The following is a 115,343-nucleotide window of genomic DNA, read 5'->3' on the forward strand; positions in this document are numbered from 1 at the left end:
GATTAAATGTAATTGATGTAGTTAATTCTCGCTAAATCTCGCTAGATCTCCGGACTAAATGTAAAACCTACCGTTAGAAATGGGGTTAAAGAGGGATTGGATAGATTGGGACCGAATTAGCTGTATGTTTTCCAGTTAGATTCCCAAAAATCGTCTGATCTGGCTTATTTAGCTGTATAAAATCCAGTCTGTTTGGTGGCGAAATAAAATCAAGCACTGATTATTAGGTTGAACCTATTTAAGAATGCAGTCTTTGTCGATTTACGGATTAACGGCCGCTGATAGGGAAATCGTTTCCTCCTTCGTCAGAATGGGCAAGACGGGCAGGGCATCGACCTGACAGCAAAACCGGACATCGTCTTCCTGACCGAGGCTTCTGAGCCGGATTCCATTGGAGCAGCTAAGCACAATACGGGTCAGGTCTCCGCTTGCTTGCTCGTAGCTATGTTCCATAGCCAGGCCGAAATCGTTAATATTTCCTTCATAGCTTCTACCTTGATCACCTAAGCTGCGCTTAATCTGCCGGGCTATCAACCCTGCACACAATCCATCCTCCAGAGAGAATCGGCTCTTCGTTCCGGAACAGAGTACTGCAATGTCGCGGCCGGAAGAGGCTGCTGCGGCTGCGCAAACGGAAGCATTCAAGAACGAGCCGATAAGCACCTCTTCCGCCTGTTTTGTTTTGCTTATAGCCAACGTTCCGTTAGTCGTTGTCAGTACGATACGCTTGCCGCTAACCTCACTTGACTTGAACTCGTATGGAGAGTTGCCGAGATCAAATCCGGCAATTCGTTCGCAGTTGCGCTCTCCGCCAAGCAAATCACCCGGTTCCTTAAGCTGATAAGCCTGCTGGATGGTGGCAACGGGAACGATTGGGCCGCTTCCATGAAACAGTCCCGTTACAATGTTGCTGGTCGCACGCAGCACGTCGATGACGATAACCGTTTTGCCGGCCAGCGCTTCTTCTGTTGTATCATTCAGAGTGGGAATGACGTCAATCTGCATGTTTCCTTCCTTTCCATTCCATTAAATTGATAGGACTTGCAGTCCAGCTTAGCAAGCTCACGTGGATCGGCGGAGACTTTTCAGGCGGAGTCCCCGCCGAAAGTTGACGAGCTATCCTAGGAATTTGTTGAGTCGGCGTGGGCGAGAACACCGTCCTCGAATAGCGATTCCTTATCAGAAAATAGCGAATCGTGACCTGACAAGTTCCTTTGACTGTCAGATGAGAGTTCAAATTCTGCCTCACCCAACAGATCATCTATTTCATTCACTCCACCATTAACGAACTCATTGTCCAGTTCAGCAGAAGCCTCAACTTTTGTCTCGGTTAACCGTTCTTCCTCTTCACTTACTCCACTATTAACGAACTCACTGTCCAGTTCAGTTGAAGTTTCAGCATTTGCCTCGCCCAACAGATCATCTATTTCATTCACTCCATCATTAACGAACTCACTGTCCAATTCAGAGGAAGCTTCAACATTTGCCTCGCCTAACCGTTCATCTCCTTCACTTATTCCAGCAATAACGAACTCACTGTCCAGTTCAGAGGAATCTTCAACTTTTGTCTCGGTTAACCGTTCTTCCTCTTCACTTATTCCAGCAATAACGAACTCACTGTCCAGTTCAGAGGAATTTTCAGCATTTGCCTCGCCCAACAGATCATTTATTTCATTCACTCCATCATTAACGAACTCACTGTCCAATTCAGAGGAAGCTTCAACTTGTGTCTCATCGAACAGTTCAACTACATCACTATCTCTATCGTTAAAGAATTCACTGTTCAGTTCAGAGGAAGCCTCACCCTCTGTCTCGCTCCATATGTCCTGAGCGCTCGCTTCATACTCCTCGCTCAGGCTCACTTCACGTTGGTTCAACTTACCCTCTTGCTCACTTAATACAGCAATCGTTCCTTCGTTGACCAGGAGGCTGGGCTCCGCTTCCAGGCTGAACTCCACTTCCGCTTCCGCTTCGCGATTAATGAACTCATCGGCAAGGAAAAAAGTATCGGCACGCAAGCCGCGACGGAGAGCTTCCAGTGATAATACATCCTGGGGAGCGATATTGCCCAGATTGATCGTTGGCCCCAATCGATTGATGAGATGAACCTGCTGCGATTTTTGAGGCGCTTCCCACAGCAGCTTATGTTGAGCGGGGATTTGGCTTAAGACCTGCTCAATCTGGTCATCCCGGCAGCCCCCGTTCTCATCAAAGATACCTACGCCTGCGCCTGATTCTCTTCCTTCAATCGTCACCAGCTCAGCACCGAGCCGAATGTCCTCGTTCACGGTCTCTACTAAATCCGACATGCGGATGGTGGAGCCCCAGCCTTTTTTGCCGTATTCGGTATAGACCTTGAAGCCTTCGGAGATGGCCGTAATGATGAGCTCGCTTCTGGTATCCCGATCCAAATCGATAATTCCGTCAGAAATTTCAACAGCATTGAATCCAATTTGCTTGACCATCCGGAAATATTCATCGACTATTCCTTTACTGACCGCAGCTTCCAAAAAAGTTCCGCCGGGATAGATATCGATTCCAAAGGCTCTGACCAACTCCACCTTGCGGCGCAGCAGCTGCTTTGGGTATAGAGGGGAGGTGCCGAATCCGATTTTGATCATATCCATATATGGGGCGGCCGTAGCCAATAAATCTTCCAGGGCGTGCAGTCCGAGCCCCGTGTCGATGGCCATCGTTCTGCCACTTGTTCTTGGCTTTGGAGAACGGTCCAGAGTCCGATCCGCAAGAAGCGGATGCCAATCCAAAAGTGAGGTTGCTTCCATTGAAATAATCTCCTCGCGTTAAAAAATGGGTTTCAAACTATGACCATCATATGCACTGGAAAATAGCGTTGTGCCCATCATCCTAAAAAGAGACGAGCTTGCATAGTAATGGAAGAGAAGCTTAAAGACTCGCATTGATAATATTAGCGATTGGTGTAAACCATTCCATATCGAGTTCTTGGCGTCGTCCCGAATCAAATAAATCACGCGGGGGGAGAGTCTATGATCAATAAAATCATTATGAGCATGGCGTCGATTAGAATTTTGTCAGGAAGCCTGGAGATTTTGGCGGCCTTGCTCATTTTGCGGCTTAACCAAGTGGACAAGGCTCTGCTAGTAAATACAGGTCTGGCAGTCGTCGGTCCAATCGTTCTATTAACTACCACAACCATTGGTTTGATAGGAATCGCGGATAAGCTGTCGTGGGGTAAATTTGCTTGGGTGATTGTGGGGGTAACCTGCATTTTTATTGGCATTTTAAAAAAGTAATCAGTCATAATTCATTCGTCCAAGCATAAGTATGTTGTAGACACTGGACAACTTGGAGGCAGCTCAAAATGCTAGAGTCCATCTTGCACATTCTACCTCATCCATTGAAGTCGATTATCATTAGTCTGCCCTCTTCTATTCTATCCCAGATGGAAGAGCTGAGGATTCGGGAGGAGCGGCCTTTGGAATTGGGGTATGGAGGCCGTTTCGGATTCGTAACCTCGCAAGGGGAGTTAACCAGCAAGCCAAGCGAAGCGATACGTCCATCGCATGACGATTGTATGAAGCTGCTCGACCTGCTGACCAATCACTCTGTTTATACGTATGAGGAGGAGCTGAAGCGAGGGTATATTACGATAGCTGGCGGGCACAGGGTTGGGTTGGCCGGAAGAACGGTGCTGGAGCATGGCCAAGTGAAGCTGATCAGGGATATTACCAGCTTCAATATCCGGGTAGCCCGGGAAAAGAAGGACTGCGGTCTTCCCGTTCTGCCGCTTCTTCTGGACCGGGAGCACCGGAAGGTGCACTCTGCCTTGATCATCTCCCCGCCCCAGCATGGGAAAACGACGATCATCCGGGACTTGGCCAGACTGATTAGCGCCGGGGGCTGCCCTCCGCTTATGAGAATGGACGCGCTCAAGGTCGGCGTTGTCGATGAACGATCGGAGATCGCGGCGTGCTTCAAAGGCGTCCCGCGTTTTGACGTAGGTCCGCGTACCGATGTGTTGGATGGCTGTCCCAAGGCCGAAGGCATGATGATGATGATTCGTTCCCTGTCACCGGATGTGATCATTGTGGACGAAATCGGCCGGCCGGAAGATGCTCTCGCCGTGCACGAAGCCATTCACGCCGGGATTTCCGTTATCGCCACTGCTCATGGCTCGGGGCTGGAGGATGCCCGCCGGAGGCCCATCCTGCGGGAGCTGCTCGAAGCCCGAGCCTTCGATCGTATCATTCAGCTGCGCAAAACCGGCGGAACCGTGAAAGTGGAAGCGGCATACGACAGTCTCGGCGGCAGACAGGACATCTCCGTTCAGATAGGCGGAAGGCGGAGGGAAGCGGATGCTTAAACTGTTAGGTGCGCTGCTCATTCTTTTCGCTGCTACGATGTTTGGCTTCTATCAATCCTTGCAGCTCTCCCGACGCCCCAAGCAAATCCGCGAGCTGATCCAGCTTCTGCAAAGATTGGAGACGGAGATCGTATATGGCTCAACACCGCTATCGGATGCACTGCTCTCCTCCTGCAAGCCGTTGTCCGAGCCAGTAGCCGCTATGTTCCGCCAGGCGGCCGATCACTTGAACCGGCCGACCGGAAAGACGACGGAGGAGAGCTGGCGGAAGGCGATAGACGGGGGATGGAAGGATACGGCAATGAAAGCTGCAGAGCGCGATATTCTCCATCAGCTAGGCTGTTCTCTCGGGATTACAGACAAAGAAGATCAGCTCAAGCATTTGCGGCTCGCCGTCAATCATTTGCTCGCGGAGGAGGACAACGCGGCCGAGGATCAAAAGAAATACGCCACCATGTGGAAAAGTTTGGGGGCGTTAGCCGGGGCGTTGATCGTTATTCTCATGTACTGACGCTCTGGCGACAATGCTTTGAGCGAAAAATGAGGTGCCGTTTATGAACGTGGATGTGAATGCAATCTTCCAAATAGCGGGAATTGGCATCATCATTGCCATGATCCATACCGTGCTCAAACAGATGGGAAAGGAAGACATGGCTCATTGGGTCACCGTGATCGGCTTCGTCGTAGTCCTTTTCATGGTCGTAAGCATGTTGAACGATTTATTCAGGGAAATTAAAACGATATTCCTTTTCCAGTAGGTGAGTCTGTGGAAATCATCCAAATCGTCGGGGTGGCCCTGCTTGCCACTATTCTCATCCTGGTTCTGAAGGAACAGATGCCGTTGTTTGCTTTCCTGCTCGCTGTTTTTACAGGGATCGTCATCTTCTTCTTTCTGTTAGATAAAATCTCTTCGGTGATTAACGTATTGGAGGGGTTGGCGCTGAAATCGGGGGTCAATCCCGTTTTTCTCAAAACGATTCTGAAAATAATCGGAGTCGCTTATATTGCGGAGTTCGGGGCACAAATTGTTAGAGACGCCGGACAAGAGGCTATCGCCTCCAAAATCGAGCTGTCCGCAAAAATATTAATTATGGTTATGGCTATTCCAATCATTACTGTCATTATTGAAACAGTGATTAATTTGCTGCCCGTTTGAGGAGAGGAAGCAAGCATTAGGAGCTGATGGCCAATGAGCCTGCGGAACAGAGGCGTGTGGACAATCGTTTGGTTATTCGTTCTCCTGTCCAGCGCTATACTCGGAGAAACTGCGGCTCACGCTTTGGCAGGGCCGGCGGACGTCATCATACGCGAGCAGGCGGAAAATTTGCCGACGGATAAAGTGGAGCAGTTCTGGAACCGGCTGATCAAGGAATACGGCGGATATTTTCCTGAAGGACAAACCCCCGATTTTTTTGACCAGTTGGTTCCGGGAAAGAAGGGGTTCAGCTTCTCAGCTGTCATGAAGGCGATCATTTCCTACTTTTTCCACGAGATTCTGGTTAACGGCAAGTTAATGCTGACCATCGTTATTCTCACCATATTCAGCATGATTCTCGAAACGCTGCAAAGCGCCTTTGAAAAAAACTCAGTGAGCAAAATTGCGTATGCCATTTCCTACATGGTTCTGATCGTCATCGCCATCAACAGCTTCAATGTCGCAATCGGGTATGCCAAATCGGCCATCTCCGACATGATTCATTTCATGGTTGCAGTCGTCCCTTTGCTCATGACGCTGCTCGCGTCCATGGGAAATCTGGCGACGGTGTCGATTATGCATCCGCTTATCGTTTTTATGATCCATACGATTGGAACCGCCATATACGTGTTCATATTTCCGCTGTTATTCTTCTCGGTCATTCTGCATATTGTCAGCTCGCTGTCCGACCGGTATAAGGTAACTCAATTGGCGAATTTGATTCGCACGGTAAGTGTTGGGCTGCTGGGTTTTTTTGTGACCGTCTTTCTCGGAGTCGTATCCGTTCAGGGATTATCCGGAGGGGCAGCGGATGGAGTGACGATTCGCACGGCCAAATACATTACCGGTAACTTCGTGCCGGTGGTCGGCAAGATGTTCACAGACGCCTCGGATACGGTCATCGGAGCTTCACTATTGGTCAAAAATGCCGTCGGTCTCGTAGGAGTAGTTGTTATCGTTCTGCTGTGCGCTTTTCCGGCGGTAAAAATATTAACTCTCGCTTTTATTTATCATTTGTCTGCAGCCGTCATGCAGCCGCTGGGCGATAGTCCGATTGTAGCCTGCCTGCAAACGATAGGAAAGAGCATGATCTACATATTTGCGGCGATGGCAGTGGTCGGGCTGATGTTCTTTCTCTCTATTACGATCATGATCGTTGCCGGCAATGTTTCGGTCATGATGAGATAGATTAACAAGGCGGCCGAGCGAGGAAGCCAGGAAGGAGGCAGGGATGCAATGGCTTAGCGGCTGGCTGAAGGAGTTGATCCTGCTTATTCTGATCGCCAGCTTCGTCGATTTGATGCTTCCCAACAATACTTTTCAACGGTATGTCAAAACAGTCGTTGGCTTATTCCTTATTCTTGTGCTGATCTCACCGGTCGTGCAATTATTCCAGAATCGTTGGGATGTCAACCAAATGATAAGAGCCGCCGATTTCCAGCAAAGTAATGCAGGACGGGGCGATATCCCTTCGCTTATGGCCATCACCCGCGATGCCCATAAGCTGGCCGCCGCGAACGAACGGCAAGCGGTAGAAATTTTGGAGAGCCGGCTGGCCGAGGAAGTTAAAAGTGATTTGAGCCGGAATACGTCCGAACGGGTGGAAAGCGTACAGGTAACCGCTCAGGAGGATTCCGAAGGCCGTCTCTATATTGAACGAATGAGCGTCGTGCTGTCTCTGGTTATGCCAGCGGAACAAGCGGGAAGCGAGGAAGCCGTCTCCGCCAGCGCCGATCAGGACCGGGGAATCAAGCCGGTGCGCCCGATCGAACCGGTTCAGCCCGTCATTATCCGGATTGATTCTTCCGAGGAGTTGGCGAAGGAGACGAATGCTCCTGTCCTGCCCGGCGGCCAGTCTGCGGAGCTGCAATCACGAAGAGAGGGCGTCGCTCAATATTTGCAGCAGCAGTGGCAAATGAGACCGGAGCAAATCGAACTTCGCTTTTCCGGTTCGGATCCGCCTTCGGAACAGCGGGCAAAAGGAGGATAGCCCGTGGAGAAAGCAATTATGAGACGTATGCCAATCAATCCTAAGAGTCAGGGGACATTTTTAATGCCATTTAAATAGATAAATAGAGTCATTAAGAACGAAGAGGCTGCCGTCGACAATCACCGGATTAAAAACCGTTCAAAGAGGTGCCGTATGGGAAAGTGGATTAAGATGATCGAGCAATGGATAAGCGGCGGCCCGGGCGGGCCTAAACGGATACAAGCGCTGCGCTGGCTGCTTATTATCGGGTTGACAGGGGCGGCCCTGATGATAATGAACTCCTTCATCTCTGTCAAGGAAATTGATCCCGCAAGTACCGGCCCTCCCAAGCAGGAGGATGTCAGGGAAGCCCTCGCTTTTGGCGGCGGAAGCAAGGAAGGCTCAGTATTTCGCGATTATGAGCAAGCCTACGAATCTCGGTTGAAGGATGTTTTGGAGAAAATTGTCGGGGTCGGCGAAGTGGAAGTGATGGTAACGATCGATTCGACAGAGGAAATACAAGTAGAGAAGAACACGAAGGAGAGCCAGCAAGTAACGAATGAAAAAGACCAGACCGGCTCTACCAGAAACAATTCGGATGTTACACGCAGCAGTGACGCCGTCATGATGCAGCAATCGGGTGGCGAACAACCGCTCGTGCTGAAATATATGAAGCCGAAAATCAGGGGGGTGGTGGTCGTAGCTAAAGGAGCTGAGAATGTAACGGTCAAAAAGCTGATTGTCGAAGCCGTGGGAAGAGGTTTGGACGTACCGGCCAATCGGATCTCGGTCGTACCGCGCAAGCAATAATTTGCGGCAGGGGCAAACAAATACGAAAGAGTGTAATTCCAAGGAGGAATAGAGCGAATGAATACTAAACGGCAAACGATATGGTTAGTTTCCATGCTAAGCTTAATGGTTGTTTTATCGGCTTACTACTTGTTTACTGAAAAGGTGGAAGATTTGGATCTTACTGCAGATGGCGTATTGATGGAGGACGTCAACGTGGAGCTTAGCCAGTTGAATGGGGAACCGGCAGCTGATCCGGATCAGGCGGTTTCCGGTCAAGTTCAGAAGGATGCGGATAAAGGGTCTGTCGATCAATCGGATCAAGCCGTACTGGATCAGATAGAAAGTCAAGCGGTATCGGGAGTAGACTATTTCTCCGCTCTGTCCTTGAAGCGTCTCGAAACCGTCCAGACTCGCACAGAGGAACTGATGAATCTGGCCAACAGCCAGGACAAAAGCAATGAAGAAATCGCTCAAGCTCTGGATGAGCTTCAGCAAATTGAAATGACTCAGGCTAAAGTCGATAGTCTGGAAGAGCAGCTTACTCAGGAATACAAAAGTGCTATCGTTATGGAGCAGGACAATAAATGGAATGTTATCGTTCAAACGGACAAATTGGAAAAAAGCGAAGCGGTCAGCATTGCAGATCTCGTTATTGCAGAAATGAACATAGGTCCCGAAAAAATTCAAATCCAGTACATCCCCTAAGCGGAATCCTGTCGCAACTTGCCAGTTTTCCCGAATCTTGTCGCAAGAGCCCGGTTAAACTGGGCTCTTTCCATTTCCATCGTTTATGTTATAATTACTAACGTTGCGAGTGATGTTGACGCTGGCCTGTGAGGCGGCAAGCACGTCACTTTTTTCCAAAGCGTTAAGGTTTCGAAGCCGGTTTTTGCTTCGCAAAAACATTAAGGAGTGAACGAGTTTCATGTTTAAATTAAGTGAAATCAAGGAACTGATTAAACTGGTTGATCAGTCTTCCCTGCAGGAATTGGAAATACAGAACGAGGGGAGCAAGCTTTTTATCCGTAAGCCTTCCAAATCAGAGACGGTCTACGTTGCCTCCCAACAACCGGTCATTGCAGCTCCTCAAGCTCCGTTCGCGCCCTCGGATGCAGCCGTTCACCCGCAACCCGCGAGCGAGGTTAGCAATCAACAAGATCGGTCCCATTTACATACAATTTCTTCGCCTATGGTGGGCACCTTCTACAAGGCATCGTCTCCTGACGCTCCTCCTTATGTGAGCGTAGGAACGGCGGTTAGGGAGAATACGGTCGTCTGTATTGTGGAAGCGATGAAGCTGATGAACGAAATTGAAGCGGAAGTTAGCGGAGAGATCGTGGAAGTGCTTGTAGAAAACGGACAGCTTGTCGAATTCGGACAACCTTTATTTTTGGTTAAACCGGTATAATTCAGCTTTACCTTCAGGAGGAAATCGAATGAAGTTCCAAAAAATATTAATTGCGAACCGCGGCGAAATAGCCGTCCGGATCATTCGCGCTTGCCGGGAGCTTGGAATTTACTCGGTAGCGGTCTATTCCGAAGCTGACCGCGACTCCCTGCATGTCAAATTGGCGGATGAAGCCTATTGCATCGGACCGACACTTTCCAAGGACAGCTATTTGAATTTTACCAATTTGATGAGTGTTGCGACGTTGACGGAAGCGGATGCTATTCATCCGGGTTATGGCTTTCTTGCGGAGAATGCCGATTTTGCGGAGATATGCGATCGCTGCAACATTACGTTTATTGGCCCCTCTCCCGAAGCGATTAACCGGATGGGAGATAAATCCGTCGCCAAGCAGACGATGATGGAAGCCGGAGTACCGGTTATCCCCGGATCGGACGGGCTTGTTGCCGAATTGGAGGACGCCATCCGGATTGCCCGCGAGATTGGTTATCCGGTCATTATTAAGGCGACCGCCGGAGGCGGGGGAAAAGGAATACGGATTGCCGAGAACGAGGAATCGCTGATCCAGCAGATTACTACGGCTCGTCAGGAGGCTGAGAAAGCATTCGGCAATGCCGGGGTGTATCTGGAGAAATATTTAACGGGAATGAAGCATGTCGAAATCCAGATCATCGCGGATAAATACGGGAACGTGGTCCATCTAGGCGAACGGGATTGCTCTGTCCAGCGCAGACGGCAAAAGCTGGTAGAGGAAGCCCCTTGTCCGGTATTAACTCCGGAAATTCGGGAAAGAATGGGAGAAGCTGCTGTGCGTGCCGCCAAGGCGGTTCAATATTCCGGCGCGGGGACACTCGAATTTTTGCTGGGTGAGGACGGTAACTTCTACTTCATGGAAATGAATACTAGAATTCAGGTCGAGCATCCCGTTACCGAAATGATTACCGGCATTGATATTATTAAAGAGATGATTCAGGTGGCCCAGGGAGAAGCACTGTCCTTCTCTCAAAAGGACGTGGTCATTGACGGCTGGTCGATCGAGTGCCGCATTAATGCGGAAGACCCGGACCGTAACTTCATGCCTTCCCCGGGGCAGATCGATTTTTATTTAGCTCCTGGTGGATTCGGCGTGCGGGTGGACAGCGGGGCCTACCCGGGCTATGTCATTTCCCCTCATTACGACTCCATGATCGCCAAGCTGATCGTTTGGGGTAAGACAAGAGAGGAAGCCATCGATCGGATGAAGCGGGCGCTTAATGAATTTGCTATAGAAGGTATCAAGACAACGATCCCTTTCCATCTGAAGCTGCTTAATCATCCGAAGTTTATAGACGGAGATTTCGATATTAAATTTCTGGAAGAATATGATGTGAACTAAAGCTCCGGAGGTACTTCCTTCGGAACGGAAGCAGTTTTGCTTCTATATCTTTATTTGTCATATTTTTTCAGCAATGGTATAGTAATTAAATAAGACAGACCTGTCCTTGAACGAGATTTGCACGGTCTGAAAGCGATCAGGAGGTCATCAAATATGAGTACAATTGCCCCGGATTATGAGAAGACGGATTTGGGCAACATTCAGATTGCCCCGGAAGTTATTGAAGTGATTGCCGGCTTGGCGACGATCGAAGTGTCGGGAGTTGCGGGAATGAGCGGCGGCTTTGCAGGTGGCATTGCGGAACTGCTCGGCCGCAAAAACTTGTCCAAAGGCGTAAAAGTGGAAGTCGGGCAGAAAGAAGCGGCTATTGACGTCTCCATCATTATCGAATTTGGTCATAAAATTCCGGAGGTTGCCGGAGAGATTCAGCAGAACGTTAAGCAGGCGATTGAATCGATGACCGGTCTCGATGTCGTAGAAGTTAACGTACATATTCATGATGTTCATTTTAAAACTGTGGACAAAGCGAGCGAAGAAGACCCGGCCGTTCTTCGAGTGAAGTAATGGAGTCGATCCGAAACTAAACCCCCTCTATCAAGCAGGGGGTTTCCTTTAAGGAGGGACAAGCCGCAGTGGCCAAAATTATCGACAGATTATTATTATTTATCTTCAGTCTGTTTATTATCGTAGCATCATGCGTGATGCTGATTGCTGCGTTTAATGCCATCCCAATGGAGAGCACCAAGCGGTTTGTGGAGCAGGTTTATACGGATTATCCTACTGCCGCAGCCGTTATTGCCACATTAATTGCCGTTATCTTGATCAGCATTCGGCTTTTTGTTATTGCAGTTCGCCCGGCCAAAGGCAATATGGCCTCGATAGACCAGCGGACGGATTTTGGAGATATAAGGATTTCATTGGATACGGTAGAGAATCTGGCTTTGAAATCCGCCAACCGGACCCGCGGGGTTAAAGACTTGCGTGCGCGGGTACACGTGAGCAGCTCCGGCATCGAGATTGAATTGCGTACGGTCGTGGATGGGGAAACGCCGATTCCAGAAATGACTGAGGAGATTCAGCAAGCCGTTAAGGAATACGTGGAGGAAATTACCGGCATTCCGGTTGCCGTCGTTTCAGTATATGTGGCGAATATCGTCCAATCATCCCCAACGTTCAAAAGCCGGGTTGAGTGAGCTCTCAGTGGAAGCTGAGCTTCGGAGATTGGGATGGAGGCCGTTCCTCCACCTGATTCATTCCCGCCTTAGAAGGCGGGGGGTCTGACCCAATAACAATATTGGGATAAAGGGGGATTCCGGAATGTTTAAACAAATGCTGGAAAGTCGTCCGGGCACCGTCATCGGAACGTTATGTGGAGTCATTCTCGGCATTCTTTACTTGATTGTCGGGTTCTGGGATACGCTTATTTTTGCTTTTATTGTTTTTATCGGTTATTATGTTGGAAAAAAAATCGATTTCAAGGAATTCCGATTGCAAGCAGAGAACCTTTGGCAATGGTTGTCGGAAAGATGGAGAATGTTCAGATAAATTCCTGCAAAGGGCAACTGCTCTGTACCGGTTGTTCCTTGCAGGTTTTTTTGACATTATAGACTTTACAAGTCCGGAGGCTTTGGCGTCTATGTGGCGGCGAGGCACTGCCCTGTCGGAACCTGACTTTTAGAATTGGGAGGAAAATCAATGAAACGGCGACTAGCCAGAGAATTAGCGCTGCAAAGCCTTTATCAAATGCAAATGAATGAGGTCTCTTCACAGGAAGCGATTCAGATCGTAATCGAGGAAGCGGTGCACGAGAACGAAGCCGGATTGGATGTCCGGCATGAGGAGATTAGTCCCGAGTATGTAGGCGAGCTGGTGGAGGGCACCCGCAAGCATCTGGATGCGATCGATGAACTTCTGGAGAAGTATATTAAAGGCTGGAAAATGGATCGTTTATCCAAAGTTGACCGGGAGATCCTCCGTCTGGCTTCTTATGAAATGATCTATCGGGATGACATTCCTCCGAAAGTTGTCGTCAATGAGGCGATTGAGCTGGCCAAACATTTTGGCAGTGAGGAATCGGGTAAATTCGTAAACGGAGTATTAGGTCAAATGATTCGTGAGATGGAAGAATTGAAAGCCAAACGCCCCTAAAACACGAACAATCGAATTGTTTTCCTCCTTAACTTTCGTCTTTACACCATCTGTTCAAAAGGTTAATATGAAAGAAAGTTAATATACTCGACAATAAAGAATTCATAGATCATGGAGTGGAGAAAGAAAGATGCTTCTAGGGCGAGTTTTGGCTTTGTATTCCTACCATCCGAAGGCCCATCCCATAAATAAGGAATCTGTTGGTTTCGGGGTCCCCGAAAAGTACCTGGAATTGCTTCGAAGCTCATCTTCACTTTTTGGGGAAGGAGTATGATGTTTGAAGCTTCGGAGGCACTTTCCTTCGGAACGGAATGATCGCTTTCTTTAGTGTCACTTATATAGACAGCTATGCATATTTAAGGAGGGGAATCATATATGACAGCGGAAAGAATTAATGGAAAGCAAATCGTGGCGGAAATTCGTGAACAAATAACTAAGCAGGTTCAAGATTTAGTAAGAAATGGAATACAGCCGGGACTGGCCGTCGTGCTTGTCGGAGATGATCCGGCCTCTGCCGTCTATGTTCGGAATAAGGAGAAATCCTGTGCAGAGGTAGGAATACATTCTGAAGTGTATCGCCTTCCGGCATCCACTTCACAAGGAGAGCTGATGGAATTGATCGGCCGCTTGAACAGGGATGCTAACATTCACGGAATATTAGTGCAGCTTCCGCTGCCGGAGCATCTTAACGAAGAGGCGGTCATTGATGCTATATCTGTGGACAAGGACGTGGATTGCTTTCATCCCGCCAATGTCGGCAATTTAATGATCGGCAAACCGGGGATGCTTCCCTGCACTCCCTCTGGTGTTATCGAGGTCCTGAAGCGAATCGGAGTGGGAATCGAGGGGAATCATGCCGTTGTAGTCGGCCGCAGCAATATTGTAGGCAAGCCGATGGCGATGCTGCTGCTGCGGGAGAATGCTACCGTCACTGTATGTCATTCCCGGACTCCGAACATGGAGGAAATTACGAAACAGGCAGACATTCTGGTGGTAGCTGTTGGCCGCGCACAAATAATCGAAGCCCGGCATGTTAAGCCGGGAGCGGTTGTGATTGACGTCGGGATGAATCGGTTGGACAACGGTAAATTGGTAGGGGATGTCCATTACGACAGCGTCGCACAGGTCGCCGGGCACATCACTCCTGTTCCTGGTTGCGTAGGTCCCATGACGATTACGATGCTGCTGCAGAATACACTGCAAGCCGCCCAAAACATGGCGCCGACGCCTAGATAAACGGAAGGTGATCATGAATCCGGAAACGATATTTTCCGTCAAAGATCTGACCCGGCATATCAAAGTGACACTGGAAGCGGATGAGCGGCTGCAAAATGTTTGGGTGAGAGGGGAAATTTCCAACTTCACCCACCATTCGAGCGGCCATATGTATTTTACGCTTAAGGATGCTCAGAGCCGGGTAAAAAGCATTATGTTCCACTCGCATAACCAGAGGCTTTCCTTTGTACCGAAGGAAGGACTAAGGGTTTTGGCGAGGGGGAGCATTTCCATCTATGAAAGAGATGGCCAATATCAATTTTACGTCAATCAAATGCAGCCGGATGGCATAGGCAATTTGTATCTTGCCTTTGAGCAGCTGAAGAAGAAGCTGGATGCGGAAGGGCTGTTTGCGGCCGCCCGCAAAAGAGCGATCCCGCGCTTTCCTAAAGCGATCGGCGTCATCACTTCTCCAACCGGAGCGGCTGTCCGGGATATTGTAACGACATTGCAGCGGCGATACCCGTCGGTGCCGGTGCAGCTTTATCCGGTTCTTGTGCAAGGAAGGCAAGCGGCTCCTTCGATCGTGAAGGCGATCGAAGCGTTCAACCGGCAGCGTGAGGTCGATGTGCTTATCGTCGGCCGCGGAGGCGGTTCCCTTGAGGAACTGTGGGCGTTCAACGAAGAAATCGTTGCCCGGAGCATCTTCACATCGGACATTCCGGTCATTTCGGCTGTCGGACACGAGACGGACTTTACAATTGCCGATTTTGTGGCCGATCTCAGGGCGGCGACGCCTACGGCGGCGGCGGAGTTGGCTGTGCCTCATCATATGGAGCTCAAGCAGCAGCTCCTTTATTCTGTTCACCGGCTGAGACGAGGATTGTACCAGATGCTGCAGGAGCAGCGCGAGCGGCTCGACCGGATTAATCGCTCCCCGGTACTGACGAATCCGCTGAAGCAGCTTCAGCAGCCCGCGGAACGATTGGACCGGCTGTCGGAGCAACTGCAATTCCGGATCCGGCATCGGCTGTCTGATATTAAAGCAAGACAATCCAGACTGGAGCAGGCCGTGAGCAGCTTCAATCCGAAGCGGCAGGTCGATTACGCCCGACGGCGGACCGAGGATTCACACAAGCGCATCGTGCAGGCTATGCAGGTGCTGTATCGAATGGAGCGCAGCCGTTTCACTTCACAGTTGCGCCAGCTCGACTCGCTCAGTCCGCTTAAGATTATGCAGCGCGGATATAGTCTTGTATATGATGAGCAGGAAAAGCGATTAATCAAGTCGATTAATCAAGTGCAGCCTGGCGATTTGCTTAAAGTTAGATTGACGGATGGACAATTGGACTGCCATGTATGGGGGATGGAGGACAAGGACGATGACAATGGACAAAGCAGAGCTTAGCTTCGAGCAAGCGATGGATAAGCTTGAGGAGATTGTGACCCAATTGGAGAACGGCGATGTGCCGCTCGAAAAAGCAATCGGGCTGTTCCAGGAAGGGATGGAAATGTCCCGGATGTGCAGTGAAAAGCTGGATCAAATTGAGCGTAAAGTGGAGCTGCTTATTGAGGAAAACGGAACGATAGGCAAAAAACCTTTTCTTGCGGAAATGGATGAAGGTGAAACGGATTGAACGATGCGAAGACGATTCAACAATATATGGAAGCCTCAGCCGCTCTCATTGAGAGCGAGCTCAGGCGTTCCATCCCGGAGCATGGGTTTGTTCCCGCTCCACTGCGCGAGGCGGCCATGTATTCACTGCTGGCGGGAGGCAAAAGGCTCAGGCCAATTTTTGTTCTTGCGGCCGTGGAGGCGCTGGGCGGAGAAGCAGAGACGGCTCTGCCGGTTGCGTGTGCGGTCGAGATGATACATACTTACTCGTTAATTCATGACGATCTTCCCGCCATGGATAATGATGATTATCGCAGAGGCAAGCCGACCAACCATAAAGTATTCGGCGAAGCCATGGCCATTCTGGCGGGTGACGCTCTTCTCACGCATGCGTTTTATACCGCTTCCCAGGTAGGGCGCAGCGGTCAAGTCCCGGCCGATCGTGCTTTGGCCATTATAGAAGAGATGGCGAAGCTGGCTGGTTTTCAAGGAATGGTTGGCGGGCAAGTCGCAGATATGCTCGGCGAGCAGGGATTGACCCGGAAGGAAGAGCTTGATAATATTCATAGGCATAAAACCGGAGACCTGATCGTTTTTTCGCTGAAAGCGGGAGGAATAATCGGGGGCGCTACTCCGGATCAATTGTCAGCTCTGGAGCGGTTTGGTTACTCCATCGGTCTGGCTTTCCAGATTCAGGATGATATACTGGATATTACAGGCGATGAAACGAAGCTGGGCAAGCCGGTTAACAGCGATGAACAGCAGCGGAAGGTGACCTATCCGTATTTCATTGGCCTGGAGGCCTCCATGAAAAGAGTGGAGCTGCTAACGGACGAAGGAATACAGGCGATTATGTCGGCGGGCTTTCCTCAACCGCAGCGGCTCAAAGATTTAGCTGAATTTTTAATGAGACGGGAATACTAGTCATGCCGGAACTTTGGTTCTATTCTCAAGGCTTTCGTTGAGAAGGATTTGCTACCTGTGATATAATGAATTACATTGCAGGGTGGCGCAGTATTCTAGTCAGTCTACCATTTCTGAGGGCGGGCCTAAAAATTCGCCAAAGGGCACATCGATGAAGTTCCTGGTGTTGGCTTCTAACGCCCAGTTGGGGGCTGATGCTGGGAGTTAAGGTTGGAGGGCGATCCACAAAGGCATGTGGGCGTTGACCCTACTTCCGCGGAGGCCCAAGTTCGTGGCTTTTGCGCCACCGCGCGCTCGGTTACGGCTTGGGGTATGAACCTGCAAAGGCGAGTCTAACTTGTTCAACCGGCGGTTCCTAACCGTCTGCCGGGGAGACTAAAATGGCTTGCGTGCAGCGTAGCCTGCCTTGAGTGAGTCAGAGGGGATTACAGAAAGTAGGACTCCGTTTTTTCGGCCAAAAAAATGGAGACTGGTGCTGTATGAAATCTGGCTTGCAAAAGAGGCTAAGAATTGGTTAAGGACTGCCCGAGGAAAACTCCTAGACTGTTCACAACCGTGAGGCTTTTTGGGGATTATAGTGTGGTCTGAGTGGTAATCCAGTCTGATGACTGGCGACAGCGTCAAGGCTGGCATAAAGGGAAACCGCCCTTTCGGCGACGATAGGGAGACTGGCCTGGGAAAACCTACTGGACCTAAGCCACAGCGTTTACTCAGAAAGCTGCCACTCCATTTCATTAGAGATGGAGACGTTCCGAAGCATGAAATATTCGTTAAAGCACTCCATGAAATGGAGTATTTTTATATCGGTCGTAACCTTCATTATGGCCGGCATATTCACCGTTGCCTCCACCTCCATACTGGAAGGTGTGTCGTGGGGCTTCGGGATGCTGATCGTATTCTTGCTGGTTTTGATCGGAGTTTTTTTTGATATTCTGGGACTGGCGGCGGCGGCCGCAAGCGAGGTTCCCTTTCACGGAATGGCTTCCGAACGGGTTAAAGGTTCCAAGCATTCCATCTATATTGTCCGCAATGCGGACCGGTTCTCCAATTTTTGCAACGATGTTATCGGCGATATGGCGGGCGTTATTAGCGGAGCGGCCTCTGCGATTGTCGTGATTAAGCTTCTGGGCAATATTGGAAGCGAAAGTCAGGCGCTCAGCATTACAATTAGCGTAATCTTTACGGCCATGGTTTCGGCCATGACGGTCGGGGGCAAAGCATTGGGCAAATCGTTCGCTATTCATTACGCGACGGACATTGTTCTGATGATTGGCAAGTTGTTCTATTACTTGGAGCGTCATCTAAAAATTCGTTTGTTTAACCCGAAGAAACGAAAGCGCAAATCACTCAACGGGAAGCGAGGGAATAAACGTGCTCGAACAAGTCAATCAGCCTGAGGATTTAAAAAGGCTGTCTGTTGCAGAATTAGAAATTCTGGCCGAAGAAATTCGACAATTTTTAATTGAAAAGCTTTCGCTAACAGGCGGTCACCTCGCCCCGAATCTGGGTGTTGTTGAGCTTACACTTGCGATGCATTATTTATTCGATAGCCCTAACGATAAATTTATATACGACGTAGGACATCAATCCTACGTACATAAAATTTTGACGGGACGAAAAGATCAATTTCACACCCTTCGCAAATACAAAGGGTTATGCGGATTCGTCAAAAAATCCGAGAGCGAGCATGACGTATGGGAGGCGGGGCACAGCAGCACCTCCCTGTCCGCAGCTATGGGAATGGCTGTTGCGCGCGATCTCAAGCAGGAAAACAATAAAATTATCGCTGTCATTGGAGACGGGGCGATGACCGGGGGAATGGCTCTTGAGGCTATGAACCATATCGGTCATGAGAAGAAGAAGATGATCGTTGTTCTGAATGACAACGAAATGTCGATCGCTCCGAATGTCGGCGCCATTCACAATTATTTGAGCCGCCTTCGTTCGGATAAGCATTACAAGAAAGCTAAAGAAGAAGTGGAGAATATTCTAAAGAAAATTCCGGCTATCGGAGATTCTTTAGCGAAGACAGCAGAGAAATTAAAAGACAGCCTGAAGTATTTGGTCGTGTCCGGAATTTTTTTCGAGGAGCTCGGCTTTACTTACATGGGGCCTATCGATGGTCATAATCTGCCTCTGTTACTCGATTCCTTCCAGCAGGCGGATAAAGTACAAGGACCCGTTCTGCTTCATGTCGTGACGGTGAAGGGCAAAGGCTATAAGCCGGCTGAGGCCAATTCGCAGGCTTGGCACGGGGCCAGCCCCTACAAAATCGAATCGGGTCAAATGCTTAAATCCGTCGGTCCGCCGATGTATACCGACGTCTTCGGCAGTACGCTGATCGAGCTCGCTGAGAACGATCCCCGGATTATCGCGGTCACTCCTGCCATGCCCGCCGGCTCGGGCTTGCTGAAGTTCGCGGATCGGTTTCCAAACCGGATGATTGATGTCGGAATAGCTGAACAGCACGCCGCGACACTATGCGGAGCTTTGGCGGGCGAAGGCATGAAGCCGGTATTTGCTGTCTATTCGACCTTTTTGCAAAGAGCTTATGATCAGGTAGTCCATGACATCTGCCGGCAAAATCTGAATGTAGCCTTTGCGATCGACCGGGCCGGATTTGTCGGGCCCGATGGAGAGACGCATCAGGGTGTATATGATATCGCCTTCTTAAGGAGCGTTCCCAACATTGTCGTCATGATGCCGAAGGATGAGAATGAATTGAGGCATATGATGAAGACGGCTATCGAATACAATGATGGGCCGATTGCGGTCCGCTACCCGCGAATCAATGGGACAGGGGTCAAGCTCGAGGAGGCTATGAAGCCTATTCCGATCGGAACGTGGGAAGTCGTCAGGGAAGGGGCGGGGTATGCCATCCTGGCAGTAGGTCCGATGGTTCAGCTGGCGGAGCAGGCAGCCGAGCTGTTGAAGCCGCAAGGAATGAATGTACGGGTAATCAACGCCCGGTTTATTAAACCGTTGGATGAGACTATGCTGCTGCAGCTGGCCAAAGAGCGAGTGAGCTTGCTTACGCTGGAAGAAGGCGCCGCGATGGGCGGTTTTGGCAGTTCCGTGCTGGAGTTCTACGCTAATAAAGGAATTTACGGGATGCAGATTAAACCGATCGGTGTACCGGACTATTTCGTAGAGCATGGAAGCATTTCGGAACAACGGGCGGAAATCGGATTAACTCCAGAAAACATCGCATTGCAAATACAGGCTATGCTGCCCCGCAAAAAAGTTAGAGCCTAGAACGGTGGAACGGAATGTCTTCAGATAAAGTTCGAATAGATTTGTTATTAGTGGAGCAGGGCTACTATGATAACCAGGCAAAAGCACAAGCGGCCATTATGGCCGGTCTTGTCTTTCTTGGGGAGGAACGGCTGGAAAAAGCGGGGACCCGGGTTCCACGTTCGGCCAAACTCCAGGTCAAGGGAGCGGTGCATCCTTATGTCAGCCGTGGAGGATTGAAGCTGGAGAAAGCGCTCCAGGTATTCGGGATTGATCTTAGCGCTAAGGTTATGCTGGATATCGGAGCCTCTACAGGCGGATTTACCGATTGCGCTCTTCGTAACGGTGCTTCTTATGTCTACGCTATTGATGTGGGCTATAATCAATTGGATTGGATCATTCGGAGCGATCCCCGGGTTCATGTCATGGAACGTACGAACTTCCGCCATTTGTCACCGGAAGGGCTGAAAGGACCTAAACCCGAATTTGCCTCTATCGACGTTTCGTTTATTTCACTTAAACGGATCCTTCCTCCTCTTAAAGCGATGCTATTTATTGGCGCGGAAGTGGTGGCGCTTATCAAGCCGCAATTCGAAGCCGAAAGAGAGCAAGTGGGCAGATCCGGCGTCGTTCGAAGTCCGGAGGTTCATCGGGAGGTTCTGGCCAATATGGTTCGTTTTGCCGCTGAGCTCGGATTTGAGCTTCACGGTCTTACCTTCTCCCCGATTACGGGCGGGGAAGGAAATATCGAATTTTTAGCCTACTGGCGAGTAGCTTCAGCATCGTTATCCGAGCCGGCAGGAATCGAAACGACGATTAGCGCAGTCGTTCAGGACGCGGCGGATACGCTTGCGAGAAACCCATCCGAGTGATGGGTTTATTTTCGATTGTCGGCCATTGTATCAGCGATTCTCTGATAATCCGTTAAGCTCTCAGATCCCCAAGTAAATAAAGGGCTCACGGTCGGATACATTCTATATAAATTGAACTAAAGAATGTATAGATCATGGAGTGGAGAAAGAAAGATGCTTCCAGGGCGAGTTTTGGCTTTGTATTCCTACCATCCGAAGGCCCATCCATAAATAAGGAATAATGGGTTGGATCGGGGTTCCCGAAAAGTACCTGGAATCGCTTCGAAGCCCATCTCCACTTTTTGGGGAAGGAGTATGATGTTTGAAGCTTCGGAGGCACTTTCCTTCGGAACGGAATGATCCGCTTTCTTTAGTCCCACATATAGGCAAACCTCAAAGAAAAAAAGAGGAATTGCAAGGCCGGGAAGAGAATAAAAGTAGCGAGGTGATCGGATGCAGAACATCGATCGATACATCCTTGTAGTCATTATAGCTCTTCTTATTCTGTGGGGATGGTCCCGGCTCCGTCAATGGTGGAACAAGCCTCCGGAGGAAAGCGATTGGGAAATCGAAGTGGATGAAGAAATTCCGGTGACGGCGGCGGTCGAGCTGCTTGAAGAATCCGGCTACGAAGTCATGACCTTAAAGCGCAAGGTGAATATTAACATTTGGGTCAATGAGCAAGAGGAATACCAGAGCCGGTTGTTTATCGATCATTTTGCCCGCAAAGATGAGGGGCTGTATGTCGTCAAGCTGGCCAAGGAGCGCAAGCCTCTGGATATGACCGGCAGCGGGTTGAGAGATATGCTGATGGCTTATGCATTAATATTTAATGAAGCGGAAGGCATTTTATATGTAGATCCTAAGCTTCGAACGATCCAGAAGATCCAATTTGAAATCAATGGAGATAAAGGTGATGATTGAGTGAAAGGACAAAGACATATTAAAATTCGCGAAATATTAGCTGGCCGTGAGATCGAAACACAGGATGATCTAGTCCAGGCTTTACGAGAGTCGGGGTTTCAGGTGACTCAAGCGACCGTTTCCAGAGATATTAAAGAATTACAGTTGATCAAAACTCCGCTTGATGACGGACGGTATAAATATTCGCTTCCCCCGGACAAGCATTATAACCCATCCTTTCGATTGAAGCGGGCTTTAACAGACCATTATGTCAGCATTGATTACACGGATAATCTGGTCGTCATGAAATGTATGCCGGGAACGGCCAATGCGATTGGGGCGCTTATCGATAATTTGGAGTGGGAAGAAATAATGGGAACCATCTGCGGGGACGATACGATCCTCATCATATGTCGCACCAAAGTACAAAGCAAGCAATTTGTAGAGCGGATTATCGGGATGATTAGTTAACAAGAACTATATAAGTTGATCTAAAGAATGGATAGATCATGGAGTGGAGAAAGAAAGATGCTTCCAGGGCGAGTTTTGGCTTTGTATTCCTACCATCCGAAGACCCTGGAATCGCTTCGAAGCCCATCTTCACTTTTTGGGGAAGGAGTATGATGTTTGAAGCTTCGGAGGCACTTTCCTTCGGAACGGAATGATCCCTTTCTTTAATGCCACATATACCAAAATTCGCAATTCGAAGGCTAAGCTGTCTTGCAACTCAAACTGACCTGCTTGGAGGACGATCCAATGTTAACGGAACTATCGATTCGCAATCTGGCTGTCATTGAATCGGTGCAGCTGTCTTTCCGCGAAGGATTTCAAGTGCTGACGGGGGAAACAGGCGCCGGTAAATCGATTATCATAGACGCGTTAGGCTTAATAGCTGGCGGGCGCGGCTCTTCCGAGCTCGTTCGGTATGGGTGCGACAAGGCGGAAATTGAAGCGCTGTTCGATCTGCCAGCAGGGCATCCGGTATGGGAGGTTCTGAATAAAATCGGAATCGATGCCTCACCGGACGAGCATTTGGTCATTCGCAGAGAAGTATCCGGACAAGGTAAAAGTGTCAGTCGGATCAACGGTCAACTCGTCAATCTCTCCATGCTTCGGGAGGTTGGGGAATGGCTCGTTAACATTCATGGACAGCATGAGCATCAATCGCTGATGAAGCCGGAGCAGCATATTCATTGGCTCGACCTGTATGGAGGCAAGCCTCTGCAGGCAGCCAAAGAACGATACCGGGCTTCTTACGAGCAGTATAAGCGGATTCAGAAGCAACTGACAGAGCTGCAGGAATCGGCGAGAGAAGCGCTTCACCTACAAGATTTATACCGTTTTCAAGTAGAGGAAATTTCGGCCGCAGAATTAAAAGCCGGTGAGGATGAATGGTTAGCGGAAGAAAAGCACAAGCTAGGGAATGCGGAAAAATTGTTTCAAAACGTGACGGAAGCTTACGAAGCTTTATACGGAAATAAAGGCTTGGATGCGATAGGGAACTCGGTCCATAAGCTTCAGGAAATTGCAGGGGTCGATCAGAAGGTGCTTCAGCCTCTGGTGGAACAAATGCAGTCATCGTACTACCAACTGGAGGATGCGGCTTACCAGCTTCGCGATTATCGTGAGCAGATTGAGTTTAATCCATTGCGGTTGGAAGAGATTGAGCAGCGGCTGGACCTGATTTCATCCTTTCGGCGCAAATATGGACCGACTACGACTGAAATATTAGCTTATATGGAGCAAATCCAGCAAGAACTGGAGCTTCTGGAAAATAAAGACGAAGCCATGCAAAAGCTGCAGAAGCAGTTGGCCGAACAACTGGAGCAGCTGATTTCTTATGCGCGAGAGCTGTCGAGCTTGCGCAAGAAGGCGGCGGACAAGCTGGCTTCTTCCATAGAGCGTGAGCTGCAAGAATTACATATGGAGCGAACCCGGATGGCCATCCGGCTGGAGCCTCTCCACGACCCGCAGGGACCTTCCGTAGAGGGACAGACGGTAAAAATCGGTCCTCATGGGATGGATCAAGTGGAGTTTTTAATATCTGCGAACCCGGGGGAACCTTTACGCCCGCTTAGCAAGATCGCATCCGGAGGAGAAATGTCACGGATTATGCTTGCAATGAAAACCATTTTCGCCAAAGTGGATTTAATTCCGGTTCTTATTTTTGATGAGGTAGATACTGGAGTCAGCGGACGGGCTGCCCAAGCTATTGCAGAGAAGCTGTCCAGACTTTCGCGTGAGTGCCAGGTGTTCTCCATAACGCATCTCCCCCAAGTGGCATGCATGGCAGATGGACACTACTTGATCCGCAAGGAAGTGGAGGGCGAGCGAACTTTCACCTTAGTGACAGCTCTGGACGAACGGGGACGTGTGGTTGAATTGGCGAGAATGCTTGGCGGGGTAGAAGTGACGGAGACCACCCTGCACCATGCACAGGAAATGATCCGAATGGCGGAAGCCAGAAAAGATTCCGAAGAAGTGCCAAGCCGTTAATTTCCTTGTCTTTCGTGGCATCATTTACAGTAATAAAACGATTTGGCTGGGGTTAACTTATAGGTACGCTTTTGACGACAACTCCTCGTCAGGCAGCAGAAGTAAGGGAGCGTGATATGTTTGAACCCCAGCAATAGAAAAAGATGGATCGGACTACTTCTCGTTTTCTTCGTAGCTCTAATCAGCATCTCTACACCCTTTCAAAGCTTCGCGGCGTTTCCCGAAGAGCTGCACATTTTTTCCGGACAAGGCAAGCAATTGGCGTTATCCATGCCTGTTCAGGCACAGGTGAGCGTTAAGGATCCCGGCATCGTCCAAGTGAATGGTTCGTCTCGCCCCTCCTTTGAGTTGAACCTTAAGGAGCCTTTTACCCTCCAATCGCACAATGTGGGACAAACGGAAATGAAGCTCAAATTGTTCGGAAAAATTCCGTTGAAAACTGTAAAAGTGAATGTTGTTCCGGATTTGAAGGTCATTCCGGGCGGTCAGACGATTGGGGTGAAATTAAAATCGTCAGGAATTCTTGTCGTCGGGCATCATCTTGTTTCGGTTTCCGATGAGCAAAAAGTATCCCCCGGCGAGGAAGCGAAGATTCAAGTAGGAGACCTCATTACGAGCATCAATGGGGTGGTCATCAATGATGTCACTAAAGTGGGGGAACTGGTTAAAAAGGCCGGGGAATCCAAGCAACCGCTGGATTTAACAGTTAAACGAAACAAAGAGCAAATTAAAGTCTCCTTGCAGCCAGCCTATGATTATATTGACAAAGCTTACCGTCTCGGACTTTATATTCGCGATTCCGCTGCAGGAGTGGGAACTTTAACCTTTTACGCTCAGGATCAGGGAGTATATGGAGCGCTCGGCCATGTCATAACGGACATGGACGCCCAAACTCCGATAGAAGTCGGAGGCGGGGAAATTGTTCATTCCAACGTAACCTCGATTGCAAAAAGCCAGACAGGGGAACCAGGAGAGAAGAGAGCGCACTTCTTTAAGGAAAGTAAAGTGATTGGAAATATTGAAAAGAACACTCCATTTGGCATCTTTGGCCGGATGTTGCAGCAGCCGGATTTCGGTTTGGCGCAAAAACCGATTCCTGTAGCCTTCGCTGAGGAGGTTAAAGAAGGGCCTGCTGAAATTTATACAGTCGTCAACGGACAAAAGGTCGAGAAATTCAGCATTGAGATTATGCATACAGCCAAGCAGGAATTTCCCGCAACTAAAGGATTGGTTATCAAAATTACGGATCCGCGGCTGTTGGAAAGAACGGGCGGGATCGTGCAAGGAATGAGCGGCAGTCCCATCATTCAGAACGGGAAGCTGGTAGGAGCCGTCACTCATGTGTTCGTTAATGATCCAAGCTCCGGATATGGTTGCTTTATCGAATGGATGCTCCAGGATGCGGGAATCATCCTGCGCAATCAGAAAGCACCGGATTCTCAAGCAAGCTAATAAGCACAAGCCTCGTGGAAAAGATCATGAGGCTTGTTTTCATTTTTTAAAGCCTGTATTGGAAGGTTTTGCGGAATTTTGTAGAAAAAGAAAGAAATTTTGATGAAATTATCTATTATAAATCAAATCGAAAAAAAAAGAAAGAAAAATAATTTTCGACAGCAGGAATTTAAATTTAGATGTCGAAATGATTTATAGCGAAAAAAGCTTACATTCCAGTTTATAAGGAGGATAACAATTTGCAAAAGATTGAAGTGCTTTTGGCGGATGACAACCGGGAATTTACTAACTTGCTTTCGGAGTTTATCGATAACCAGGAAGATATGGAAGTTACAGGTGTCGCTTATAATGGCAATGAGGTTCTCCGGCTGATTGAACAGCAGGATAAGGTGCCGGACGTCCTTATATTGGATATTATTATGCCGCATTTGGACGGTTTGGGTGTACTGGAAAAGCTGCGTGAAATGAACCTGTCCCCTCAACCGAAAATTATAATGTTAACGGCGTTCGGCCAAGAAACGATTACCCAAAAAGCGGTTCAACTGGGAGCTTCCTACTATATTCTGAAGCCATTTGACATGGAAGTGCTGACCAGCAGAATTAGACAGCTTGTGTCCAACAACCAGAATGCGGTTACTTCTTCTACAGGTTCTTCATCCCTATCCAAAAGCAATGTAGTGCCTATGACAAAAGGCCGCAATCTGGATGCGAATATAACGAGCATTATTCACGAAATCGGTGTGCCGGCTCACATTAAAGGATACCAGTACTTACGCGAAGCGATTACGATGGTTTATAACAACATCGAAATATTGGGCGCGATTACGAAAACGTTATATCCCGCTATTGCAGAACGTTACAAAACAACCCCCAGCCGTGTGGAAAGGGCGATTCGTCATGCGATTGAAGTAGCCTGGACACGGGGGAATATTGACTCCATCTCCCACCTGTTCGGATATACGATCAACATAAGCAAGGCGAAGCCGACAAACAGCGAATTTATCGCTATGGTGGCGGACAAGCTGAGAATCGAGCATAAAGTTTCCTGAAAGGGGGAGAACCGCCCCGAGGACTGATTGTCGTCGGATGTCAATGACTTGTTAATTTTACAGCGAGGAAAGGAACTGAATGATGATTAATTAAAAGGGCAGAGCCGGGAACAACGGAACTCTGCTCTTTTTTGGCCATCGGTCTGGGAGTGGAATGGATTGCTCCTTAATAAGCAACAATAAGGACAACCAGATCACGAGGAACGGAGTGCAAAGCCGTGGCTATTTGGATGGAAAAGAAAGTGGATAGAATTTTATCGGGAAGGGTGAGGGCAGGAACTTTGACGAAGGAGCTTCTTCCCGAGCTGGAACCCGGATCCATAGCGGTCCTGCAGCATTCGAATCTGGATGTGACCACCGCGGAATCTTTAGTACTTGCCGGAGTGCAGGCGGTGGTGAATGCGGCTGAGTTTATAACCGGACAATTCCCCGCAGGCGGAGCACGAGTTCTGCTGGAAGCGGACATCCCTTTATTTGAAATAGATCCTCATCATTACAGCTGGGTTGAGGATGGGGTCGTGGCTTATATAGATGGCAGATTTTTCAGAACCGGCCAATGGGGTATTCCATGTCGGAGATTTAATTTAGATGCCTATAAGAAAGCCTATGATCATTCCCATTCGCACTATGCGGATGTATTCCGCGCTTTTGCCAATAACACGCTAAGCTTTGCCGTTGCGGAGAAGGAATGGCTGACCCGCCCCCTCCCGCGGATTCCATTGCGAACGCCGCTGGAAGGTCGGCATGTTCTTGTCGTTATTCGCGGGCCGCATCATATGGTGGACCTGCATGCTCTGAAGCCTTATATAACCGCTGTAAAACCGGTGCTGATCGGTGTGGATGGCGGGGCAGACGCTCTTATTCATTGCGGGTACAGTCCAGATATCATTGTCGGCGATATGGACAGTGTCAGTCAGTCGGCCCTGCTCTCCGGAGCGGAAATCGTAGTGCATTCCTATACAAGCGGCCATGCTCCAGGTTTAGCCAGAATGCATGAATTAGGGCTTCCCTCCAAGCTGTGGATGTGTCATGGCACAAGTGAGGATGCGGCTTTGCTGCTCGCGGATGAACATGGAGCCGAGCGAATTATAGCGGTGGGAACCCATACCGGAGTGCTTGATTTTTTGGAAAAGGGCAGGCCCGGTATGGGGAGCTCGTTGTTGGTCCGCATCAAGCTTGGAGGGAAGCTGATCGACGCTAAAGGATATGGCTTTCTTAGCTCGGCGGAACCGGTATGGGGCTCTCAGTTATGAGCAGCCCAGCAGTCTCCGTCATTATTCCGGCTTGGAATGAAGAGCGTACCATCACCGCGACATTGCGTGCCCTGCGTCCATTCGCCGACCATGTCGATGCGGAGTTGATCGTTGTCGACGATGGCAGCTCGGACCGGACCGCCGATTTAGCGGAAGCTTTATGCCATTATGTCGTTCGGCATGCTGTCAATAAGGGGAAAGGGGCTGCCCTTCAGTCAGGCCTGGCTCAGTCCAACGGGGAAGTCATCCTGTTTCTGGATGCCGATCTGAGGGAAACGGCTGCTTATGCGAACTTGCTGCTGCAGCCTGTCCTCGATGGACGAGCGGATATGAGCGTCGCTTGTTTCGTGCCCCGTCGTAAACGCGGAGGATTTGGGCTGGTTAAGCGGTTGGCCCGGTATGGAATTGAGGCGCTAAGCGGATATCAGTGTAAAGCTCCGTTGTCCGGACAAAGGGCGATTAAGAAAAGCGTGCTTGAGCGAATTGGCCGCTTTTCCTCCGGTTTCGGAGTAGAGGTGGGAATGACAATCGATGCCGCGGTCCTTGGATTTCGAATCGTCGAAGTAGATATCCCTTTTTGCCACCGGCTGACAGGGAATGACGTGAGCGGATGGACTCATCGCGGAAGGCAGTTCTTTGCAGTGGGGCTCACCCTGTGGTCCAAATGGAGGAAACCGATATGCTAATATTTATCGTTTGGTTTACAGTTTTATTTGGCCTGGGGGCTTACGGGCTTGTATTTTTACTGCTCCGATGTTTGACCGCTGGCGAGTTGATGCGGGGGAATTATGCCGGTCAATTCATCCCGACCGGATTAGGCATCTATTTGCTTGCATTGGCGATAGCCTATGGATGGGCCGTCGAATGGGCAGACCGCGCCTTCCTGTTGCCTCAAGCAATAAGTGATGCGTTGGGTGGGCGGATACTGCCTCTATCTTATCCGGTTTATTTGATGGCGCTGACAGCCGTAGGCTTGACTGGATGGTGGGATGACCGTTGGGGAGATCGCGAGACGAAAGGGATAAAAGGCCATTGGAACAAGCTGTTTCGTGAAGGAATCGTAACTTCCGGGGCCGCTAAAGCGGTTATCGCTCTAACTATGGCGGTCTGGATTTCGATCCAGACGGATGGACTGGGGTGGAAAGCCTTATGGGGAATTGGGTTTATTCCATTGATGACTAATACCATTAATCTGCTGGACGTTCGTCCCGGACGTGCTCTCAAAGCATTCATAGGGCTGTCTTTGTTGCTGCTGGCGATGACAACGGCAAGAGGACAGGCAGCGCTGGCCTTCAGCTTTCTATTCCCGCTTTGGATCGGAGCAGCATTGCTTTTTCCTCTGGATTTACGAGGTAAGCTGATGATCGGCGATACCGGAGCGAACCTGCTGGGGTTCGCCCTTGGCTGTCTCCTGTTCGCGGTGTCCCCTATTTGGCTTCTAGCCATCGGGACAACCCTGCTTGTACAGCTTCACCGGTTTGCCGAGCGGCGATCCATTACCGAGCATATAGCAGCGGTAAGATGGCTTTCGCGTGTGGATCGTTGGGGCAGGCCAACGGAATGAGAAGTGCCTAACGTTTTCGTCTTTTCTTAAAACGGGGGGCGACATAGTTGCGTTTTTGATCCCGGAAAAAAATCCAGCCTGCAATAAAACCGACCCCAATAAGAAAAAGCAGCAGGCCCGCCAGAAATTTCCCCCAAGGAAAAGCCACATCCGGATGGAACTGATCAAATATAGAATTCTTCATTAGCAGGAACCCGTAGGTCGCCCCTATTCCGGGCACGGCCAACAGGAGGGCGGCGATCAAACGGGATGCGGTGCTTGGATTTTTCGTACTCATCATTTTCTTCTCCATCCCTCTTGCTCTTTGGTATAGATTAGGCAATAAGGATAATCCCAGTCGGTCGGAACGAAACGGATTCCAACGATAAATCTTTATTGCCGAAAGTATCTTAATCATACAAGGAATATGCGCTTGTGTCTATTTCGTCTATTTTGGAACAAATACTATATTTATGATGGTTAAAAAGAGTACAATAAATGCTAGAGCCTGACCGGAAGCGTATGCCATGCCGGGTAAGGGATAATATGCAGGCAAGCCTGACAAGTCATCGGGAGGTACAATCATAATGTCCAACCAATACGATATAGTAGTGCTAGGAGGCGGGACGGGAGGCTATGTAGCCGCGATCCGCGCCGCTCAGCTGGGCAAAACCGTCGCGATAGTGGAACGGGACAAGCTGGGGGGAACTTGTCTCCACCGGGGATGTATTCCCAGTAAAGCTTTGTTAAGGAGCGCAGAGCTCTATGCCCAGATGAAACAGAGTGAAGATTACGGAATTGTCATTTCATCCATGTCACTGGATTATCCTAAAGTCCTTGAGCGTAAACGGAGGATAGTTGATCAACTCCATAAAGGAGTCCAATATTTGATGAACAAGAACAAAATCGAAGTCATTGAAGGAAATGGACGAATCATTGGGCCGTCCATCTTCTCTCCCCGCAGTGGATCGATTGCCGTTGAGCTAGTCAATGGAGAGACAGAGACGATCGTTCCGCAGCAGCTCATCATCGCCACGGGGTCTCGACCCAAGACGCTTCCGGGTCTCGAAATCGACGGAGAGTTTGTATTGACAAGTGATGAAGCTCTGCAGATGGAAGCTCTTCCTTCCTCGGTGCTGATTATCGGAGGGGGAGTGATCGGAGTCGAGTGGGCTTCCATGCTTAATGATTTTGGCATTGAGGTGACCTTGGTGGAATACGATCAGCGGATTCTGCCTATGGAGGACGAAGAGATTTCTACTGAGATGGCAAGAATATTGAAGAGAAGAGGAATCAAGATACATACCGGTACCCGCATTCTTCCAGAAACCGTCGCCAAGGAAACAGGGGGCGTTCGGATAGAAGCCGAACACAACGAACAAAAGCTCGAATTCAAGGCGGACAAAATCATTGTCTGCGTCGGCAGACAAGCCAATGTGGAAAATATTGGACTGGAAAATACCGATGTTCGCATCGAGAACGGCGTTATTAAAGTGAATAAGCATCTGCAGACGGCAGAACCTCATATTTACGCGATCGGCGATGTCATCGGAGGCTTGCAGCTGGCCCATGCCGCTACTCATGAAGCGTTAGCGGCTGTTGATCATATAGCAGGACTTGTACCCAATCGGACTCCGGATCATCAGATCCCTCGCTGCATCTATACTCGGACAGAAGCGGCCAGCACCGGCTGGACGGAGCAGCAAGCCCGCGAGAAGGGATTCGACGTGAAGGTAGGTAAATTTCCTTTTAAAGCAATCGGTAAAGCTCTTGTTCACGGAGAGAGCGACGGCTTCGTCAAAGTCGTTGCAGACAAAAAGACGAATGATTTGCTCGGGGTTCATATGATTGGTCCCCATGTGACGGACTATATATCCGAGGGCGCCCTTGCCCAGTTGTTAGACGCCACTCCATGGGAAGTGGCGATGACTATCCATCCTCATCCGACTCTGTCTGAAATATTAGGGGAAGCGATGCTGGCAGTGGATGGGCAAGCGATCGGAATGTAATCCGGGACAGTACTATTCACGGACATCTCGAATATGGTATGATATACTAAAGTTAAGTCTTAAGACCAGGTATTAATTTTGCTGTTTAGCACACCGATTGTTGCCAAATTCCAAATCAGTTTGGCTATTTCGATTTCGATGGAACGATAACTGGATGTCAGGATCGCTTTTAGGAAATTACGATTTTAAGCTTGACCAGTATGGAATAGAAGGAGGTTTACTCCATGTCCATAGGACAATTGACTAAACACCGTTCATTGGGCTTGACAGATCAGGAAGCGATAGGAATGTACCGGAACATGGTAAGAGCAAGAAAGTTTGACGAGCGGTGCTTGCTGCTGCAAAGAGCCGGCAAGATTCAATTCCACGTCTCCGGAATTGGTCAGGAGGCCGCCCAGGTTGCGGCAGCCTATGCCCTTAACCGAGAGGAAGATTATTTTCTGCCGTATTACCGGGACTATGGATTCGTATTAAGTGTCGGGATGACCTTGAAGGAGCTGATGCTGTCCGTCTTTGCCAAGGCGGCAGATCCTAACAGCGGCGGCAGACAAATGCCCGGACATTTTGGACACAAGAAGCTGCGTATCGTTACCGGCTCCAGTCCAGTTACGACTCAAGTTCCGCATGCCGTCGGTTTTGCTCTGGCTGCGAAGATGAACAGGAAGCCGGGTGTTTCGTTCGTTACGTTCGGAGAAGGCTCCAGCAACCAGGGAGATTTCCACGAAGGCTGTAATTTTGCCGGAGTTCATAAGCTGCCTGTGATTCTGATGTGCGAGAATAATCAATACGCTATTTCGGTTCCGTTGAATAAGCAGGTTGCCGGTCAAGTCGTAGATCGGGCCATTGGATACGGATTCCCCGGATTTCGTGTGGATGGCAACGATGTGCTGGAGGTTTACCGAACAGTTAAAGAAGCCCGGGAGCGAGGTATCCGCGGTGAAGGACCGACCCTGATAGAGGCGGTTATGTATCGAGTGTCGCCCCACTCTACCTCCGATAACGACATGCTGTACCGATCCAAGGAAGAAGTGGAATTACATCGCAAGCAGGATGGCCTTCCCAAATTCAGGCAGTATTTAATGGACTGCGGAATCTGGACGGAGGAAGAGGATCGCGAGCTTCAGGAGGCGGTTCAGCAGGAAGTGAACGAGGCGACCGATTATGCCGATCAGCAGCCTTATCCGAAACCGGAAGATTTAATGAAGCACGTATACGCACAACCTTAAAGGAGGGGGATGCCGGATGGCCGTTATCACATATTTGGAAGCCATTCGTTCCGCCATGCAGGACGAGATGCAGAGGGACGACCAAGTTTTCGTGCTGGGGGAAGATGTCGGCGTTAAAGGCGGGGTCAACAACGCTACGAAGCATTTGTTCGAGATGTTCGGAGAGGAGCGGGTGCTGGATACTCCGCTTGCCGAATCGGCTATAGCGGGTGTGGCTATCGGAGCGGCAATGTACGGAATGCGGCCGATTGCCGAAATGCAGTTTGCCGACTTTATTTTTCCCGCAACCAATCAGATCATTAGCGAGGCGGCCAAAATCCGCTACCGTTCTAACGGCGACTGGAACTGCCCAGTCGTGATTCGCGCTCCGTACGGAGCGACGGGAGGCGGGGGACTGTATCATTCCCAATGTCCGGAGTCGGTTTTTTTTGGCACTCCGGGATTGAAGCTGGTCGCTCCGTCCACCCCTTACGATGCCAAGGGATTGTTAAAAGCGGCCGTTCGGGATGAAGACCCGGTCCTGTTCTTCGAACATAAAAAATGCTACTTGCTGATTTCGGGGGAAGTGCCGGACGAAGATTATATCGTTCCTATCGGCAAGGCCGACGTCAAGAGAGAAGGAACGGATATAACCGTTATCACCTATGGAATGACGGTTCACTTTGCGCTGAAAGCAGCGGACGATTTAGAAGAAGAAGAAGGAATCAGCACCCATGTGCTGGACCTGCGCTCGCTGCAGCCGCTTGACAATGAAGCGATTCTCGCGGCCGCAGCCCGAACCGGCAAAGTTCTGATCGTCCACGAAGATAACAAAACTGGAGGAGTCGGGGCGGAGGTTTCGGCTATCATCTCGGAAGAAATGTTCTATGACCTGGACGCTCCGATTATGAGATTGTGCGGGGTGGATGTCCCTGCTGTCGGAATGAGCCCGACCTTGGAAAAACATTATCTGCTGAATCCGGAGAAACTGAAGGATGCGATGAGACAGCTCGCCTCGATATAAAATACAGAGTCGGCAATTAAGAGTTAATGTCCATGAAGTGGAGAAAGAAAGACGCTTCCGATCGGAAGGACGATTCCCTCCAGATTGGATAACCCTTAGGAGGACGAATAATGAATCAAACCAAAGGGCGGGAAGTAGAAGTCACGGTTCCCCATCTAGCTGAAACTCTCGTATCGGCAACGGTTGGACAATGGCTTAAGCAACCCGGTGATTACATTCGGAAATACGACGTATTATGTGAATTGATGACTGAAAAAGTCAATGTGGAGATGCCTTCGACAGTGGAGGGTACGCTTACGGAGATTCGGGTGCAGGAAGGAGAGACCGCGGACGTAGGAGACGTGCTCTGTATCGTTCGTCTGGAGAATACAGGCGCGGAAGCGGAGGGAGCAGCGGCTCCGGAATCCTATGACGGAGGAAGCAGCAAACTCGAAGAAACAGAGCAAGCTTCAGGCTCCAACGATATGCGCTCCCGCTTGTCGCCTGCGGTATTAAAGCTGGCGTCCGAACACGACATAGATTTGAATAAAGTGAAGGGAACCGGACTTGGAGGCCGAATTACGCGCAAGGACGTACTGACCTATGCGGATCAACGCGGGGAAGGAACGGCACGGAATTCGGAGTCGGGTGAGGACATGCGGGCGGAAGAGCTCAAGCAACCTCAGGTCCCTGTCCGTACGTCGGGTCTGCATCTGTCCCAGGATCCGCCGATCTCGTGGGTCAAGATGAATGAGTCGGAGCAACAGGGTTCGGGAGATCATTTTATAGACGTCTCTCCGATCCGTCATACGATCGCGAGCCGGACTCGGCAGAGCGTAACGGAAATCCCTCACGCCTGGACGATGATAGAGGTGGACGTCACCAACCTGGTCGTGCTGCGCAATAAATGGAAGGACGATTTCCGCCGCAAGGAAGGAATCAACCTTACTTATCTAGCCTTTTTATTAAAAGCTGTCGTAAGCGCCATTCGGGATTATCCGATTATGAACTCCGTCTGGGGTGTTGATAAAATTATCGTCAAGAGGGATATTAACCTTTCCCTCGCCGTCGGGACAGAGGATATGGTGGTCACTCCGGTAATCAAAAATGCGGATCAAAAAAATATTGCCGGCCTCGCCCGGGAAATTGATCGGCTAACGAAAAAAGCCCGTGCGGGCAAGCTCGGGCTGGATGATATTCAAGGGGGAACCTTTACAGTAAACAATACGGGCTCTTTCGGGTCGATCTTATCCTATCCGATCATTAACTACCCGCAGGCGGCCATCCTTACTTTTGAATCTATCGTTAAAAAACCGGTGGTCATTCAGGATATGATCGCAGTCCGTTCTATGGTTAACCTATGTCTGTCTCTGGATCACCGGATTTTGGACGGGGTCATTTGCGGACGATTTTTGCAAAGAGTTAAAGAAAATATGGAGAGTTTCAACGCCGAAACGAATATATACTAGGCAGTTTAAATCAGGTGGGGGATTCCCCATCTGACATTTCCAGCTGCATCTGCAGCAGTCGAACTCCAATGATCTGTCGTATGCTTGAACGGATCACTGGAAAATAAAAGCGAAGCTGAACAAAAGGGTCGATAACAGCATGCTGGCCAGCATGACGTAAATGACGATTCGGAACCACATTTTGTTTCTTCTCATGGTTATTCAACTCCTCTATTTTATGGGAATACTATCTATGGACACCCCAATAGGCCGAACTCATCTATAATCTTGTCCGATAATGATTCATTTCCTATTGTAACCTATTAATCCTGACGGAGGAAAGTCCAATGATCCAACAAAACCGATTAGTTGAAGAGTTTATGGAGCTCGTGCAGGTAGACAGCGAAACGATGCATGAGCAGGAAATTTGTCAAGTACTCAAGGAGAAGTTTTCTGCATTAGGATTGAAGGTGCTGGAGGACGATTCGGCCTCCCGTTCCGGTCATGGGGCCGGCAATCTGATTTGCACCCTTGAGGCGACGGAGCGGGGGAAGCAGACTCCTGTCATTTTCTTTACTTCTCATATGGATACGGTCGCCCCGGGAAATAACATCAAGCCCAGATTGGATGAGGATGGCTATATACGCAGCGATGGAACAACGATACTCGGGAGCGATGACAAAGCTGGAATTGCGGCCATGCTGGAAGCGATTCGCGTCTTGCGGGAGCAGCAAATGGATCATGGGCGCATCCAATTTGTCATTACGGCCGGAGAGGAATCCGGCTTGAACGGTGCTCGGGCGATGGACCCCAAATTAATGGAAGCCCAATTCGGCTATGCATTGGATTCCAATGGCGAAGTAGGCAAAATAGCGGTAGCCGCCCCATCGCAAGCGAAGATATCGATTATGTTCGAGGGAAGATCGGCCCATGCCGGTGTTAATCCGGAGGACGGAATCAGTGCGATTACGGTGGCGAGCCGTGCGGTGTCCAAAATGCCGCTCGGCCGGATCGATTTCGAGACGACTGCGAATATCGGCAGCTTTATGGGAACCGGCCAGACGAATATTGTTTGCGACCGGGTGAAGCTGGAGGCGGAGGCTCGCAGTCTGGTGCAGCAAAAGCTGGAACGGCAGGTGGAAGCCATGCGTGCCGCCAGCCAAGCGGCGGCGGAGGAAATGGGCGCCAAGGTGCAATTCAGCAGCGAGCTTATCTACCCGTCGTTCAAATATGACGAGACCACTCCCGTTGTAAGTCTGGCTATGAAGGCTATCCGGTCTATTGGCAAATCACCGGAAACTTTTCATACCGGCGGCGGCAGTGATGCCAACATTTTTAATGGAATGGGGATTCCAACGGTCAATTTGGCGGTAGGCTATGAGAACATCCATACGACCTCCGAACAAATGCCCGTGAGCGAGCTTGTCAGCACAGCTGAGCTCGTCTTAGCTATCATCCAAGAGGTGGCTTCGGGTCAATAGCCGCTTCCGGGTCATAAGCCGATAGAAAGACTCTTAAACCTGAAATGGATGGTTTAAGAGTCTTTTTAGTTACGAGACCATGTTACTACTTACTCGATCTTAGTTTTGAATTTTGCACTCAATAAAAAAGATGAATACTTCGATTTTGTTTTATATATTATAACAAAGGGGTGAAATAAAATTTCATAATTTTATGCAGTTAACTAAATTAAATAACTGCACAAAATGAAAAATGGGAGGGAATAAGGCATTGGCGAAATGGTTTCATCAAACCAAAAGTACGATCTCACTTATTCTGGTTTTAGTACTTTTACTGTCCGCTTTTGTAAGCGGTGCCAATTATGTTGCAGCAAGTTCCGCATCCACTGCAAATGAATCAGTCACCAGGACTACATACGGCCCAACAAACACAGCCGATGATGAATCGGTCACCAAGATTACATACAGCCAACCAGCTCCATCTTCTATTGTTCGAGTGGTCGAGGATTTTGAAGGGGGGGACGTCACAGGTTCTTTTATAAGAGCCACGGGAAAATTAGAATCGGCAAGCCGACCGGAGCCGGTTCTCTACGGTAAACATTCGGCCAAACTAACCTATAACTTGGTACAAGAAAGTGGCACGGCAGCCGCATATGTAAACTTCTGGGATCCTGGAACCGCAAACTTCAGGACTTTAGAAGGCAAGCCGACCAAGCTTGGCCTTTGGGTGTACGGGGACGGAAATAATAAACATTGGCTTCGCGCAGAGTTCAATACGACAACCGATGTCGCCGACTTTACATCAGGATCAGGCTTTAACTGGACAGGATGGAAATACGTGACCGTCAATATTCCTGAACGGCTGACCAAACCGGATTTCACAGATCCGATTAAACTTCGCCGGATCTATATCGTACAAACCAACGATCTGAATAAAACGGCCGGAACCGCCTTCCTCGATCGTGTAAGCGTATTCTACAGCGATACGGGAGGGCTATACGGTTTAGATCTGCTTGGATTGACTCCGATGAAGGTAGGCGAAACTCAAACCGCGCAAGTCTTCGAAACACGTGAAGGATATACAGCCCCTCAATTAGTTCAGAAGCCAGTAGCTTTCACAAGCAGTGACGAAAATGTCGCCACCGTGGATGAGAGTGGCACTGTTACTGCTATAAGCAAGGGGGTAACGACCATTACAGCGTCCTATGGCGTATTTGACGCAACCTATGAATTGATCGTAAGCGATGATGGCCCGATTGTGGAACAGATTAATTTTACAGGAGCTGTCGAGTTACAGATGTTTGAGCAAGCTCAGACAGAGCTGTACGCTTCCATTCAAGGCGTGTCCGAGCCCGTACGGATTCTGACTGGAGCGACTTATTCAAGCAGCAATGAAGAAGTGGCAACCATCGATGAGAATGGGCTTGTAGAGGCGCTGTCCGTTGGAAAAACGATTCTAAGCGCATCCTACAAAAACAAATCGGCTTCCTTCGAGCTTAGCGTTGGAATACCGGTTCCCGTCCTGCAAAGTATTAAATTAACCGGACTATCGGCAATGGAGATTGGCGAGTCGAAACAAGCCAAGGTGATAGGAACCTATAATATCGAACCTTTTGAAGTTGGGCTCCAGGAGGGCGTCACCTTTACTTCCAGCAATCCAAGTGTAGCCACTATTGATGATAAAGGATGGATTCAAGGAAAATCACTTGGCATTTCCATCATTACCGCAAAATACGAAGGCAAGAGTGCCACTTACACTGTAGTCGTGAACAACCCCAATCTTCAGCCGCCAAAAAGAGAGCTGCGGGCCGCTTGGATTTCAACAGTAGAAAGAATTGACTGGCCCAAATCAACAACCGACCCTGAGCAGCAAAAACAGGAATTCATCGATTTGCTCGATTTTCATCAATCGCTTGGAATGAATGCGGTGGTCGTACAAGTGAAGCCGACGGCCGATGCCTTCTATCAATCGGAACTGGCTCCTTGGTCCCATTGGATTACCGGCGTTCAAGGGAAGGATCCCGGGTACGATCCGTTAGCGTTTATGATCGAGGAAGCGCATAAGCGCAATCTTGAATTCCATGCCTGGTTCAATCCGTATCGGATCAGTATGGATACGGATCTCAGCAAACTAGTCGAAGACCATCCGGCACGCCAGCACCCGGATTGGGTCATGTCCTATGGCGGCAAATTGTATTACGATCCGGGCGTACCGGAGGCCATACAATATATTACGGATGGTGTCATGGAAGTCGTTAAAAACTATGATGTCGATGGTGTTCATTTCGATGACTATTTCTACCCGAATCGATTTGATGGAGAAGGATATCCCGATCAAGCGACATATGACAAATATGGAAAGGATTACCCCGGAGATATTAATGCCTGGCGCAGACAAAATGTAGATACTTTAATCTATAATCTAAGCCAGGAAATTAAAAAGGAAAAAAACTACGTGAAATTCGGCATTAGCCCATTCGGTGTATGGCGCAATAAAAGCGTGGATCCTAACGGATCGGATACGAACGCCGGACAGCCAAGCTACGATAATCTCCATGCGGATATCCGCAAGTGGGTCATTGAAGGCTGGATAGACTACGTTACTCCGCAAATCTATTGGAGCTTCGGTTTTGCCCCTGCGGCGTATGAAATTCTAGTGGACTGGTGGAGTGAACTCATTGAAGAGCATAACGCCAACACTCATCTTTATATCGGTCATGCCGATTATAAGGTAGGCTCGGACGCTAACTTTACGGACCCTTACGAGATCCCGAATCAACTGATCTATAATTTAAACTACGAGCAAGTAAAGGGCAGCATCCACTTTACAACAAGGGATTTGATAGGGAAGCCGGAATTAAGGAATAAGATCGCTGAAGTCTATAAATACCCGTCACTCGTTCCGGTCATGCCCTGGTTAGAAACAGAGGCGCCTGAAGCACCTGCCGCCATAGAAGCGTTCTCTCATCCAAGCGGCATTCAATTGAAATGGACAGATACGGATGACGGCACGGCCTATTATGTCATCTACCGTGCTTCCGGCGATCAAGTGCTGGATAAGAATAATCCCGCTCATATTTTAACTACAATACGCAAGTCCGATCCGGCCTCCTATGTCGACCGGGATGTGACTTTGGGCAAGACTTATACCTATGCGGTAACAGCGGTTGACCGATTGCATAATGAAAGTGAACTCAGTGAACAAAAGACGGTGACTGCGACAGAAGCAGCCATTGTGGAAGAAGCCGCCGGGTTATCCGACATTTCTGTTGCGTACGGTACACCGTTAGAAAGCTTGGATTTGCCCAAAACCATTCAAGTGACCTTAAGCGACGGAGCGAAGCCAAGCCTCAACGTGACTTGGGATGGCGGTACCCCGGCCTATGACGGCCATAAAGCCGGCAACTATGTGTTCGCAGGCAAGCTGGAATTGTCGGATGGGATTGAAAATCCAAAGAATATTCAGGCAGAAGTTCGGGTGATCGTTAAGGCCCGGGAGACTGGCACTATCGTGAAAGAAGCTGCCGCGCTTGCCGACATTTTTGTAGACCATGGAACCGCATTGGCGGACCTGAAGCTGCCTTCCAGTGTCGAAATCACATTGAATGACGGTACAAAAGTAAATGTCGCAGTGACTTGGGACGGCGGTACTCCCGCTTATGACGGCAATCAAGCAGGTACGTATGAATTCTCGGGCGAGTTGGATATTCCCGAAGGAGTCAACAATCCCGATAACATTCAAGCGAAAGTGAGTGTCATTGTTAAAGCCGGCCCTGTCTATGCGAAAGAAGCAGAACCACTGGATGATATTTCTGTAGACTATGGAACCGCATTAACCGATTTGAAGCTGCCTTCCAGTGTCGTGGTTACTTTGAATGATGATTCCACGACGAAAGCAACCGTGACTTGGGATGAAGGCACCCCGGCCTATGACGGTCATAAAGCCGGCACGTATGTGTTCGCAGGCGAGCTGAAATTGCCGGATGGAGTTGGAAATCCGGACCATATTCAGGCGGAAGTTCGGGTTATCGTTAAGGCCGAGCGGGTTATCGTGAAAGAAGCATCGGCAATAGCCGACATCTCTGTCAAATATGGAACCAAACGCTCAGACTTGAACCTTCCTTCGAGCGTTAAGGTTACTTTAAGCGATGATACAACAACAGATGCGGGAATAACTTGGGATGAAGGCACCCCGGCCTATGACGGTCATAAAGCCGGCACGTATGTGTTCGCAGGCGAGCTGAAATTGCCGGATGGAGTTGGAAATCCGGATCATATTCAGGCAAAAGTTCGGGTTATCGTTAAGGCCGAGCGGGTTATCGTGAAAGAAGCATCGGCAATAGCCGACATCTCGGTCAGATATGGAACCAAACGCTCAGACTTGAACCTGCCTTCGAGCGTTAAAGTTACTTTAAGCGATGATACAACAACAGATGCGGCAATAACTTGGGATGGTGGCACCCCGGCCTATGACGGTCATAAAGCCGGCACGTATGTGTTCGCAGGCGAGCTGAAATTGCCGGATGGAGTTGGAAATCCGGATCATATTCGAGCCGCAGTCAACGTCATCGTTAGAGCGAGTTCCAGTGGCGGGGGCGCTATCTATCTGCCGCCATCAAGCACTGTGATATTGAAAGCAGGAAGCAGCGGAACAGCCAGACTCGGTGAGGATGTATTAATTATCATTCCGGAAGACGCGTATGATCAAGACATGCAATTAACGATCCGGAAATGGATCTTCCCGTTAAACGTGCCTATGCCTGAAAATGAGCTCGTCAGTTCCGTTTTCGAAATAGTGAAGGATTTCAAAGGCAATTTCAAGAAGCCAGTGACGCTTACAATCGCTTACGATCCAAGCAAAGTTGGCGAGAACCAAATCCCGTCCATCTTCTATTTCGATGAAGATGAACGCGAATGGTTTGAAATTGGCGGAACGGCGAAGGATGGAAAAGTGACTTCGGAAGTAGATCACTTCGCAAAATTCGCGGTGTTCGCCGTTGAGAAACCGGTAATGGAAGAGCCGGCTTGCGTCAATGTTCAATTAACCGACATCCAAGGACATTGGGCGGAGAAGCAAATTAAGGAAGCTATTCAGCAATGCCTAACTAATGGCTATCCCGACCATACCTTCCATCCGGATAAGACGATCAGCCGGGCGGAATTTACAGTGATGCTGGCACGGGCGCTCCAGTTAGAGGGCAACGAAGAGCCTCTGGCCTTTACCGACCGCAATCAGATTGGCGAATGGGCGCAACCGGCCATATCTCTGGCGGTAAAAGCGGGAATAATCAATGGCTATGAGGACGGCAGCTTCCGTCCGGATGCGCAGATCAGTCGTGCGGAAATGGCGGCCATGATCATCCGTGCACTAACCGTAGAAGTACAGTCCAACCATTCTACGTCTTTTGCCGATGATGCCGACATCCCTGTCTGGGCCAAAGGATACGTAGCCGCAGCCGCCCAGGAAGGAATCATCCGCGGACGGGAAGGCAATCAATTTGCACCGAATGAACAGGCTACAAGGGCAGAAGCCGTAGTCATGCTGTTGAGGATGCTGGATACATTAATCTAAGCTATAAACGATTAAACAACCTTAGTCCGGAATTCAACCGGGCTAAGGTTGTTATCTTTTCCGTGAAATTACACTTTCACGGAAGTGAAAATCAATAAAAGTTATTAACAATTTTCTTTGGTGCGCTTTCAGCCTGCTATTTCCAACAGGTGTTTGAAGATGCGGATCCAGGGTAAAGATATAGGTAGACCATTTACAGATATTCCGAACAGGAAAGCCCATGAAGGGTGGTCTTGAGGCATGGGATGACAGTGAGGTCAGATACGGTGTACCACTAAAACCGTAAGGTTTGTGGTACTTACTAAGTATCCGAAGTTTTTTATATCTATTTGCTATCTATCTTGTAGTTTATCAATCTAACGAGTAGAATAGGGATACATAAGAACACACGTTTCTATTCACTATACCATCAAGTCCTGTCCATATTATGGATAGAATTAAGGGGAGGTGAGGCCTCATGTCCCAAATGATCACGGTTAAGGTCAAGTTGCTTCCTACAAAAGAACAAGCAACAATTTTGCGTGAAATGAGTCAAACTTATATTTCCACAATCAATACTCTGGTGTCGGTAATGGTTGCTGAGAAGAAAAGCACCAAGAAGTCCAGCAAGGATATCCCTGCTCAGCTCCCAAGTGCAGTCAAAAACCAAGCCATCCAAGATGCAAAGAGTGTGTTCAAGAAATTGAAGAAGAAGAAATTTGAGAGGATACCTGTTTTGAAAAAGCCGGTTTCCGTATGGAATAATCAAAACTATTCTTTGAATTCCTGCATACCTGGTCATTCTACCGCCTCTCCCATTCATTAAATACAAAGCCAAACTAGAAGGAATGAAAGTCGAATATGTCCATCCCGCTTATACGAGTCAAACCTGTCCTAAATGTTCTGCCAAGAACAAGGCACAAGACCGTACGTATAAGTGTAAATGTGGGTTTAAGAAGCACAGGGATCTAGTAGGTGCCATGAATATTCGTTATGCACCTGTGATTGATGGTGACAGTCAATCAGCCTAAGATGCTATAGGCACTGTCTTAGGAGGGGCAATGGGATGCCCTCATCTTGCAGGCTGTTCAAAACAGAAATGACTGCGAACGCTTAGTCATGCAAGAATCCCACCCGTCGCACGGTAAGGTGTAGCGCTTGCGGCTTTAGCCGTGGGAGTCTCAATAGGGATAAGGAGATAGGAAAAGGGGGGTAAGGAAATAGGAATGAAGCCAAAGCTATGGAAGCCGGAAATGATTGTCGTTGTCGTGGCCGCTGTCATATTAACTTATTTGTTAATGGTTAAGCCGTTAGTAGGGATGGCGAATAACGGGGACTTTGAGAGGATTATGGAATCAGCGGGATTGGACTACTTGCCTGTAGCAAAAGAGGATAAATATTTCACCTACTTTTTTAGCCAATATGCCATTAATCATAATGCTTTGACGGCTTTGGGAGGTTATTTATCCTCCCAGGCCCTCTTGGTCAAGCTGACCGCTTGGGTTCAGCAATGGTTTCATGCCGAGGTTTATGATATTCGTATCCTGTCGGCGCTATATATTCTGATTTTGATAACGGCCTTATACCGGATTGTTAACGAACATCGGGACAACTCAGCCTGGACCCGCTGGGCGCTTGCTGTAATGCTTGTGCTCGTATTTGTGGACGGAGCTTATGCTGCGTATTTTAACTCTTTGTTCGGAGAGCCGGTCTCGATGCTATTTCTTTTGCTGACCGCCGCTTTTGGCACGGCGCTGACATTGCGAGAACGTCCTGCCCTCGGACTGTTGATCGGGTTTTACTTGTCAGCTATCTTTCTGATTGGGGCCAAGGTTCAGAATGCCCCTGTCGGAATTGTGCTGCTGTTGCTTAGTCTTCGTTTTGTCAAGCTGAGGGAAGGAGTCAAATGGAGGGGGGTAGTAATCTCCGGAACGGTCTTGCTTTTGCTGACATCCGCCGTCGTTTTTTTGTCGCACGACAGCAGCATCAAAATTATTAATAAATATCAGACTGTTTTTTATGGAGTCTTAAAGGACTCTCCGAATCCGCAGCAAGATTTGGAGGAGCTCGGACTAAACCCCGAATGGGCTGTTCTGGCCAATACGAATTATTTTGTTCCTGATCTGCCAATAGATATTAAATCTCCCGAATTCGAGCAACAGCTGAACGACAACGTCGGCCATCTCAAAATTGCTTTGTTCTATCTGAAGCATCCGGTTCGTTATTGGGAGAAGCTGCAGGCGACGGCCAGTCAGGCATTTATCATCAAGCCATCCTATTTAGGAAATTATGAGATGTCAGAGAACCGGGCTCCCGGCGCGCTCTCTCACGCCTTCACGTTATGGAGCAAATTCAAGGTGCATGTCCTTCCCAATAAGCTGGTGTTCCTTATTATTTTCTATGCGGCTTTTTTCCTCGTTTGGATAAGCTGGTATATGGAAACCAAAAGACCGGGCACGAAAATCTATCTGGAGCTGCAAATGGCTATTGCCCTAATAGGAGCCATCCAATTTATTGTTCCGGTGATCGGGGACGGGGAAGCGGATCTGGCTAAGCATTTATTTTTGTTTAACGTCTGCTTTGATATTATGTTTGTCACAGGCGTGGTATGGGCGGTGGATACTCTCGTTCAAAGACGCAAGCGATTCCGTTATCTTCACTCAGCCGATAATTAGTGCATTTGGATCCTGATTAAGGCTATTGATTCAATTGAATAGCACGGGACTTTGCAAAGGAAGTTTATGTACAACCTGTTCATTGTGGTGAAACCCTCTTTCCAAATTTTATGAAGGAATGCAATAGTGCAGTCGATGGGTGACTTTTGATCTCATTTCGACAGATCTACTGCAAATATAAAGTAGATTCGGCCATTCAGGCCCGAAATTGGATTTATCGAAAGACTTTACTGTATGATTGCAGTCGATGATTGAAAAAGAGCGGATTCCGGTCAAAAGTAATGTATGATTGCGGTCGATTGTCAGCGCTGCTCCTTCGCCTACACGCGGAGCCGCAAACAGTACGTTTTGAGTATAAGAAGACAGACCGGACGGCTCCAGTCACAGCTGCTGCAATTTCGCCGGAACAGCCGGATGGGCAGAATGGCTGGTACAAACAGCCGGTAACGGTCAGCCTGACGCCGGAGGATGAGGAATCTGGCATTGCGCAAACCGAATACAGCCTGGATGGCGGTACGAGCTGGCAGACCTATACGCAGCCGCTTGTTTTTGACAAGGATGGCCGCTACAGCGTCAGCTACCGTTCGACAGACAGGGAAGGAAACGTGGAAGAGGCGAAGGCGGTCAGCTTCCAGATCGATGCAGCCCCTCCTGTCATCACGATCGCTTCTCCGGTTGACGGAACGTATACGAGCGCCGAGCAAGTAACGCTGCAGTTCGCAGTAAGCGACGCTTTATCGGGCGCAGATGTCTCCAAGACTGTGGCGCTGCTGGATGGCAAAGCAGTGCAGGCCAGTGCTGTGATCGACTTGTACCAGCTGGAGCCGGGAATGCATGAATTTATGGTTACGGCCGCTGATTTGGCGGGCAATACGGCAAGCAGAACCGTTCGTTTCCAAGTTGCCGCTAGTCTGGACAGCTTGAAGGCGCTAGTGCAAAAATTTTATAACGACGGCTGGATCGACAATAAAGGGATTGCCAACAGCCTGCAGAGCAAGCTGGAGCAAGGCAATGCCAAAAGCTTTATCAATCAGGTAGAGGCGCAAGCCGGCAAACATATTGCCAGCGAAGCAGCGACGATTTTGCTGCGCATCGCGCGGGCGCTATAACAAAACATACAATCTACAGGCGAACGAACCTCCTTTGTTAAGGGGGTTCGTTTTATGTGATTTTTTTATTGCGGCAAAATCGTTATCAGGATAGTACAGGACACATACATATACGATAAAGCTATGGCGGGAGGAATCGGCATGGTCGCATGGGAGTGGGGAAGGGTGATCAAGGATTCGGAGCGGAGAGGGGGCTATCAGGAAGTATGGGTGCGACTTGCCCGTGACTTGAGCCTGACTAAAGCAGTTGTATATACGAAGCTCCATTCCCCTGTTATTCCGGGTGATACCGTATTGCTTAACCGGACCGCTGCGGATTTGCAGCTAGGGAGCGGGGGAGTTGATTTCGTCAACGCGGTGATCCGCGACGGCGAATGGATTCGACAGTCGGCGCACGGGCGAGCCCAATGGTCCATTCGCTGTCTGGAAGCGGAGGAAAGGCTCTCCGAGCGATGGGCCGCCGGATTCGACAGGCCGATCATCGCCACCGCGGTAAAGCAAGGGGCCCCTGCCGATGATAGCGATCGAAGCCAGTCATCCTTGCCGCAGTCGGAAGCTGGATCAGAGGTGAGCAGCTACCCCAGCAAGCGGAAAGACGGCCATATCATGAAGCTGCGCTATACCCCGATACAGACTGCGGTTCTTGCAGCAGAGGAAGAAGGAAGCGAGCACCATCAGCTCTTTACGGAAGAGCGCAGCCTGGAGGGCACACCTGTATTGATCGGTGAGCTTCACAGCATGCTGCCGGTCGCGATGTGCTGGCTTCGATCTTTGGCTCGGGCCGAATATGCGGATCGGATGCCAAGGGTCGTCTATGTCATGACTGACGGAGGGGCCTTGCCGCTCGCCTTCAGCAGCCATGTTTCCTTGATGACCGACAGCGGCTGGTTGGCCGGGACGGTCACTTATGGTCATGCGATTGGAGGCGATATTGAAGCCGTCAATAAATATACGGCTCTTTTGGCTGCCAAACATATTCTCGAAGCCGATCTGATTATCGTGACGATGGGCCCGGGAATTGCCGGAACCGGAACGATCTACGGCTACAGCGGGATAGAAGCGGGGGAAGTCCTTAATGCCGCCGCTGTTCTCGGGGGCCGCCCCATCGTTATTCCGAGACTCAGCTTTGCCGATCCGAGGGAACGCCACCACGGGTTAAGCCATCATATCCTGACCACCTTGACGAAGGTCGCTGCGCATCGGGCTATGCTGCCCTTGCCGGAAGATTTGGAGCCGTGGCAAAAAAATCGGATTAACAAGCAGGCAGAACAATCCGGCTGTACCGATCAGCATGAATTATTATGGCTGGGCGGAAATACCCGTGCTTTATTGGAGGAATCCTTGCGGGCCTATCCTAAGCCTATTCTGACGATGGGAAGGGGATGGGACGAGGATCCCGCTTTCTTCCTCGGCGCAGCCGCTGCCGCTCATCTCGGCTGGCATCTATGGAGGTATCCCTATTATCAAGCCGGGTCAGAGAGTCGTGGGTGAGGCCTGTCAGCCATTCGGACAGAGATCGCTGTCCCCCATCGGTATGGTTGATCGTCCGCTTTAGGTAATGGCGGATTTCCCAAGCTTTTCCGACCAGTCTCAGCTGGTCATGGACGGTATAACTTTTCATTTGACCTGCCCTCATTCCTGTTAGGATCGTGGTATAATAAAAAGATATGGAATGGCAGGACAAGTTATACTCACATTTTGGAAAAGAGGGATTGACATGACATCCGCCAACAATAAATTTGAAGAAGTAACGCTGGAAAGCGAGAAAATTTTTGAAGGAAAGGTGATTTCACTGCAGGTGGATCGGGTACGGTTGCCAAATGGGGAAACCGCAGCCCGGGAAATCGTCAGACATCCTGGCGCGGTCTGCATCCTGGCGCTGTTGGATGATAAAATGCTCGTAGTCGAACAGTACCGCAAGCCGCTAGGCAGGAGCCAGGTTGAAATTCCGGCAGGCAAGCTGGACCCGGGCGAAGAGCCTGTCGATGCGGCCAAGCGGGAATTGGAGGAAGAAACCGGATATCGCTGCGGCTCCATCCGGCCTATCAGCTCCTTCTATACATCGCCAGGCTTTGCCGACGAGCTGCTGCATTTATTCGTCGCTGAAGATCTGGTGCCGGGAGAGGCCAAGCTGGATGAAGATGAATTTCTCGACTGCGAAGCGCTGACGCTCGAGGAAGCGAAGCAGTATATTGCCGATTGCCGCATCAGCGATGCCAAGACAATCGCGGCCGTATATGCGTGGCAGATTTATCGGCTGACGGGGTCCTTCCTGTGAACCGTTATTTTGTCGATCTGCACATTCATATCGGAAGAACGGAGAAAGGCAGCGCGGTGAAGATCAGCGCAGCCCGCAACCTGACCTTTTATAATATTGCCAAAGAAGCATCGGAGCGCAAAGGGATAGAAATGATCGGTATTATTGACAGTCAATCCCCCACCGTGCAGGAAGAGATTATCGCTTATTTGGACAAGGGTGAAATGAGCGAGATCGCCGGGGGCGGCATTCGCTACCACGATACGACCATTATGCTCGGCAGCGAGATTGAAGTTCGCGATCCAGGGATGGGCCCCGCACACCTTCTGGCCTATTTGCCGACCCTCGACGATATGCGCCGGTTCACGGAGTGGATGAGCAAGCATATGAAAAATGTGGGGCTCAGCTCACAGCGCATCTACGTTCCGGCCAGGGTGCTTCAGCAGGAAGTCATAGCTCGCGGCGGCATCGTTATTCCCGCCCACATCTTTACCCCGCATAAGAGCGTCTATGGGAGCTGCACATCCCGGATTTCCGAGCTGCTGGATCCCGACAACGTTGCGGCGGTCGAATTGGGGCTAAGCTCCGATACGGAAATGGCCGGCGGAATCTCCGAACTGGATCCGCTGTCCTTCGTAACGAATTCCGACGCCCATTCCCTGGGTAAAATCGGCCGTGAATATAACCAGATGGCAATGAAGGAGCCTTCCTTCCAGGAACTGGTTCTCGCCTTGTCCGGCCGGGAAGGAAGAGCGGTCACCGCCAATTATGGATTGAATCCGCGGCTTGGCAAGTATCACCGGACTTTCTGTTCCCAATGTGACACGATTCTCGAGGAATCCCATTCGGCGGAAGAGCGGTGCCCCTGCTGCGGCAGCCGCAAAATAGTACGCGGAGTCTGGGACCGGATCATGGAGCTGTCTGACCGGGATTCAGCACCCACCGGGATTGTCCGGCCCCCCTATCACTTTCAGGTGCCGCTGGAGTTCATTCCCGGACTGGGCCCCGGCAAGCTCAATCGTCTGCTGGACCGATTCGGCACCGAAATGAATGTTCTCCACCACGTCGCTCCGGAGCAGTTGGCGGAAGTCGTTGGAGAAGAAATCGCCGAATATATTAAGCAGGCCAGAGACGGGAAGCTGTCCGTGCAGGACGGCGGAGGCGGGCACTATGGAAAGGTTAACAAGCTGTCTTGATTTCGTTTGATAGAATACTTTTCCTCCTCATCTCATAAGATTCAATAATGGGACAAGAGGAGGAAGCCACATGCCGAAAGACCTGCGCATGTATTCAAAAGACCAGCTATCATACTATGTGTTCGTGTCGATACTGTTTATTACCGGGGTTATCTTTGGAGCGGTTATGGTCAATGCTCTGACGCTGGAGCAAAAGCAGGAGATTGTGCGGCATCTGGGCCATTTTTTCCATACGATCGATACAGGTGCGGAGGGCGATGTTGCCGCCAAACAAACTTTTTTTCAGGCGGTATCGTTAAACCTGAAATGGGTAGCCTTGATCTGGATTCTGGGGTTGTCCGTCATCGGCCTGCCGTTTATCTTCGCCCTTGATTTTATCAAAGGAGTGCTGATTGGCTTTAGTGTCGGGTTTATGGTTGGCCAGTTTTCCTGGAAAGGCATGCTGTTCGCCCTTACATCGATAGCTCCCCAGAACATGGTTTTAATTCCGGTCATTGTGGCTGCCAGTGTTGCTGCGATGAGCTTCTCGATCCAACTGGTCAAAAATCGGTTCATTCAACGAACGGGAAGCGTCTATCCGCTTTTTATCAAATATTCGACAACGACCCTTACTCTAGCGCTCGCTGTCGTTATCGTCTCCCTTTTTGAAGCCTATGTCAGCCCAATCATGATGAAATGGGTAACCCCTTATCTGATTTCGCTCGCAGAGCTTCCGGAGAAGATCGTCTCCCTCCTGTAGGGATCATTTATTGGAAGAACTTCAAATACTACTATAGAGAGGAATTCCTATTATTGGAAGCCTGTGCGGTAAAATGTTTGACTTTCCCTTCTACATCACCCTATAATGTTAAATAAATGACACGGGAAGCCGGTCATTGCTTTGCGGATTGGTAAGGGGGAGGAGAATGGAAACGCGGATTGAGAAGATTAAACAGCAGCTTCAGTCTCAAGGTTACAAGTTGACTCCCCAGCGAGAAGCGACTGTTCGCGTTTTGTTGGAGAATGAAGAAGACCATCTGAGCGCAGAGGAAGTATTCATGCTGGTCAAGGATAAATACCCCGATATTGGTCTGGCAACCGTCTATCGAACCTTGGAATTGTTAAGCGAATTGCATGTATTGGAGAAAATGAACTTCGGCGATGGAGTGGCCCGTTACGATTTGCGTAACGATAGTTCTCATCACCACCATCACCACTTAATATGTGTTCAATGCGGGGCGGTAGATGAGATTATGGAAGATTGGCTCGGACCGCTGGAAGAAAGACTCGAGGAGGAATTCTCGTTTAAAGTGCTGGACCACCGATTGGACTTTCAAGGCATCTGTCACCGCTGCATCGGCAAAGGAAAAGAACAAACCGCCGCTCCGGTCAAAAGCAGAATTAAACACTCTTAAGCCCTGAGTTAGCTGGAGAGTGTTTTTTGTTGCTTTTTTGCTAATACATATTTTCATTATGGCTGCCGAAACCTATGAATGTTCTAAGGCTGATGAAATAAACCGGATCGGTGAAAGAGTCAAGGCGTTTTTTGTACCGAAAGAGAGGAGATAGGTTATGATTATTGGCGTTCCAAAAGAGATTAAAGACAATGAATACAGAGTATCGTTGACACCTGCGGGGGCATCGGTGCTGTCCGGGAAAGGACACCAGGTGCTGGTGGAAGCCAGTGCCGGTCAAGGAAGCGGATTTACCGACGAGGAATATCGTCAGGCAGGGGCAAGCATCGTGAATGATGCGGCAGAGGTATGGGCCCGTTCGGAAATGATTATGAAAGTAAAGGAACCGCTTGCTTCGGAATTTGGTTACTTTCGCAGCGGTTTGATTTTGTTTACCTATCTTCATCTGGCCGCAGCGGAAGCTTTGGCGCACAAGCTGGTGGAAACCGGAGTGACCTCTGTAGCGTATGAGACCATCCAGCTTCCTAATGGAAGTCTTCCCTTATTGACGCCTATGAGTGAAGTGGCTGGACGGATGTCGGTTCAATTAGGTGCGCGGTTTTTGGAGCATTTTCATGGCGGGAGCGGGGTTTTGCTTGGAGGCGTTCCGGGGGTTCCTCCGGCAGACGTCGTCATTCTTGGCGGAGGGATCGTCGGTGCGAACGCGGCCAAAATAGCTCTTGGCATGGGAGCTAATGTGGTCATCGTCGAAAAAAGCGCGGATCGGATGCGTTATTTGGATGACGTATTTGGCGGCAGGCTTCATACGTTAATGTCCAATTCGTATAATATTGCCGAAGCGGTTCGTAAGGCGGATCTGCTGATCGGAGCCGTTCTGATTCCAGGCGCTAAGGCGCCCAAGCTGGTTACGGAAGAGATGGTCAGCACCATGAAACCGGGAGCGGTTATTGTCGATGTGGCGATTGATCAGGGAGGAACGATTGCCACAATCAATCGGGCAACAACGCATAGCCAGCCTACCTATGTGAAGCATGGAGTGGTCCACTACGCGGTGCCGAACATTCCTGGAGCGGTTCCTCGCACGTCTACGCTGGCGCTGACCAATGTCACTCTACCTTACGCAATGGAGCTTGCCGGTTCCGGGGTGGAGGAAGCCGCCCGATTAAATTCGGCGCTTGCTTTTGGACTCAATACTTACCGTGGAGCGGTAACGCATCCGGCTATTGCTCAAGCGGTATCACTGCCCTATACGAAGCTTTCTGACCTCTTGTAAGGCAAGTTCATAAGTAGTCATTCAACTATTTTCCGGCTCTTGAAGGGTCCGAGCATACCCGGACGGACAAGATCATAAGTATATCCATAACAGGGAATGGATGGAGGAATGCGTAATGATCTTGTCGGTCCGTAAATGGGTGCAGAGATTTAAATTTCTGGTCACTTTCGTAATTCTTACTTATTTGATGTATCTATTGCTAGCCGTCATTACCGAATGGATTCAGCCTATGGACAGATACCGCGAGCCCGGGGGCAGGGCAGTTAAGGTTTTTCATCCGGGTGACCCGGCCACGCATCCGGATGGAATGATCGACAGGCTGCGAATGTTCTACTGGTATGGCCAATAGTCGCAAGCTGTCAATGTTCTACTGGTATAGCCGGGAGATCGTCGATCCTGCATCTTGTCCAAAGGGCAGGATACTTGATTGTGCCAGGATGAATTACAACTGAACAATCATTCCGTCATAAGCAACCTGAATTCCGTCAGGCTGGAAGATTTGCACCAAATCATCGTGAAGCAATCCGCAATTATGAGAAAAATGGGTTGCAAAAACAACGGAGTTCTCTCCCAAATTACTCTCCTCCTGCAACCGCCGCTTTACCTCCCGCACGGTCTCCACGTTCATGTGGTTGATTTCCCGCTTGCTTGTCGTCAGTTGTCCATTAGTGCAATCTAACAGCGCCAGATCGATTGGCTTTCCCTGCAGCCATTGCCAGGTTTCTTCCGGAAACCACCCCGTATCATGTCCGTGAAGCATATGTTTTCCATTCTTCTCGATATAGTATAAATAACACGTCTCGTAGCGGTCATGATCGGCCAGCAGCGGAGTGACGCTCGCCTCGCCTAACTTAATCGTATGATAGGGGAGCAGGCGATGGTAGGACAGACGTTTGCTGTGTGCAGGCAGCACTTGGCGCGTTTTATGGATGACCAGGTCGTTTCCGTAAATTTTCAGCGCATGCTCGAATCCGTGGGCATACCCTTCGATTCGGTTGTGCAGATCTTCGGGGCAAAAATGATCATAATGAGTGTGCGTAAACAGCAAATGCTCGATCACGGTAAGATCAATCTGGTCTCTGAAGGCGTGTAACAAGGTGTCCGCGGGATAATCAATTTTAATAGTATCGTCGATAATGACAGAGCTGCGTGTGCGGATATTTCGCCCGCCCAGCTTCCTAGCTTTTTCGCAATGGGTGCATTTGCAGTGCGGACTAGGGAATCCTTCCGCCGCCGCTGTTCCTAGTACGTGGATTTTCATGTCGCAAAAAACCCCTTTCTTTATTAAGAGGATATACAAAATTAGTCCGGAAGCGGAATCGCTTCCAAGCCTGATATATTGAATCATATCATATGAAGAATCGATTTCCAGCACTTTTTGCCGGGAGTCGTCTTTTTGTGTTGGTTGGAAAATCAAGCAGGAAAGAACGAAATAATGGCGAATTTTAGTATATTAGCTGCAGTTATGTTTACGAAGCTTTTGGCGATGAAACCGTCAACCGAACTAAAGCTTATACTATTTGAGGGTTGGGAGTTTAGGTTATAATGAAGCTTCATTTGCAATCTTTTATCCATTTTCTATCTGTGGAGAGAGGTCTTTCCTCTAATACGCTCGAAGCGTATGAGAGAGACTTAAGCCAATACATTGACTACTTGCGGGACACGGGCATCACTTCTTTGGACGGTCTTGCTCCTGCGGATGTGCAGGGCTATCTGCTTCACCTCAAAAAAAAGGGAAAAGCGTCCTCGACATTATCCCGGACAATGGTGTCCATTCGTTCGTTTCATCGTTTTCTGCTGCAGGAACGCACGATAACCAAGGATCCATCCGCCCACATGGAGTCCCCTCGCCAGGAGAAAAAGCTGCCCAAAATTTTAACTTTTGAAGAAGTGGAGCGGCTGCTGGAAACTCCTCAAAGCTCAACGGCGGCGGGGCTGCGCGACAAGGCAATGCTGGAATTATTATATGCTACCGGAATTCGGGTGAGCGAGCTTATCTCCCTGGAGGTTGGAAATGTTAACCTGGGAATGGGATTTGTTCGCTGCATCGGCAAAGGCTCGAAAGAACGGATCATTCCTGTAGGCCGTACGGCCACGGAATGGCTTAATGAATATTTGTCCACCGGAAGGCCGCAATTGCTCAAGCCTGCTCAAGCCGATTCCACTTTATTTTTAAATCGGCGCGGGACGGGAATGACGAGGCAGGGCTTTTGGAAGATTATTAAACAATATGCGCGTGAAGCGCTCATTACTAAAGAGATTACTCCGCATACGCTCCGTCATTCCTTTGCCACTCATTTATTGGACAACGGGGCGGATTTGCGGGCGGTTCAAGAAATGCTCGGTCATTCGGACATTTCGACGACTCAAATTTATACTCATGTATCCAGAACACGCATGAAAGAAGTATATGATCGATCTCACCCGCGGGCCAAGTGGTAGTGAGTTAAGCGTTGAAATTTATCGAAAATGGACTCGTGGAAGGAAGGCGCTGCTCTATATTGTTGGCACCGAGGGATAAAGCCATGGAATTAAGAAAGAGGCTTCCAGGGCGAGTTTTCGCTTTGTAACGAACGGCGAACCGCAGTCGTTCCCAACGGACAAAGGAATGAAAGGAGAGAATAACGACATGAAATTTGAACGAATTTGCCTCATTGTCCTCGACAGTGTCGGGATTGGGGAGCTCCCCGATGCCGATCGCTTTGGAGACATGGGGTCGCATACTCTTGGTCACCTGGCCGAACGGATCGATTCATTCTCGCTGCCTAACTTGCAAAAGCTTGGCCTGGGAAATATAGAGAAGCTGATGAGGGTTCCACCGGTTGAGAAGCCTGCCGGCTACTACGGTAAAATGGCTGAAGTATCCGTAGGAAAAGATACGATGACAGGCCACTGGGAGCTGATGGGATTGAACGTAACGATCCCTTTTCAGACTTACCCGAACGGATTTCCCAAAGGCTTGATTCAAGAGTTCGAGAGGAGAACAGGCAGGAAGGTGATAGGCAATAGGCCGGCATCCGGCACCGAGATTATCCGCGAGCTGGGCGAAGAGCAGATGAAGACCGGAGCGTGGATAGTTTATACATCGGCAGACAGCGTGTTTCAATTGGCTGCCCATGAAGAGGTTATTCCGTTGGAGGAGCTGTATCGGGCTTGCGAGATTGCCCGAGAATTGACCCTTAGCGACGAGTACGCTGTTGGCCGGGTGATCGCCCGTCCATATGTTGGCTCTCCGGGGCAGTTTACTCGCACGGCGAACCGTCACGATTATGCGGTGAAGCCGCCGAATGCTACCGTCATGAATAAGCTGAAGGATGCCGGCTTCGATTGTATCGCAGTCGGTAAAATAAATGACATTTACTCCGGTGAGGGGGTTACTGAGGCTTTGCGCACGACGAGCAATGCCGATGGAATAACCAAGACCATAAACCGGATGAAGAATAATTATCGCGGGTTATTATTTATTAACCTTGTCGATTTTGATTCATTATACGGGCATAGGCGCGATCCGGAAGGCTATGCCGGGGCGTTGATGGAGTTCGATCGGAAGCTTCCTGAAATCATGGAAGGGATCGGGGATAAAGATTTACTGATTCTAACTGCGGATCATGGGAACGATCCTTATCATTCCGGAACGGACCATACCCGGGAGTATGTCCCGCTGCTCGTCTGGAGCCCGGCCCTGAAGTCTCCCTCTTCGTTAGGCGTAAGGGCTACCTTCGCCGATCTGGGAGCGACGATTGCCGATAATTATGCTCTTGAATCGGTTGGAGCTGGGACCAGCTTTCTGGCTCAATTAGTGTAAAAAAGATGCGGAATAGAAGGACCGTTTTCTTTTTTTGACGATACGATCTGCAATAAATGGGTTCATTTTTTGTAACGGAAGGAGATGTCCACAATGACACAACCGTCTCACTCCTCCTCTTTGTCCAGGCTGGAAGAAACCGCCAACTGGATTCGAGAGAGGATTTCCATAACTCCGACGATGGGACTCATTCTTGGCTCGGGTCTCGGCGTACTGGCTGAATCTTTGGAGCAGCCCGCGGTTCTCCCTTACCGGGAAATCCCTCATTTCCCGGTTTCGACTGTGGAGGGGCATGCCGGAGAGCTGGTCTTCGGCCAATGGGGAGGCCGCCCGCTCGTCATGATGAAAGGACGTTTTCATCTATATGAAGGTTATGACGGCGAAGCAGTTACATATCCTGTAAGAGTCATGAAGGCTCTTGGTGTTCAGACCTTGCTGGTGACCAACTCCGCTGGAGGGATCAACCCTTCTTATCAGGTGGGGGATTTTATGCTCATACGCGATCATATCAATTTTATGTTTCGCAACCCGCTAATCGGACCTAATGACGATCGGCTGGGACCGCGATTTCCCGACATGTCGGAGGGCTACAGCCGTCGGCTGCTCGAGTTGGCCAAACGAACGGCTTCCAGGCTCAAAATTAAAGTAAAAGAAGGTGTATATGTCGGAATGACCGGGCCGACTTATGAAACACCTGCCGAAGTCCGCATGCTGCGAATGCTGGGGGGAGACGCTGCAGGAATGTCTACCGTACCCGAGGTGATTGCCGCCAGGCATGCGGGAATAGAAGTGTTCGGAGTCTCTTGTATTACGAATATGGCGGCAGGCATGCTCGATCAGCCGCTTTCGCATGCGGAGGTAGTGGCGACCGCGAACAGGGTTCAGCCCCAATTTATTGAGCTGATGCAAGCTCTTATCTCAGAAGTATAAATTATAGGAGGGATTGGAATGCAGCAAAGCCGGCAGTGGGAAGAGATTCAGGAAGCGGCTCAATATTTGCGCGAGGCTTGGCAAGGGTTGTCTCCACAGATCGGGCTCGTGCTTGGCTCCGGGTTGGGGGATTTGGCTGAGCAGGTGACAGACGCTATAGCGATTCCGTACCATCAGATTCCTCATTTTCCAGTTTCGACGGTTGGCGGTCATGAAGGCAAATTTGTGGCGGGCCGGCTTGAAGGGAAGCCGGTTGTCGTTATGCAGGGAAGGATTCATTATTACGAGGGCTACCCGATGACAAAAGTTGTTTTCCCGATTTATGTAATGAAATCTCTAGGTATCGGTACGTTAATCATAACGAATGCGGCTGGGGGGATGAACCGTTCATTTCGTCCGGGCGATCTGATGCTTATTAATGATCACATTAATATGACGGGGGCCCATCCTCTCATTGGCGTTAATCATCCCGAACTGGGCCCTCGATTTCCCGATATGTCGGAAGCTTATGACCGGGAATATCGCAAGCTGGCACAACGGCTGGGTGAGCAAATGGAAGCCGACGACGAGCGGAAGACTTGCCGACTCAGAGAGGGAGTATACTGCGGCATTAGCGGTCCTTCCTATATGACTCCGTCTGAGCTGACTATGCTTGCCAGATTGGGGGGGGACGCCGTAGGCATGTCCACCGTAGGAGAAGTCATTGCCGCACGGCATTGCGGGCTAAAGGTACTTGGAATTTCCTGCATAACCGATATGGCCATAGGAGAAGAATTGGAGGCGCTGACTCATGAACAGGTCGTTGAAGTGGCCAACCGGACCAAGCCTGTTTTTCAGTCGTTGGTTCGCTCTTTTATTCGGGAATTGCCCCTTTGAGAACTAAAAAAGATGACAAAATTATTAAGTTTACAAAATTTGCATTGTGTAAAATTGTGACATATGGTAGCGTAAAAAAAGGAATAAGAAATTAATGCCGAATCCAGCTTGTCAGAAATGGCTGGTACGGGGGACTAATATGGGGTGAATGTTTTGCGGGTGCACGCGAAACTAGGGGAGTCCTCAACCCGAATCCGACAACTAACTCCGGAGGCATAAGGAGGAAGCAACTCTGAAGTTCAAGCGTTTTGGTCATAAAATGGTCTTGTCGTCGGCATTATTGCTATCTAGCTGGTTGGTGGCACATCAGGTTGATGCGGCTAATACCGAAATTGATGTTCAACTGCAAATTAATGATGAGTTAGTCGTATTCGCGGAGGGACAGCCTTATATCGACTCCAGCGGAACGACGATGGTACCTCTTCGGTCGGTTGCGGAGAAGCTCGGTTTTCAGGTGACATGGAACATGGACAATGAACAAGTCATCACCGAGGTATCCAATGGCATCCGCACGATTGATCTGGTTACCGGAAACAAGGAAGCGAAAGTGAATGACGAGCCTGTTGCATTGGATTCCGAAGTCGATTTCGCAGACGGACAAGTTTATGTCCCGGTTCGGTTTTTATCCGAGGCGTTTGGTTACATGCTGCAGTGGGATGATGTCAATTATATAGCTATTATAGCGGAAGACGGACAGTACCACGCTCCAGCCAGGTACTATGTCCCAGAGTCAGAGATTGAGGCAACAGTGACGGTCGCTAGCACGACTCCAGATGTCATCGAGAATGCCAAGGAATATATAGGAACTCCTTATCAATGGGGAGGGACAACTCCGAGCGGCTTTGACTGCTCCGGATTCATTCGTTATTTATTTTCTCAAGAAGGGATTGAACTGCCTCGTACTTCCGCGAGCATGTATGAGTCAGGGACTTCCGTAAGCGATTTGCAAGAAGGAGATCTTGTATTCTTCTCCATTACTAAGAATTTCTCTATTTCACATGTAGGAGTCTATATAGGCGATAATAAATTTATTTCATCGACAACCTCTTCCGGCGTTAAAATAGACAGCCTGGACAGTGACTACTGGGGCTCTCGTTACGTCGGTGCAAAGAGAGTATTGTAATTCTGGACCCGCGAAGACGCAAGCATGCACCGGCTTGTGTCTTTTTGTTTTTCCACCTGGAAGGGCAGAGCAGCTCTATAAATAAGCTTGATGCTCAGGAAGAGAGTTCAAGAAGCAATGATTTGAACAGCCTCTATAAATGGTTACCCTTTCGCTGTGTTTTGAAACTATATTCAAGCAAGGTAAAGGGTAAATAATTTAGGGGAAGCACCGGGTGGAATGTAGTCTGGACTGGCAGAACGTTACTCTTACTAAAGCTTATATGATTATTGACGGGTAAAAGTAACAAAAAGTTTGCAATCCCTTATTTTTTTGGCTAAAAATATTTAAAAGTTCACAATTTGGACACACACTGTGTTTTGTACCGGAATTTTGTTACAGAAGTGATATCTAAACGCGAGCTCGCTCTTTCTCGAAGGACATCGATTACAGTTCTTCTCATAGTCGGTCTGTAGTTGGGACAAATGCCGGAGAAAAGGGGAAGGTCGGGATTCGCGGCAAAAAATCGTTTATAATAGGGAGAGAGAAGAGCGAGGGGGATAATGACTCACCTAGCCTCTTCTGTACTCCGTCTGTATTATTATTGACATTGGAAATATAACAATCTGGTTAGTACCTTATTTCATCGCTATTGCTAAATCGTAGCAATGCAGATTTACCTTATTGGAGGGATAAGGATGAGAACGGTAGATATTATTCGCAAAAAAAGAGACGGCATGGAGCTGACCTCCGAAGAAATCGCGTTTTTGATCCGTGGCTGCACGGACGGCTCTATTCCCGATTATCAATTGTCTGCGTGGGCTATGGCTGTCTATTATCAAGGGATGACCGCCAGAGAGACGGCTGATTTAACGATGGAGATGGCCCGCTCGGGGGATCAAATGGACCTGAGTGCCATTCACGGCATTAAAGTGGATAAACACAGTACAGGCGGGGTTGGCGATACAACTACACTTATACTGGCACCTCTCGTTGCTGCGGCAGGAGTTCCGGTAGCCAAAATGTCGGGACGAGGCCTGGGACACACCGGAGGGACGATCGACAAACTGGAGGCTATTCCGGGCTATGAGGTGGAGAGGACAGAACAGCAATTCATTGATCAGGTCAACCAGGTCGGTGCGGCCGTCATTAGCCAAACCGGGAATATCACTCCGGCGGATAAGAAGCTGTACAGCCTGCGCGATGTGACCGCTACGGTCAATTCCATTCCGCTCATCGCCAGCTCGGTCATGAGCAAGAAAATTGCTTCCGGCGCTGACGCTATCGTTCTGGATGTCAAAACCGGCAACGGTGCCTTCATGAAATCGCTGGAGGAATCCATTGACTTGGCCGAGGCGATGGTAGCGATCGGAACTGAGGTTGGCCGGGAAACCGTTGCGGTGATTACTGGAATGGACGAGCCGCTTGGCCGTTCGATCGGAAATGCTTTAGAAGTGAAGGAAGCCATTCGAGTGCTTCAGGGGAAGGAAGCCGGCAGTCCGCTGCTGAAGGTTACGTTGATGCTGGGTGCCCATATGCTCTTGCTTGGGGGCAAGGCCAACGATTACGATGAGGCCAAGGGCCGACTGGCGGAGGCTATAGCAAACGGTTCGGCATTGAACAAGCTGAAGCAGATCATTAAAGCGCAGGGAGGAGAGGACGATGTTGTAGATCGTCCGGAACTGCTGCATGCGGGGGCTCAGATCGTTCCAGTCGTTGCCGCACAGGACGGTTGGATTGAAAGTGTGGCAGCAGAGGAGATCGGAAGGGCAGCGATGACTCTGGGCGCCGGCCGGGCTACGACGGATGACAAGATCGATCTCGGCGTCGGTATCGTCCTGCATAAGCGATCGGGTGACCGGGTGGCAGCCGGTGAGACGTTGGCCGACCTGCATGTGTCATCAGCAAGCGATGTCGAAATAGCGGAGATCAACCGGCAAGTGCTGAATGCCTTCTCTATATCAGAAAGCCCCGTGCCGCCCAAGCCGCTCGTCTATGCGGTTATTACTAAGGACGGGATAACAAGGGGCGAAGAGGTCCGATTGTAAGAAGCCTAGGCTCTATGGACAAGCCGCAGCTATAAGCTCATAAATTCAACCTTAAATTGGGGAATAGGATGAAAAGATTTGAACAGAATCGAAGAAGGCGCATCTGAAGTCACATCTGTTGAAGCCGATTGGCTGCAGACGGTTACCGTTATTCATACAAAGCAGGAAGTAAACACGGCCAGTTTCCCGATTCTGCTTCCTTTTGCCTGGGATGAGGTCATGTGCAGACAAGTGGAGGAGCTGCAGGGACCGCTGCTGCACATTTGGAGACATCCCCGTGCGTTTGTAGTCGGTTTAAGAGACCGGAAGCTTCCGCACGCTGAACAAGCAATGGAATGGCTGAGAAAACAGGGATATGATACAGCCGTTCGTAATTCCGGAGGGGCGGCCGTTCCACTCGATGCCGGAGTGGTCAATCTGTCGCTCGTCCTGCCTAATCCGCGAGGCAAGATGGATTTTCACTCCGATTTTCGTTTCATGGTCTCGCTGCTGCGCAAAGTGCTTTCTACCTGGACGGACTCCATTCAGGATGGTGAAGTGGCCGGGTCTTATTGTCCCGGAGATTACGATTTGGCGATAGAGGGACGAAAGTTCTGCGGAATCGCCCAGCGGCGGCAGACCCGGGGCTTCGTTGTACAAGCGTTTGTCGTCGTAGAAGGAAAAGGGGAGGACAGAGCGGCTATAGCCAGACAGTTCTATCAAATCGCATCCGGCGGGGAGGAACGACTGGCTTATCCTCGGGTAAGCGAAGCCAGTATGGCCAGTTTGGCGGAATTGGCCGGTGTTCCTTCGGCGGAGTCCTTTGCAGCAAAAGCGCTGGAGGTAGTCAAGGAAAACGGAGGGACTGTAATAGAGGGCTCGGCAGATCATCTTCTTAATCCGGAAATCGAACAGGCTATGATGATGCTGAGAACCCGTTATGACCGGTAAGAAGCCCGTCTCTGATCGGGTGCTCAACAAGCGGGATGCTTGCTCGCTTTTCTGTAACAGCTGAGGGCACGCCCGGAATATGGCGTGCCCTTGACGTCTTTTTTATCCCAAATAATGATACAGGGCCGCTGGAAGCTTCTTTTGCCAAAATCCCCATATATGCTTTCCTTCGGCTTCTTCGTAATAAATTTGCGCTCCTTTTTCCTCTAGCAGCTCCTTGGCTAACCGATTCGCCTGCAAAAAGTCGAACGTCCCCCGTTCGGTTTTGACCTCTGTTTCCTGCAGGCCGATCAGCATATACAGATCAAGCCCGCTCAAATCCGTCTCTTCCCGCAGACGCTGTATGCTTGGAGCCAGGAAAGCTCCAGACAATGAAATTATTTTGCGAAATAAGTCGGGATGATCCAGGGCGAGGTGCAAGCTGACCGTAGCCCCTAGCGAATCACCGGCCAGCACTCTATCCTCGGCGACGGTTCGGACCGGAAAGCTGGCCTCGATCTCAGGCATCATTTCATCCGTCCAAAAATGACAGTATGCATCAAAGCGTTCCCCGTCCGGAGAATATTCCTCGGTTCTGTTCTCGAGATCGACGTGAACCCCGACAATAATCGGCGGCTCCATATCCTCCTCGAGAATGAGCTGGTTAGCCGTTGTCGCTATGCGGCCATAATTTAAAAACTCGACTCCATCCTGACAATAGACAACCGGGTAAGACAGTAATTCATTATATCCCGGGGGCAGATAGACCGAGATCTCTCTTTCGGTTTGCAAAGAGGCGGAATAAATCTGTTTCTTAATAATCGTGCGGTGGTAAATAGAGGGAGCCATCGACATTCCTTCTTTCTTTACATAGTTATTGTTCAATAAATGCTTGAAGATTTAACTTCCACCTAAATAGATCCGGTGTTAAAGATGAGCATCCATTCCGTTCAAAAGCAATGGGCTTTCTCCACTTCAGGGACTCAAAATCTTTATTGCCGGCCATATGTCTGCTTTGTCTTCTTACTTTTTTCGGTACAGAGGTAAATTATTAAATAAAAAGGCAAAGCTAATGGGGGAACTTCGTTAAAACAGGAGCATCTGTTATATAACTTTTATTAAACTGTTTTTAAACAGTTAAGCCTATAAACAGAACAATCTTTATATTTTGGTGGAAATTATAATGAGACAGTAATATAATAATAGTATAACAGATTACTCTTCGTAACAATTATTGACTAGCGAGGTGCGAAGCAAATGAGTAGTGAGGTGCACGTAATGAATAAAGCTTCCGAGGTAAGCAAGGCTTATGAAGTTAAGACGGAGGAAGTTCAGCCGCTGTCCATTCTTTCACCTGACGGGGAAATTATCAATGAAGCGGAAATGCCTGAACTGAGCGACGATGAATTAAAAGAACTGATGCGGAGAATGGTGTTCACAAGAACATGGGATGAGCGGGCTGTCAATTTGGGCCGCCAGGGCCGTCTTGGTTTCTACGCGCCGGTATCCGGTCAGGAAGCAACGATGGTCGGCAGTGAGTTCGCATTGGATAAAGAAGATTACATTTGTCCGGGTTATCGTGATATGCCTCAGCTGGTATGGCACGGATTGCCGTTATATCAAGCCTTCCTGTACTCTCGCGGACATCAGCACGGGGGACAAATACCCGAAGGTGTGAACGTCCTCATGCCGCAAATTATTATCGGCGCTCAAATTTTGCATGCGACCGGTATTGCCATGGGCTTGAAGAAGCGCGGCAAGAACAACGTTGTCATTACTTATACCGGTGACGGCGGATCTTCCGAAGGAGACTTCTACGAAGGTTTGAACTTTGCGGGCGTCTTTAAGCTGCCGGTAATTTACTTTGTACAAAATAACGGTTACGCCATTACTACACCGTTCTCGAAGCAAACAGCCGCCTTGTCGGTTGCTCACAAAGCGGTAGCAGCCGGCATCAAAGGCGTGCAAGTGGACGGCATGGATGTATTTGCCGTTATTAAAGCGGTGCGCGATGCTGCCGAGCGCGGCCGGAACGGAGAAGGCGCGACACTGATCGAGGGCTTAACCTATCGCTTCCGTCCTCACTCCATGTCTGACGATACGACGAAGTATCGGACGAAAGACGAGGAGAGCGAATGGAGCGTGAAGGATCCCATCGAGCGTTTGCGCAAGTATTTGAATAAAAAGGGACTATGGTCCGAAGAAGATGATGCCCGGGTGAGAGAAGAAGCTAAAGCGACCGTTGCGGAGCATATTAAAAAAGCAGAGCAAACGGAGAAAATGACGGTACCCGGTCTGATCGACACCATGTTCGAAACGACGCCTCAGTATTTAGAAGAACAGAAAGCGTACTTTAAATAAAGGCTCATAAACGGCCGTTTTCGCAACAACTAACAGCTTGATTAGGTAATCTAAGGAGGAATCGGGTTAGTCATGGCTCAAATGAACTTGAAAGAAGCAATTAGAGACGCAATGCGCGTCGAACTTAAACGCGATCCCAACGTTCTGCTGTTCGGGGAAGACGTAGGGAATGTGGGTGGAGTTTTCCGTGCGACCGAAGGATTGCAGGAGGAATTCGGAGAAGAGCGTGTATTTGACACTCCACTGGCGGAATCAGCCATTGGCGGTTTGGCTGTCGGCTTGGGAACCCAAGGGTTCCGGCCGGTAGCTGAAATCCAATTTATTGGTTTTATCTATGAAGCTTTGGATCAAATATGTGTGCAGGCTGCCCGGATGCGTTACCGTTCCGGCGGCAGATACCATGCTCCAATCGTGTTCCGCACCCCTTATGGCGGTGGCGTCAAGGCGGCTGAACTGCATACCGATTCCCTGGAGGGACTCCTGGTTCAGACTCCCGGGATTAAGGTCGTTATTCCTTCTAATCCTTACGATGCCAAAGGCCTGCTCATTTCGGCGATTCGCGATAATGATCCTGTCTTTTTCATGGAGCATCTGAACTTGTACCACGCGTTCCGTGCGGAAGTGCCGGAAGAGGACTACACCATTCCGCTAGGCAAGGCCAAAGTTGTTCGCGAAGGTACAGATGCGACGATTATTACTTACGGTGCTATGGTTCATACTTCTTTGAAAGCGGCCGAGGAGATGGAAAAATCAACAGGGGCCAAAATCGAAGTGATTGACCTGCGGACGATCATGCCGCTCGATATAGATACCATTGTAGAGTCGATCAAGAAAACAAATCGCGCCATCGTAGTCCAAGAAGCGCAGAAAACATCTGGTGTAGCCGCTGAAGTAATTGCTCAAATTAACGAGAAGGCTATTCTACATCTGGAAGCTCCGGTTCTCCGTGTCTCTCCGCCGGATACCGTGTATCCGTTCGCGCAAATCGAGGATCAGTGGCTTCCCAATCCGGCCCGGATTATTGCCGGACTTAAAGAAGTACTGGAGTTTTAAATAATCTCGAGTTAATTTTATATACTCGGCAATAATGGTTTCAAAGCTCATGAAGTGGAGAAAGAAAGATGCTTCCAGGGCGAGTTTTGGCTTTGTATTCCTACCATCCGAAGGCCCAACCATATAGAAGGAATCTATTGGTTTCGGGGTCCCCGAAAAGTATCTGGAATTGCTTCGAAGCTCATCTTCACTTTTTGGGGAAGGAGTATGATGTTTGAAGCTTCGGAGGCACTTTCCTTCGGAACGGAATGATAGCTTTCTTTAGTGCCATATATAGCCCATCAGAGCATTCGGCGGTTAGATTCGATGCATAACGATTAAGGAGGTTGGAGCCTTGGCCATATTTCAATACAGATTCCCCGAGCTGGGGGAAGGGCTGCACGAAGGTGAAATCGTCAAGCTGCACATTAAAGCTGGCGATAAAATAACAGACGATGATATTATTATGGATGTGCAGAACGACAAGGCGGTCGTAGAAGTGCCTTGTCCCGTTAACGGCACAATTGTAGAAGTGAAAGTACAGGAAGGCCAGGTATGCAACGTCGGCCAAGTAGTGGCTGTCATTGATGCCGAGGGAGATATTCCTGAACAGCCTGATTACGGAGACACCGAAGGTTCCGCTGAGGAGAAAGTGGAAGACAATATTGGCGAGGCTGTTGTCGAGAACGTGGAGAAGGCCGCTGTGGATACGGCTCAGGCTGGCCAAGCAGGCTCTGCTGAGGCGAAATCGGCTGCGCGGGAAGTTCTGGCTACGCCAAGCGTTCGTAAATTCGCCAGGGAAAAAGGCGTGAGCATTGCGGACGTGCCGGCTACTGGCAAGAACGGACGAGTGACTCGCGAGGACGTAGATGCGTTCGTCGCTGGCGGAGGCAAAGCGCCTGCGGAGGACAAGCCTGCGGCACCGGCTGCATCGGCAGCAGGCCAACCGGCGGCAGCCGTATCGGGCGATCGGATCGAAGAGAGGGTTCCGTTCAAAGGAATTCGCAAAGTCATCGCCAATGCGATGGTCAAATCCGTTTATACGGCTCCACATGTTACGATCATGGACGAGGTGGACGTATCACAGCTTGTCGCTTTGCGAGCGAAGGGCAAGCCACTGGCCGAGCAAAAAGGCGTCAAGCTTACCTATTTGCCGTTTATCGTCAAAGCTCTAGTCGCTGCGGTTAGACAATTCCCGGTGATGAATGCGACGATCGACGAAGAGAACAACGAAATTGTTTACAAAAAGTACTATAACATCGGAATTGCCGCCGATACGGACAATGGCTTAATTGTCCCGGTTGTTAACGATGCCGATCGCAAGAGCATCTGGTCGATCGCAGCGGAAATTAATGATTTGGCTACCCGCGGGCGTGAAGGCAAGCTGGCTCCAGCCGAGCTTAAAGGAAGCACGATCTCGATTACCAATATCGGCTCTGCCGGCGGAATGTTCTTCACTCCGGTCATTAATTTCCCGGAAGTAGCTATTCTGGGAACGGGACGTATATCCGAGAAGCCGGTCGTTAAGAATGGCGAAATTGTTGCGGCTCCGGTAATGGCATTGTCGCTGAGCTTCGATCATCGTATTATTGACGGAGCTACGGCCCAATATTGTATGAACTATATCAAGCAGCTTCTTGCAGATCCCGAGCTGCTAGTCATGGAGGTGTAAATATGGTAGTCGGAGATGCGTCTATCGATATTGATGTTCTAGTTATTGGTGCGGGGCCTGGCGGTTATGTAGCCGCCATCCGTGCCGCTCAGTTAGGTAAAAGCGTAATGATCGCGGATAAAGCGGAGGTTGGAGGCGTCTGTCTGAATCGCGGATGTATTCCTTCCAAAGCGCTTATTTCTGCGGCTCATCAATACGAAACCATGCAAAGCGGTGACATCGGTATTTCGGCCGAAGGGGTTAAAGTGGATTTTGACAAAGTTCAGCAGTGGAAATCTTCCGTCGTCAACAAGCTGACCGGCGGCGTAGCTTCTTTGTTGAAAGGCAACAAAATTCAAACGTTCAACGGCGAGGTTATGTTCATTAACGAGAACGAAGCGCGGTTGTTTAACGAAAGCGAATCTCCCCGCTATCGCTTCCAGCACTGCATCATTGCTACAGGCTCCCGCCCGATTGAGCTTAAAGCTTTCCCTTATGGCGGACGTATCCTGTCCTCTACTGAGGCACTGGAACTGCAAGAAATTCCGAAGAGCCTGGTCGTTATCGGCGGGGGGTATATCGGAATTGAGCTGGGCCAAACTTTTGCTAAATTTGGCACCAAAGTAACTGTACTGGAAGGCTCGGATACGATTCTTCCGGGATTTGAGAAGGATCTGTCGCAGCTGGTAGCCCGCAAGCTGAAAAAATCGTCTGTAGACATTCACACCGAAGCTATGGCTCAAGGCTGTGAGCAGAACGAGAATGACGTAACCGTCACGTTTACCGTTAAGGGCGAAGAGAAGAAAGTAACAGCCGATTACGTGCTGGTTACCGTAGGACGTCGTCCGAACACCGATGGCGAGCTTGGACTCGATTTGATCGGAGTTAAGACTACGGATCGCGGCCTTATCGAAGTAGACGAGCAAGGCAGAACGAATATCCCGCATATTTATGCGATTGGTGACATTGTGGCTGGTCCTGCGTTGGCTCACAAAGCATCCTACGAAGGTAAAGTGGCAGCTGAATCGATTGCCGGAATGCCGAGCATCGTAGATTACCGTGCCATTCCGCTGGTCGTCTTCTCCGATCCGGAAATCGCCAGCGTCGGATTGAGCGAGAAGGAAGCCAAAGAGAAAGGGATTAACGTCTCGGTTGGTAAATTCCCGTTTGCCGCTAACGGCCGTTCCCTGTCCTTGAATGCAGCCGAAGGCTATGTTAAAGTAATAGCCAACAAAGACAACGGACTTGTCCTTGGTGCGCAAATCGTGGGGGCCGAAGCCTCCAACCTCATTTCCGAATTAGGATTGGCAATTGAAATGGGGGCTACGCTCGAAGATATTGCCTTGACGATTCATGCTCACCCGACCTTAGGTGAGATTGTGATGGAAGCGGCAGAGGTCGCTCTTGGGCAACCGATTCACATTAAAATCTAATCGAACAACAATAGGCCAGCCTTACGGGGTTGGTCTTTTTTTCTGCGCAGGAACGGGTTTGAAGCAAGGCTGGAATCGCAAGCGGCTTTTCGGTATGCTTAGAAAGGAATCCACGATGCCCAAAGGAATGGTTGAAGAGGTTATTCAAAATTTCCTTATTAATCACGAAAAAAGATACCCAGAAGTGACCTATATAAATTGAACTAATGATTGAATAGTTATGAAGTGGAGAAAGAAAGATGCTTCCAGGGCGAGTTTTGGCTTTGTATTCCTACCATCCGAAGGCCCATCCCATAAATAAGGAATAATGGGTTGGAACGGGGTCCCCGAAAAGTAACTGGAATCGCTTCGAAGCCTATCTTCACTTTTTGGGGAAGGAGTATGATGTTTGAAGCTTCGGAGGCACTTTCCTTCGGAACGGAATGAGGCTATTCTTTAGTTCAACATATATAGAAGCCGATTGACTTGTTGCTCTCCCCTTAAAGGCGTAAAATTTAGGGAACCGAGGTGAGGAAAATATTATTGCATAAAGGAGATGTTCTTTTCCGTCAAGGAGAGGCCGGATCTTTGTTTCGGCTGAGAAGCGGGATGTTAAAAATTGTAAGGGTGCATGAGGATGGGAATCCGTTAATTATGAATATTATCGTTCCAGGAGAAACGATTCCTCACCATTCATTGATATCGCCGGGTCCGTATCATGGAACGGCCGTTGCCATCGTCACAAGTGAAATCGAGCCGATTCCGTGTGAAGAGTGGTACTCCGAGCTGGAGAGGAATCCGGAGAAGTATAGAGAGGTAGCTCTATTGTTGCAAGACAAGCTAAGAATGATGCAGCAGCGAATGGATCATCTGACGACGATCTCACCATCCGAACGCTTACGTTTGTTTCAGGAATGGTTTGCCAGGTACATCGGGGATATTCCGGTAAGCGAGGTGCTGACCCAGGAAGAAATAGGTCACTGGATTGGCATTCGGCGGGAAACAGTCAACCGTATGCTGCGGAGCCATTCCTTATAGAGGACGTGACCCGAATTACATTCGGGGTACGGCGTATGTCGAGATCCGTTAAGGAATAAAGCCGCCATAATGCTCGCGAGTATGTTAATCGCTGAGCATTATGGCGGCTTATTAGCTGCGATTTGATGAAGTGGGAACAGATCAGACTACGCTTTCTTCTCTTTCGGCTTCATTTTCGATTGCCAGGGCAATGTCCGGCCCAAAGCATTCATAATGAATTTGCTCAGCCGCTATTCCCCAATCTGCCAGTGCACGATAGACCATGCGAAGCATCGGAACAGGCCCGCAGAGATAGAAGTCACGATCCGGGTCTGGCAATATTTGCTGCAGCCAGTTCAGATCAACAAATCCATCTTTGTCGTAAGATTGATGTGCGCGATCTTCCGGTGTAGGCTGCGAGTAGCATACATAGGAATGGAGCCATTCATTCTCCTCGGCCAGGCGGGCGACGTATTCCTTCATAGCATGGGTTTGCGAGTTGATGGCCGCATGGATAAATGTAACCTGGCGTCCGTTTGGGGCTTTGGCCAATGAGTTCAGCATGGCGATCATAGGGGTTAAGCCAACCCCGCCGCTTATCAGGACGATCGGTCGTGAGGAATCGTTATCCAGCGTAAAATGGCCTGCCGGTGCACTCAGCGGGAGCAGATCCCCTTCTTGAACGGAATGGTGCAAATAAGTGGATACGATGCCGTCGGGTTGTCCGCCTCTGCCGTCCTCTCGTTTTACACTAATCCGGTAATAACCGGTATCGGGACGATCCGACAAGCTGTATTGACGGATATGGGTATTCTTCTGTCCTGGAATATCAAGCTTTATGCTGACATATTGACCGGGCTCATAGGAGGCCAGATCGCCGCTGTCTGCAGGCTCCATATAAAAGGACGTAATCACGTCGCTTTCCTTAACTTTTTTGACGACTTTAAACACGCGAAAGCCTTCCCAGCCGGCGGATTGTTTCGCGCTTGCCTCGTACATTTCGGCCTCCACTTGAATGAACACGTCAGCAATCGCTTGGTAGGCTTGAGCCCAGGCTTGAATAATTTCCTCTGTAGCCGCCTCACCCAGCACGTCCTTAATCGCCATCAGCAGATGCTTGCCGACAATAGGATAATGATCCGGCTTAACGCCTAGGCTGCGGTGCTTATGGGCAATTTGCACGACAGCCGGCAGAATGGCCTCCAGTCGTTCGATATTTTGAGCGGCGGCCAGAACGGCATGGGCCAGAGCAGTTTGCTGTCTGCCTCGATTCTGGTTGGCGTGGTTGAATATATTTAACAACTCCGGGTGATTGGCGAACATCATTTGGTAGAAACGGGTCGTTATTTCTTCTCCGCGCTGCTGTAGAACAGGTACAGTGGACTTAATAACCTCTATGGTTTCCTTGCTGATCATCTTAATCTCCCCTTTCCAGAGTTACCCTTTTGCAGCAGGTCCTATATAGATCTGGGTCAGCATTTCGCTGCTTAGAGGGCTGTATCTGGCTTAAGTATATCGCTTCGTTCCTCTCCTCTTAGTGATCCTGATCACATCAGATTTGAAAGATTAGTGAATAGAACGGATCAGGCCAATTCCCAAATCTGGAATAAAATTCGGCATTGTTGTCAACAATGGGAGAAACAATGATTTCTTTGAGCTATGCTGACCAGGAAGGGGAATGCTTATGTTGAAAAAATGGGTTTCAAGCCTGCTGGGAGCCGTGGTGCTGTTGGCGGTTGTCCTGCCTTATGCCCATGCTGAGGAGAAGGAGAGCGGTACGATCGATCTGACTCCCGGCGCCCGATCCGCGATTCTGATGGATGTCGACACGGGAACGATCATCTATGATAAAAATATGGATGAGAAACTGCCGCCTGCAAGCATTACTAAAGTAATGACGATGCTGTTAATTATGGAAGCTCTGGATGAAGGCAGTTTGCAAATAAACGATAAAGTGCGAACAAGTGAATATGCGGCATCTATGGGAGGCTCACAGATTTTTTTGGAGCCGGGGGAAGAGATGACCGTCGATGAAATGCTTAAAGGAATCGCCATGGCTTCAGCTAATGATGCTTCCGTTGCGATGGCGGAGAAAATATCCGGCTCCGAAGAAGCTTTTGTGAAAAAGATGAACGAACGAGCGAGGCAGTTGGGAATGACGAATACGCATTTTGTCAATTCTAACGGTCTTCCGGCTTCCGATCATTATACGAGTGCGCATGACATTGCCATCATGTCCAGGGAATTAATGAAGCATGAACAAATAACGAAATATACCGGAGCTTATCAGGATTATTTGCGTAAAGATTCTGCCAAACCATTCTGGCTGGTCAATACAAACAAGCTGGTCCGGTTCTATGAAGGTGTGGACGGTCTTAAGACCGGCTACACGAGCGAAGCGAAGTTTTGTCTGTCCGCTACGGCCAAAAAAGAAAATTTCCGCGTAGTTGCGGTAGTGTTAGGGGAGCCGAATACTAAAACGCGAAATGCGGAAGTCACCAAGCTGTTCGATTACGCCTTCTCGCAGTATACGAATCATCCTATCGTGAAATCCGGCGACAGTTTGGGAGAGCTGAAAATAAGCAAAGGAAAAGAGCATCTCATTCCGTTAACGGCCAAGCATCAATACGGGATTCTGCTGAAACGAGGAGAGGTCAGCGAGGGAATCCGCCATGAAGTGCAGCTGAGAACGGATCTGAAGGCGCCGGTCAAGGCGGGTCAGGAAATAGGCAAAATCATTGTCTACAAGGCCGATCAGCCGCTTAAGGAATTTCCGCTGTATTCACCGGTGAATATTGATAAAGCCAACTGGTGGACGATGATGAAGCGAACGATGGGGCATCTGTTCTTCGTAGATTGACGCGAATCCATGTCGGATTGTAGCACATTCCTTCTACTTCTATCACTTTTCTTCTAGTTTTGTCGGGCGTGAAGGAATTGCCCGGTATCTCGTAGAAGTGATTGGGCAAGATGGAGGAGGAATGAACAGATGAGTTTACAAATCGAAATGGAGCATGGGCGAAGAGCTCTGATCGTCCGTCTTGCGGGTGAACTGGATCACCATACGGCGGACATCGTCAAAATGCGCATGGAGGAAGCGATCCGGCAAGGAGCGGTCACTCACATCATTCTTAGTCTGGAACGATTGAATTTTATGGACAGCTCTGGCTTGGGAGTTATTCTCGGCCGCTATAAGCAAATTACCGGAAAAGGCGGGAAAATGATCGTCTGCGGAGTCAATCCTTCTGTCTACCGTCTGTTCGAAATGTCGGGTTTATTTAAAATATTGGCCATCGAGGAAAATGAGAGACAGGCAATCTCTAGTTTGGAGGTTGTATCATGAACAATAATTACATGAAGCTCCAATTTGCCAGCCGTTCCGAAAACGAATCTTTTGCCCGGGTAACGGTGGCCGCCTTTGTCTCTCAGTTGGACCCGACGTTGAATGAGCTGACGGATATTAAAACCGTCGTATCCGAGGCGGTAACGAACGCCATCATTCACGGATACGACAACCAGCCGGATGGATGGGTCACCATCACTTGCTCGATAGAGGACGATATCGTCCGGATTTCCGTGGAAGACAGCGGCCATGGAATTCCCGATTTGGAACAGGCGAGACAGCCGCTGTATACCTCCAAGCCGGAGTTGGAGAGATCGGGAATGGGCTTTACCATTATGGAAAATTTTATGGATGATATTGAAATCACAACCAATGTTGGCAGTGGAACGATGGTGACCATGACAAAGCGGATAGAAACAAAAAAATGCGCCGTTTGATTAGGGGTAATGGATATGAATGTCGACTTAAAGAACGCCTCTCATAGCTACCTTGACGATGCGGAAGTAAAGCGGCTCATCGCTCTTAGCCAATCCGGCGACCCTATTGCCAGAGATACTTTGGTCAATTGCAATATTAGACTGGTCTGGTCGGTCGTTCAGCGGTTTTTGAATCGCGGATACGAGGCGGAAGATTTGTTTCAGATCGGGTGTATCGGCTTGTTGAAGTCGGTAGATAAATTCGATTTATCCTATGACGTTAAGTTTTCTACCTATGCCGTGCCCATGATTATCGGTGAAATTCAACGGTTTTTGCGGGATGACGGAACCGTTAAAGTGAGCCGGTCTCTTAAGGAAATGGCTAACAAGGTCCGCAAAATGAAGGACGAATTGGCCAAAACGATGGGCAGACTGCCGACAGTTAAAGAAGTGGCGGATGCGCTGGAGATCGCTCCGGAGGATGTAGTCATGGCCCAGGAGGCCAATAAACCGCCTTCCTCTATTCACGAAACCGTGTTTGAGAATGATGGCGATCCGATCACGCTTATGGATCAAATCTCGGATGAGTCGCAAGACAAATGGTTTGAGAAGCTTGCGTTGAACGAAGCGATCGGGATGCTCAATGAGAGAGAACGATTAATCGTTTACCTGCGCTATTTCCGTGACCAGACGCAATCCGAGGTGGCCGAAAGACTCGGAATATCCCAGGTGCAAGTGTCCCGCTTGGAGAAGAAAATATTGCAATCCATCAAAAACCAAATAGCTCAGTGACAAATTCACAATAAGAGCAGCCCCCAGTTTCCCGATTCGGGATAACCGGGGGTTTTTTGGTGTGGTAGATGGCTGCTTCCTTGTCATGAGGAACGATTGAGAGGGGGTTAGGGATGAGTAGGGAGACGGGGCTCTTCACATAATAAGGAAGGTAAGGAGAAGACAGGATTCAAGGTAGGAGTCGAAAGGAGAGGAAGAGATGGAGCCTTCTGATCATTCGGTTATTTATATTCGCTTCAAAAAAAGGGTTCGCTGCGAGCCTGGGCAATCCATCGTGCTCGGAAGGATTGCGCGAATCGTGGCCGACCCGGAAAAAGAAAAGACATTAAGTGAGCTTCCGATTCGCTTTCCTGAACCTAAAGACGGGAATTTGCTGCTGATCGACATGATCCATGTCGTGCGCAAGATTCAACAGCTGTTTCCCGGCGTTCAAATCGAATTGTATGGGGAGCCCCACGTTCTGGTAGAAATCGCCCGGACGGAGCGCCGCGCTCATCCTTTAGTTATTGGATTTGTCTGGATTTTGCTGTTCATTGGCTCGGGGCTCGCCATCATGAATTTTCATGCCGATGTCAGTATGCCCGCAGTTCATCGGAGAGTGCATGAATTGCTTACCGGAGAGATCAAGGAGACGCCTTATTTATTGCAAATTCCTTACTCGGTTGGGATTGGGGTCGGGATGATTTTGTTTTTTAACCATCTGTTCAAAAAGAAATTCAACGAGGAGCCAAGTCCGCTTGAAGTCGAGATGTTTTTGTATCAGGAAAACTTAAACCAATATATTATTACCGAGGAATACGCCAAATTAAGCGGCAGCAAGGAAGCGGCTCCTTATGCTGACAATGAACTTGGTTAGTCTGCTGCAGGTGTTGATCGGCTTGGCCGGAGGACTGGTTGTCGGCACCGGGATGGTGGCTTTTCTGATCGTTCTCGACATTATTCCCAGACTGGCGCAAGTGACGAAGTCGCAGCGCTTTATTCATTGGTACGAAGGAGCGGTTATCAGTGGATCGCTGTATTGGACATTTGCCGATTTTTTTCATTGGAAAACTCACCTGACTCCGTTTTCCACTGCATTTTTCGGCTTTTTTGCGGGAGGGTTTGTCGGTTTGTTGGCGGCCGCGTTAACCGAAATCATTAATGTTCTGCCGATTCTGGCCAAGCGGCTTGGCCTTGGACAGTATGTCATTCTTTTTTTGATGGCGATGATATTCGGGAAGGTGATAGGCTCTTTGCTGGAATGGTTTTTGTTCTAGCATGGACAAGCTGATTTGCCGCGCAGCCGATGAAAGGGAGAGAAGAACGCGGTCTTATTGTGTTTGGCAGGTGATTATGATAAATTTTATAATAACTCTTTTCAAAAGCTCCAGGAACATTCTATAGGGAGAGGAAGTTTCGCATGTTTCTACACGGTACAAGTCAAATTAATGATAAAGGACATTTGGAAATTGGCGGCTGCGATACGACAGAGCTGACCGCTAAATGGGGGACACCGCTTTATGTAATGGATGAAGCGCTAATTCGTCAACGGTGCCGCGAATATGTCGAGGCTTTCCGCGAGTCCGGCTTTAAGTTTCAGGTAGCTTACGCCAGCAAAGCTTTTTGTGTCCAGGCTATGTGTCGGATTGCCGAGGAGGAAGGCTTGTCATTGGATGTCGTATCCGATGGAGAACTGTATACCGCTTTACAAGCGGGGTTCCCGGCGGAACGAATACATTTTCACGGGAATAACAAATCGCCTGCGGAGATTGAGATGGCGATAGAGGCGAATATCGGCTGCTTTGTTGCCGACAATTTTGTCGAGCTGCACATGCTGAATGCGATCGCGGCTGACAAGAACCGCAAAGTGAACATTTTATTAAGAATTACTCCTGGTGTGGAGGCTCATACCCATGAGTTCATTTCGACCGGACAGACCGATTCCAAATTCGGATTCGATTTGGGGAATGGCTCGGCCTACCGGGCGGTGGAGGAAGCATCCAAGCTGCCGAATGTGGAATTGCTCGGCATTCACTCCCATATTGGCTCGCAAATTTTCGAAGTGGACGGCTTCAAGCTGGCGGTGGAGAAAATGATCAGCTTTGCTATAGAGGTGCGTTCCGGGCTTGATGTCACTTTCCGTGTGGTCAATCTGGGAGGCGGGTTTGGCATTCGTTACACCGAGGAGGATACACCGCTTCCGGTGGGGGAGTATGTCCGAGCGATTACAGATGGTATCGCCACTTATTTTGGCAGCCATAACTATCCGCTTCCGGAAATCTGGGTCGAGCCGGGACGCAGTATTGTCGGCGAAGCCGGGACAACCCTCTACACGGTCGGCACGGTCAAGGAAATTCCGGGAGTCCGTAAATACGTTGCCGTCGATGGAGGGATGACGGATAATCCTCGTCCGGCACTGTATGATTCTAAATACGAAGCGATGCTCGCAAATCGGGGAACCGATTCTAACGAGGAGACCGTATCGATAGCCGGCAAATGCTGCGAGAGTGGGGATATGCTTATTTGGAATGTGGATTTGCCCCGAGTCCAAACGGGCGATCTTCTGGCTGTCTCCTGTACCGGTGCGTACAATTATGCGATGGCCAGCAATTATAATCGCATTCGCCGTCCGGCGGTCGTTCTCGTCAGCGAAGGTCAGGCGGATGTCGTGGTCAAACGGGAAACACTGGCGGATTTATTAGGCAACGATGTCATTCCAGAGCGTCTGCAGAAAAAAACAGCCGGCACGGTATAAAAGAGCAGCTTTGCTCTGCAAAACTTGCAGGTGGGGCGGGGAAGACCAACAACGTTCCCCCATTTTGGGCAAACGAAATGCCATTTTTTGCTGAAATGATGCAACGCTAGGCTATTTTGGACATAGGGTGCAAAAGTACCTCTTAATTTCCGTATTTGTTTATTTTGGGTGATCGAAGTGCAAAAGTACCTCTTAATTTGACGAAAACATCAATGTTCAAAAAAAGTGAGAATTAAAGAGCATTTTTACACCCTAATCTCAAAAAGTTGCATAAGCTGCAGAGTTGAGGTGCATTTTTGCACCTTAAATTCATTTCCCAAGGGTACGTGCAGGTTGAGGCTTCGATGCCGAATTTGGTTTTTTGGCATCCTTCGGGATGATTTCTAAAAAGAACAAATAGGGGAGGGGGAGCAATTAATGCCCTCTCCCTTGTCGCGTATGTGGAACCATGCTGGTGTTTTTGCTCGAAGTCGATTACAATAAGAAGGGTACCAGCCTATTATAAAGAGAAGGAGTGACCCATATGGCAAAGCAAGCAATAATTGCCCTGGAGAACGGCGGAGAAGTAGTCATCGACCTATTTGACAAGGACGCTCCTAACACGGTAGCAAACTTCGAGAAGCTTGCCAATTCCGGGTTCTATAACGGTCTTGTATTTCATCGTGTCATCCCTGGATTCGTAGCACAAGGGGGATGCCCTAATGGGGACGGCCGAGGGGGCCCTGGATACGAAATCGACTGTGAGATCAATCCCAATCGACATGAGCGGGGAACGCTGGCGATGGCTCATGCCGGCAAGAACACGGGAGGCAGCCAGTTCTATATCTGCTATGCGCCTCAGCCACATTTGGACGGAGTTCATACCGTCTTCGGGAAAGTGGCTAAAGGAATGGAGCATGTCGATGCTTTTCAGGGAAGAGACAAGATGGAGACAGTAAAAGTAGTCGAAGTATAGTCTCGCGGACGAAGTGAAGTCCCTTAACATGGTTATGGACCTAAGGGAAAATAATTGAATACATGTTTCCTTCGGGGGTGGGTGAAATTCCCTACCGGCGGTGATCCCGGGCTGCGGCAAGCGGCTGCGGGCAAGTCCGTGACCCGGCTGCATCGCTCTGTCTGAAGCGTGCAGGCGGTGGATTCGGTGAGATTCCGGAACCGACAGTATAGTCTGGATGGGAGAAGGAGAAAGAAGCAAGTGGCCGGCTCGGGCTTGAGCTTTTTTTCACATGTTGAATGGTGAAAAAAAGAACAAACGATCCGTTTATTTGCTTGTTTCCTCATACCTTTAACAGCCCCTTGAATAACAAGGTTCGGCCGACCCGCGATGAGGGTGGTCGAAGCCTTGGGTCAAGGGGCCTTTTGTATAAACCCGGTTATCGAGGTATAGCGGGTGAGAAGGATGGTGAGTATGAACAGCATGGACTTATTGAATGAAGAACATTACATGAGGCTGGCTCTGGAGCTGGCCCGCGGCACACAAGGCCAGACGGAAATTAATCCGGTCGTTGGTTGTGTCATCGTTAAAGACGGCCGAATTGTCGGAATGGGTGCCCATCTGGAAAGGGGCCAAGCTCACGCGGAGGTCCACGCCTTAGAGATGGCGGGCTCGCAAGCCGAAGGAAGCGTCGCCTACGTTACGCTGGAGCCTTGCAGTCATTACGGCCGGACCCCTCCTTGCTGCGACCGCCTCATTGAAGCCAGAGTAGCCAAGGTCGTCGTAGCCAGTACGGACCCTAACCCGCAGGTAGCTGGTTCGGGGATAGCACGGCTGAGAAGCTGCGGCATACAAGTCGAGGTTGGCCTCTGTGAGCAAGAGTCAAGGCAGTTGAACGAGGCCTTCAATAAATATATTGTCACCAAACAGCCTTTTGTAACGCTCAAAACGGCCAGCACGCTGGATGGTAAAATCGCCAGCCGAACGGGGGACAGCAAGTGGATCACGAATGAGCGGTCGCGTGAGTACGTCCATGCCCTAAGGCACCGCCATCAAGCCATTATGGTAGGAGTGGAGACGGTTATCGCTGATAATCCGCGCTTGACAACCAGGTTATCGGTCGATGCGATTAATCCGATTCGACTAGTCATCGACTCCAATTTGCGGATCCCGATGGACTCTCTTGTGCTGAACCAAGAGGCGAAGACGATCATCATTACGACATCCGCCGCCCCGCAAGAGAAGCGCGAACAGTTAACAAAGCGGGGAATCGAATGGGTGGATGCCGGATCGGGCCCCAAGGTCGATTTGCAGCTGGCCATGCATAAGCTCGGGGCCAAAGGAATCAGCTCGATTCTGCTCGAAGGCGGAGGACGCTTGAACGGTGCGATGCTGGAGTGTGGACTCATTGATAAATGCATTCTGTTCTACGCCCCCAAAATCGTAGGCGGGCCCCAAGCACCGAATAATTTTCAATTCGAAGGCTTTGATCGGATGAGCGATTCTGTCGAGCTGGACATCGTTCAGGTACAGCAGATAGAACAGGATATCTGTATGATTGGGTATCCAAAATATAGAGGGGCATTGAGCTGGAGAAAGGGGGAGTAAAGATGTTTACAGGGCTGATTGAAGAGATTGGCACGCTGCGCCGCATTTCCCGTCAGGGACAGGCGATGATCTTGACGATTGAGGGCAAACGGGTGCTGGAGGACGTTCAGCTCGGAGACAGCATAGCGGTGAACGGAGTTTGTCTGACGGTCGTTGCGTTTGACGGTACCACTTTTACTGTAGATGTCGTGCCGGAAACGTTCCGTAAATCGACGCTTCACCGACTGGCTCCCGGTCAACCGGTCAACCTGGAACGGGCGATGTCCATTCAAAGCCGATTTGGCGGCCACATCGTCCAAGGACACGTCGATGCGACTGCAGTCATTACGGCGCGGGACAATGAGGACAACGCCGTTATTTTTCGAATCGAGCCGGATGATGGTGCGGTTCTGAAATACATTGTTCCGAAAGGCTCTATTACAGTAGACGGCATCAGCTTGACCGTCGTAGAAGCGGAAGAGACATACTTCACCATCTCGATTATTCCTCATACGCTCGCCCAAACGGTGCTGCAGAGCAAAAAGCCAGGCGATCCGGTTAATATTGAATGTGATGTGCTTAGCAAATACGTGGAAAGACTGCTCGCCTTTCGGGATAAACCGAATTCAGCCTCTTCTGGACGGAAGCCGGCGCTGACGGAACAGTTTTTGGCGGATAACGGATTTTATTAAAAAAAGGGGGGAGACGCTATGGCGGATCCGGTACAATTTGATAAAATTGAAGAAGCGATTTATGATTTAATGATAGGCAAGGTCGTTATCGTAGTCGATGATGAAGACCGTGAGAATGAAGGAGATTTTATCGCCTTGGCGGAAAGGGCTACTCCCGAGGTGATCAATTTTATGATCAAGGAAGGAAGAGGGCTCGTCTGCACGCCAATTACGGAGGAGCGTGCGAGAGAGCTGGACTTGCCGCTTATGGTTTCACATAACACGGATTATCACGGAACGGCCTTTACCGTTTCCGTAGATCATCTGGAGACGACTACAGGGATCTCCGCTCATGAAAGATCGTTGACCATTAAGGCGCTGATTGATCCCAAGGCAAAGCCTGCTGATTTCCGCCGGCCGGGGCATATCTTTCCGCTTATCGCGAAGAAGGGCGGAGTCTTGCGCCGGGCAGGGCATACGGAAGCGGCTGTTGATCTGGCCACTATGTGCGGATCGTACCCTGCGGCAGTGATTTGCGAGGTCATTAAAGAGGACGGATCGATGGCCAGAGTTCCTGATCTCGTGCAGATTGCACGGGAGCATGAACTGAAATTAATTACGATTCGCGATCTGATTCGCTATCGCAACGAGAAGGAAAATTTGGTCAAGCGTGAAGTCGAGGTCAAAATGCCTACCGATTTCGGGCAATTCACGGCAGTTGCTTACACCAATGAAGTTGACAGCAAAGAGCACGTTGCCCTCGTTAAAGGGAAAATCGATAGTTCCCGGCCGACGCTTGTCCGGGTTCATTCTGAATGCCTGACCGGGGATGTATTTCATTCGAACCGCTGTGATTGCGGGCCTCAGCTCGCCGCGGCATTAAAACAAATTGACGAAGCGGGCTCGGGTGTGCTTTTATATATGAGGCAGGAAGGGCGCGGAATCGGGCTGATCAATAAATTGAAGGCCTATAAGCTGCAAGAACAAGGGCTTGACACCGTTGACGCCAATCTCAAGCTCGGATTCGCTCCTGATTTGCGGGATTACGGGATCGGGGCGCAAATATTGAAGGACTTGGGTGTCCGCCAAATGAAGCTGCTCACCAACAACCCTCGCAAAATAAAAGGTTTGGAAGGCTACGGTCTGGAAGTGGTCGAAAGAGTTCCGATTCAGATGGAAGAGAACGAGAGTAATACCCGCTACCTTCATACGAAAAAGGATAAGCTGGGTCATTTGCTTCATTTTATTAATGATACCGAAGAGGAGACGAAGGAAAATGGCAAAATTGTATGAAGGACATCTAGTATCTAAAGAAGCCAAATACGGCATTGTGGTCGGCCGTTTTAACGAATTTATTACAAACAAGCTGCTGTCGGGTGCGCTGGACGCTCTTAAGCGGCACGGGGCGGAGGAAGAAGAAATTGAAATCGCTTGGGTCCCCGGAGCATTTGAAATTCCGCTCATTGCACAAAAAATGGCGGAAAGCGGCAAATACGATGCGGTCATTACATTAGGAGCGGTTATTCGCGGCTCGACGCCACACTTCGATTATGTATGCAGTGAGGTTTCCAAAGGGGTAGCGGCGATCAACCTGAAGACGGGCGTTCCTACTGTCTTTGGAGTGCTGACGACTGATTCTATAGAGCAAGCAGTCGAAAGAGCCGGGACGAAGGCTGGGAATAAAGGCTGGGAGGCCGCCGCAACGGCAATTGAAATGGTGAACCTGGTTAAGCAGTTGAAAGGATAATGGAGCTTCTTGCTTATTTCGATCTGGATACGCTTTTGTTCCGGGCTGTCGCATTTATGCTGGCCATTACATTGCATGATGTCTGGCTGTCCGTGTTCGCTCTTCTATTGGGCGACCGGACGGCCAGAGAACAAGGGCGGGTTCACGGCAACCCGGGCAGACATCTGGATCCGTTAGGATCGCTAATGGTGCTGTTCGGCCCGTACGGATGGAGCCGGCCGGTCACATTAAGCCCGAAGCCATTGGAGAAATCAAGTCGGTTCATGCTGATCTTGTGGGCTTTATCCGGACCGCTGCTTCACCTGGTTCTAAGTCTTCTATTCGGCTGGCTGTTTCTGGAGCTGCCGCTGGATGGCCCGCTAGGAGCGGGCGGAGGCTGGGCCGGAGCTTTGCTCAAAGGCATTTTGCACTATTGCTATATTGTTAACGTTCTTCTGTTTCTGCTGAATTTACTGCCGCTTTATCCTTTGGACGGCTGGAAGCTTCTGCGTCATCTGGCTTCCGGACGAATGGCGGCATTTCTCGATAAATATGAAAAATGGAGCTTGCTTGTGCTGATGGCCTTGCTGATGCTTCCCTTCGGACGGCATTGGCTCGAAATGCTTTTTCAACAGGTTAATCATTGGTTAATGGCGGTCTATTCCGTAGGATGAGGGGGAGAAGGAGTGAAGGTAACTTTCAAATTGGAAACATTCGAAGGCCCCCTCGATTTGCTGCTTCATCTCATTGATCAAGCTGAGGTGGATATTTACGACATTCCGATTAAAGAAATCACGGATCAATATTTGGAATATATCTCGGCTATGCAGCAATTGGAGCTGGAGGTGACCAGTGAATTTCTGGTAATGGCCGCCACCCTGTTGTCCATCAAAAGTAAGATGCTGCTCCCCAAGCCTCCGGTGATCGAGTTGGAATGGGATGGTATGGAGGAGGGCGAGGGAGAGGATCCGCGTGCAGAGCTTGTGCGCAAGCTGATTGAATACCGTAAATACAAAGGGATTGCGGATCATCTAAGAGATAAAGAGCTGGAGCGCAGCTTGATCTATACAAGGGAGCCGGAGGATCTGACTCCTTACGTACCTAAGAACGTCAATCCAGTCGAAGGAATTCATGTGGCGGACCTTGTCTGGGCCTTCCAGAAGGCGCTGCGTAAAATGGCGGAGCGAAACCGGATTACTAAAATCCGCAGGGATGAAATATCGGTGAAGGACCGAATTACGGAAATTGTTACGCTGCTGGACAATCGCGGAGGCAGAGTATTGTTCTCCAAGCTGCTGGAAACCGGATTCAACCGGGAAGACATTGTCGTTACTTTTCTCGCTTTGCTGGAGTTGATGAAAATGAAAAAGGTACAATGCTACCAGCATAATCGTTTCGAAGATATTGTCATCCAGGCGAGAGAGGATGGTGAGGGAATCCATGGATACACCCCAGATGAAATCAGCTATTGAAGGTTTGTTATTTGTAGCCGGAGATGAAGGGCTGGATGGCAAGCAATTGGCCGATGTGCTGGAGCAGGATGTCCGCCAGGTTATTTCCGTCTTGCAGGAAATGAAAGAAGAGTATAAAAATCAAGCAAGGGGTATTCAAATCGTAGAGATGGCAGGCACCTTTCAATTGACGACCTTGCCTGAGCATGCCCCTTTTTTTGAGCGACTCGCTCATTCTCCCACTCGAACTTCTTTGTCCCAGGCCGCACTGGAGACACTTTCTATTATTGCTTATAAACAGCCGATTACGCGCGTGGAAATAGAAGAAATTCGCGGGGTCAAATCGGATCGCGCTCTCAGTACTTTAGTTGCTAAAGAGCTGATTGAAGAAGTCGGCAGAGCGGAAGCGATCGGAAGACCGATTTTGTACGGAACGACTAAGCAATTTTTGGATTATTTTGGTTTGATGAGCATTGATCAACTGCCGGAGAAGGATCATTTTGCCCAGGATGTGGATCTTGAGGAGGAGACTAGATTGCTTTTCGAGAAACTCGATGTAGAGCAGTTGACGATCGACGATATCAACTCCGGTGTGGAAGAATAAAACGAATGTTTTCATAATGGAAATCACATACTAAACTCCATGTGAAGGATTACGGCTAATCTGTCCCTTACTTCGCATCGGGGTTTTTTTGTCGATAGGAGGCCTGGATCATGCTCATTTTCTGGTTATTTTTGGCGGCTGCCTTAATCGTCGTGGCCGTTATTGTCTTCTCCAGTCACCTGACTTTTAAATTGTACGTGTCCCGGGTTCGCGAGAACGATAAGATTTATATTCAACTGAATGCATTGTTCGGAATGATTCGGCTAAAATACGAGGTATCCGCCCTTATGTTCAAAAGTCTGGAAAAAGGATTGAAAATGAAAACGTCACAGATAAATGAAAACAAGGCGACAAAAATGAATGACACCGAGGATCTGATTAATCTGGATAAAATCAAGCAGTACTACCACAATTTTAAAGTGTTCCTTTCACAAATATCGAATTATTGGGAATGGATGAAAGGGACTTTGTCCCGCGTCAAAATCAAGCGATTGGAATGGTCCACTCATGTTGGAGCGGGGGATGCACCGGAAACCGCAGTTTTGACCGGAGTGGTCTGGAGCTTGAAAGCTTCCCTGCTAGGTTATTTGCAGCAATACGTCCGGCTTCAGTCAGAGCCCAAGATTAATGTGCAGCCTCAGTATAATCGGACACTATTTACCACGGAAGTCGTGTGCATAGCGAAAATTCGCCTGGGTTATGCTATAGTTGCAGGACTAATGCTGCTGATTCGCATGATGAAAGTGAAGGGAGGAATCAAGACATGGCAGACCATCCTATCCAAGGCCTAATGAAAACAGCGATGGAAAATATCCGGGATATGGTTGATGTAAATACGATTGTCGGTGATCCGGTAGAAACTCCGGATGGAAGTGTCATCATGCCGATTTCCAAAGTGGGATTCGGTTTTGCGGCCGGAGGCAGCGAGTTTGTCACCGACTCGGAGGGTGGACCTACCGCTGGTGCGGCACATCAGGGAGCCACGAATCAAGGAGCAGCCAACGACGCCAACCATGCAAAGGTTGCGCTTCCGTTTGGCGGAGGAAGCGGGGGCGGGATTTCGATTACTCCGATCGCTTTTCTCGTGGTGGGACAACAAGGAGTTCGTGTCGTTCCGTTGGATAATCAGACACACTTGTTTGAACGGCTGATCGATTCCGCTCCACAAGTGGTGGACAAGATTCAAAGCATGATCAAAGGAAATACTTCCACAGCTGCTGCTTCGCCAGCACCTACCCCGCCGCCTGCAACACCGCCTGCAGCACCACCTGCGGCACCGCCTAAGCCTGCGGATCCGAATACTATGCCTTCCTAATTAATTCCAAATGTTCCAAGCCAATTTCATGTAATTGGACCGGCCGGGAACGAGTTCAAGTTGCAAAAAGCTGCCGTTAGCCGGCAGCTTTTTGCATGGAGAGCTATACTCAATTGCTCTTATTTGTTTTCGTTAACATCGTCTGTTACTATCCGGTCATATAAAAAGTCGACGATATGGACCGCTTGCATCGATTGCCCCATCTTTTCTCTTTCAATTCCGAGTTTCATTTGCAGCAAGCATCCGGGGTTGCTGGTCAGCAAATAACCGGCTTCCGTTTTCTTCACGTCTTCCATTTTGTGATCGAGAAGATCGTTGGCCATGTTGGGCTGGGTCAGATTGTAGATCCCGGCGGAACCACAGCATTTATCGGAGTTGGCCAGCTCCACCAATTGCACATTGCCGATCCGCTTCATTAATTGGCGAGGAGCAGAACCGCTTCTCATCACATTCCGGAGATGGCACGAATCCTGGTAAGTTATCGTAACAGAAGTAGAGGAGCGCTCGTCGCGAAAATCCGGCAGCCGTCCTTTGCGCAGTAAAATATCGCTTATATCGACTACTCGCTCTGCGAACCACTGACCGGCTTCGGCCCACTCCGGGTCGTTCTGCAGCAGATGATCGTACTCCATCAGCAGTGCTCCGCAGCCCCCGGCGTTGGATACGATATAATCCACATCGGCTTCCCGGAAGGCGGCAATGTTACGCTTGGCCAAATCTGTGGCCGCTGATTTCTCCCCGCTGTGGGCATGCAGCGCTCCGCAACAGTTTTGTGCTGTCGGAATGACGACCTCGAAGCCGGCCTGCGACAGCAGCTTGACGCTGTTAATATTCGTTTCTGTAAACAGCACATCCATGATACAGCCCCTGAACATGCCTACCCGGGCAACCTTGGTTCCTTTGGCAGGGACAAGGGTTCCCAGGTTTTCGACGACTCCTTTGCTGCTTGCCTCTGGCAATATTTTCTCCATCTGACTCATCGATTCCGGAAACAGCTTCATAACGCCGGACTTGCGCGCAAGCCACTGCAGTCCGGATTTCTGATAGACGCTTAGCCCCATGCCAAGCAGCTTCATGCGGCTTTGCTTAGGAAATACATGCTTGAACATAACCGTGCGGATAAACTTGATATGGGGCGGATGGTGAGCATGCTCCTCGATTGTTTCTCTGGCCTGCTCCAGCAGATGCCCATACTTGACATCCGAAGGACAGACGGGCTCGCAGGCTCGGCAGCCCAAGCATAGATCGAGCTGATCCTTGAAGGCCTTATCCGGCTCCATAAGCCCATCGGCCACCGCTTTCATCAGAGCTATTCTTCCCCGGGGAGATGCGGCTTCAATTCCGGTTTCGCTAAAGGTCGGGCACGCGGGAAGGCAGAAGCCGCAGCGCATGCAATTGGTCAGCTCGTCGTAATCGAGGCTCAGCTTCAATGCTTCCGCGAGCGGATTCGCCGGTTTGCCAGAGGGGCTCTGTCCCGGCTTCAAAGGAATCGCAGGGGGTGCAGTTTTCGTCTCTATCGTTTTATTCATTTTTGAACCACCACTCTTTTGCGAGTTTCAGTGAAAATTTTGCCCGGATTCATAATGTTGTTCGGATCGAAAACTCGCTTGATTCCTTTCATGATTTCCATGCCGACCGGTCCGACCTTCCATTCCAGATAGGGGGCTTTGACGATGCCGACCCCATGCTCCCCGGTAATGGTGCCTCCCATTTGAATCGCTGCTTCAAAAATTTCCGCGAAGGCCTGCTCCACTCGTTCAATTTCCTCGTGGTCCCGGGCATCTGTCGTACAGGTGGGGTGAAGATTTCCGTCTCCGGCATGTCCGAACGTACAGATATGAACGTTATATTTTTGAGCGATTTCGTTAATCGCCAGCACCATGTCGGCAATTTTGGAGCGGGGAACTGTTGCGTCCTCAAGTATGGTGGTCGGCCGAATTCTGGCCAAGGTCGACAAGGCGCTGCGGCGAGCCGTCATCAGCTTGTCAGCTTCCTCCGCATTGCGGGCCATCTGAACATCCGCGGCTCCTTCCTGACGGCAAATCTCAACGATCTGTTCGATATCCCGGCGGATAGCTGCTTCGTCTTCACCGTCCTGCTCGATTAGTAAAATCGCTTCCATATCAAGCGGCAAATCGAGCTTGTTGAATTCTGCCACTACTCGGAGCGTAGCGTTATCGAGAAATTCCAATGTGGATGGAATGATCCGGTTGCCGACGATTTTCGAGACCGTTCGGGCCGCGGCGTGGATGTCCTTATACATAGCGAGCATCGTCTGCTTATGCTTGGGCGCCGGAAGCAGCTTAACAGTCGCTTCGGTAATGACGGCCAGCGTTCCCTCCGAGCCGACGAGCAGCTTTGTCAAATCGTAGCCGGCCACATCCTTGTAAAGCTTGCCGCCCGTGCGGATAATTTCTCCCGAAGGCAGCACCGCCTCCAGCGCTAGAACGTAGTCTTTGGTCGTTCCGTACTTAAGTCCCCGCAGACCGCCGGCGCATTCCATAATGTTGCCGCCAAGCGTGGATATGACCATACTGCTTGGGTCGGGGGGGTAGAATAAGCCGTACTGTTCCAGAGCCGTATGGAACTGCTTTGTGTTCAGGCCAGGCTGGAAGGTGGCGGTCAGGTTATCCTGATCGACCTCCAGCAGCCGATTCATCCGATTCATGACGAGCACGATCCCGCCTTCGACCGGTACAGTTCCACCGCACAGATTGGTGCCCGCCCCACGGCCGACAATTGGAATACGGTGCTCATTGGCAAGTTTTAAAATTTGCGATATCTGCTCCTTGGTCTCGGGATACATCACGGCATCCGGCATAGCCTGGAGCATCGGAGTGGCGTCGTAAGAATGAGTGACAAGGGCTTCGTTGTCATCACGAAAGAAACCAGCGCCTACGATATCCATCAGTTGTTGGCGAATGGTTTGCTCCAACATAAGAGGTCCTCCCTAAAAATAAAATTAGTCAGGTCATCAGATGACTTTTGCTTTATTATAGCTTATGATTAAATCATTGTATATGGTTCGCAGAAAAATAAGCCGTCGGAGGATATAAAGGCATGAACGTAAAACAAGTCAATCCGCAAAAAAGCTATGAAATCGTTATGAACGATATTCAATCGAGAATTAGCTCAGGAGAGCTGGAACCGGGACGCCGGCTTCCTTCGGTTGTCGATCTGGCCGCCAATTACGGGGTCGGCCGGTCTACTCTGAGAGAAGCGCTTAGTGCACTGAAGGCTATGGGCTGGTTGGAAATTCGTCAAGGAGGAGGCACCTTCGTCAGTCAGACCCTGCCTAGCGAAGGACAGGGGGGCTTCCCTGCCCTGTTCCATCATACGGATTCCTTGAAAGAGATGATGGAAGTCAGAAAGGTGCTTGAGACCGGATGCGCAACGCTTGCGGCGAGAAATCGAACAGAGGAAGACTTGGCGGAGCTTGCCTCCATTTTGGACAGTATGAAGGCCTGTTCCGGGGATGACAAGAAGGAGGAGGAAGCCGATCTCCGCTTTCATCTGCAGATCGCTAAAGCCTCGCACAATTCGCTGCTGCTGCAAATGATGGAATCCTTGACCCATAAGCTGGAGGAGACGATTAAGGAAACGCGGCAGCTGTGGTTTTATGGTGAGCGAGCGACGGCCAACCGGCTCACTAAGGAGCATCAGGGAATTTATGAAGCTATTCTCCGGCAGGAGGAAGAAGCAGCTTCCCAAAGAATGCTGGAGCATTTGACCAAGGTGGAGAAGGTGCTGTCCCAGTTTTTCTAACCCCGCTGCTGCGGACAAAACCTGGCCCGTCCAGCCAGCCTGTGATTTTTCAAATGCAGGTTATTTTCCATGAAGTCGAGCCAACCAAGCGAGGACTAACTACACCATTTGGCTTGGCAAGGACTGATGATGGTTTTGAGCTTCTCCAAGTTATGGTCGCATACTCGGGCCCTCTTATTGGGCGAGAGTGCCCTTAAATACAGCCGTTACCCAGCAGGAGGCAGTGTTCCTAGCCCCGCAGTGACTACATAGGAATTGAAGTGCAAAAATACCTCTTAAATCAACCTTTCTCCCGAAAACCGGGATTCAAGTGCAAAAGTACCCTCTAATCTTGGCGAAATAGCCATTTTCCATAAGAAATAGAAATTATAGTGCATTTTTACACTTGAATTGCAAAAAATGGTTAAAGCAGTAACATGGGGTGCATTTTTGCATCTTAAATTTGTTCCGGATTTAGGGATTTGTAAGCAAAATGCAGATTATCTATTCCAGGGTAGAAAAGTTCAGCCGGTCCATGATTATTGAAAAAGGTACGCAAATGACAAGAATACTATCCATCGTATAGTCCTCGTATAAATCAAATAATTCCATTTCCCGCTTTTCCCCTTCCCTTTTCAAATTGAATTACAACATCCAATCACAATCCATATTTTACCAATTAAAAGATGGTGTGATGTCTAATAACCACATAAGTGGAACTGAATCTTTGGAGAAAGAGTCGATCCGTTATTAGCCACTTGGAGGACACGACGCAATTTTTTTCGGAAGTAGGGTGCTATCAAAATTTTGATCACAAATAAAGTATTCATTTGAAATTTGAGAAAGGATCTTAAAATCATATACTTGGCCTGAAATGACTTATTAAATTCCCGTCCTAATAGGATAGACAGGACATGTTCCTTCAGGGTCATGCATATATATTAACAATCGTACCTGCGGACAAGTCACGGGGGAATTAGGGGAGGGGAAATATGAGGAGAATGTTCTGGGCGGCCGTCATAGGGTCTTTGCTGATCAGTTGGGCGATAAGTCCCGCGCACGTTAATGCAGACAAGCCGACGTTGTCCACCTATGCGGAAGCGGCCGCCTTAATCGATGTGACGTCGGGAAGAATACTGTACAGCAAAGAAGGCGACAAGCCGATGAAGATCGCGAGCTTGACGAAGGTAATGACGGCTATAGTCGCCATTGAACAGGGAACCTTGAGCGAACCGGTCACCGTCAGCAGGAATGCCTTCGGCAAAGAGGGCTCCTCTCTGTACTTAAAGAATGGAGAAGAGATGAGTCTTCATCATCTTCTGTACGGCTTGATGCTGCGCTCCGGCAACGATGCTGCTGTAGCTATTGCTGAGCATATTGGCGGCTCCATCGAAGGATTTGCCCTTCTGATGAACCAGAAGGCAGAGGAACTCGGAATGGAGCATACCCAATTTATAAATCCGCACGGGCTCGATACGGAAGGACATTACTCCTCGGCCAATGATATGGCCAAACTAACGGCCTATGCTTTGAAAAATCCTACTTTTCAAGAAATAGTCAAGACAAAAACAAAGAGAGTTCCGAGACCGCAAGAAAAATGGGATGCCGTATGGAACAATAAAAACCGGATGCTGACGCTCTACTCGGGAGCGGACGGAGTAAAAACCGGGTACACGAAGCAGGCCAGACGGACGCTCATTTCCTCGGCGACCCGGGATGGACAACAGTTGGCCGCCGTCACGCTCAATGATCCTAATGATTGGCTGGATCATAGCAATATGCTTGATTATGGCTTCAAGCATTATCCTCTTCATGTGCTTCTCAAGCAAGGAGACAAGGTGGGAGAGGGTCTTGTGCTTGGAACGTCATTCGTTTATCCTCTGACCGAGGACGAAGCGGCTCGACTTACAATCGAGCGGGAAATGATATCGGAGAATACCGTTGCTTATCGATTGGGAGAGAGAGGGAAGCTGAAGCTCTCTATGGATGGACAAATGGTTGGATCCGTTCCTATTTATGCTGAAAATAGTCCGCGAACGGCATGGAATTCGCGTTCGGCCTTCCAATTTACAGAGATGGATCAGATAGATTCCGAAGGCAGCGGATTTTTCCATACTTTTCGCAAGCTCTGGAATGCTCTGTTCACTCTATCCGGCTGACACAATCTCTAAGTCCGATGCTTGGATTCCCGAGCCATGCGGCTTTCTTCCTTTACAGACCGTTGGAATCAGAAGCGAGCTTTCTGGGAACGGGAGGCATGACGAGATAATAACTCAGGTCAAGCCGGATGAGCAGGAGAGAGGACATAGGCTACAACGAGGAGGGAATAGACGATGGTCAATTTCATCTGGCTATTTTTTATCATTGCCGGCTTTATCGTAGCCGCATTCAACGGCAATATAGAAGCGGTGACTCAGGCTGTATTCGACGGGGCCAAGACCGGGGTGACCATCTGTATAGGCTTAATCAGCATTCTGGTTTTCTGGCTCGGAATGATGAGGATCGCCGAGGATGCCGGCTTGTTGAAAATTCTGTCGCGTATGCTGAGGCCCGTCGTCCGCTTCCTGTTTCCCAGCATTCCCGACAATCATCCTGCGCTCGGATACATTATGTCCAATATGAGTGCCAATCTGCTCGGGTTAGGCAACGCGGCCACGCCGATGGGCATTAAAGCGATGCAGGAGCTGCAGAAGCTGAATCCCGATAAAGATTCGCCAACCCCGGCAATGGCGACCCTGCTTGCGCTCAATACAGCGAGCATTACGCTCATTCCGACGACGTTGATTGCGATCCGGCTTAATTATAATTCTGCGAATCCGGCTGAAATCGTCGGCACGACTTTGATGGCCACAGCCATTGCCACTGCGACGGCGATTATCGTCGATCGTTGGTACCGAAGCCGCATTGGCCCCAAATCATCTTGAAAGGATGAGCCCTCGTGTATTCCTTCATTACCTTGATATCCGCCTGGTCGATTCCGGTCATCATTGCCTTCATTCCATTATTTGCCGCCTATAAAAAGGTTCCGGTGTACGAATCGTTCGTCGAGGGGGCGAAGGACGGCTTTCAAACTGCGATATCCATCATTCCTCAGCTCGTCGGGATGATGGTGGCCATTTCTGTATTTCGCGCATCGGGCGCGATGGATCTGCTGATCAGCGCAATTCGTCCCGTTCTCGACTATGTTGGAGTACCCGGGGAAGTACTGCCGCTGGCGATTCTGCGACCGCTGACCGGATCGGGGTCGCTTGCTTACACCGCTGATTTGATCGGGCAGTTTGGACCGGATTCCATAATCGGTCGGATAGCCTCAACGATCCAGGGCAGCACCGACACGACTTTGTACGTCTTGACGGTTTATTTTGGCGCGGTCGGCATCCGTAAAGCGGGATACGCGCTTAAAGTCGGCCTCATCTCGGATATCGTCGGTTTCCTCGCTTCTATCCTCATCTGTTATTTGGTGTTCGGGTGACCCGGCTCATGCCGTTCTCATATACTATTGCATTCCAACAACGAGAGGTGAACGGCATGCCATCCTACTCGGGCATTATCATCCATCACTCCGTCTGCACAGCAATCAATGGCAAAGGCTATGACTTTCTGGTGACAAAGAACGGCGACATTATCCCCTCATTCACCCCGACAGATCCTCAATTTATCCATATTTGTCTGGAAGGCGACTTCTCCCATACCGAAGCTTCCGAGCTGACTCCTCAGGTACGGCACCAATTATTTGTTGCCCAACGCCTCATTCTCCACCTGTATGATGATTTCGAATTTTCCTCCAAACGGCTGCATGAGCATCACCTCTATTGCCCAGGTATTTATTTTCCATGGGACTCGCTTGTGATTTCACATCAGGATCGTTATCATTAGTTTTGAGGTGAAGGCGAACATGGAAAGATTGCAGAAAGTGCTAGCCCAAGCGGGCGTAGCTTCCAGAAGAAAATGTGAAGAATACATTACAGCCGGCAGGGTGGAGGTTAACGACGTTGTCGTAACCAATCTGGGCGTAAAAGTGGACCCGCAGCAAGACGAAATCAAAGTAGACGGCCGTGCGATTAATCTCCAGAAAAAGATTTACCTGCTTTTTAATAAACCTAAAGGAGTCATCACAAGCGTCAAGGATCCGAAGGGCCGTAAGGTGGTGACCGATTACTTAACTAACATCAAGGAGCGGGTTTATCCTGTCGGAAGATTGGATTATGATACCGAGGGGCTGCTGCTCCTGACCAACGACGGGGAATTTGCTAATTTGTTGACTCATCCGAAATATCACCTGCCGAGGACCTATCTGGCCACGGTTAAAGGGGTCCCGCACGGGACGGTATTGGAGAAGCTGCAGAATGGGATCGAACTGGAGGATGGGCTGACCGCCCCGGCAGAAGTCGAATATTACGATATGGATCCGGACAAAAAACAAACCGTTATCTCGATTACGATATATGAAGGCCGAAACCGCCAGGTACGACGAATGTTCGAGGCGGTTCATTTTCCTGTGCTCAAATTAAAGAGAGTGCAATTCGGATCGATCTCCTTATCGGGTCTGCCGCGAGGGAAATACCGAGTGCTGGACAAGCAGGAGGTAGACGCTTTAATAGCGGCGGCCCTACGGTCACACAATGTTCAAAATAGTAAATAAGAGGTTCCCTTTAGATTAGTTATAATTAGGGATGGGTAAGCGAAACGATCTTTATTGCAGGATGAAGGTGATCATTTTGGGAAAATATAGAAAGTGGATGCAGATCACTATTTTGAGCGCTCTTCTTGTTCTCGGGGGGTGGACCGTTTACTCCGCTATGGATAACAGTCAGGAAAAAGCCCGTCCCGGCGGTCCCGCCCCTCATTTCAAGCTGTTTGATTTGGAGGGGAAGGCACAGCGACTCGAAGACTGGAAAGGAAAGCCCGTCGTTGTGAACTTCTGGGCCACCTATTGTCCCCCTTGCCGGGAAGAAATGCCCGATTTGCAAAAGCAATACGAGAAATGGGCGGCCTCCGGCGTTATCATTGTCGGGGTTAACGTAGGGGAGAGCAAGGTTACGGCGCAAAGCTTCATTAAGCAGGCTAACGTAACTTTTCCGATTTTGCTGGACAGTGAAGAAATGATCCGCAAGCAATACGGAGTGACCGAATATCCTTCCACTGTATTTATTAGAGCGGACGGGACGATTGAGCAAATCAAGGTGGGAATGATGGATGAGGCTTTCATTGAGCAAAGTGTGTCCAAGCTGGTTGCGTCGGCGCCATGACAGCCTGTTTCGAAGCGGACGTCCTATTAATCTGGAGAAGGAAGCGGATCATCATGCGGCTTCCGGGAGGTGACATCAGGTGATAGAAAATACTAAATGTGAGTGCGGTCACCAGAATCATCTGGGGACCGTACTTTGTGAGTCTTGCGGCAAGCCTTTGTTCGACGAGGAAGGCAGCGCGCCGCTGGAGATGAGATACGACGGTGTAGCGCGCCGATCGCAGCGAAGAAATCCGTCATGGATTGACCGGATCTGGAGTTTTTTCTCTTCGGTTAAGGTAGCCGTTTATTTGATTTTGATTACTTTGGTTTTATCTATACTGGGAACGGTTTATCCGCAGGAAAATACTTTTATCAATTTCGATCCTTCCACGTATTACAAGGAAAACTACGGTACGCTCGGCCATATTTATTATTTGCTGGGGCTGTCCCACACGTATGAATCGTGGTGGTTTATTACATTGCTGTTTATGATCGGGACCTCCCTTGTCGTTTGTAGTCTTGACCGGGTTCTGCCGCTCTACAGAGCTCTCAGCAAGCAGAAGATTCGCAAGCATCTTATTTTTATTAAACGGCAAAAGGTTTCCTACACGGCCCCCCTGCCGATAGAGCCTGAGGATCAGGCCGGAGCCCAGGAATGGATTAACCAAATGGCTGCGCTGCTGCGTAAAAAAAGATACCGGGTGCACACGGAAGATACAGCGTTAATGGCGGAAAAATACCGCTTCAGCCGTTGGGGGCCTTATATTCTCCATATTGGTCTCATTATCTTCTTGTTAGCGGTCCTCATGCGGGGAATCCCGGGTTGGCACATGGATAAATATATGGGTTTTCTGGAGGGACAGACCGTTCGGATTCCGGACACCCCTTATTATTTTAAGAATGAGAAATTTACGGTTGAATTTTATGATCCGGAGGAAATGACCGACGAGTTCCGGGCCAAGGATCTCAATGTATACAAACATTTTGAGACCAAAGCGGTCTTATATGAATGCACCGCCAACTGTGACGATGATCCGTTGGCCAAGCCGACGCTGCATGAGGTTCACCGGCAGGATATTATCGTCAACAAGCCATTGCAATATAAGGATCTGCTTGTCTATCAGTTTGATTTTGCCCAGACTCCTACCCTGTTATCGGTAAAGCCTTCGATTACGAATAAAAAAACCGGGGAAACGTTTGGGCCCATCGAATTGTCGATGCTGGAGCCCGAGACGAGCTATGATGCGGGTCCTTATCATCTGGAGGTGAAAGGGTATTTCCCTGATTTTGGTCTGGACGAAAGCGGGTCTCCGGTTTCATTGTCTCCTAATCCCAATCAACCCGCATTTATCTTTACGATTACCGGACCGGATTTGAAGCCGGATGGAGAAGTGTTCATTTATTTTCCGCGTCAAGTAGACAAGGCCACCTTCCGTCAGGATGATATTAACGGGGAAGTGGCTCAAAAAATAGAGATTGCCGCAGGTTCTATGGAAAATGTGGAAATCGCCGAATTTACCAGCTACTTGAACATTCGTGTAGATAAAGCTATTCCTTATATTTGGATAGCTTCCGCTATCTCGATGATCGGTCTAATCATGAACTTTTATTGGCAGCATCGCCGGGTTTGGATCCGTATCGATGGCCGGGAACTGAATCTGGGGGCTCATACGAATAAGAATTGGATCGGGCTGCGCAACGAAGTGGCCCAAGCCCTTACGCAGAGCGGAGTATCTGCCGACTCGAAATCGCTAGAAACATATGGAGGGAAGAAATCTTGAGCCAATTATTAGATACTATTAGCTCATACAGCGGAACCTACCTGCTGATTGCCTTCGTCCTTTATTCCGTCGCCTTTATCCTGTTTGTTACCGGTTTGACGGGGAAAAAATGGAGCGGACGCAGCCCGGAAGAGAATTCTCGAATCTGGGGCAAGCGAGGGTTCATCGTTACGGTTATCGGACTGGCTATGCATTTGCTGTTTTTCTTTACCCGGTGGTATGCCTCGGGGCATATCCCGACGAGCAATATGTATGAGTTTATGACTTGTTTGGCGATGATGATCATATTGGCCTTTGTCGTCGTTTATCTGATTTATAAAAAAACGGTTATCGGGGCATTCGCCGTTCCTGTAGGCATCGTGATTCTGGCCTATGCTTCCATCTTTCCGCGGGAGATTCAGCCTCTGATTCCGGCCCTGCAAAGCTACTGGCTGGCTATTCACGTTACCATGGCTTCCCTCGGTGACGCTTTCTTCGCGGTAGCCTTCGCGGGAGGCTTGATGCATCTTGTAAGAACGGTTGATTTTAGCTCGGAAACGAAGGTCGGCCGTTGGGAGAGAAGAGGGGTCGAGCTGTCTATCTTTTCCCTCGTTATGATTATCGCCTTTGTCGGAGCTACATTCGGCTTCAATGCCGCCGGCTACAAAGCTGAATTTTCCAAGACAGAGATTACGATTGAAGCCGGTGTGGAGAAGGAGACACTCAAGAAGGAAACCTACGTGCTGCCGCCGATTGTGAAGCCGTACGGAATGGAAACTGTTGAGATGAAGCCGTTTCTCGGAATGAAAAAACCATTATTCAGCACTCCGTCCTGGATGAACGGCAAGGATGCCGGACGTAAATTCAACACGGTAATTTGGTCGGTTATCGCTGGATTGATCCTGTATGGAATTCTGCGGCTTATTATCCGCAAGCCGATCGGTGAGGCCATCTCACCCGCGTTAAGCAGCCTGGATCCGGACGATCTCGATGAAATCAGCTATCGGGCGGTAGCGATCGGATATCCTATCTTTACATTAGGCGCGTTGATTTTTGCAATGATCTGGGCCCATGAAGCTTGGGGCCGATTCTGGGGATGGGACCCGAAGGAAGTGTGGGCTCTTATTACCTGGTTATTCTATGCTGCTTACCTGCATTTGCGGTTATCCAAAGGGTGGCAAGGAAAGCGCTCGTCCTGGATGGCGGTTATCGGCTTCATCGTAGTAGTATTTACACTCGTAGGGGTTAATCTGATTATCGCGGGACTTCACTCGTACGCCGGTGTATAATTAGATAGAGAGAAGTTACGGCCGCTTCCGAGAGGCCAATGATTATGACAGGAGGAGTGAGAATCGATGTCAGACGCACAAACAACGATTCTTGTCGTCGACGACGAAGAACGGATTCGCCGTCTTCTGAGAATGTACTTGGAGAAAGAAGGATATCAAATTGATGAAGCGGAGAACGGAGAGATCGCTCTGCAGAAAGCGATCGACCGCGATTATGATCTGATTATGCTCGATTTAATGCTTCCGGGCATCGACGGTATTGAGGTCTGCTCCCGGCTTCGTCAGGTCAAGGCGACCCCGGTTATAATGCTGACTGCCAAAGGGGAAGAGGCCAACAGAGTACAGGGGTTTGAGGTGGGTACGGATGATTATGTAGTTAAACCGTTCAGCCCGCGCGAGGTCATCTATCGGGTGAAGGCCATTCTGCGCCGTTCGTCGGCAACGGCCTATCTGTCCAAGGATGCGAATTCCAGCAATAATATCGTCTTCCCGCATCTGGTCATCGAACACGATGCACATCGGGTGACGGCGGGTGGACAAGAGGTGACCTTGACTCCTAAAGAGTACGAGCTGCTGCATTATTTGGCGATTTCGCCGGACAAAGTGTTTTCTCGTGAAGAACTGCTGAAGGATGTCTGGAATTATGAATTTTTTGGAGACTTGCGCACCGTAGATACTCATGTGAAGAGATTGCGGGAGAAGCTGAACAAAGTATCTGCGGAAGCCGCTTCCATGATCACTACGGTTTGGGGCGTAGGTTATAAGCTAGAGGTGCCTAAATAGTGTTTATTTTCAACAGTGTGGTGGGCAAGCTCTGGATGACGATTATCGGATTGGTCGCGGTTGTCCTGATCAGTCTTGGCCTTTTTCTATTTCAATATATCGACAGGAGTATCCCCAATGTCAGAAATCAGGAGGATAACCTGCTGAAGCTTGCAACTAAAATCGCGTCAGAGGCTCCGGCCCACCATAATGACAATCCCTATTTTGAGGCGCTCACAGAGCTGCTGGAAACCCAGGATGCCGGAATGAAGCTCCTGGATCGGGGCGCCGTTCATCTGGAAGACCCGCTGTTTGTGGCGGGGGATAAAGTAATAACGGTAAGTGAAGTAATCAGCGATAAGGAATTGGCTTCCGTATTTGCGGGAGAGACCATTCGCGAGCGCTTCTCGGTATCGATGAATCCATGGCATGGCGGGTACGTGTATGTCGCCATGCCTTTGTATGCCGAGGGGGAAACCGAGCCCTATAATGCCATGATTGTCTTTCAATCGATGCAGTCGATTGAGGATACACAGATCTATGTCAAGCGGCTATTTGCGCTTGTTTCGTTAATGGGCTTTTTGCTGACGACCTTTTTTGCCTTTTTTTTAATTACGCGAATTACCAGACCGTTAACCAGTTTGAAAAAAGCGGCCGATTCGATTACGCACGGCCAATATGATAAAAGAGTTCCGCTCGTGTCTAACGATGAAATCGGAGAGTTAACGCAAACCTTCAACCTGATGGCCGATCGGCTGCAGGGGACGATCAAGGATCTCAATCATGAGAAGCAAAACCTGGCCAGTGTTCTCCACAGTATGGAAGATGCGGTCATTTCGTTCGATCCTGAAGGAAATATCATTTTTATTAATCCTCATGGAGAGAAAATGCTGGAGGATTGGAACGGGCTGGACTGGGAAGAAACCGAAGAAGAGGAAGCAAGCGGTCTGTATAAAGGACAAATTCCCGATCCTCTGCGCCAATTATTCGAAGGGGTTGTGAAAGAAACCAAAGGAATCAGCTCCAGGCTACACGTGAAGAACGGAGTGTATTCCGTCGTTATGGCTCCATTGTACTCCGAAGACCAAGTGCGGGGGGTCGTGGCTGTTATTAGGGATGTTACGGAAGAGACCCGCTTGGAGAAGCTCCGCACGGATTTCGTCGCCAACGTATCCCATGAGCTGCGGACGCCAATATCGATGCTTCAGGGATACAGCGAGGCGCTGGTGGACGATATTGTTACTTCGCCTGAAGACCGCAAGGAGCTGGCGCAGGTCATCCATGACGAATCGCTCAGAATGGGCCGGCTGGTCAAGGACTTGCTTGATCTGGCGAGAATGGAAAACGGCCATATGGATTTGAACCTGCGGGAAGTGAACATTACCGAGCTGATCCGCAGGGCGCAGCGTAAATTCATTGTGTTGTCCAAGGAACAGGGAATCCGTCTGGAGACAGACCTGCATTGTGATGATTTGGTGCTTCATCGGGCGGATGAAGACCGGCTGGAGCAGGTATTGACGAACCTGCTGGATAACGCCATTCGCCATACGTCGGCCGGGTCCAGTATAAATATCTGCTGCGACCAGGTGGAATACTTAAAAGCTCCCGCCGTTCGTATTCAGGTAGCAGATGAAGGAGAGGGGATACCTCCCGACGAGATTCCCTATATCTTTGAACGATTCTACAAGGCGGACAAGGCTCGCACGCGAGGAGCGGCAGGGGGGACCGGTCTTGGTCTCGCTATTGTCAAAAACATTGTCGATGCGCATCGAGGAGCCATTTCGGCTACAAGCACCATCGGACAAGGGACGACTTTTTCCATCCTCCTTCCGCTTGAAGCGGAACCTAATTAACTCAAACAGGCTTCTTCCCATAGCGGGAAGAAGCCTGTTTGAGTTAAAATTGTTGAAAAAACGAGAGAAATCTTGTTGTACGTGAAACATTGAACTCTCCCTTAGAGGACAATTTGTTTCACTTTCATAATTTCGGGCAATTTGTTTAATTCGTTAACGACCTCGGCAGAAGCATGCTTGTCGATGGCAAGAACCATAATTGCCGAGCCGCCGGCTTCTTTCCGTCCCACCTGCATGGAAGCTATGTTGACATCGTTCGTGCCGAGCAAGGTGCCTACACGTCCGACCATTCCCGGCTTGTCGTTATGGGAAATGAGAAGCATAGCTCCTTCAGGAGTAGCATCGACGGTATATTGGTCAATTTTCACAATTCTTTCTCCATAGCCCTCCAATAAAGTTCCGGCCAGCATACGGGTCTCTTTGTCTGTCTTCAGCGTTAACGTAATCAGATTAGTAAAGCTTTGCGACGCTGAAGACTTTTGAACGACTAATTTAATATCTCTCAGCTTGGCCATATGCATCGCATTGACAATGTTGACGTCTCCGCCGAGATGGTTCGCGAGCAGTCCTTTAACGATATACCGGTTGAGATGGGTCGTATCCAGGTCAGCCAGCTCGCCATTGTAGCCAACGGTAATTTCCTGGGCAGGCCCTTCGGTCATTTGACCCAGGAAGCGGCCCAGCTTCTCGCATAGAGTAAAGTAGGGCTGCAGCTTGTTAAGAATGATCGGCGGTACAGGAGGCATGTTAACCGCATTTTTGAACGGCTCGTCACGAAGGATGTGCAGCACTTCCTCAGCTACGTCGATAGCTACATTCTCCTGGGCTTCCACCGTAGATGCGCCCAGATGAGGAGTGACGACAATCTTGGGATGGTTCAGGAACGGATGATCCTCTGTCGGCGGTTCATCGACATATACGTCGAAGCCGGCCCCCGCGACAATTCCTTCGTTAATTGCATCGACCAGCGCCTGTTCATTAATAATTCCTCCACGGGCACAGTTCACAATGCGGACTCCTTGTTTCATCAGCTGGAATTGCGGGCGATCAATCAGGTTGCGAGTTTCATTCGTCAGCGGAGTATGCACCGTTATAAAATCGGCCTGTGCGGCAATTTCGTCGACTGTGGCCAGCTTGACACCGAGCTTGTCGGCCCGCTCCTGAGTGAGGAATGGATCATAGCCGACCACTTCCATGCCGAATACTTTGGCCCGTTTGGCCACCTCGCTTCCGATCCGGCCCATGCCGACGATGCCGAGCACTTTGCCGCGCAGCTCTACGCCGACGAACGATTTGCGGTCCCATTCCCCGGAAACGGTCTTCTTGTACGCTTGTGGAATTTGCCGAGCAACTGCCATAATCATGGCGAAGGTGAGCTCGCAAGTGGCAATGGTGTTGCCATCGGGAGCATTAACGACGACGATCCCCCGCCCAGTCGCCGCCTCCAGATCAATATTGTCCACACCGACTCCGGCCCGGCCAATCACCTTCAAGCGGGATGCGGCCTGCATGATTTTGGCGGTTACCTTCGTTTGGCTGCGGACTAGCAGGGCGTCATACTCGCCAATAATAGCAGTCAGCTCCTCCTCGGATAGTCCGGTTTTTTTGTCCACGACCACATCTTCGGCTTCGCTCAATTGGCGAATGCCCAGATCACTGATCGGATCGGATACCAATACTTTGAACATGGGGTTTGTCCTCCTTAAAATGTGTAAATTACAGCCCGTTGGCGGCCATGCGCAACAGCAAAAAACTCCCGTCTCTTTTATACTGATTGCGTATAAAAGGGACGAGAGTAATACGTTCGTGGTGCCACCCTTAATTCACCGCCCGCTTGCGCGTATAGCGGCCTCAACGGCCAGTCGCTGGCCGGGAAGATAACGGCTTCCTGCCGGCTGCGCCTACTGGGAGATCGGGTTCATCGGGATAAGCGATTCGAACGTCAATTCCATACAATTTCAGCGCAGCAACTCCGGAATGCTCCACATAATTATAACCGCCGATTTGCACCGACCATCGGCTCTCTGAAGGCTTCCTTATGCTTGGTTCCATCAATGTTATGTTGCTGTATTGATTTTTTCATAATGTACCACGCCTGTCCGCAAAGGTCAACAACAAATTAAAGACATTTTTGGGACACGTTGTTTTGTTTAGCTTTTCACGCTGTGACGATTCAGGCATTCCTCATACAGTTTTGCTGCAAAATCAGCATCTCTCCAGCCTTCGATCGTGCTCGTTTTATTCTCCAGGTCTTTATAAACCTGGAAGAAATGAGAGATTTCTTTCAGCGTATGCTGCGGGACATCTTCCAGAGAGTTGACCTCTGCGAAGCGGGGATCATTCACGGGAACGGCCAGCAGCTTTTCGTCCGGTCCTTTATCGTCGGCCATGATCAGCACTCCGATGACTCGCGATTCAATAACACAGCCAGGGAATGTCGGAAAAGAGGTGAGGACCAGAATGTCCAAAGGATCTCCGTCCAGAGCGAGCGTGTTTTTCAAATAACCGTATTCCGCCGGATAATGCATGGGGGAGTACAGGACACGGTCGAGCACGAAAGCTCCCTTTTCCTCATCAAATTCATACTTGTTCTGGCTGCCTGTTGGAATTTCAATAAATGCATCTACGACTAAATTTTTTGACATCGTTAACTTCCTCCTTAAACTCTAACCATTCCGATAGGAATGAGTGGCATTCACGAAAACTTACCGTTTATTATTTTATAGTAAGGGGCTTGATAAAAGCAATCACTGTTGCTTGAATTCGACTTTTTTTTTCGTTATTCTTCAAAGGAAGCCTTAATTATTCTCATTGGCCAATGCAGATGCTCCATTTCTGCCTGGACCGAATATAATTTATCGACACTATGTGTTACTGTATAGAAAGGACGTTGCCAATGAATCGCCATTATATAACTCCGGAAGAATTCGATAGAAAGTTGAATTCGGGAGAACTGCTTAACGATCTGATTGTAGATGTTAGGGAACTGGAAGAACGGAACTATTATCATTTGGAGCCGAGCGTCCATATTCCTATGAACAGTATTCCCGAGATGCTGGGTAAATTTCCAACGGACCACAAAATATATATCCTATGCGCTCATGGTGTCCGAAGTGAAATGGTCGTCCGATATTTATTGCACAACGGGCTGGAGAATGTGGTTAATGTAGAAGGAGGTATGGCCGCGGTAGCCGGACTCCGTGGGTTTGCTTATGATTAATAGGACATCGGGAAAGGGAATCTATGAAAAAGTGGAATTTTAAAAAATGGAAAGTAAGGCAAGTCGATATTACTCTGCTCGATGATAAAGTCATTATCCTCAATCTATATTTTACTCAGCTGGCTTGTCTATTGTTGGCGTTAATTTTAATTTTTTTTCAAAAGAACAATCGATTGTTCCCGATGTTTGCCATGTCTGATCCGCTTCAAGCGTTACTGTGGGGTGGTGGGTTCGCGGCTGCCGTATTGGCTGCCGATTTGCTGCTTACGCGATGGGTGCCTGAAGAGGTGACGGATGATGGTGGAATTAACGACAAAATGTTCCGTAATCGGCCGTTATGGCACATTATTATCCTATGCTTCGTCGTCTCTGTCTGCGAGGAGTTGCTGTTTCGGGGAGCCTTGCAGCATTGGATGGGTCCCTACTGGACAAGTATTGTCTTCGCGCTCATCCATGTCCGATACCTTCGACATTGGCTAATGACCGGATTGGTATTTAGCATCAGCTATGGTTTAGGATGGATCTATGTTCAAACCGGGATGCTGTGGACGCCTATTATTGCCCATTTCTTAATTGATCTTGTTATGGGGTGCATCCTTAAATACAGAAAAATACCTGCAAATGAAACAGACAGCCGTTAAGGGCTGTCTGTTTCAATCGTGCGGGGATCGATAAATCCGTAGCCTTCCTCCTCCAACTGGTTTAGCAGGGTGTCCAGGGCCTCAACCGTCCAGGGAAGCTCGTGCATAAGGATGTTGCTGCCGGGATGAAGCTGATCCATTACGTTCTGAATGACCGCCTCCGGTTTATCCTTGGTGGAAGCGTCCCAATCGAGCGAGCCGTTGGACCAGGTCATGAACAAGGCCCCCTCCTCTTTAACCTTCTGTTTAACATAATCGTTCGCGGAGCCGAACGGCGGACGGAAGAAAGCCGGAGCGCTGCCCGTAATATCCGTAACAATCCGTTGAACATCTTCTATTTGCTTGTCTATTGATTCCTGGCTTTCCTGCTTTAAATCAATATGATCCCACGAATGATTTCCAATGGTCTGTCCCCGACTGTGGATAAGCTCGAGCAGCTCCGGATTTTTCTCAACGCGATAGCCATTGACGAAAAATATCGCCTTTGCGTCATGCTTGTCCAGCGTATCGAGCATCGATTCAATCATGTCCCGATCCTTAGGACCATCGTCAAATGTTAGCAGAACGACTTTTTTATTTCCTTCTGGATCAATCGGAGTCAATATATAATTTTGATTCATCCTATAGGCTTTGGCAGGTTCCTCGGGAACCTGCGCTTCCTCAGCCGGCTCCGGCGTCGGTTCGATAGTCGGGCTTGGGGAAGGAACTGGGACCGGGGTCGTATCGGCTGTGGCGTTGGGCGATCCGTCCAAATCCTTCGGTTCCGTTGCAGCACAGCCGGTAAGCAGTGCGGCGCTTAAGGCAAGTATAGTCCACGTTTTTTTCATTCAAATCTCTCCCGAATAAGCTTGATATACGATCATGGCCTTCGTTTGGTAGTTGGGGGTGCACAGTAACTGGTACCGGAAGCGAGTTCTTAAACTTATGTCCAATTTTAGCGGCGGAGAAGCTGGCTTGATGAGTATGGATAATTAGATACACTCCTAATTGTATCGAAAGGGCTGGCAAAATCCCACCCCCGATTTCCTATTTTTCACGGGCATTAGTTTAATTCCGCATGAGAACAATACATAGGGAACCGCAATCAATAAAGAAAGGGAGGCGAATGAATAATGAGAATGGCATCTTTTTTGTTGGGCGGGATAGCTGGCGCGGCTGCTGTCGTCTATGTAAGCCGCAATAGTGACAAGGTCTGGTCTGGAATCATGCGGATGGCCGGTTCAGCCAATCAGATGATGTCGCAATCCAAATCGATGATGAACAATTTGACTTCCAGCCCAACGGATTCGTTGGCGGGACAGGGCCCTGCAGCGGCTAAATCCGTCAAAAGCAGCGGCGGCCATAACGGAATGTCTAAATCGCAGACTTCCAATTATTCCATGTCGGATGTCGAAGAAATCATTAACAAAGACTCTCAGCTTAAAGCGACGGTTCAGGAAATATTAGAGCATAATGACAGCCAAAAATCTGAATTCAGTCCAATCCGCTCATAAAGGTGAGTGTTGTTCAGAATACCCCTCAATTATTATTCCTCTAAATAGTCATCATTGTTGCTCCTGCAGCCTAGCGGCGAACATATCCCGCTAGGTTTCTCATTGGAGCATCCCTCCTAATCTTTTTCCGAACTAATTGTCCATAAAGAAGAAGAACATGCTATAATAATAGTGATATAAACATTTATCAATCTCGAAGCACAATTAAACATAATTTTCATAATCTGTTAGTAATCAGGTTTGCTCTACCTCGCTTCATAAAGTGAAAGAGGTTAGTAACAGGTATGAAAAGTTAAAGGGGGATCCTATATGAAAATAGAGCGTTTAAGTTCGGACAAAATAAGGATTTTCCTAACCTTTGACGATTTGACGGAACGCGGCATTCAGAAGGAAGATATGTGGCGTGAAATTCCGAAGGTTCACGAGTTATTCAGTGAGATGATGGAGCAAGCCTACTCCGAACTCGGTTTCGACGCGACAGGTCCCCTTGCAGTTGAAGTGTTCGCGCTGCCTGCCCAAGGCATGGTTGTCATCGTTACTAGAGGGAAGATGACTCACTCGGATTCCCAGGATTCTCTTCTGGATGAAGAGGAAGATATTTATGAGATGGAAGTTACGCTGGAACAAAGCGATATGATCTCCTATGTTTTTCATGACTTTGAAGAACTGCTGAGAATGGCCAAGGTGATTCAACCGCTTGTAACGGAGGGCGGAACGCTTTATTCTTATCAAAATAAATGGATTCTTCAGCTAGATCCTGCAGGGATGGATGAGAAGGACAGCAATTACCAAGCGATTATCGCCATTCTATCTGAATTCGGAGACGCTGCTTCAGTAACTCGCGCTGTTCTGGAGGAATATGGGAAGGTCGTCATAGAGTATAATGCCGTCCAAACGCTCAATGCTCATTTCAAGTAAAAGACAACAAAATCTAAGGGCATCTTCAAAAACAAGACGTTTTTGCTGGATGCTTTTTCACTATGCCCAGGGGGGTGACTGCCGGGTCACACAATCACTACTGTAAACCCGTGAACTGGTCAAACGATGTAAGAAGGACAAGCCTAATATAACCCCACAAAGTGCGCATAGCCTTCGAAGCGTATTCCGTCCGCACTCCAACGGAGTCGGCGTCTAAACCTCCCTCTAATCGCGGTCGCTCTTCAAGACTTGCTTCGATAAAGGTTTATACAGTACTTTGCGGGGAGCCCCGGACTTCTAAATTCTATACCATTAAAAAATGTCGATTTTTCGATAATTTTGTGGAATCACGCTGGAAGTTGATGGTATGCTATACTCAGCTATTGTTGAATGACAAACGGCATCATTAGCCGGCAAAGTCTTGCACCGATCAATATTGAACGGAGTGGAATCCATGGCAGAAACAGAAAAATTAAATGTTTTGCATTCAACTCAAGTCGTAATTAAAGAAGCGTTGACCAAGCTTGGATATTCAGAGGAGATGTTCGAGCTTCTTAAGGAACCGCTGCGTATGCTCACCGTGCGTATTCCGGTTAGAATGGATGACGGCAAAGTAAAAGTATTTACAGGATACAGGGCCCAGCATAATGACGCTGTCGGACCGACGAAGGGCGGAGTCCGGTTTCATCCGGATGTCACCGAGGATGAAGTATCGGCATTATCGATCTGGATGAGCTTGAAATGCGGCATTGTCAACTTGCCATACGGTGGAGGAAAAGGCGGAATCATCTGTGATCCGAGAGAAATGTCCTTCGGCGAACTGGAAAGGTTAAGCCGCGGGTACGTCAGAGCGATCAGCCAACTTGTCGGACCGACCAAAGACATTCCGGCACCCGATGTGATGACGAACTCCCAGATTATGGCCTGGATGCTGGATGAGTACAGCCGCATTCGCGAATTTGACGCTCCCGGCTTCATTACCGGCAAACCGATCGTACTCGGCGGCTCTCAGGGACGGGAAACCGCTACGGCCAAAGGCGTTACCATTATGATTGACCAGGCGCTCAAGACGCGGGGCATCGATGTGAAGGATGCTCGTATCGTCATTCAAGGGTTCGGTAACGCGGGCAGTTATCTGGCCAAGATGATGCATGAAGCCGGAGCCAAAGTAGTGGGGATTTCCGATGTGTATGGCGGCCTATATGACGAGAAGGGTCTGGATATAGAATATTTGCTGGATCGAAGAGATTCGTTCGGTACCGTCACGAATCTGTTTACCGATACGATTACAAATAAAGAGCTGTTGGAGCAGCCATGCGACATTCTGGTACCGGCGGCTATTGAGAATCAGATTACCCATGAGAATGCCCATCTGATTAAAGCGGGAATCGTCGTAGAAGCCGCTAACGGACCGACTACATTGGAAGCCACCAAAATTTTAACGGAACGGGGGGTTCTCCTTGTTCCCGATGTGCTGGCCAGTGCGGGAGGAGTAGTAGTTTCTTACTTTGAATGGGTGCAGAACAATCAGGGCTACTACTGGACAGAAGAGGAAGTATACACTAAGCTGCATGAGATGCTGATTCGCGGGTTCGAGAATGTATACCAATTGCATCGGACGCGCGGGGTTGATATGAGATTGGCCGCCTATATGGTGGGAGCTAGAAAAATGGCAGAAGCGGCGAAATTCCGAGGCTGGGTATAAAATGCTGTGGCTGTCGCTTCTGACGGCTGCAATAGCTCCAGGAATGGCACTCCTTGTTTACTTTTATCTTAAAGACAGGTATGAGCCCGAACCGGTTCATATGGTTGCGAGGATGTTTTTGTTCGGGGCTCTGCTTGTTTTCCCAACGATGGTTCTGCAGCGTGCGCTGGTATTAGGCTTTGGAGAGAATCCGATCCTGTTCTCCTTTGTGTACTCTGCGGGGATTGAAGAGTTTTTTAAATGGTTTGTTCTGTTTTTTGTCCTTTACAAGAATGAATACTTTAATGAACCTTATGACGGGATTGTGTATTCGGTAGCTGTCGCTTCGGGGTTTGCGACGGTGGAGAATGTGTTTTACGCGCTGCTGAATTTTTCTTCCTTTGCCGATTTGTTCTTACGGGCTTTGCTTCCCGTTTCCGGTCATGCTTTATTCGGCGTCTCGATGGGTTATCATTTGGGCAAGGCTAAATTTAACAAAGACCGGGAGAAACGATTTCTGTTGATTGCCGTCCTTCTTCCAGTGTTCTATCATGGAATCTTTGATTACATCCTGCTGCTCAAAACGAACTGGGTACTGTTGATCGCAACCTTCATGGTCTTCCTGTGGGTGAGGAGTCTGAGGAAAGTACGGAAAGCGAATGACCGATCTTCCTTTCATCCTCTTAGATCCGAGGAGGAGGTTAAAATGTCTTCTTTCAGCTAATAATGACGGATATACCCGCTATTTAAGGGGGAACTATTCGAGTTCAAAAGTCAGCCTGGCACTGCGAGGAAGTGCTGTGCAGCGAAAAGAGCTAGGAACACGTCATCATCTGAAGAGACTTTTGGAACATCTTCTCTAGGAAGGACGGGATGAAGGGTTGCACCCTAGAGTTAAAGTAAGCATTCGCTGTAAAACATGCGGAGAGCGATTTGTGCTTAAAGGCAGCCGCGAGAACGGAAAAGTCGAGACGGGATTTAAACGGTGTTTATGCAATAACGAAAAAGACTTTGATATCGCCATACTGGATTACATTTGACTAGGGGAGGCCGCGGGGTCTCCTTTTTTTGTATTCTTTTCGATTAAATAGGCCATTAACAATGGATTGGAAATAGATGAATAAAGCGTTTCTTTTTAACGAAAGCTATGAACATCCAACGCTGATTAAAAGGAGAGACCATCGTATGTACAAGCGACTAAGCGCTGTTATGTTTCCAATATTGTTAGTAGCATTAATCGGGACAGGGGTGTGGGGATACCAGGAGAACCGGGAAAAAAATACGGTGCTCATCAAAGCTGAAAACCAATATCAAAGAGCGTTTCATGATTTGTCTACCCATATGGACAAGCTGCATATGGAGCTCGGCAATACGCTCGCAGTCAACTCTTCCTCGCATGACATGTATCGTAAAGGGCTCATTAATGTATGGCGAATTACTAGCCAGGCGCAAAACGAAATAAGCCAGCTCCCGCTTACTTTGCTGCCCTTTAACAAAACAGCCGATTTTCTAGACAACATTTCCAAATTTTCTTACCGCACTGCCGTGCGCGATTTATCCAAACAGCCCCTTAACCAAGAAGAATCCAAAGCTCTGTTCACTTTGTATGAACGCTCTAAAGAAATAACCAACGAGCTTAGAGGCGTGCAAGATAAAATAATCGCCAACAACTTAAGATGGATGGATGTCGAAGTAGCGGTTGCCTCACAAGACCAGAAAATGGATAACGTCATCGTCGACGGCTTTCAATTGGTTAACCAGAAGGTGAGCGAATATCCGGAAGTCGACTGGGGCCCGACGATGGCTACCGTAAACCAGGACAAAGTGTTCTCCGCATTATCCGGAGAGGAAGTGAATGCGGATGAAGTGAAGCAAAGAGCCGTTCAATTTCTGGGCGTACAGGATGATGGCAGTCTGCAAGTAATGGAGAGCGGTGCAGGGACGGAGTCCAATACGTTCTCTGTCTCCGGTGTCAAGCCTGGAAGCGATCGTGAAGTCCATTTGGATTATACCAAGAAGGGCGGACAACTGATCTGGTACATGTCTCCCCGGGAAGTGACGGAGAAGACGATAGACATCCGGACGGCGCGAGATTCTGCGATGGAATTTCTGGACAATCACGGTTTCTCCACCATGGCCGCCGTATCCGTTGACGAATATGCAAATGTCGCAAGTCTCACCTTCGCCAACCGGATCAATGGCGTCGTAGTCTATCCGGAGAAAATGGTAGTGGAAGTGGCGATGGACAATGGCGAGGTGCTGGGACTTCATGCCGCCGACTATATTTTGGAGCAGAAGACGAGGGATATCCCTAAGCCTGCTCTCACGGAATCACAGGCTCGCGAATCGCTAAATAAACAATTCGAGGTAAGCGGCGCCCGACTATGTTTAATTCGCAATGACGTAGATGATGAGGTGCTTAGCTACGAGTTTACCGGCAAGGTGAACGGGTCCAACTATAAAATATTCATTAACGCGGATACAGGAACCGAGGAAAAAGTAGAGCCGGTCCGTCAGCAGGATGTCGCGGCCGTCCAATAAGTGGCAGGAAGAAGCCTGGAAGCTAAGGCTTCTTCTTTTTGAAATTATAAAAATCGTTATCGGAAAATTTCGACGGTAAACGCAGGCGTTTATCCTTGGTCATAAGAGATGGCTCAAAAAGTCCTTTTTGGGATCATGAGATCTGCCAAGAAGACTATTCGCCGCGAGTCACTTTTTGAACTCTTGCCATAAAGGGCTTCTTTGTTTTCCCTGGCATGATATAATCTTTAACGGATAATATCACTAAGGGAGGTGTGCATTTGCTGCCAGCTGTCAATCAAAAAATAATGCTGAACATTTTTTCGATGGACGAAAAAGAATCCAAGCAACAATATCATTCTCGCATTGCGGATATGACGGACGATTATATTTACATTCAGATCCCGATTAACGGAACATCGGGCAAATTAAAGCGTCTATATATTGGGGACGAATTGGAGGTTTGGTTTGTAACCGAAGGAGGGCTTAATCATTATTTTCAAACCGCCGTCCTCGGTTTCCGCGAAGATAATATCACTCTCGTCGTCTTGAAGAAGCCCGAGCCTCAATCGATTACACAAAATCAGCGACGCAGCTTTCTCCGCGTGCCTGCGAATCTGGAATTATCTGTCACCGTGGAGGAGCAGCCGGCTTTGATTGCTCTGACTGAAGACATCAGTGGAGGCGGGATTTCGTTTCGCAGCAGCAAAGATTTCTCCGTAGGGGTGCAGGCAAGCTGTTGGCTGTTAATCCCTAATAAAAACGGGAAGCCGGAGCATGTTCACTTTAACGGAGAAGTAGTGCGGGTCTCCCCGCAAGGGAATGCGGAACGAATGATTATGATGCGATATACGGACATTGCGGAGCGCGATCGGCAGAACATCATTCGCTATTGCTTTGAGAAGCAAATTGACTTCCGCAAATCGTAATGATTTTGCATTGAAGACTTTGAGTGTGGTATAATTTTGAGCGTTAGCAGGCTGCTTGCGCCTGTTTTTTTGAGTGAATCGGGTTAGTTTATTTACCTGAGTCACCCCCTTACTTCCATACGCAGCCCAGGAAGGGATGTCCATTCCAAGGGCCATTGCACACCTTGGATTATCGTAAGGGAAAGGAATTATGCGGTTGGCAGATTTTATGGGAGGCACTATCTTTGGACAAAATTAATGTTGCTCTGGATGGCCCCGCGGGAGCGGGAAAAAGCACGGTAGCCCGGCATGTGGCTAAAGCATTGGGTTATATTTATGTGGATACGGGATCCATGTACAGGGCAGTCACTTGGAAAGCGCTTCACAGTGGCATCCGCCCGGAAGATACCCCAGCGGTTATCGCGGCCGCCGAACGTATGCAGCTCGAGCTGTCTCCTGCTGAGACAGGACAACAGGTATATGTGGACGGTGAGAACGTGACGGAGCTAATCCGGTCTCAGGAGGTTAACCAGGCTGTTTCCATCATCGCCCAGATTCCCGAAATCCGGAGGCTGCTTGCGGACAAGCAGAAGAAGTTAGCGGCTTCCAAGGGGGTAGTCATGGATGGAAGAGACATAGGTTCTTCCGTGCTCCCTGACGCAGAGGTGAAGGTGTTTCTAACGGCGAGCCCGAGAATTCGCGCGGAACGAAGATTCAAAGAATTGGAGCCGTGCAATATCGACTTGGATGAGCTGGAGAAGCAGATCTGTCTGAGAGACGAGATGGACCGCAACCGGACTCATTCTCCCCTCGTTCAGGCGGAGGACGCGGTGCTTATTGACAGCTCGGACATGGATTTGCCAGAAGTCATTGAAGCGGTGCTCAAGCTTTGCCGATTCAAAGTGAGCGGGGGAAGGTAATTGATGCTATACCGTGTATGCAGGGCCCTATTAAGAGCGATTTTTACTATCCTTTACCGTTTGGATGCGAAGGGAATGGAGAATATTCCGGAGAAGGGTCCGGTTGTTCTTTGCGCCAATCATACGAGCAATATAGATCCTCCCCTTGTCGGTACGCCGGTTAACCGGATGGTTCACTACATGGCCAAGCAGGAATTGTTCAACGTCCCCGGCTTGGGATGGTTTATTAGCAAGCTGGGCGCCTTTCCGGTCAAACGCGGAGGGGTTAGCAAGGAATCTATCAAGCTCGCCATTCAACTGCTCAAAGACGGCAATGTGCTCGGGATTTTCCCGGAGGGCTCCCGTAAGAACGCAGGAGGCATGGGCAAGAAGGGCGCGGCTATGCTGGCTCTCAAATCGCAAGCGACGGTTATCCCGGTTGCGATCATGGGCAATTACAGGCCGTTCTCCAAATTGACCATCCGTTATGGCACTCCGGTGGATCTGTCCGAGTTTGCCGAAGGCGGTTCGGAGGTTCTGGAAAAAGCGACCGACAAGATCATGACAACAATTCGCGCGATGATCGCTGAAGAGAAAAATTCGGCGAAAAATTGATTGCTGCGCATGGACATGGTATCTTGGAATTATACGGCTTTATAAAAAACTGTCTATCATGCCCATCTTTAACATATATGGGTTGCTAATCGAGGAGGTAAAGACAATGTCTGAGGAAACAAAAATGCAAGAAAACCAAGCGGAGAACACGGAGGCTAACGTGGAACAATCCACGGAGGCGGAAGCAGGATATGCGGACATTACCGCAGTAAAAAAAGGCGATACCGTTAAGGGTAAAGTCGTTAAAGTGGATAGCGATCAAGTATTTGTCGATATCGGCTACAAATATGATGGAATCATTCCTTTGCGCGAGCTTTCTTCCATCCAGCTGGATAGCGCTTCTTCGGTCGTAGAAGTAGGTCAGGAAGTGGAATTGAAGGTCGTTACCATTGATGACGAGAAAGAAAAGCTCGTCCTGTCCAAGCGCGCTATTGACAGCGAGAAAGCATGGGATGAACTGCAAGCCAAGCTGGACAGCCAGGAAACGATCGAAGCCAAAGTCGCTGACGTCGTTAAAGGCGGTCTGGTCGTAGATGTGGGTCTTCGCGGATTCATTCCGGCTTCGATGGTGGAGCGTCATTTTGTAGAAGACTTCAGTGATTACAAAGGCCGTACCCTGCGCTTGAAAGTTAAAGAGCTGGATCGGGAAAAGAATAAAGTTATTCTGTCTCAGAAAGATGTTCTGGATGAAGAGTTTGAAGCAAACAAGAAAAATATTCTGAACAGCATCGAGGTAGGACAGGAAATCGAAGGAACGGTTCAGCGTCTGACCCCGTTTGGAGTATTTGTCGATATCGGTGGAATCGATGGCTTGGTGCACATCTCCGAGATGGCATGGCATCATGTAGAGCAGGCCTCTGAGCTTGTTAAAGAAGGAGACAGTGTCAAGGTCCAAGTGCTTAAGGTTGATCCGGAGAATGAGCGTATCAGCTTGAGCATGAAAGCTGTTCAGCCTGGTCCATGGGAGCAGCTTGGTGATCACATTCAAGTGGGAGCCATTGTTTCCGGTACAGTGAAGCGGCTGGTCAGCTTCGGAGCTTTCGTTGAAATTGCTCCTGGCGTAGAAGGCTTGGTTCATATTTCCCAAATCGCTCATCGCCATATCGGAACTCCGCATGAAGTTCTGGAAGAAAATCAAGAGGTTCAAGTGAAGATCCTTGATTTGAATCCCGCGGAGAAACGGGTTAGCCTCAGCATCAAAGAAACAGAAGAAGCTCCTGAAGCTCCGGCTAAGCCTGAGAAGTCCCGCAAGGATAAGGACAACACCGGCGACTACGTCGCTCAGCCTAACCAAAGTCTGAGCCTGACTCTGGGAGAGCGTTTCGGTGACAAGCTGAGCAAATTCAAATAATAATGAATTGACAGACGGATTCCTTTTGGGGAACCGTCTGTTTTTTCGTCTAAAAAGGAAATGATTCTTCGCCTCTGCGATTTCCCCATATTCCTCAGCATAGCCCCCTGCAAATAGCCCCGCGATTGGGATGGTAATGGACATTATGAACCATACTAGAATAAAGCAAATCGTTCCCAGCTCCATCAGACTGCGTCTTATGTCGTTTTTCTGGGGACGGCCGAGCCAATCTAGATGCTGTTTCTCTCAAATAAAAAGACCTCTGTCGGGTGATCCGGGATGAATACGGGATATATATCCTATATATTAATTTGCATCACCATTATCCTGCTGGTTAGCGGCTGGAAGGATACTGTGCTTAGAGGGGTTCCCTCCCGATATATTGCTGTCTTTTTTATCGGCTGGTTTAGCTTGTCCAAAGCTGAGCTTGCGCTCGGACAAGTCAAAATCAGCGGGATTTATGCCGGGCTTGTCATTCTTTTACTCATTGTCCTGTATGCACTTCCCAGGGAAACAGGAGTCATTCCATTGGTAGTCAGCGGACTGATGCTGGGGCTCTTTTATTTTTTGGCCAGCGAGATTTCGGTGACTTTGCCCGATTTGCCGGGAGGCTCTCTATTTTGGCTGGCTTTCATCATTGGTTTGCTTGTCATTGCCATGTACAGGCATCCCCTTGCTCAAATCGGCTGTATTACCCTATGCGTACTCGTTGGTTGCCTGCTCCAAATGTATAGCCATTCGGCATTAGCTGGATATCGACTGGGCTTTGGGCCGATGAAGGACCATTGGTGGTTATTTTCATTTATCGCCAGAATAGTAACCGGCATGCTCGAATTCACCGCATCGGCATCTAAATCTCTATACCGGCAGTGGGTCGATGCGCGAAAGGAGAAGGAATAGGGTGGAGCTAATAATAGAGAATAAATACTTGACTGGGGTGGTCATAGGTGTCTTATTCGGAGTGCTGACACGAATTATGCTGCTGAGAACCGATTACAGGCAATATCCGACTTATCCCCATGGACGAATCATTCATATCTCTCTAGGCGTAATAGCCGCCGGCTTGGGAGCTGTCGCTGTCCCCTCGCTGCTAGGGAAGGACTATACCGCGATCACGTTTCTGTCCCTCGCCGCTCAGCAATTCCGCGATGTTCGGAACATGGAGCGGGAAACGTTGTCGAAGCTGGATGAGATGGAGCTGGTACCCAGGGGAGCTTCGTATATTGAAGGGATTGCCATGGTTTTTGAAGGAAGGAATTATTTGGTCATCTTCTCGGCGTTTATGACGACAATGTTCTGTGTATTATTTGCCTGGTATTGGGGGATTCTGTTTGGCTTGCTGGCTCTCCTGCTAAGTTATCATTTCCGGTCAGGCAAAACGTTAGGCTCGATCTCG

Annotated in this window: 109 protein-coding genes, 3 pseudogenes, 2 riboswitches and 1 other annotated feature (1 of these 115 running past the window's edge); of the genes and pseudogenes, 99 read left to right on the forward strand and 13 right to left on the reverse strand. The window is 49.3% G+C overall.

Annotation, left to right across the window (positions count from 1 at the left end; translation table 11 throughout):
* Positions 1-261: 261 nt before the first annotated feature.
* Complete coding sequence (locus tag KJS69_RS07295) at positions 262-1,005, reverse strand: 2-phosphosulfolactate phosphatase (RefSeq protein ID WP_213583088.1); 744 nt, start codon at positions 1,003-1,005, stop codon at positions 262-264.
* Between the two features lie 980 nt (positions 1,006-1,985).
* Positions 1,986-2,783, reverse strand: a pseudogene (gene comA, locus KJS69_RS30480) (phosphosulfolactate synthase); the annotation flags it as partial.
* 222 nt (positions 2,784-3,005) lie between these two features.
* Between comA and KJS69_RS07305 the strand changes: the two are divergent.
* From KJS69_RS07305 to KJS69_RS07450, 30 genes are all read left to right on the forward strand, one after another.
* Positions 3,006-3,272, forward strand: coding sequence for a YqhV family protein (locus KJS69_RS07305; protein ID WP_213583090.1), 267 nt, complete (start codon positions 3,006-3,008; stop codon positions 3,270-3,272).
* Between the two features lie 68 nt (positions 3,273-3,340).
* Positions 3,341-4,342, forward strand: a complete 1,002-nt coding sequence (spoIIIAA, locus tag KJS69_RS07310; protein WP_213583091.1) for a stage III sporulation protein AA — start codon at positions 3,341-3,343, stop codon at positions 4,340-4,342.
* Positions 4,335-4,853: a stage III sporulation protein SpoIIIAB gene (gene spoIIIAB / locus KJS69_RS07315; RefSeq protein WP_213583092.1), complete on the forward strand. Its 519-nt coding sequence runs from the start codon at positions 4,335-4,337 to the stop codon at positions 4,851-4,853. Before spoIIIAA ends, spoIIIAB begins: the two co-directional genes overlap by 8 nt.
* Before the next feature lie 43 nt (positions 4,854-4,896).
* Positions 4,897-5,100 (forward strand): stage III sporulation protein AC, encoded by a 204-nt coding sequence (gene spoIIIAC / locus KJS69_RS07320; protein ID WP_144935690.1) that lies wholly within the window; start codon positions 4,897-4,899, stop codon positions 5,098-5,100.
* Between the two features lie 8 nt (positions 5,101-5,108).
* A complete protein-coding gene (gene spoIIIAD, locus KJS69_RS07325) occupies positions 5,109-5,498 on the forward strand; it encodes a stage III sporulation protein AD (RefSeq protein ID WP_213583093.1) in 390 nt (129 codons plus the stop codon).
* Positions 5,499-5,531: 33 nt separating this feature from the next.
* A complete protein-coding gene (gene spoIIIAE / locus KJS69_RS07330) occupies positions 5,532-6,725 on the forward strand; it encodes a stage III sporulation protein AE (RefSeq protein ID WP_213583094.1) in 1,194 nt (397 codons plus the stop codon).
* 43 nt (positions 6,726-6,768) lie between these two features.
* Positions 6,769-7,527, forward strand: coding sequence for a stage III sporulation protein AF (gene spoIIIAF, locus KJS69_RS07335; RefSeq protein WP_213583095.1), 759 nt, complete (start codon positions 6,769-6,771; stop codon positions 7,525-7,527).
* Positions 7,528-7,680: 153 nt separating this feature from the next.
* On the forward strand, positions 7,681-8,316 hold the full coding sequence (gene spoIIIAG, locus KJS69_RS07340) for a stage III sporulation protein AG (RefSeq protein WP_213583096.1): 636 nt from the start codon (positions 7,681-7,683) through the stop codon (positions 8,314-8,316).
* A gap of 57 nt (positions 8,317-8,373) precedes the next feature.
* On the forward strand, positions 8,374-9,003 hold the full coding sequence (locus tag KJS69_RS07345) for a SpoIIIAH-like family protein (protein ID WP_213583097.1): 630 nt from the start codon (positions 8,374-8,376) through the stop codon (positions 9,001-9,003).
* 220 nt (positions 9,004-9,223) lie between these two features.
* Positions 9,224-9,706, forward strand: a complete 483-nt coding sequence (gene accB, locus KJS69_RS07350) for an acetyl-CoA carboxylase biotin carboxyl carrier protein (RefSeq protein WP_213583098.1) — start codon at positions 9,224-9,226, stop codon at positions 9,704-9,706.
* A 28-nt stretch (positions 9,707-9,734) separates the two neighbouring features.
* On the forward strand, positions 9,735-11,081 hold the full coding sequence (gene accC / locus KJS69_RS07355) for an acetyl-CoA carboxylase biotin carboxylase subunit (RefSeq protein WP_213583099.1): 1,347 nt from the start codon (positions 9,735-9,737) through the stop codon (positions 11,079-11,081).
* Positions 11,082-11,234: 153 nt separating this feature from the next.
* Positions 11,235-11,645, forward strand: coding sequence for an Asp23/Gls24 family envelope stress response protein (locus tag KJS69_RS07360; RefSeq protein WP_213583100.1), 411 nt, complete (start codon positions 11,235-11,237; stop codon positions 11,643-11,645).
* Positions 11,646-11,713: 68 nt separating this feature from the next.
* Complete coding sequence (gene amaP / locus KJS69_RS07365) at positions 11,714-12,274, forward strand: alkaline shock response membrane anchor protein AmaP (protein WP_213583101.1); 561 nt, start codon at positions 11,714-11,716, stop codon at positions 12,272-12,274.
* 124 nt (positions 12,275-12,398) lie between these two features.
* Positions 12,399-12,626 carry a DUF2273 domain-containing protein gene (locus KJS69_RS07370; protein ID WP_213583102.1) on the forward strand — a complete coding sequence of 76 codons (228 nt, stop codon included), beginning with the start codon at positions 12,399-12,401 and terminating at the stop codon, positions 12,624-12,626.
* 150 nt (positions 12,627-12,776) lie between these two features.
* Positions 12,777-13,229 carry a transcription antitermination factor NusB gene (gene nusB, locus KJS69_RS07375; RefSeq protein WP_213583103.1) on the forward strand — a complete coding sequence of 151 codons (453 nt, stop codon included), beginning with the start codon at positions 12,777-12,779 and terminating at the stop codon, positions 13,227-13,229.
* Positions 13,230-13,604: 375 nt separating this feature from the next.
* Positions 13,605-14,465: a bifunctional methylenetetrahydrofolate dehydrogenase/methenyltetrahydrofolate cyclohydrolase FolD gene (gene folD / locus KJS69_RS07380; protein WP_213583104.1), complete on the forward strand. Its 861-nt coding sequence runs from the start codon at positions 13,605-13,607 to the stop codon at positions 14,463-14,465.
* Between the two features lie 13 nt (positions 14,466-14,478).
* Positions 14,479-15,852, forward strand: coding sequence for an exodeoxyribonuclease VII large subunit (gene xseA / locus KJS69_RS07385; RefSeq protein WP_213583105.1), 1,374 nt, complete (start codon positions 14,479-14,481; stop codon positions 15,850-15,852).
* A complete protein-coding gene (gene xseB / locus KJS69_RS07390) occupies positions 15,827-16,081 on the forward strand; it encodes an exodeoxyribonuclease VII small subunit (RefSeq protein ID WP_213583106.1) in 255 nt (84 codons plus the stop codon). The genes xseA and xseB overlap by 26 nt, the downstream gene beginning before the upstream one ends.
* Before the next feature lie 26 nt (positions 16,082-16,107).
* Positions 16,108-16,983 (forward strand): polyprenyl synthetase family protein, encoded by an 876-nt coding sequence (locus tag KJS69_RS07395; RefSeq protein WP_213583595.1) that lies wholly within the window; start codon positions 16,108-16,110, stop codon positions 16,981-16,983.
* A 758-nt stretch (positions 16,984-17,741) separates the two neighbouring features.
* Positions 17,742-18,380 carry a hypothetical protein gene (locus KJS69_RS07400; protein WP_213583107.1) on the forward strand — a complete coding sequence of 213 codons (639 nt, stop codon included), beginning with the start codon at positions 17,742-17,744 and terminating at the stop codon, positions 18,378-18,380.
* Positions 18,355-20,238, forward strand: coding sequence for a 1-deoxy-D-xylulose-5-phosphate synthase (gene dxs / locus KJS69_RS07405; protein WP_249730417.1), 1,884 nt, complete (start codon positions 18,355-18,357; stop codon positions 20,236-20,238). The genes KJS69_RS07400 and dxs overlap by 26 nt, the downstream gene beginning before the upstream one ends.
* A gap of 14 nt (positions 20,239-20,252) precedes the next feature.
* Positions 20,253-21,089: a TlyA family RNA methyltransferase gene (locus tag KJS69_RS07410; protein WP_213583108.1), complete on the forward strand. Its 837-nt coding sequence runs from the start codon at positions 20,253-20,255 to the stop codon at positions 21,087-21,089.
* 432 nt (positions 21,090-21,521) lie between these two features.
* Complete coding sequence (locus KJS69_RS07415) at positions 21,522-21,992, forward strand: hypothetical protein (RefSeq protein ID WP_213583109.1); 471 nt, start codon at positions 21,522-21,524, stop codon at positions 21,990-21,992.
* Positions 21,993-22,442 (forward strand): transcriptional regulator AhrC/ArgR, encoded by a 450-nt coding sequence (gene ahrC, locus KJS69_RS07420; RefSeq protein WP_213583110.1) that lies wholly within the window; start codon positions 21,993-21,995, stop codon positions 22,440-22,442.
* Positions 22,443-22,727: 285 nt separating this feature from the next.
* Positions 22,728-24,467 carry a DNA repair protein RecN gene (recN, locus tag KJS69_RS07425; protein ID WP_213583111.1) on the forward strand — a complete coding sequence of 580 codons (1,740 nt, stop codon included), beginning with the start codon at positions 22,728-22,730 and terminating at the stop codon, positions 24,465-24,467.
* Positions 24,468-24,587: 120 nt separating this feature from the next.
* Positions 24,588-25,919 carry a SpoIVB peptidase gene (gene spoIVB / locus KJS69_RS07430; protein WP_213583112.1) on the forward strand — a complete coding sequence of 444 codons (1,332 nt, stop codon included), beginning with the start codon at positions 24,588-24,590 and terminating at the stop codon, positions 25,917-25,919.
* 239 nt (positions 25,920-26,158) lie between these two features.
* Positions 26,159-26,968 (forward strand): sporulation transcription factor Spo0A, encoded by an 810-nt coding sequence (gene spo0A / locus KJS69_RS07435; RefSeq protein WP_213583113.1) that lies wholly within the window; start codon positions 26,159-26,161, stop codon positions 26,966-26,968.
* Positions 26,969-27,186: 218 nt separating this feature from the next.
* Positions 27,187-28,221: a putative cytokinetic ring protein SteA gene (steA, locus tag KJS69_RS07440; protein WP_213583114.1), complete on the forward strand. Its 1,035-nt coding sequence runs from the start codon at positions 27,187-27,189 to the stop codon at positions 28,219-28,221.
* Entirely contained in the window at positions 28,218-28,907 is a 690-nt protein-coding gene (locus KJS69_RS07445; protein WP_213583115.1) for a glycosyltransferase family 2 protein, read from the forward strand. Before steA ends, KJS69_RS07445 begins: the two co-directional genes overlap by 4 nt.
* On the forward strand, positions 28,901-29,785 hold the full coding sequence (locus tag KJS69_RS07450; protein WP_213583116.1) for an MraY family glycosyltransferase: 885 nt from the start codon (positions 28,901-28,903) through the stop codon (positions 29,783-29,785). The genes KJS69_RS07445 and KJS69_RS07450 overlap by 7 nt, the downstream gene beginning before the upstream one ends.
* A gap of 7 nt (positions 29,786-29,792) precedes the next feature.
* Here the strand turns inward: KJS69_RS07450 and KJS69_RS07455 are convergent, their stop codons facing one another.
* Complete coding sequence (locus KJS69_RS07455) at positions 29,793-30,065, reverse strand: DUF2627 domain-containing protein (protein WP_249730418.1); 273 nt, start codon at positions 30,063-30,065, stop codon at positions 29,793-29,795.
* A 286-nt stretch (positions 30,066-30,351) separates the two neighbouring features.
* On the opposite strand from KJS69_RS07455, the gene lpdA (KJS69_RS07460) reads away from it, so the two are divergent.
* From lpdA (KJS69_RS07460) to KJS69_RS07475, 4 genes are all read left to right on the forward strand, one after another.
* The gene (gene lpdA / locus KJS69_RS07460; protein WP_213583117.1) at positions 30,352-31,773 is read left to right on the forward strand and encodes a dihydrolipoyl dehydrogenase; all 1,422 of its coding nucleotides are present in this window, start codon (positions 30,352-30,354) and stop codon (positions 31,771-31,773) included.
* A 224-nt stretch (positions 31,774-31,997) separates the two neighbouring features.
* Complete coding sequence (locus tag KJS69_RS07465; protein ID WP_213583118.1) at positions 31,998-32,999, forward strand: thiamine pyrophosphate-dependent dehydrogenase E1 component subunit alpha; 1,002 nt, start codon at positions 31,998-32,000, stop codon at positions 32,997-32,999.
* A 16-nt stretch (positions 33,000-33,015) separates the two neighbouring features.
* Entirely contained in the window at positions 33,016-34,002 is a 987-nt protein-coding gene (locus tag KJS69_RS07470) for an alpha-ketoacid dehydrogenase subunit beta (protein WP_213583119.1), read from the forward strand.
* Between the two features lie 110 nt (positions 34,003-34,112).
* A complete protein-coding gene (locus KJS69_RS07475; protein ID WP_213583120.1) occupies positions 34,113-35,450 on the forward strand; it encodes a dihydrolipoamide acetyltransferase family protein in 1,338 nt (445 codons plus the stop codon).
* A gap of 93 nt (positions 35,451-35,543) precedes the next feature.
* Here KJS69_RS07475 and prli42 read toward each other — a convergent pair whose 3' ends face one another.
* Positions 35,544-35,645, reverse strand: a complete 102-nt coding sequence (prli42, locus tag KJS69_RS07480; protein WP_213583121.1) for a stressosome-associated protein Prli42 — start codon at positions 35,643-35,645, stop codon at positions 35,544-35,546.
* 131 nt (positions 35,646-35,776) lie between these two features.
* On the opposite strand from prli42, the gene KJS69_RS07485 reads away from it, so the two are divergent.
* The 6 genes and pseudogenes from KJS69_RS07485 to KJS69_RS07510 all read left to right on the forward strand — a co-directional run bounded on the left by KJS69_RS07485 (position 35,777) and on the right by KJS69_RS07510 (position 47,715).
* Positions 35,777-36,910, forward strand: a complete 1,134-nt coding sequence (locus tag KJS69_RS07485) for a M20/M25/M40 family metallo-hydrolase (protein WP_213583122.1) — start codon at positions 35,777-35,779, stop codon at positions 36,908-36,910.
* A gap of 250 nt (positions 36,911-37,160) precedes the next feature.
* Positions 37,161-42,461: a family 10 glycosylhydrolase gene (locus tag KJS69_RS07490; protein ID WP_213583123.1), complete on the forward strand. Its 5,301-nt coding sequence runs from the start codon at positions 37,161-37,163 to the stop codon at positions 42,459-42,461.
* Positions 42,462-42,918: 457 nt separating this feature from the next.
* Positions 42,919-43,471, forward strand: a pseudogene (locus tag KJS69_RS07495) (transposase).
* A gap of 195 nt (positions 43,472-43,666) precedes the next feature.
* Positions 43,667-45,115: a glycan biosynthesis hexose transferase WsfD gene (wsfD, locus tag KJS69_RS07500; protein WP_213583124.1), complete on the forward strand. Its 1,449-nt coding sequence runs from the start codon at positions 43,667-43,669 to the stop codon at positions 45,113-45,115.
* 299 nt (positions 45,116-45,414) lie between these two features.
* Entirely contained in the window at positions 45,415-46,224 is an 810-nt protein-coding gene (locus KJS69_RS07505) for an OmpL47-type beta-barrel domain-containing protein (RefSeq protein WP_213583125.1), read from the forward strand.
* Positions 46,225-46,365: 141 nt separating this feature from the next.
* A complete protein-coding gene (locus KJS69_RS07510) occupies positions 46,366-47,715 on the forward strand; it encodes a DUF3866 family protein (protein ID WP_213583126.1) in 1,350 nt (449 codons plus the stop codon).
* Positions 47,716-47,779: 64 nt separating this feature from the next.
* On the opposite strand, the pseudogene mciZ reads toward KJS69_RS07510, so the two are convergent.
* Positions 47,780-47,860 (reverse strand): annotated as a pseudogene (gene mciZ / locus KJS69_RS30220) (Z-ring formation inhibitor MciZ); the annotation flags it as partial.
* 81 nt (positions 47,861-47,941) lie between these two features.
* Here mciZ and KJS69_RS07515 point away from each other — a divergent pair.
* The 6 genes from KJS69_RS07515 (at position 47,942) to KJS69_RS07540 (ending at position 52,693) form a co-directional block, all read left to right on the forward strand.
* Complete coding sequence (locus KJS69_RS07515; RefSeq protein WP_213583127.1) at positions 47,942-48,502, forward strand: NUDIX hydrolase; 561 nt, start codon at positions 47,942-47,944, stop codon at positions 48,500-48,502.
* Positions 48,499-49,677 (forward strand): endonuclease Q family protein, encoded by a 1,179-nt coding sequence (locus KJS69_RS07520; protein ID WP_213583128.1) that lies wholly within the window; start codon positions 48,499-48,501, stop codon positions 49,675-49,677. Before KJS69_RS07515 ends, KJS69_RS07520 begins: the two co-directional genes overlap by 4 nt.
* A gap of 70 nt (positions 49,678-49,747) precedes the next feature.
* Entirely contained in the window at positions 49,748-50,416 is a 669-nt protein-coding gene (gene spoIIM / locus KJS69_RS07525) for a stage II sporulation protein M (RefSeq protein ID WP_213583129.1), read from the forward strand.
* A gap of 166 nt (positions 50,417-50,582) precedes the next feature.
* Positions 50,583-51,071 (forward strand): ferric iron uptake transcriptional regulator, encoded by a 489-nt coding sequence (fur, locus tag KJS69_RS07530; protein WP_213583130.1) that lies wholly within the window; start codon positions 50,583-50,585, stop codon positions 51,069-51,071.
* Between the two features lie 157 nt (positions 51,072-51,228).
* The gene (ald, locus tag KJS69_RS07535; protein ID WP_213583131.1) at positions 51,229-52,344 is read left to right on the forward strand and encodes an alanine dehydrogenase; all 1,116 of its coding nucleotides are present in this window, start codon (positions 51,229-51,231) and stop codon (positions 52,342-52,344) included.
* A 115-nt stretch (positions 52,345-52,459) separates the two neighbouring features.
* Positions 52,460-52,693 (forward strand): DUF4227 family protein, encoded by a 234-nt coding sequence (locus KJS69_RS07540; RefSeq protein WP_213583132.1) that lies wholly within the window; start codon positions 52,460-52,462, stop codon positions 52,691-52,693.
* Positions 52,694-52,786: 93 nt separating this feature from the next.
* Here the strand turns inward: KJS69_RS07540 and KJS69_RS07545 are convergent, their stop codons facing one another.
* Positions 52,787-53,605: an MBL fold metallo-hydrolase gene (locus tag KJS69_RS07545; protein WP_213583133.1), complete on the reverse strand. Its 819-nt coding sequence runs from the start codon at positions 53,603-53,605 to the stop codon at positions 52,787-52,789.
* Between the two features lie 284 nt (positions 53,606-53,889).
* On the opposite strand from KJS69_RS07545, the gene xerD reads away from it, so the two are divergent.
* From xerD to KJS69_RS07580, 7 genes are all read left to right on the forward strand, one after another.
* Positions 53,890-54,786, forward strand: coding sequence for a site-specific tyrosine recombinase XerD (gene xerD, locus KJS69_RS07550; protein ID WP_213583134.1), 897 nt, complete (start codon positions 53,890-53,892; stop codon positions 54,784-54,786).
* Positions 54,787-54,973: 187 nt separating this feature from the next.
* The gene (gene deoB / locus KJS69_RS07555) at positions 54,974-56,149 is read left to right on the forward strand and encodes a phosphopentomutase (RefSeq protein WP_213583135.1); all 1,176 of its coding nucleotides are present in this window, start codon (positions 54,974-54,976) and stop codon (positions 56,147-56,149) included.
* A 93-nt stretch (positions 56,150-56,242) separates the two neighbouring features.
* Entirely contained in the window at positions 56,243-57,079 is an 837-nt protein-coding gene (locus KJS69_RS07560) for a purine-nucleoside phosphorylase (RefSeq protein WP_213583136.1), read from the forward strand.
* An 18-nt stretch (positions 57,080-57,097) separates the two neighbouring features.
* Positions 57,098-57,955 (forward strand): purine-nucleoside phosphorylase, encoded by an 858-nt coding sequence (locus KJS69_RS07565; protein WP_213583137.1) that lies wholly within the window; start codon positions 57,098-57,100, stop codon positions 57,953-57,955.
* A gap of 85 nt (positions 57,956-58,040) precedes the next feature.
* A riboswitch (cyclic di-AMP (ydaO/yuaA leader) is annotated at positions 58,041-58,186 on the forward strand.
* A gap of 67 nt (positions 58,187-58,253) precedes the next feature.
* Positions 58,254-59,078: a C40 family peptidase gene (locus KJS69_RS07570; protein WP_249730419.1), complete on the forward strand. Its 825-nt coding sequence runs from the start codon at positions 58,254-58,256 to the stop codon at positions 59,076-59,078.
* A gap of 677 nt (positions 59,079-59,755) precedes the next feature.
* Entirely contained in the window at positions 59,756-61,105 is a 1,350-nt protein-coding gene (locus tag KJS69_RS07575) for a pyrimidine-nucleoside phosphorylase (RefSeq protein ID WP_213583139.1), read from the forward strand.
* Positions 61,106-61,183: 78 nt separating this feature from the next.
* The gene (locus tag KJS69_RS07580) at positions 61,184-62,035 is read left to right on the forward strand and encodes a lipoate--protein ligase family protein (RefSeq protein ID WP_213583140.1); all 852 of its coding nucleotides are present in this window, start codon (positions 61,184-61,186) and stop codon (positions 62,033-62,035) included.
* Between the two features lie 102 nt (positions 62,036-62,137).
* Here the strand turns inward: KJS69_RS07580 and KJS69_RS07585 are convergent, their stop codons facing one another.
* Positions 62,138-62,863, reverse strand: coding sequence for an alpha/beta hydrolase (locus KJS69_RS07585; protein ID WP_213583141.1), 726 nt, complete (start codon positions 62,861-62,863; stop codon positions 62,138-62,140).
* Positions 62,864-63,292: 429 nt separating this feature from the next.
* Here KJS69_RS07585 and pdhA point away from each other — a divergent pair, with 429 nt between their 5' ends.
* The 5 genes from pdhA to KJS69_RS07610 all read left to right on the forward strand — a co-directional run bounded on the left by pdhA (position 63,293) and on the right by KJS69_RS07610 (position 69,508).
* On the forward strand, positions 63,293-64,375 hold the full coding sequence (pdhA, locus tag KJS69_RS07590) for a pyruvate dehydrogenase (acetyl-transferring) E1 component subunit alpha (RefSeq protein ID WP_213583142.1): 1,083 nt from the start codon (positions 63,293-63,295) through the stop codon (positions 64,373-64,375).
* A gap of 72 nt (positions 64,376-64,447) precedes the next feature.
* Complete coding sequence (locus KJS69_RS07595) at positions 64,448-65,428, forward strand: alpha-ketoacid dehydrogenase subunit beta (protein ID WP_213583143.1); 981 nt, start codon at positions 64,448-64,450, stop codon at positions 65,426-65,428.
* 334 nt (positions 65,429-65,762) lie between these two features.
* Complete coding sequence (locus KJS69_RS07600) at positions 65,763-67,079, forward strand: dihydrolipoamide acetyltransferase family protein (RefSeq protein ID WP_213583144.1); 1,317 nt, start codon at positions 65,763-65,765, stop codon at positions 67,077-67,079.
* Positions 67,080-67,081: 2 nt separating this feature from the next.
* Positions 67,082-68,491 carry a dihydrolipoyl dehydrogenase gene (gene lpdA / locus KJS69_RS07605; RefSeq protein ID WP_213583145.1) on the forward strand — a complete coding sequence of 470 codons (1,410 nt, stop codon included), beginning with the start codon at positions 67,082-67,084 and terminating at the stop codon, positions 68,489-68,491.
* Between the two features lie 516 nt (positions 68,492-69,007).
* Positions 69,008-69,508 carry a Crp/Fnr family transcriptional regulator gene (locus KJS69_RS07610; RefSeq protein WP_213583598.1) on the forward strand — a complete coding sequence of 167 codons (501 nt, stop codon included), beginning with the start codon at positions 69,008-69,010 and terminating at the stop codon, positions 69,506-69,508.
* A gap of 141 nt (positions 69,509-69,649) precedes the next feature.
* Here the strand turns inward: KJS69_RS07610 and hmpA are convergent, their stop codons facing one another.
* On the reverse strand, positions 69,650-70,903 hold the full coding sequence (gene hmpA, locus KJS69_RS07615) for an NO-inducible flavohemoprotein (protein ID WP_213583146.1): 1,254 nt from the start codon (positions 70,901-70,903) through the stop codon (positions 69,650-69,652).
* Between the two features lie 268 nt (positions 70,904-71,171).
* On the opposite strand from hmpA, the gene KJS69_RS07620 reads away from it, so the two are divergent.
* From KJS69_RS07620 to ytfJ, 17 genes are all read left to right on the forward strand, one after another.
* Positions 71,172-72,347, forward strand: a complete 1,176-nt coding sequence (locus KJS69_RS07620) for a D-alanyl-D-alanine carboxypeptidase family protein (protein ID WP_213583147.1) — start codon at positions 71,172-71,174, stop codon at positions 72,345-72,347.
* Between the two features lie 129 nt (positions 72,348-72,476).
* The gene (spoIIAA, locus tag KJS69_RS07625) at positions 72,477-72,830 is read left to right on the forward strand and encodes an anti-sigma F factor antagonist (protein WP_213583148.1); all 354 of its coding nucleotides are present in this window, start codon (positions 72,477-72,479) and stop codon (positions 72,828-72,830) included.
* Positions 72,827-73,267 (forward strand): anti-sigma F factor, encoded by a 441-nt coding sequence (spoIIAB, locus tag KJS69_RS07630; RefSeq protein WP_213583149.1) that lies wholly within the window; start codon positions 72,827-72,829, stop codon positions 73,265-73,267. The genes spoIIAA and spoIIAB overlap by 4 nt, the downstream gene beginning before the upstream one ends.
* A 15-nt stretch (positions 73,268-73,282) precedes the next feature.
* Positions 73,283-74,038, forward strand: a complete 756-nt coding sequence (gene sigF, locus KJS69_RS07635; protein ID WP_213583150.1) for an RNA polymerase sporulation sigma factor SigF — start codon at positions 73,283-73,285, stop codon at positions 74,036-74,038.
* 199 nt (positions 74,039-74,237) lie between these two features.
* Positions 74,238-74,894 (forward strand): stage V sporulation protein AA, encoded by a 657-nt coding sequence (locus KJS69_RS07640; RefSeq protein WP_213583151.1) that lies wholly within the window; start codon positions 74,238-74,240, stop codon positions 74,892-74,894.
* Positions 74,872-75,294, forward strand: coding sequence for a stage V sporulation protein AB (locus KJS69_RS07645; RefSeq protein WP_213583152.1), 423 nt, complete (start codon positions 74,872-74,874; stop codon positions 75,292-75,294). Before KJS69_RS07640 ends, KJS69_RS07645 begins: the two co-directional genes overlap by 23 nt.
* A 143-nt stretch (positions 75,295-75,437) precedes the next feature.
* A complete protein-coding gene (lysA, locus tag KJS69_RS07650) occupies positions 75,438-76,772 on the forward strand; it encodes a diaminopimelate decarboxylase (protein ID WP_213583153.1) in 1,335 nt (444 codons plus the stop codon).
* Between the two features lie 523 nt (positions 76,773-77,295).
* Positions 77,296-77,727, forward strand: a complete 432-nt coding sequence (locus KJS69_RS07655) for a peptidylprolyl isomerase (RefSeq protein ID WP_213583154.1) — start codon at positions 77,296-77,298, stop codon at positions 77,725-77,727.
* Positions 77,728-77,790: 63 nt separating this feature from the next.
* A riboswitch (FMN riboswitch) is annotated at positions 77,791-77,960 on the forward strand.
* 229 nt (positions 77,961-78,189) lie between these two features.
* Positions 78,190-79,314: a bifunctional diaminohydroxyphosphoribosylaminopyrimidine deaminase/5-amino-6-(5-phosphoribosylamino)uracil reductase RibD gene (gene ribD / locus KJS69_RS07660; protein WP_213583599.1), complete on the forward strand. Its 1,125-nt coding sequence runs from the start codon at positions 78,190-78,192 to the stop codon at positions 79,312-79,314.
* Between the two features lie 2 nt (positions 79,315-79,316).
* Positions 79,317-79,985 (forward strand): riboflavin synthase, encoded by a 669-nt coding sequence (gene ribE, locus KJS69_RS07665; protein WP_213583155.1) that lies wholly within the window; start codon positions 79,317-79,319, stop codon positions 79,983-79,985.
* Between the two features lie 18 nt (positions 79,986-80,003).
* On the forward strand, positions 80,004-81,257 hold the full coding sequence (locus KJS69_RS07670; RefSeq protein ID WP_213583156.1) for a bifunctional 3,4-dihydroxy-2-butanone-4-phosphate synthase/GTP cyclohydrolase II: 1,254 nt from the start codon (positions 80,004-80,006) through the stop codon (positions 81,255-81,257).
* Entirely contained in the window at positions 81,241-81,711 is a 471-nt protein-coding gene (gene ribH / locus KJS69_RS07675) for a 6,7-dimethyl-8-ribityllumazine synthase (RefSeq protein ID WP_213583157.1), read from the forward strand. The genes KJS69_RS07670 and ribH overlap by 17 nt, the downstream gene beginning before the upstream one ends.
* Positions 81,711-82,364: a site-2 protease family protein gene (locus KJS69_RS07680; protein ID WP_213583158.1), complete on the forward strand. Its 654-nt coding sequence runs from the start codon at positions 81,711-81,713 to the stop codon at positions 82,362-82,364. The genes ribH and KJS69_RS07680 overlap by 1 nt, the downstream gene beginning before the upstream one ends.
* A gap of 12 nt (positions 82,365-82,376) precedes the next feature.
* Positions 82,377-83,162 (forward strand): segregation and condensation protein A, encoded by a 786-nt coding sequence (locus KJS69_RS07685; protein ID WP_213583159.1) that lies wholly within the window; start codon positions 82,377-82,379, stop codon positions 83,160-83,162.
* Positions 83,131-83,745 carry an SMC-Scp complex subunit ScpB gene (gene scpB, locus KJS69_RS07690; protein WP_213583160.1) on the forward strand — a complete coding sequence of 205 codons (615 nt, stop codon included), beginning with the start codon at positions 83,131-83,133 and terminating at the stop codon, positions 83,743-83,745. Before KJS69_RS07685 ends, scpB begins: the two co-directional genes overlap by 32 nt.
* A gap of 110 nt (positions 83,746-83,855) precedes the next feature.
* Positions 83,856-84,536: a DUF2953 domain-containing protein gene (locus tag KJS69_RS07695; RefSeq protein ID WP_213583161.1), complete on the forward strand. Its 681-nt coding sequence runs from the start codon at positions 83,856-83,858 to the stop codon at positions 84,534-84,536.
* Positions 84,509-85,060: a GerW family sporulation protein gene (ytfJ, locus tag KJS69_RS07700; protein WP_213583162.1), complete on the forward strand. Its 552-nt coding sequence runs from the start codon at positions 84,509-84,511 to the stop codon at positions 85,058-85,060. Before KJS69_RS07695 ends, ytfJ begins: the two co-directional genes overlap by 28 nt.
* 119 nt (positions 85,061-85,179) lie before the next feature.
* Here ytfJ and KJS69_RS07705 read toward each other — a convergent pair whose 3' ends face one another.
* Both KJS69_RS07705 and KJS69_RS07710 read right to left on the reverse strand, forming a co-directional pair.
* Complete coding sequence (locus tag KJS69_RS07705; protein WP_213583163.1) at positions 85,180-86,589, reverse strand: (Fe-S)-binding protein; 1,410 nt, start codon at positions 86,587-86,589, stop codon at positions 85,180-85,182.
* Positions 86,586-87,998, reverse strand: a complete 1,413-nt coding sequence (locus tag KJS69_RS07710) for an FAD-binding oxidoreductase (protein ID WP_213583164.1) — start codon at positions 87,996-87,998, stop codon at positions 86,586-86,588. Before KJS69_RS07710 ends, KJS69_RS07705 begins: the two co-directional genes overlap by 4 nt.
* A 122-nt stretch (positions 87,999-88,120) precedes the next feature.
* Between KJS69_RS07710 and KJS69_RS07715 the strand changes: the two genes are divergently transcribed.
* The 11 genes from KJS69_RS07715 (at position 88,121) to KJS69_RS07765 (ending at position 99,698) form a co-directional block, all read left to right on the forward strand.
* On the forward strand, positions 88,121-88,825 hold the full coding sequence (locus KJS69_RS07715) for a FadR/GntR family transcriptional regulator (protein ID WP_213583165.1): 705 nt from the start codon (positions 88,121-88,123) through the stop codon (positions 88,823-88,825).
* A gap of 971 nt (positions 88,826-89,796) precedes the next feature.
* The gene (locus tag KJS69_RS07720) at positions 89,797-90,963 is read left to right on the forward strand and encodes a D-alanyl-D-alanine carboxypeptidase family protein (RefSeq protein ID WP_213583166.1); all 1,167 of its coding nucleotides are present in this window, start codon (positions 89,797-89,799) and stop codon (positions 90,961-90,963) included.
* Between the two features lie 174 nt (positions 90,964-91,137).
* Positions 91,138-91,728 (forward strand): nucleoside recognition domain-containing protein, encoded by a 591-nt coding sequence (locus KJS69_RS07725; RefSeq protein WP_213583167.1) that lies wholly within the window; start codon positions 91,138-91,140, stop codon positions 91,726-91,728.
* 14 nt (positions 91,729-91,742) lie between these two features.
* On the forward strand, positions 91,743-92,276 hold the full coding sequence (locus KJS69_RS07730) for a spore maturation protein (protein ID WP_213583168.1): 534 nt from the start codon (positions 91,743-91,745) through the stop codon (positions 92,274-92,276).
* 8 nt (positions 92,277-92,284) lie between these two features.
* The gene (locus KJS69_RS07735; RefSeq protein ID WP_249730420.1) at positions 92,285-92,680 is read left to right on the forward strand and encodes a hypothetical protein; all 396 of its coding nucleotides are present in this window, start codon (positions 92,285-92,287) and stop codon (positions 92,678-92,680) included.
* A 19-nt stretch (positions 92,681-92,699) separates the two neighbouring features.
* Complete coding sequence (locus KJS69_RS07740) at positions 92,700-93,446, forward strand: pseudouridine synthase (protein ID WP_213583169.1); 747 nt, start codon at positions 92,700-92,702, stop codon at positions 93,444-93,446.
* Positions 93,447-93,522: 76 nt separating this feature from the next.
* Positions 93,523-94,053: a redoxin domain-containing protein gene (locus KJS69_RS07745; protein WP_213583170.1), complete on the forward strand. Its 531-nt coding sequence runs from the start codon at positions 93,523-93,525 to the stop codon at positions 94,051-94,053.
* A gap of 79 nt (positions 94,054-94,132) precedes the next feature.
* Positions 94,133-95,815: a cytochrome c biogenesis protein ResB gene (resB, locus tag KJS69_RS07750; RefSeq protein ID WP_213583171.1), complete on the forward strand. Its 1,683-nt coding sequence runs from the start codon at positions 94,133-94,135 to the stop codon at positions 95,813-95,815.
* A complete protein-coding gene (gene ccsA / locus KJS69_RS07755) occupies positions 95,812-97,083 on the forward strand; it encodes a cytochrome c biogenesis protein CcsA (protein ID WP_283777446.1) in 1,272 nt (423 codons plus the stop codon). The genes resB and ccsA overlap by 4 nt, the downstream gene beginning before the upstream one ends.
* Positions 97,084-97,149: 66 nt before the next feature.
* Positions 97,150-97,866 (forward strand): response regulator transcription factor, encoded by a 717-nt coding sequence (locus tag KJS69_RS07760; protein ID WP_213583172.1) that lies wholly within the window; start codon positions 97,150-97,152, stop codon positions 97,864-97,866.
* Entirely contained in the window at positions 97,866-99,698 is a 1,833-nt protein-coding gene (locus KJS69_RS07765) for a HAMP domain-containing sensor histidine kinase (RefSeq protein ID WP_249730421.1), read from the forward strand. The genes KJS69_RS07760 and KJS69_RS07765 overlap by 1 nt, the downstream gene beginning before the upstream one ends.
* A gap of 101 nt (positions 99,699-99,799) precedes the next feature.
* Here KJS69_RS07765 and serA read toward each other — a convergent pair whose 3' ends face one another.
* Together serA and KJS69_RS07780 are read right to left on the reverse strand one after the other, a co-directional pair.
* Positions 99,800-101,386, reverse strand: coding sequence for a phosphoglycerate dehydrogenase (gene serA, locus KJS69_RS07770; protein WP_213583173.1), 1,587 nt, complete (start codon positions 101,384-101,386; stop codon positions 99,800-99,802).
* 94 nt (positions 101,387-101,480) lie between these two features.
* Positions 101,481-101,762: a binding site (T-box leader), on the reverse strand.
* Positions 101,763-101,848: 86 nt separating this feature from the next.
* On the reverse strand, positions 101,849-102,343 hold the full coding sequence (locus tag KJS69_RS07780; RefSeq protein ID WP_213583175.1) for an inorganic diphosphatase: 495 nt from the start codon (positions 102,341-102,343) through the stop codon (positions 101,849-101,851).
* 251 nt (positions 102,344-102,594) lie between these two features.
* Between KJS69_RS07780 and KJS69_RS07785 the strand changes: the two genes are divergently transcribed.
* Both KJS69_RS07785 and KJS69_RS07790 read left to right on the forward strand, forming a co-directional pair.
* Positions 102,595-102,918 carry a rhodanese-like domain-containing protein gene (locus tag KJS69_RS07785; RefSeq protein ID WP_213583176.1) on the forward strand — a complete coding sequence of 108 codons (324 nt, stop codon included), beginning with the start codon at positions 102,595-102,597 and terminating at the stop codon, positions 102,916-102,918.
* A 23-nt stretch (positions 102,919-102,941) separates the two neighbouring features.
* Positions 102,942-103,559, forward strand: a complete 618-nt coding sequence (locus KJS69_RS07790) for a CPBP family intramembrane glutamic endopeptidase (RefSeq protein ID WP_213583177.1) — start codon at positions 102,942-102,944, stop codon at positions 103,557-103,559.
* Here the strand turns inward: KJS69_RS07790 and KJS69_RS07795 are convergent.
* Positions 103,556-104,386, reverse strand: a complete 831-nt coding sequence (locus KJS69_RS07795; RefSeq protein ID WP_213583178.1) for a polysaccharide deacetylase family protein — start codon at positions 104,384-104,386, stop codon at positions 103,556-103,558. The genes KJS69_RS07790 and KJS69_RS07795 overlap by 4 nt on opposite strands.
* Before the next feature lie 285 nt (positions 104,387-104,671).
* On the opposite strand from KJS69_RS07795, the gene KJS69_RS07800 reads away from it, so the two are divergent.
* From KJS69_RS07800 to KJS69_RS07850, 11 genes are all read left to right on the forward strand, one after another.
* Positions 104,672-105,052, forward strand: coding sequence for a hypothetical protein (locus KJS69_RS07800; RefSeq protein ID WP_213583179.1), 381 nt, complete (start codon positions 104,672-104,674; stop codon positions 105,050-105,052).
* Positions 105,053-105,361: 309 nt separating this feature from the next.
* On the forward strand, positions 105,362-105,970 hold the full coding sequence (locus KJS69_RS07805; protein WP_213583180.1) for a genetic competence negative regulator: 609 nt from the start codon (positions 105,362-105,364) through the stop codon (positions 105,968-105,970).
* A gap of 454 nt (positions 105,971-106,424) precedes the next feature.
* Positions 106,425-107,675: a Glu/Leu/Phe/Val family dehydrogenase gene (locus KJS69_RS07810; protein WP_213583181.1), complete on the forward strand. Its 1,251-nt coding sequence runs from the start codon at positions 106,425-106,427 to the stop codon at positions 107,673-107,675.
* 1 nt (position 107,676) lies between these two features.
* The gene (prsW, locus tag KJS69_RS07815) at positions 107,677-108,378 is read left to right on the forward strand and encodes a glutamic-type intramembrane protease PrsW (protein WP_213583182.1); all 702 of its coding nucleotides are present in this window, start codon (positions 107,677-107,679) and stop codon (positions 108,376-108,378) included.
* 461 nt (positions 108,379-108,839) lie between these two features.
* Positions 108,840-110,195 (forward strand): germination protein YpeB, encoded by a 1,356-nt coding sequence (gene ypeB / locus KJS69_RS07820; protein ID WP_213583183.1) that lies wholly within the window; start codon positions 108,840-108,842, stop codon positions 110,193-110,195.
* Positions 110,196-110,449: 254 nt separating this feature from the next.
* Positions 110,450-111,103 carry a flagellar brake protein gene (locus tag KJS69_RS07825; RefSeq protein WP_249730422.1) on the forward strand — a complete coding sequence of 218 codons (654 nt, stop codon included), beginning with the start codon at positions 110,450-110,452 and terminating at the stop codon, positions 111,101-111,103.
* A gap of 224 nt (positions 111,104-111,327) precedes the next feature.
* Positions 111,328-112,002, forward strand: a complete 675-nt coding sequence (gene cmk / locus KJS69_RS07830) for a (d)CMP kinase (protein WP_213583185.1) — start codon at positions 111,328-111,330, stop codon at positions 112,000-112,002.
* Between the two features lie 3 nt (positions 112,003-112,005).
* Positions 112,006-112,596, forward strand: coding sequence for a lysophospholipid acyltransferase family protein (locus KJS69_RS07835; protein ID WP_213583603.1), 591 nt, complete (start codon positions 112,006-112,008; stop codon positions 112,594-112,596).
* Positions 112,597-112,702: 106 nt separating this feature from the next.
* Entirely contained in the window at positions 112,703-113,947 is a 1,245-nt protein-coding gene (rpsA, locus tag KJS69_RS07840; protein ID WP_213583186.1) for a 30S ribosomal protein S1, read from the forward strand.
* A 279-nt stretch (positions 113,948-114,226) separates the two neighbouring features.
* Positions 114,227-114,847: a hypothetical protein gene (locus KJS69_RS07845; protein ID WP_213583187.1), complete on the forward strand. Its 621-nt coding sequence runs from the start codon at positions 114,227-114,229 to the stop codon at positions 114,845-114,847.
* Positions 114,825-115,343, forward strand: the 5' portion of a protein-coding gene (locus KJS69_RS07850) for a YIEGIA family protein (RefSeq protein WP_213583188.1). 393 nt of this gene lie beyond the right edge of the window; the window shows 519 of its 912 coding nt (coding positions 1-519); the start codon lies at positions 114,825-114,827; its stop codon lies beyond the right edge, outside the window. Before KJS69_RS07845 ends, KJS69_RS07850 begins: the two co-directional genes overlap by 23 nt.

Origin of the sequence: Paenibacillus sp. J2TS4, from assembly GCF_018403245.1 — a bacterium.
In the GTDB taxonomy this organism is placed as follows: domain Bacteria; phylum Bacillota; class Bacilli; order Paenibacillales; family NBRC-103111; genus Paenibacillus_L.

Bases quoted from the DNA above. Each gene is read 5' to 3' on its own strand.
- KJS69_RS07295 (WP_213583088.1), bottom strand. From the start codon at position 1,005: ATGCAGATTGACGTCATTCCCACTCTGAATGATACAACAGAAGAAGCG.
- KJS69_RS07305 (WP_213583090.1), top strand. From the start codon at position 3,006: ATGATCAATAAAATCATTATGAGCATGGCGTCGATTAGAATTTTGTCA.
- spoIIIAA (WP_213583091.1), top strand. From the start codon at position 3,341: ATGCTAGAGTCCATCTTGCACATTCTACCTCATCCATTGAAGTCGATT.
- spoIIIAB (WP_213583092.1), top strand. From the start codon at position 4,335: ATGCTTAAACTGTTAGGTGCGCTGCTCATTCTTTTCGCTGCTACGATG.
- spoIIIAC (WP_144935690.1), top strand. From the start codon at position 4,897: ATGAACGTGGATGTGAATGCAATCTTCCAAATAGCGGGAATTGGCATC.
- spoIIIAE (WP_213583094.1), top strand. From the start codon at position 5,532: ATGAGCCTGCGGAACAGAGGCGTGTGGACAATCGTTTGGTTATTCGTT.
- spoIIIAF (WP_213583095.1), top strand. From the start codon at position 6,769: ATGCAATGGCTTAGCGGCTGGCTGAAGGAGTTGATCCTGCTTATTCTG.
- spoIIIAG (WP_213583096.1), top strand. From the start codon at position 7,681: ATGGGAAAGTGGATTAAGATGATCGAGCAATGGATAAGCGGCGGCCCG.
- KJS69_RS07345 (WP_213583097.1), top strand. From the start codon at position 8,374: ATGAATACTAAACGGCAAACGATATGGTTAGTTTCCATGCTAAGCTTA.
- accB (WP_213583098.1), top strand. From the start codon at position 9,224: ATGTTTAAATTAAGTGAAATCAAGGAACTGATTAAACTGGTTGATCAG.
- accC (WP_213583099.1), top strand. From the start codon at position 9,735: ATGAAGTTCCAAAAAATATTAATTGCGAACCGCGGCGAAATAGCCGTC.
- KJS69_RS07360 (WP_213583100.1), top strand. From the start codon at position 11,235: ATGAGTACAATTGCCCCGGATTATGAGAAGACGGATTTGGGCAACATT.
- KJS69_RS07370 (WP_213583102.1), top strand. From the start codon at position 12,399: ATGTTTAAACAAATGCTGGAAAGTCGTCCGGGCACCGTCATCGGAACG.
- nusB (WP_213583103.1), top strand. From the start codon at position 12,777: ATGAAACGGCGACTAGCCAGAGAATTAGCGCTGCAAAGCCTTTATCAA.
- folD (WP_213583104.1), top strand. From the start codon at position 13,605: ATGACAGCGGAAAGAATTAATGGAAAGCAAATCGTGGCGGAAATTCGT.
- xseA (WP_213583105.1), top strand. From the start codon at position 14,479: ATGAATCCGGAAACGATATTTTCCGTCAAAGATCTGACCCGGCATATC.
- xseB (WP_213583106.1), top strand. From the start codon at position 15,827: ATGACAATGGACAAAGCAGAGCTTAGCTTCGAGCAAGCGATGGATAAG.
- KJS69_RS07395 (WP_213583595.1), top strand. From the start codon at position 16,108: ATGGAAGCCTCAGCCGCTCTCATTGAGAGCGAGCTCAGGCGTTCCATC.
- KJS69_RS07400 (WP_213583107.1), top strand. From the start codon at position 17,742: ATGAAATATTCGTTAAAGCACTCCATGAAATGGAGTATTTTTATATCG.
- KJS69_RS07410 (WP_213583108.1), top strand. From the start codon at position 20,253: ATGTCTTCAGATAAAGTTCGAATAGATTTGTTATTAGTGGAGCAGGGC.
- KJS69_RS07415 (WP_213583109.1), top strand. From the start codon at position 21,522: ATGCAGAACATCGATCGATACATCCTTGTAGTCATTATAGCTCTTCTT.
- recN (WP_213583111.1), top strand. From the start codon at position 22,728: ATGTTAACGGAACTATCGATTCGCAATCTGGCTGTCATTGAATCGGTG.
- KJS69_RS07445 (WP_213583115.1), top strand. From the start codon at position 28,218: ATGAGCAGCCCAGCAGTCTCCGTCATTATTCCGGCTTGGAATGAAGAG.
- KJS69_RS07450 (WP_213583116.1), top strand. From the start codon at position 28,901: ATGCTAATATTTATCGTTTGGTTTACAGTTTTATTTGGCCTGGGGGCT.
- KJS69_RS07455 (WP_249730418.1), bottom strand. From the start codon at position 30,065: ATGATGAGTACGAAAAATCCAAGCACCGCATCCCGTTTGATCGCCGCC.
- lpdA (WP_213583117.1), top strand. From the start codon at position 30,352: ATGTCCAACCAATACGATATAGTAGTGCTAGGAGGCGGGACGGGAGGC.
- KJS69_RS07465 (WP_213583118.1), top strand. From the start codon at position 31,998: ATGTCCATAGGACAATTGACTAAACACCGTTCATTGGGCTTGACAGAT.
- KJS69_RS07470 (WP_213583119.1), top strand. From the start codon at position 33,016: ATGGCCGTTATCACATATTTGGAAGCCATTCGTTCCGCCATGCAGGAC.
- KJS69_RS07475 (WP_213583120.1), top strand. From the start codon at position 34,113: ATGAATCAAACCAAAGGGCGGGAAGTAGAAGTCACGGTTCCCCATCTA.
- prli42 (WP_213583121.1), bottom strand. From the start codon at position 35,645: ATGAGAAGAAACAAAATGTGGTTCCGAATCGTCATTTACGTCATGCTG.
- KJS69_RS07485 (WP_213583122.1), top strand. From the start codon at position 35,777: ATGATCCAACAAAACCGATTAGTTGAAGAGTTTATGGAGCTCGTGCAG.
- wsfD (WP_213583124.1), top strand. From the start codon at position 43,667: ATGAAGCCAAAGCTATGGAAGCCGGAAATGATTGTCGTTGTCGTGGCC.
- KJS69_RS07510 (WP_213583126.1), top strand. From the start codon at position 46,366: ATGGTCGCATGGGAGTGGGGAAGGGTGATCAAGGATTCGGAGCGGAGA.
- KJS69_RS07515 (WP_213583127.1), top strand. From the start codon at position 47,942: ATGACATCCGCCAACAATAAATTTGAAGAAGTAACGCTGGAAAGCGAG.
- spoIIM (WP_213583129.1), top strand. From the start codon at position 49,748: ATGCCGAAAGACCTGCGCATGTATTCAAAAGACCAGCTATCATACTAT.
- fur (WP_213583130.1), top strand. From the start codon at position 50,583: ATGGAAACGCGGATTGAGAAGATTAAACAGCAGCTTCAGTCTCAAGGT.
- ald (WP_213583131.1), top strand. From the start codon at position 51,229: ATGATTATTGGCGTTCCAAAAGAGATTAAAGACAATGAATACAGAGTA.
- KJS69_RS07540 (WP_213583132.1), top strand. From the start codon at position 52,460: ATGATCTTGTCGGTCCGTAAATGGGTGCAGAGATTTAAATTTCTGGTC.
- KJS69_RS07545 (WP_213583133.1), bottom strand. From the start codon at position 53,605: ATGAAAATCCACGTACTAGGAACAGCGGCGGCGGAAGGATTCCCTAGT.
- xerD (WP_213583134.1), top strand. From the start codon at position 53,890: ATGAAGCTTCATTTGCAATCTTTTATCCATTTTCTATCTGTGGAGAGA.
- deoB (WP_213583135.1), top strand. From the start codon at position 54,974: ATGAAATTTGAACGAATTTGCCTCATTGTCCTCGACAGTGTCGGGATT.
- KJS69_RS07560 (WP_213583136.1), top strand. From the start codon at position 56,243: ATGACACAACCGTCTCACTCCTCCTCTTTGTCCAGGCTGGAAGAAACC.
- KJS69_RS07565 (WP_213583137.1), top strand. From the start codon at position 57,098: ATGCAGCAAAGCCGGCAGTGGGAAGAGATTCAGGAAGCGGCTCAATAT.
- KJS69_RS07575 (WP_213583139.1), top strand. From the start codon at position 59,756: ATGAGAACGGTAGATATTATTCGCAAAAAAAGAGACGGCATGGAGCTG.
- KJS69_RS07585 (WP_213583141.1), bottom strand. From the start codon at position 62,863: ATGGCTCCCTCTATTTACCACCGCACGATTATTAAGAAACAGATTTAT.
- pdhA (WP_213583142.1), top strand. From the start codon at position 63,293: ATGAATAAAGCTTCCGAGGTAAGCAAGGCTTATGAAGTTAAGACGGAG.
- KJS69_RS07595 (WP_213583143.1), top strand. From the start codon at position 64,448: ATGGCTCAAATGAACTTGAAAGAAGCAATTAGAGACGCAATGCGCGTC.
- lpdA (WP_213583145.1), top strand. From the start codon at position 67,082: ATGGTAGTCGGAGATGCGTCTATCGATATTGATGTTCTAGTTATTGGT.
- hmpA (WP_213583146.1), bottom strand. From the start codon at position 70,903: ATGATCAGCAAGGAAACCATAGAGGTTATTAAGTCCACTGTACCTGTT.
- KJS69_RS07620 (WP_213583147.1), top strand. From the start codon at position 71,172: ATGTTGAAAAAATGGGTTTCAAGCCTGCTGGGAGCCGTGGTGCTGTTG.
- spoIIAA (WP_213583148.1), top strand. From the start codon at position 72,477: ATGAGTTTACAAATCGAAATGGAGCATGGGCGAAGAGCTCTGATCGTC.
- spoIIAB (WP_213583149.1), top strand. From the start codon at position 72,827: ATGAACAATAATTACATGAAGCTCCAATTTGCCAGCCGTTCCGAAAAC.
- sigF (WP_213583150.1), top strand. From the start codon at position 73,283: ATGAATGTCGACTTAAAGAACGCCTCTCATAGCTACCTTGACGATGCG.
- KJS69_RS07640 (WP_213583151.1), top strand. From the start codon at position 74,238: ATGGAGCCTTCTGATCATTCGGTTATTTATATTCGCTTCAAAAAAAGG.
- KJS69_RS07645 (WP_213583152.1), top strand. From the start codon at position 74,872: ATGCTGACAATGAACTTGGTTAGTCTGCTGCAGGTGTTGATCGGCTTG.
- lysA (WP_213583153.1), top strand. From the start codon at position 75,438: ATGTTTCTACACGGTACAAGTCAAATTAATGATAAAGGACATTTGGAA.
- KJS69_RS07655 (WP_213583154.1), top strand. From the start codon at position 77,296: ATGGCAAAGCAAGCAATAATTGCCCTGGAGAACGGCGGAGAAGTAGTC.
- ribD (WP_213583599.1), top strand. From the start codon at position 78,190: ATGGACTTATTGAATGAAGAACATTACATGAGGCTGGCTCTGGAGCTG.
- ribE (WP_213583155.1), top strand. From the start codon at position 79,317: ATGTTTACAGGGCTGATTGAAGAGATTGGCACGCTGCGCCGCATTTCC.
- KJS69_RS07670 (WP_213583156.1), top strand. From the start codon at position 80,004: ATGGCGGATCCGGTACAATTTGATAAAATTGAAGAAGCGATTTATGAT.
- ribH (WP_213583157.1), top strand. From the start codon at position 81,241: ATGGCAAAATTGTATGAAGGACATCTAGTATCTAAAGAAGCCAAATAC.
- KJS69_RS07680 (WP_213583158.1), top strand. From the start codon at position 81,711: ATGGAGCTTCTTGCTTATTTCGATCTGGATACGCTTTTGTTCCGGGCT.
- scpB (WP_213583160.1), top strand. From the start codon at position 83,131: ATGGATACACCCCAGATGAAATCAGCTATTGAAGGTTTGTTATTTGTA.
- KJS69_RS07695 (WP_213583161.1), top strand. From the start codon at position 83,856: ATGCTCATTTTCTGGTTATTTTTGGCGGCTGCCTTAATCGTCGTGGCC.
- ytfJ (WP_213583162.1), top strand. From the start codon at position 84,509: ATGGCAGACCATCCTATCCAAGGCCTAATGAAAACAGCGATGGAAAAT.
- KJS69_RS07705 (WP_213583163.1), bottom strand. From the start codon at position 86,589: ATGAATAAAACGATAGAGACGAAAACTGCACCCCCTGCGATTCCTTTG.
- KJS69_RS07710 (WP_213583164.1), bottom strand. From the start codon at position 87,998: ATGTTGGAGCAAACCATTCGCCAACAACTGATGGATATCGTAGGCGCT.
- KJS69_RS07715 (WP_213583165.1), top strand. From the start codon at position 88,121: ATGAACGTAAAACAAGTCAATCCGCAAAAAAGCTATGAAATCGTTATG.
- KJS69_RS07720 (WP_213583166.1), top strand. From the start codon at position 89,797: ATGAGGAGAATGTTCTGGGCGGCCGTCATAGGGTCTTTGCTGATCAGT.
- KJS69_RS07725 (WP_213583167.1), top strand. From the start codon at position 91,138: ATGGTCAATTTCATCTGGCTATTTTTTATCATTGCCGGCTTTATCGTA.
- KJS69_RS07735 (WP_249730420.1), top strand. From the start codon at position 92,285: ATGCCGTTCTCATATACTATTGCATTCCAACAACGAGAGGTGAACGGC.
- KJS69_RS07740 (WP_213583169.1), top strand. From the start codon at position 92,700: ATGGAAAGATTGCAGAAAGTGCTAGCCCAAGCGGGCGTAGCTTCCAGA.
- KJS69_RS07760 (WP_213583172.1), top strand. From the start codon at position 97,150: ATGTCAGACGCACAAACAACGATTCTTGTCGTCGACGACGAAGAACGG.
- serA (WP_213583173.1), bottom strand. From the start codon at position 101,386: ATGTTCAAAGTATTGGTATCCGATCCGATCAGTGATCTGGGCATTCGC.
- KJS69_RS07780 (WP_213583175.1), bottom strand. From the start codon at position 102,343: ATGTCAAAAAATTTAGTCGTAGATGCATTTATTGAAATTCCAACAGGC.
- KJS69_RS07785 (WP_213583176.1), top strand. From the start codon at position 102,595: ATGAATCGCCATTATATAACTCCGGAAGAATTCGATAGAAAGTTGAAT.
- KJS69_RS07790 (WP_213583177.1), top strand. From the start codon at position 102,942: ATGAAAAAGTGGAATTTTAAAAAATGGAAAGTAAGGCAAGTCGATATT.
- KJS69_RS07795 (WP_213583178.1), bottom strand. From the start codon at position 104,386: ATGAAAAAAACGTGGACTATACTTGCCTTAAGCGCCGCACTGCTTACC.
- KJS69_RS07800 (WP_213583179.1), top strand. From the start codon at position 104,672: ATGAGAATGGCATCTTTTTTGTTGGGCGGGATAGCTGGCGCGGCTGCT.
- KJS69_RS07805 (WP_213583180.1), top strand. From the start codon at position 105,362: ATGAAAATAGAGCGTTTAAGTTCGGACAAAATAAGGATTTTCCTAACC.
- KJS69_RS07810 (WP_213583181.1), top strand. From the start codon at position 106,425: ATGGCAGAAACAGAAAAATTAAATGTTTTGCATTCAACTCAAGTCGTA.
- prsW (WP_213583182.1), top strand. From the start codon at position 107,677: ATGCTGTGGCTGTCGCTTCTGACGGCTGCAATAGCTCCAGGAATGGCA.
- ypeB (WP_213583183.1), top strand. From the start codon at position 108,840: ATGTACAAGCGACTAAGCGCTGTTATGTTTCCAATATTGTTAGTAGCA.
- KJS69_RS07835 (WP_213583603.1), top strand. From the start codon at position 112,006: ATGCTATACCGTGTATGCAGGGCCCTATTAAGAGCGATTTTTACTATC.
- rpsA (WP_213583186.1), top strand. From the start codon at position 112,703: ATGTCTGAGGAAACAAAAATGCAAGAAAACCAAGCGGAGAACACGGAG.
- KJS69_RS07845 (WP_213583187.1), top strand. From the start codon at position 114,227: ATGAATACGGGATATATATCCTATATATTAATTTGCATCACCATTATC.